A 111,411-nucleotide genomic window follows, 5' to 3' on the forward strand; every position below is an offset into this window, starting at 1 on the left:
GAAGCGCAGGCTCGACGCGACTTCGATCGAGGAGGCGTTGAGTGCCCCCCGCTCGCGGTGGAACGCCTGCCCGACGGGGGTGAAGTCGCACGAGTCGAAGGACAGCCACGGCACCACCAGGTGGTTCGCGCTCACCCAGTGGTGGAAGTCGCAGCCCTCGAAGCCGAGCGGGAAGTCGAGTCGCAACCAGTTCAGGTTGAGCTCTCCGCCGATCACGACCTCACGCAGCCTCAGACCCTGGGGGTTGGCCACCTGGCCGCTGGCTCCCGTCGCGAAGTCGGCGAGCACGCTGCGCAGGACCTCCGCGTCGATGTACGCCGTGGCGGTGGGGGTCTCCAGGAAGGCACCGCTGACGTCCTCGTCGCTGCGCACCGGCAACGGGTCCCCGTGCTCGTCGACGGCGTTCACGATGGTGCCCGTGACCAGCGCGCGGCTGATCTCCTCGGGCGAGACGACCCGCAGCTCGTCGAGGTACTCCTGCAAGGACGAGGCCTTGGTCCGGGCCAGGCGTTGCCCGTACTCCTTGGTCTCGAGCAGCTGCTGGACGACCGGCACGTGCTGCGGGGCCAGGTGCGAGACGTCCGCGAGGAAGTCGCGGTACCCGGGGGAGCCGAGCAGCGTGGTGAGGTCGGGCAGGCCCGAGCCGTCTGCCTGCGACCGCTCGGCGACCAGAGTGGTGGCGGGCTTGAAGGACGCCGGCTCGTGGCAGCGTCGCATCAGGTCGACATAGGTGGGCAGCGAGATGGCGCGCAGCGCCACCAACATGTCCAGGTGCTGCTCAGCAAAGCTCACGAAAGGGTCCTCGGGGCGGTCAGGGGCGCCCTGCTGGCGTCCGCGTGGGACCACCCAAAGCGCCACGGAACCCTGGAGGAGCGACGTCCGGACATCCCGGACAAGTCCGTACAAGTGGAACCAGGCAGCCTGGGCTTCCGGAGGCCGATCCCCCCAGCCCGACGGGCGCTTGATCACACCTGTCTAGTCAGGTCACAACCCACCGGCACTTCTGTGTGAGCCGGGCACATACCTCTCCGGCCAGAGCGTGCGTAGCGTCACCCTGATGCACGAGACCGCCGTCACACCCCGCGACGGCGGTCGCCCTGAACGGAAGGAACCCCGCCCATGATCGGGCTCTTCGGAATCATCCTGTCGCTGGCCCTGTTGATCTTCTTCGCCTACCGCGGCGTCAACGTGATCATCCTGGCCCCGCTGATGGCGCTCCTCGCCACCGCGTTCGCGGGCGGGCTGCCCATGCTGGCCACCTACACCCAGGTGTTCATGCCGGCACTGGGCAACTACCTCATCACCTACTTCCCGCTGTTCCTGCTCGGCGCCCTCTTCGGCAAGCTGATGGACGACAGCGGCTCGGCGCGCGCGATCGCCTACTTCATCGTCGAGAAGCTCGGCGACACGAAGGCGATCCTCGCGATCGTGCTGGCCTGCGGCATCCTCACGTACGGCGGGGTCTCGCTGTTCGTGGTGGCCTTCGCGGTCTTCCCGATCGCGGCCGCGCTCTTCCGCGAGGCCGGGGTGCCCAAGCGGCTGATCCCCGCGACCATCGCGCTCGGCTCGTTCACGTTCACGATGACCGCCCTGCCCGGCACCCCGCAGATCCAGAACGCCATCCCGGCCCCGTTCTTCGGCACCAACGCCTTCGCCGCCCCCGGGCTGGGCATCATCGCCGCCATCATGATGTTCGGCGGCGGCACGGCCTGGCTGATGTACCGCGCCAAGAAGCTCACCGCCGCCGGCGAGACCTACCTGCCCGCCGAGGCACCCAAGGGTCCCGGTCTGCTGGCCCGCGTCACCGGCAAGGGCACCGACCGCGACGAGCGGGGCAGCACCTCGACCGGCACCTCGGGCGGCACCGCGACCGGCACCGCCCCCGAGGGTGCCGGCACCGCGACGGCCACCGCCGCGACCGGGGAGCCGGTCGCCACCGACCAGTCGACCCTGCCGCGACCCAGCGTGCTCGTCGCGTTCCTGCCGATCTTCGTGGTCATCGCGCTCAACTACGTGCTGGTCACCTGGGTCTTCCCGGCCATGGACACCGACTACCTGGCCGGCGACGCCTACGGCAACACCGACATCGACACCGTCGGCGGCATCTGGGCCATCGTGGTGGCCCTGGTCGTCTCGACGCTGGTCGTCGTCGCCTTCAACCTCAACCGCTTCGGCGACGTCAAGGAGTCGGTCAACACCGGCACCATGGGCTCCTTCCTGCCGATCTTCAACACCGCCAGCGAGGTCGGGTACGGCGCCGTCATCGCCTCGCTGCCCGCCTTCCGCACCGTGCGCGACTCGGTGCTGGGCATCTCCGGCAACCCGGTCATCTCGCTGGCCGTCGCGGTCAACGTCCTGGCCGGCATCACCGGCTCGGCCTCGGGCGGCATGAGCATCGCCCTGCAGACGCTGGGCGAGCAGTTCCGCGGGCTGGCCGACGCCCAGGGCATCAGCCTCGAGCTGATGCACCGCGTCACGGTGCTGGCCGCTGGCGGCTTCGACGCCCTGCCCCACAACGGCGCGGTCGTCACGGTCCTGGCCATCTGCGGCCTGACCCACCGCCAGTCCTACAAGGACATCTTCGTGGTGGCCGTGGCGATCCCGGTCGTCGCGCTCGTCACCGTGATCACCCTCGGCACGCTCTTCGGCGGCTTCTGAGCCACCGAGCGGACGCCGGCACCCTCACCGGCACCGGGCTCAGAGCAGCCCGGTGCCGGTGAGCGCCGTCCAGATCTGCTCGCGCTGCTCGACGAGGTAGGTCGCGGTCACGTGGGTGGGGTTGAACCACACGACGGTGCCGTCGACGACCGGCAGGCAGACCGGCGCGTCGGGGCAGATGACCGGGTTGAGGTCGACCACCCCGGCGGACTCGGTGTCGATCGCGGCCGTGTCGTACATCCCGTCGGCCAGCGGACGCCCCAGCGGCACCGTGACGACGCAGTCGCCCAGCACCCGGGCCCGGGCCAGGCAGTCGAGGGGGTCGAACCCGCCGAGGTCGAACCCGCCGGTGCCGATGATGCTGCGCACCATCACGGCGCTGGCGCCGGCGGCCTCCACGAGGTCGACCGTGCGGCGTACGCCGTCGAGCTGCATGCGGGCCAGCGGCAGCTGCTCGCCCTCGCGGGAGCGGATCTTGCCCTCCCAGGTCCGGTCGCTGCGGGGCAGGTGCACCAGGACAACGGCGTCGGCGTCCATGCGGGGCAGGGTCTCGGTGTAGAAGTCCTCCCGTGCTGTCGTGCAGGCCTCCTGCACTGCGGTGGGGTTGCGGGTGTTGAGGAGGCCGTCCTGCCACGGGCACCCCGTCACGATGCTGACCGAGAGCCGCAGGCCCTTCTCCTCGGCCAGCGCCTCGAAGGCGGGCGTGAGCATCTGGGCGTGGCTGTCGCCGACGAGGACGACGTGCTGACCGGGACCGTCGACCACGAGGCAGTCCTCGGGGGCGTCGGGGGTGCAGTAGACACCCTCGGGCCCCTTGTCCTCCGCCACCTCGGCGTAGTCGATGGGCGGCACCGGCCGGCCCAGGCGGCGGTTGGTCAGGGACTCGTCGACCCGGGTGGTGGCGGCCGAGGCGGTCGCGATCGGGGTCCTGTCGCTCCGCAGCAGCGCGGGCGCCACCAGGAGCGCGGCCGCAAGACTGACGGCCAGGCCACCGGCGACGGTGGGCCACCACCAGCCGTCGAGCGAGCGCGCGCGCCGTACGGGGTGCTCCAGCAGGTGGTAGGACATCGAGGCCAGGCCCACCGACAGCACCGTCCCGACCGCGGCCGTGAGGGCGGGGCCCACCTCGACCACCCGGCCGACCGCCAGCAGCATCGGCCAGTGCCACAGGTAGATGCCGTAGGAGATCCGGCCCAGGTAGGTCAGCGTGGGCAGCGACAGCAGCCGGGAGAGCCAGGCGCCCGGGGCGAGGTAGACGCCCACCACCAGGGCCGCCAGCAGCGGGGTGGCCACCAGGTTGCGGGTGGTGGCGGCCATCGCGAGCAGCTCGGAGGCCACGACCGCGACACCGATGGCCCCGGCGGTGGCCAGCAGCGCCGCGCCCCGGGCGGTGGTGGCCCTCGTCCGCACCGCGCGCCGCGCGCAGCCGCAGCAGCACGGCGAGCGCCGCACCGGTCATCAGCTGGTAGAGCCGGGCGTCGGTGGCGTAGTACGCCCACGAGGGGTTGACCTGGGCCCAGACGAGCTGGTTGACGGCCGAGGCGACCACCAGGCCGACCAGCACGCCGAGCAGCACGACCTCGTTGCGACGGCCCCAGCGCCACCACACCAGCAGCACCAGGGGGAGCAGCACGTAGAACTGCTCCTCCACCGAGAGCGACCAGAAGTGCAGGAACGGCGACTCCTGCACGTCGCGGGCGAAGTAGTCGGCGCCGTCGAGGATGAACTGCCAGTTGGCGACGTACAGCAGCGCCGAGCGGGCCTGCGAGACGAGCTCGAGGCGCTCGGGCTTCGAGGCGAGCAGCACGAAGAGGGCGCACGTGCCGAGGACGGTGACGACGGCGGCCGGCAGCAGCCGACGGGCGCGACGCGCGAAGAACGCCCCCAGCCGCAGCTCGCCGCTGGCGCTCGCGCCGTGCAGCACCACGGTGGTGACCAGGAAGCCGGACAGCACGAAGAAGAGGTCCAGGCCCAGGAAGCCGTTGGCGAAGCCGGGCAGCTCGGCGTGGAAGAGCAGCACCAGCATCACCGCGACGGTGCGGATGCCGTCGAGCTGCGGGCGGTAGGCGAGCGGGGCGGCCGTCGGCCGGGGCGCCGGCGCGGACGTCGGCGCCGGGCGGGTCGTGGTCGTCACGGACCGCACCTTAACTTTGCGATCGCACGGACCCGGCCCCGCACCGCCGCGCCCGACACCACCCGGTCGGTCGCGGTAGTTTCGAGCGCGTGACAGCCGACCTCGTCTACCTCGTGGCCGGCGCCAGCCTGCTGCTGGCCATCGTGCTGCCCAGCGCGCTGGGCCGGCTGCCGCTCACCTCACCGATGGTCCTCGTGGGCCTGGGCATGCTGCTGGGCGCCACCCCGCTGCCCGACGACCTGCCGCTGAGCCCGCAGGACAACCGGGCCGCGATCGAGCACATCACCGAGCTCACCGTGCTGATCGCCCTGATGGGCGTCGGCCTGGCGCTCGACCGGCCCCTCGACCCGCGCCAGAAGGCGTCGCGCCGGGCCTGGTCGCCGACCTGGCGGCTGCTCGGCATCGCCATGCCGCTCTCGATCGCCGGGGTGGCGCTGCTGGGCTGGTGGGCCGGGCTGGCCCCCGCGGTGGCGATCCTGCTCGGTGCGGTGCTGGCGCCCACCGACCCCGTGCTCGCCTCCGACGTGCAGGTCGGCGGGCCCGCGACCAGGAAGGTGGTCGGCGAGGAGGCCGACGACTGCGCACCGATCGACGAGGACGACGAGGTCCGCTTCGCGCTGACGGCCGAGGCCGGTCTCAACGACGGGCTGGCCTTCCCCTTCGTCTACCTCGCGGTCCTCGTCGCCGGCGGCGGCGCGCTCGGCGCCACGGCGCTGGAGTGGGTCGGGTGGTACCTGCTCGGCAAGACCGCCATCGGGGTGCTCGCCGGCGTCGCGGTGGGCCACGTGCTGGCCCGCTTCGCCTTCCGTGCGGTCAGCCCCACGCTGCGCATCGCCGACCGCGGCGAGCCGCTGCTCGCGGTGGCCGCGCTGACGGCGTCGTACGGCGCGGCGGAGGTGCTCGGCGGCTACGGCTTCCTGGCCGTCTTCGCCTGCGCGATGACCTTCCGGGCCTCCGAGCGCCGCCACGACTACCACCGCGCGATGCACGAGGTGGTCGAGCGGCTCGAGCGGCTGCTGACCCTCTTCGTGCTGCTGGTGCTCGGCATCGCCCTGACCCGCGGGCTGCTCGAGGCCCTCGACTGGCGCGGGGTCGCGATCGGTCTGGGCCTGATCCTGGTGGTGCGGCCGCTGGCCGGCTACCTGGCCCTGAGCGTGCGGCCGGTGCCGCCGGGGGAGCGGGGCGGACTGACCCGGGCCGAGCGGCTCACCGCGGCGTTCTTCGGGGTCCGCGGCGTCGGCTCGCTGTTCTACCTGGCCTACGCCGCCGGTGAGGTCGACGACTTCGGGCAGAGCTGGCTGTGGTCGACCGTCGGCTTCACGGTCGTGGCCTCGGTGCTGGTGCACGGCGTGCTGGTCGGCCCGGCGATGGACCTGCTCGAGCGTCGCGAACGGGTGCCGGCGGCCTAGCAGCCCGTACCCTCCCGGGTATGCGATCCCCCCTCGCCGCCCTGCTCGTCGTGCTCCTGACCGTCGTCGGAGGCGTCGCCGCCCCCACCACCGCCCACGCCGCCGGCGCGGCTGCGTACGAGAAGTCGGTGCACAAGAAGACCAACGTGCAGCGCACCAAGCGCGACCTGGTGGGGCTGCGCAAGCAGAGGTGCGTGCAGCGCTTCGCCGACCGGCAGGCCCGCCGGATGGCGGACCAGGAGCGGATGTTCCACCAGGACCTCGGTCCGGTGCTGGAGAAGTGCGACCTGAGCCGGGTCGCCGAGAACGTCGCCTACGGCTACTCCAGCGGCAAGGCCGTGGTGAAGGGCTGGATGGGGTCCCCGGGCCACCGCGCCAACATCCTCGACGGCCGCTTCCGGCTGCTGGGTGTCGGTGCCAGCAAGAGCGACGACGGCACCTGGTACGCCGCCCAGGTCTTCGGCCGCAAGTAGGAACCGCCCGACGGGGCCTCTTCTTCACCCGAGATGCTCGAATCGCGAGACACAGCCGCTCGCCTGGTCCACTCTCCTCACGTGAACCGTGGACCCCGCAGGCCCCTGGCCGCCCTGGCCGTCGTCGCCGTACTCATCGGTGCCGGGCCGGTCGCGACGACGACTGCGCAGGCCGGCCCCGGGCCGGCGGCACCGGCCGACGGGGTCGTGCAGTCCGCGAGCCCGCAGCGATCCGCGGTCGCGTCGACGCGCGCGGAGGTGCTGGGCGACTACGAGGACGTCTGGTTGCCGCTGCAGGACGTCCCGACCGAGTGGCAGGGCGGCGACGTCGCATCGTGCCGCGAGGGTCGGACCGGGGAGCAGACGCAGGAGGGCATCATCGGGGCCGTCAACTACGTCAGGGACCTCGCCGGCCTGCCGTCGGTGGTCCTCGACGCGGCATGGTCCGCCAAGGCGCAGAAGGCTGCGCTGATGATGCATGCCGCCAGCCGGCTGAGCCACAGCCCGGACAAGTCGTGGCCGTGCTGGAGCGAGGAGGGCGCGGAGGCGGCGTCCAGGTCGAACCTCTACCTCGGTGTCACCGGGGTGCCGTCGATCGGTGGCTACATCAACGACCCTGGGTCCAACAACGGATGGGTCGGGCACCGGTGGTGGATCCTCCACCCGACACTGACCCGCGTGGGTGCCGGGAGCACCTCGCGGGCCAACGCCCTGTGGGTGGTCGACGACCCGTGGCGCGAGGTCGACCGGGTCGAACCGGTGACGTGGCCGGTGGCGGGGTGGTTCCCGCGGCCGCTCCTGCCGGACTCCGGGCGGTGGTCGCTGTTCCTGGCGTCCGACGACCAACGCAACCTCGAGAGTGCGAGGGTCACGGTGAGCATCGACGGACAGCCACCCGTCGCCGCGGACGTCGAGACCGCAGCATGGGACCGGGTGGTCTTCTCCGTGCCCGACCTCGGCTCCGAACCCGGCGACCGGACGGTCTCGGTCACGGTGTCGGGCGCCCGGCTGGGGGACACCTCGACCGACGACCTCTCCTACGAGGTCCGGCTCCTCGACCCGGACTCGGAACCCACCGATCCCACTCCGACGCCGACCCCGACGCCGACCCCGACGCCGACGCCGACGCCCACCCCTGGCCCGAGCGCGGCGGCGTACGAGAAGTCGGTGCACAAGAAGACCAACGTGCAGCGCACCAAGCGCGACCTGGTGGGGCTGCGCAAGCAGAAGTGCGTGCAGCGCTTCGCCGACCGGCAGGCCCGCCGGATGGCGAACCAGGAGCGGATGTTCCACCAGGACCTCGGTCCGGTGCTGGAGAAGTGCGACCTGAGCCGGGTCGCCGAGAACGTCGCCTACGGCTACTCCAGCGGCAAGGCCGTGGTGAAGGGCTGGATGGGGTCCCCGGGCCACCGCGCCAACATCCTCGACGGCCGCTTCCGGCTGCTGGGTGTCGGTGCCAGCAAGAGCGACGACGGCACCTGGTACGCCGCCCAGGTCTTCGGCCGCAAGTAGGAACCGCCCTGGGAGGTGCGTAGTCTTGCTCCTTGTGGCAGGCATCGACTACGACCTCGAGATCAAGCAGCTCCAGGCGACCATGCGCACCGTCGAGCAGGTGCTCGACATCGACGCGATGCGTCGTGAGATCGCCGAGCTCGGCGAGCAGGTCGGCGCGGCCGACCTGTGGGACGACCAGGCCAACGCCACCCGCGTGACCGGGCGCCTCTCGCTGCTGCAGGGCCAGGTCGACCGCTTCGCCGAGCTCTCGGGCCGCATCGAGGACCTCGAGGTCCTCGTCGAGCTCGGGGTCGAGGAGGGTGACGCCGACTCGATGGCCGAGGCCGAGCGCGAGCTGGCCCGGGTCAAGAAGGCCGTCGAGCAGCTCGAGGTCCGCACCCTGCTCTCCGGCGAGTACGACGCCCGCGAGGCGCTGGTGACCATCCGCGCCGGCGCCGGTGGCGTCGACGCCGCCGACTTCGCCGAGACCCTGATGCGGATGTACACGCGCTGGGCCGAGCAGCACAAGTACCCCGTGGAGGTCTTCGACACCTCCTACGCCGAGGAGGCGGGCCTGAAGTCGGCCACCTTCGCCATCCACGCGCCCTACGCCTACGGCACCCTCTCCGTCGAGGCCGGCACGCACCGCCTGGTGCGGATCAGCCCCTTCGACAACCAGGGCCGCCGCCAGACCTCCTTCGCCGCCGTCGAGGTGGTGCCGGTGCTCGAGCAGACCGACGAGATCGAGATCCCCGACGAGGAGATCCGCACCGACGTCTACCGCTCCGGCGGTCCCGGCGGCCAGTCGGTCAACACCACCGACTCCGCGGTGCGCCTGACCCACATCCCCACCGGCGTGGTCGTCTCGTGCCAGAACGAGAAGTCGCAGCTGCAGAACAAGGCGTCCGCGATGGTCGTGCTGAAGGCCAAGCTGCTGGCGCGCAAGAAGGCCGAGGAGAAGGCGCACCTCGACGAGATGCGCGGCGACGTGCAGGCCTCGTGGGGCGACCAGATGCGCAACTACGTGCTCAACCCCTACCAGGTGGTCAAGGACCTGCGGACCTCCTACGAGGTCGGCAACCCCCAGGCCGTCTTCGACGGCGACCTCGACGGCTTCCTCGAGGCCGGCATCCGCTGGCGGATGGGCGCCGAGAAGACCGACGCCTGATGGTCGGCTGGGACGACGTGCGACGTCGTCTCGAGTGCCGTCTCCGGGAGCTGCCCGAGGGTGGTTTCGTCGTGCTCGGCGAGGCTCCACGCGTCCTGGGGCGCCGGGCGTGGTGGCGTCGACAGGCGCCGACGGCGCCCACCAGGTACGTGCAGGCGCGCCGCGACGGGGCGCACGTGTACGTCGAGTGCGTCGGGGCTCGTTCCTTCGGCGGCGGCTGGGAGATCGACGACACCGCCCACACGCGGCTGCGGCGGCTGGGCTGGTTGGTGCCCGGCGAGATGGACGCGACGGGGGTGCAGCCCTCGTGGCCGAGCTACTGGCGGGTCCTGCCGGTCTCCGAGTCCGCGGCGGCGGCACGGCTGTGTGTCGCTGCACTGGACGTCCTCGGGGCCTCGCCCGACGCGGTGGACCTCCAAGCCGGACCCTGAGCCCGCGGCTCGGAGCCCCCGGGCGAGCGCGGGAGCGGGTCGGCAGACGGCAGCAGCGTCGAGAACACCCGGTAGAGCGAGGTCGCATCGACCGGGCGGAGCAGGTCGGCGCCAGGATCTGCCAGGAAGGGGCCGTGCGCTCCGTCGACCGCCACGACCTCGACCCGTCGGCCGGGTGAGGACACCTCCAGCCGCCAGGCGCGCGAGGCGCCGGCCAGCTCGAGGGCGTCGGCGCGGACCGCCGGGTCGGTGGACAGGAGCCGATCGAGCTCCCTCGCCGGGTAGACGCGTTCTACGCGCGGGCCACGACGTGCGACACCCGGGCGCGTCAGGCGGACCAGCGAGACGGCCAGGTGCGAGGGCGGGAGCATCATCACCTGGTGCAGTCCCGGCTGCACGGCGAGCACGACCGCCATCCGGTCGGGGGCCGCCCAGGCGCGGTGCCGCAGGAGGGTCGGCCCGGCCACCACCAGGTCCACCGCGACCGCGTGCTCACGCGCCACCTCGGCGACCGGGTGGCCGGAGAGCAGGAGCGCGGCGAGACCCTGGTCGTCGACGCGCTGCCCCTGGGCGGCAGTGGACGGATCAGACATCGGCGCTGTTCCTCCGGCGGCCGCTGACCGGTCGCCACGCCGCAGCGACGTCTGCGCAGCAGTCGGCGAGGGCGTCGTAGGACCAGGTCTCGAACGTCGCGGTCAGCGACCAGGCGTGCCGATCGTCCTCGCGCACGAACCACTGCTCCATGGTCAGGGCCCGCCCCTCGAGGTCGACGTGGTGCGCCAGCCGTCGCCCGCCCGGCAGGTCGTCGATGCGCAGCCGTTCGATCTCGATGAGGTGGTAGTCACGCAGGGTCCGGGGCAGGAGCTGGGCGGTGCCCACCTGCCAGTCGCGGAAGCTGAGCCCGTGCAGGTCGTCGCAGGTCAGCACGAGGTTGGCGCGAAAAGACCCCCGCTCGGCCGGCCCGCCCGCTCCGGCCGGGTCACCGGCCTGCACCGCGGCCCAGAGCGCGCCCACCGGCGCCAGCGCCAGCTTGTCCCACCCCGGTGGCACCTCCGGGGCGGCGTACGACGGGGGAGCGGGGTCAGTCACGCGACCGGCCGTCCGGCGACGTGGGCCGGTCGCGGTACCACCGCGGCTGGACCGCGGAGGGCACGGGCAGCGGAAGCGCGGCGAAGCCCACCCAGGCCACGAGGACGAGTCCCAGCAGCAGCGCCACCGGTGTGGTCGGGCCGCCCGCGCGCTGCAGCCCCCCGAGGGCGGCGCCCAGCAGGAGGGCGGCGGCGAGCAGCGGCCACAGGATCAGCACGTTGCGCTGGGCGAAGTCTCGGTGGGTGCCGTGGGCCCATCGTCGAGCGGCGCTCGAACGACCGCGTCGCTGCCAGGTGTTGAACCCGGCCGCAGCCGTGCCGCTGAGCAGCATGAAGAGGTAGATCACGATCAGTCCCAGAAGGTCAGGGCGTCACCGACGTCGTCCAGGCCCTCGCCGACGTCGGGGAGACGGTCACCGGTCCGCGATGTCGCGGACCTCGTCCGCCACCGCAGCCACCGCCTGGGCCAGCGCGCCCAGCGCCGTGGCCAGCTCGTCCGACGAGGCCCCGGCGTCGGGTCGTCCGTCGAGGTCCGGAGCCACCGACGCCAGCGACCCCGCCGTCGAGTCGAGGAGGCGTGCGGCGGTGCGCAGGTCCGCCGGCTCCACGTGGAGACGCCCCGGCGTGCGGCTCGCGGAGGTGGTCACGAGGCGATCGTCCCACCTGGGCGGGTGGGTCAAACCTCCCCCGACAGCACCGCGGCACACCATCGGTCGGCGCGTTCCTCGAGGTCGGCGCGCTCCACCGACCGGGGCGCGCTGAGGCTGCAGGTCACCCACGCGTCACCGACCAGCCCGGCGTACCTGGTCTCGCGCAGCGGGCCGCTGCGACAGGTCTGCGCCACCGACGGGTCGCCGTACGCCGCCGCGTCGGGGACGTCGCGGCACCTGCGGCCGGCGCCGTCGAGGGCACTCTCGGCCAGCTCCTCGGCGCGGGCGGGGGAGACCGGTGGGGTGAAGACCCAGGCGGCGGCGCTGGTGCGGGCGGGGCCGTCGAAGCGGCAGCCGTCCTCGTGGGCCACGTCGCGCACCTCGGCGGACAGGCGGGCCTCCTCGCCGTCGGCCCAGGTCTCGCTGCGGCGGGCCTCGCCGCCGAGAGCGGCCTCGACCGCCGCGACCGGCAGGCCGTCGCACAGACCGACGCGCGGCACCACCAGGTCGGAGGTGTCGATGTCGGCGAGCGCCACCGTGCTCACCGCGGGCTCGGTCGGCTCGGCCGGCTCCGCAGCATCGTCGGCTCCGGGCGCGGTCGGCTCGTCGCTGCACGCGGCCAGCAGCAGCACCAGGGCAGGGAGCAGTGCGAGGAGGGAGCGGGACGGCACCCGCCCACCCTACGGACGGGGCGCGGCCCGAGGAGTCCGGGTTGTCAGGCGTCCTGGCGTAATCTCGACCGGGTGATTCGCTTCGAGAAGGTCACCAAGACCTACCCCGGCACCGGAGGGCCCGCCCTCGACCAGGTGTCGGTCGACGTCGAGAAGGGCGAGTTCGTCTTCCTGGTCGGCAGCTCGGGCTCGGGCAAGTCCACCGCCCTGCGCCTGATCCTGCGCGAGACCCGGCCCACCTCGGGCCGCGTCTACGTCGCCGGCAAGGAGATCAACCGCCTGGCGGGCTGGAAGGTGCCGCGGCTGCGCCGCCAAATCGGCACCGTCTTCCAGGACTTCCGGCTGCTGCAGTCCAAGACCGTCGCCGAGAACGTCGCGTTCGCCATGCAGGTGACCGGCCACTCGCCCAAGGAGGTCCGGGCCCTGGTGCCCGAGACCCTCGAGCTGGTGGGCCTCGACTCCAAGGCCGACCGGCTGCCCGACGAGCTGTCGGGCGGCGAGCAGCAGCGCGTCGCGGTGGCGCGGGCCTTCGTCAACCGGCCGATGATCCTGATCGCCGACGAGCCGACCGGCAACCTGGACCCCACCACCTCGGTGGGCATCATGAAGCTGCTCGACCGGATCAACCGCACCGGCACCACCGTGGTGATGGCCACCCACGACCACGGCATCGTCGACCAGATGCGCAAGCGCGTCATCGAGCTCGACCACGGCAAGGTGATCCGCGACCAGGCGCAGGGCGCCTACGGCTTCCAGCACTGAGTCCCCAGCACTGACTCGCTCGCGCCGTACCCAGCGCACCTCCTCCACCGGCCCCCTACAGGCAGAGAGTCCCTCCCTCCATGCGCTACGTCTTCTCCAACCTCGGCCAGGGGCTGCGTCGCAACCTCTCGATGCACCTGGCGGTGATCCTGACCCTCTTCGTCTCGCTCACGCTCGTGGGCGCCGGCGCGCTGCTCAACCGGCAGGCGGAGAAGACCAGCGACCAGCTCGGCAGCGAGCTCGAGATCACGGCGTACCTGTGCCGTGACGACGACCCCAACCAGAGCTGCCAGGGCGAGGTGACCAGCGCCGAGAAGAAGCGCATCCTCCAGGCGGTCGAGGACAACCCCGAGGTGGCGTCCTACCGGGTGGAGTCGAAGGAGACGGCCTTCGAGAAGGTCAAGGAGCTCTACGGCCCCGAGGAGGCCGACCGCTTCGAGGGCCCCAACGCGATCCTGGGCGCCGAGGACCTGCCCGAGTCGGTGTGGATCACGCTGGAGGACCCCGCCGAGTTCGAGGGCATCACCTCGGCGATCGTCGGGCTCGACGGCGTCGCCAAGCTCGTCGACCAGCGCGAGACCGCCGGCAAGATCATCAACACGATGGAGGCCATGCAGCGCGCCGCGCTCGGCATCGCCCTGCTGCTGGTGGTCTCGGCGCTGCTGCTGGTGGCCAACACGATCCGGTTGGCGGCCTTCGCGCGCCGCAAGGAGATCGGCATCATGCGGCTGGTGGGCGCCTCGACGCTCTACATCGCGCTGCCCTTCCTGCTCGAGGCGCTGGTCACCGCGGTCGTCAGCGTGGTGCTCGCGGGTGGAGCGCTGGCGGGCTTCCAGTACTTCGGGGTGCAGCAGCGCTTCAGCGACTACCTGGAGTTCATCCCGTGGGTCGGCTGGGACGACTACCTGGTCGCGCTGGGCGTCGTGGCGGTGCTCGGGCCGGTCCTCACGCTGCTGCCGACACTCGCGCTGACCCGCAAATACGTCAAAGTCTGAGTCGCGCGCCGTACCGTTCGATCGACTCTTCCCCGACGTCGAAGGCAATACGGTGCGCTCCTTCCCCAGCGCCTCGCGCCACCGCCTCGCATCGGCCGCCACGGCCGGTGCGCTGGTCCTGGGTGCCCTGGCCATCCCACTCGCTCACGCAGACGACGACCTGAAGGATCAGCAGAAGAAGGTCCAGAAGGAGATCCACAGCGCCACCGAGGACCTCGAGCACTCGAGCAAGGCCACCCGCAAGGCGTTCGAGGCGGCCGCGCAGGCGCGCGCCGAGCTCGACTCGGCGAAGGCCGAGCTGGGCACCGTGCGCAGCAAGCTCGACGAGGCCAGGCTCGAGGACGCCCGCATGGAGCAGCGCCTGGCCGCGGCCCAGCTGCGCCTCGAGACCGCCCGCGACGACCTGGTCGTGGGCCAGGAGGCGCTCGAGACCCAGCGCGACGTGGTCAAGGACCGCATCGCCGACACCTACATGCAGGGCAGCCCCGATCTGCTGGTCCTGGGCAGCCTGCTCAACTCCAGCTCCACCAGCGACCTGACCCGCCAGCAGGCGGCCAGCAGCGCCATCGTGGGCCGCGAGACGTCGATGTACGACGACCTGGACGCCGCCGAGGTGCTGCTGCAGGTCCGCGAGGACGAGGTAGAGGCCGCCAAGGACCGGGTCGCCGACGAGCGGGCCGCCGCCGCGGCGCACCTGTCGAAGGTGAAGTCGCTGACCGCTCAGGCGGTGCAGGTGCGCGACGAGGTGCGCGGACTGGTCGACAAGCGGCTCGCGGCGCGCAAGAAGGCCACGGCCGCCAAGCAGGCCGACCAGGCGGCGCTGGCCGCGCTGCGCAAGCAGGAGGACCGCATCAAGGCCCGCATCGCTGCGGCCGCCCGGCGGGCGCGCGGCACCTCGGTGGCGGCCAAGCCGTCGGGCTACCTGCTGCGGCCGGTCGGCGGCGCGGTCACCTCGCCGTTCGGCATGCGCACCCACCCGATCTACGGCTACCGCGGCATGCACGACGGCACCGACTTCGGCGTGACGTGCGGGCAGCCGATGGCCGCCTCCGGCACCGGCACGGTGATCGCGAAGTACTACTCCTCGGTCTACGGCAACCGGCTCTTCCTCAACCTCGGCCAGGTCAACGGACGCTCGCTGACCGTGGTCTACAACCACGCGCGCAGCTACCGCTTCAACGTCGGCGACCGGGTCTCGCGCGGCGCCACGATCGGGTACGCCGGCAACACCGGCTGGTCGACCGGCTGCCACCTGCACTACACGGTGCTGGTCGGCGGCAACCCGGTCGACCCGATGAACTGGCTCTGAGCAGCGGCTCGTCGGTGGTCCCGCCGCAACCGCGTTGACCTGACCTGGGAGAATGGACGGATGGCCAGGGAGCAGGGACAGAAGATGGTGGCGCAGAACAAGAAGGCGCGCCACGACTACGCCATCGAGGACACCTTCGAGGCGGGCCTGGTGCTGCAGGGCACCGAGGTGAAGTCGCTGCGGATGGGCCGCGCCAGCCTCGTCGACGGCTTCGTCGACATCGACCGCAACGAGGCGTGGCTGCACGGGGTGCACATCCCGGAGTACTCCCAGGGCACCTGGACCAACCACGCCGCGCGCCGCAAGCGCAAGCTGCTGCTGAACCGGGTCGAGATCGACAAGATCGAGCGCCGGGTCAGCGAGAAGGGCCTGACGGTCATCCCGCTGGCGCTGTACTTCGTCAACGGCCGCGCCAAGGTCGAGATCGGCCTGGCGAAGGGCAAGAAGCACTGGGACAAGCGCCAGTCCATCGCCGAGCGCACCGCCAAGCGCGAGGTCGAGCAGGCCGTGGGGCGCCGCCTCAAGGGCATGCGTGACTGAGGCCGACCAGCAGGAGGTGACCTGGGCCCAGGAGGTCCGCGACGCCACCGCCTTCTGGGAGCGGCTCGGCCTGCCCGGGCTGCTCGACGTGCACACCCACTTCCTGCCCGAGCGCATCCAGCGCCGGGTCTGGGCGCAGTTCGACGAGGCCGGGCCGAAGATCGGTCGGCCCTGGCCGATCCGCTACCGCGGCACCACCCAGGAGCGGGTCGAGCAGCTGCGTGCGCTCGGCGTACGCCGCTTCTCGTCGCTGCCCTACGCCCACCGGCCCGGCATCGCCGGCTACCTCAACGAGTGGGGGGCCGAGTTCAAGCTGCTGGCGCCGGAGTCGCTGTGGTCGGCGACGTTCTACCCCGAGCCGGAGGCCGGCGCCTACGTCTCGGCGGCCCTCGAGGCCGGGGTGGAGATCTTCAAGGTGCACGTGCAGGTGGGCGAGTTCGACCTCGACGACCCGCTGCTCGACCCGGTCTGGGGGCTGCTGGCCGAGGCCGGCACCCCGGTCGTGGTGCACGCCGGGCACGCGCCGGTCGGCAACGACTTCACCGGCCCCGCGCCGATGGCGCGGGTGCTGGCCGCGCACCCGCGGTTGTGCCTGGTGGTCGCGCACCTCGGGGCGCCGGACTACCTGGACTTCATGTCGTTCGCCGACACCTACGACCGGGTGCACCTCGACACGACGATGACCTTCACCGACTTCTGGACGACCACCTACCCCGACGGGATGCTGGAGCGGCTCGCCGACCTCGGCGACCGGATCCTGCTCGGCACCGACTTCCCGACGATCCCGTACCCCTACGCCCACCAGCTCGAGGGCCTCGAGCGGCTCGGGCTGGGCGACGACTGGCTGCGCGCGGTCTGCTGGCACAACGCGGCCGCGCTGGTGGGCACGCCGGGCCCCCCGATGTGATCGAGGTTCGATAGCTAAGCGCGCGGATCGCGGCATGTCCGGACGCTTCATGGGCGTCAGTTGGAGAACAGCGACCTGTTCCTCTCGATCCACTCGATCTCTGCCAACTCCTCCTGCTCGACGCTGCCGTCGGCGATCCACGTCTTCTGCGGTTCCTGCCCTTGGTCCGCGAGGAACCGGACGTGCTCGATGGTGTACCGACGCCGTCGCACGACCGCGTCGGCGACGTCAAAGCCAGTCGCAGTGCCGTACTCGTCGAGGAAGGCCTCGATGCGGGCGCGTCGATCGGGGACTTGAGGGAAGTGGTGCCAATTTAAGGCTGCATCGTCGGCTCGTAGCGGAGCGAACCACAGCAGGGCGTAGGCCACGTCGCTGAGTCTGGGTGCGCGGTGGAGGAAGTCCCAGTCGATCAGAGCGACGGCCTCACCGTCCCGCCACACGAAGTTCCAGGGTCCGGGGTCGGCATTGACGAAGACGTCGCCGCCGTCGACCGCCGGTGCGGCGAAGACTGCATCGTCGGGTGGGACCCAGTCAGCGGAAGCGTCATGGAGACGTCGCAGGAGGCGTGCCGCAGACCGCAACCCCTGCTCGTCGTGCTGGTGCTTCCACCCGTCACCGCCGCTCTCGCCCTCGATGAAGCGGAGCGTCTCAGTCTCGCCGTCCAGCGACACGGGCTCGGGAACGCAGTCCAACCCCTTCGCGCGAACGTGCCGCAAGAACGAGTGCACAGTCGCGGTGTGCGTCCCGGCCGGACGAGTGACCGTCTCGGACGTCAACACGATCGGCCGGAACTGCTCGTTCACTTCGGCTGCTCGGTTAAGTGCCTCGTCGTTCGCCATGCTGGGACCGTTGCGCGACCACCGGACTGGACACCAGCGAGTTTCGTGGAACGCCAATCCATCGGCACGACCGCGCGGATCGCGGCTACTTGTTCCATTGACCCCAGGAGCGGACGTTGAGCGCCTGCAACGATGGACGCATGCGCGCCGAAGTCCGCTCTATCCGGCTTGACCCTCATCCGTTGACGCTAAGCGCCAACCCTGCTGACTTCGCGTTCGAGGCACGGTTGCTTGTTGGGCCTGTGAACGCTCCTGGCGAGGAGTCCCTGGACGTGACCGTCTGCTCGCCGGAGTGGTTGGCGCGCAAGGCTGGTGGGGAGCCGTACTCGGGACGACACCACGTCGTCGTCGACGTCGAATCGTTCGACGCAGCCCAGTTGGAGTCGTGGCTGCGCCAGCAAGTGCACGCCGTGGCAGCGGAAACCTGGGCTGAGGTCGGGCAACAGCTGAACCGTCTTGGCTACTGGGAGTTCGAGGACTACACCGGCTAGGTGGTGCTTCCGCTCATCGGCAGCTTGTTCCATTGACGTAGGACCGGTGGCCCCTGTGCCGATCTGTCACACCTCAATCGCATAGGGGGCGCCCGGCTGACACCGACCGACGGCGCGTCAGCCCCGCGTGCGGCGACGCGCCTTCAGCTCCCAGCCGCGCAGGGGGTGCTGGCGCAGGTGCCACCTGGGGTCGTGGGCTCGGTGGTGGTGCCAAGAGCAGAGGGGGATGCCGTTGTCGAGGTCGGTGTCGCCGTGGTGGGACCAGGGGAGGAGATGGTGGATCTCGGTCCAGGCGAAGGGTCTTTCGCAGGTGCCGATGGCGCAGGTGTCGTGGACGAGTGCCAGGGCTTTTCGTTGGTGGTGGGTGTGGAGCCGTTTGGTCCTGCCGAGGTCGAGTGGAACTGACTGGGAGTTGAGGACGGCGGGGACGAGGCCTGCTTCGCAGGCCAGGCGGCGCAGGTCGCCGGCGGCGACCCGGGTGCCGGTGTCGAGCTTTGCGGTGCCGGTCTCGTGGGGTCCGTGCCAGTCGGGCCAGGTGGTGGGGTCGAGGTCGCCGGTGGCGGCGAGGTCGCGGGTGAGGTCTTCGGCGGTCATAGTGACGAGGAGGGTGAGGGCGTTGGCGCCGTTCCAGCCGTCGGTGGGCAGGTGCTCGATGAGCTCGCACAGCGCATTGCCTGCGACCTCCCAGCCCGACAGGCCGTGGTCCGGCCCGGTGGGGGCGGACTCGTCGTAGCCGGAGAAGTTCTCGCCCTCTGGGCCGGTACGCGCCTTGTTGAGGCGGCGGGGTGCCGACAGGGTCTCGAGGGCGGTGCGCAGCAGGGAGCCGTGGAGCTCGGGGATGGTGAACTTCCCGGAGTAGGTGCCGTCGCCGTTGTCGTGCAGCGCCAGGTAGGTCTCGTGCTTGGCTCGCCGTGACTCGCGGCCGAGCATGATCGCTTCGTGCTTGTCGGCGAGGTCGCGGTCGACGACGTCGAGCATCCGCCGAGCGGCCTGTCGGAGCCGCTTGGCGTTCATTGGGCGCCCCGAGCGGGTGCCGACCCCGGTGGCCTTGTTGACCAGCATCTCCTCAGCGGCGGCGAGCTGCTCGGGGGTGGTCTCGAGGGGTGCCTGCTCAGCGGCGCGAACGACCACCCGGACTTGGTCGGCGCGCAGCTGGCCGGCGGCGTACGCCTCGCGCGTGTGGTGGTACTTCGTCTTAAGCAGCTCGGCCAGGTGCAGGCCGCCCGCGTTGACCTCGCGGGTGGTGCCGGTGAGGGCGGCCGCCCAGGCATCGGTGCCCGTGGCCGCGTCATCGGCGGCGACCTGGCGTCGTTCGGCCTCGGCGAGGACCTTGAGGCGCAGCGACTCGGCCTGCGACTCGACGACGGCCAGCGTCTCGAGCAGCCGGCCCAGCTCCTCGCGGGCCACATGCTCGAGGGCGATGGCGTGCGCCTCGCCCAGGGCGGCGCTCGCGCCGGCCACCGCGGGGGCCGCGGTGGGGATCGGGAGCGTCGTCAACGTCATGCCTCCATGACCCCAGAGCAAAGGCCGCATGGGAACACCAGTTCGAAGATCTGTGGAGAACTTCTCGAGGTCCTGTGGCGGCGCGATCGGGACCTTCGTCGCTGCCCTAGCGCGCGTGCGCGCGCTGGACTGTTGTCATGAGGGCGCAGACCGCTGACCTCCGGCCGAGACCCACGTCGCGCTCGGCGGACCGGCCCGGTCTGGGCGTCTGGGTGGCCGCGCTGTCGCTGGCCGAGGCGGTCGGCCTGGCCGCCGCGGCCGGGGCCTCGCGCCTGGTGGGGTCGTGGTCGGCGGAGCCGGGGGTGCGGGGCAGTCTCGGGTTCGGCCTGCTGCTCGTGGTCGGTGCCGGCCTCGTCGAGGGGCTGGCTCTCGGGTCGGCGCAGGCGTGGAACCTCGGGTGCTGGCTCCCGCGGTTGCGGCGGGCGCGTTTCGTCGCGGCCACCGTCCTGGTGGCCGGCCTGGGCTGGGCGGCGGGGGCTGCCCCAGGGGTGCTGGGCCAGGAGGCGGGGGAGGCCGTCGGCAGCCCGTCGCCGGTGGTGCTGCTGCTCGCGGCGGTCGGCGTCGGGGTGGTGCTCGGACCTCTGCTCGGGCTGGCCCAGGCGTCGGCGCTGCGGCCAGCGGTGGGTCACCCCGGCGCCTGGGTGCTGGCCAGCGCGCTGGCCTGGCCGCCGGTGATGGTGGCGATCTTCGCTGGGGCCTCGCTGCCTGGGCAGGACTGGTCGCCGGCGGAGGTCGTCGGCGCTGGGGCTGCGACCGGAGCCGTCGCGGGCGGCCTGCTCGGCCTGGCGACGTACTGGGCGCTGGGGTCGATGACCGGCGTCCCGCTGTGGGACCGGGTGCTGCTGCGCCTGCTCGGCTCCTCGTGGGGGTGGCTCGACGGTGACCTGGTGGGGGTCGAGGTGCGGGGTCGGCGGACCGGGCGGACCCACCAGGTGCCGGTGCGCTACGCCGTCGACCTCGAGGGCGCGCTCGTCGTCGTGCCCCGCGACGGCACGAGCTGGTGGTGCAACGTGCACCGGCCCACCGCGGCGGTCGAGGTGCTGTGGCAGGGCGAGTGGCTCCCGGCGTACGCCGAGCCGCTGGTGCCCGGCCACCCCGACCACGAGGAGGCCTGGGCGACGTACTCGCTGCGCTGGCCGCGCGCGCACCTGCCTGCGAACGGGGTCGTGGTACGGGTGTGGGGGTCGGGCGGGAATGCCGCGTGACCTCGGGTGGTTGGGCCAGGTAGCCTGTGCATGCAGGTGAAAACTCAAGAGGGGCTGATCGGTTTCGACTTGGGACGTTAGTTCCTGGAGAAGCGGGTCGAGAAGCCAGCGCCATCTCGTAAACGATCGCTGGAAACCAATAACTGCCAACACCAATCGCAGTTCCTTCGCTCTCGCTGCCTGAGCAGTGATCGAAGCGTCAGACCGGGCACCTGTCTCCGTCCCGGAACCTGGCGTCGACTAGGAGACTTGCTGATCAACTGCAGTCAGAGTGGTTGATCGGGACTCAAATCTGACTGAGCCCGTCGGTGACGTGTCTGTTGCGAGCACCGGGGCTGAGAAAACGACATCACAGACTGCACCCGGAGAAGACCAGGTTCGACGCTCGAGGACGCGGGTTCGATTCCCGCCAGCTCCACTGACTGACTGATGCAACGGGCCCGCGGCGACGCCGCGGGCCCGTTGCCGTCCGCGCCACCGACCAGGAGTCGAACGGAAGCGCGGTGGCTGGCGCAGTGGGTGGGGACTAGGAGTCGGCCATCCGCTGGAACATGTCGGCGACGGCGTCGAGGTCCAGCTCGCCGACGTGGTCGAAGATGTGGGTGCGTGCGCTCGCCAGGTGCACCACCCACGCCTCCCGGAGCTCCTGGAGCCCGACATCGGTGAGGACGGCGTCCCAACCCCGCCCGTCGTCGGGGGAGCGGTCTCGCCGCACCAGCCCCGCCTTCTGCAGCCGGTCGATGACGCGTGAGATCCCGCTCATCGACATGGCGGCGCCTGCGGCGAGGTCGCTCATCCGCATCCGCTGCTCGGGCGCCTCGGACACGTGGACGAGCACGAAGTAGTCGGTCGCCGAGATCCCGGTGCTGCGGACCAGGTCCGCATCGAGCTTGCGGGGCAGGACTGCCAGCAGTCGGGTCAGCGACCGCATGAACCGCTCCTCGACGGGGGTCAGCGGGTCGCGTGCAGGTGGTGGTGTGGGCACGCTCACAAGATAGTTGCTTGCTCAAGCACTTGTCTAGGCATAGTGTTTGTTTCACGAAGCAAGTAACTGACGAGTGGAGGAGCGTGACGTCGAGATGGACGCCGGACGAGTAGCAGTGGTGACCGGGGCCGGGAGCGGGCTGGGTCGGGAGATCTCCTTGGGGCTGGCCGCACGCGGCTACCAGGTCTTCGGGACCGCCCTCGCGGCAGCGGAGATCACCGACCTCGATGCCGCCTCGGGGGGTGCCGTGCGGCTGGCGGTCGTCGACATCGTCGACGACGCGGCGGTCGCCACCTGGGCCGAGGGCGTGCAGGACCACGTGGCCGGTGTCGACCTCCTGGTCAGCAACGCCGGCATCCTCACCCCCGGCCCCGTCGAGCTGCTGGCGATCGACGACGTACGCCGCGAGTTCGAGGTGAACACCTTCGGGCCGCTCCGGGTGATCAACGAGTTCCTGCCGGCGCTGCGCGCCGCGCGCGGGCGCATCGTGCAGATCAGCACCATCACCGCGACGGTGCCGCTCCCCTTCAACGCCGCCTCGGGGGCTTCCAAGGCCGCGGCGGAGGTGTTCGCCGACGTCTACCGGGCCGAGCTGAAGCAGTTCGGCATCGACGTCACCATCGTCTCGCCCGGGAGCATGCTCACCGGCGGCCCGGCGAAGTCGGCCGCGGCGTTCGAGCGGCTCCTCTCCGCCATGACCCCCGAGGGACGTGAGCTCTACGGGGCGCCCTTCGAGCGGTTCGCGGAGCAGTTCAACGCCAAGCAGGGCGAGGGGATCACCGCGACCGACGCGGCCACCCAGGTCATCGAGGCGGCTGAGGAGCAGCCGGCCCCGAGCCGACGGACCGTCGGACCCGACGCCGCCGCGCTGCTGCACGCCTCCAAGACCATGACCGACGACGAGCTCGACGCGCTGCGACTGCAGCTCGGCGGTCTCGTCTGAGCCCGACCCTTCCAACCACCGCATCACCAACGACAGGAGACAACATCATGATCGAGATCGTGGACACCACCGACGCCCAGGCCGTGCGCAACAAGGACAACCTGATCGCGTTCTACCGCCGCGCCATCAACGACAAGCAGCCCCGCGAGGCCGCCGCCGCGCTCGTCGCGGACGACTACGTCCAGCACAACCCGCTGCTCCCCGACGGTGGGGCGATGCTGGGCGAGACGTTCGCCGCCGTCGTCGAGGCCCACCCGCTCGCCCGGGTCGAGATCCACCGCATCATCGCGGTGGGCGACTGGGTGTGGGCGCACGTGAACTTCCTCAACCTCTACAGCGACGACCCCGACGACCTCGGGATCGCCGGTGTCGACATCTGGAAGATGGACGCCGACGGGGTGGCGCTCGAGCACTGGGACGTCCTGCAGCCCGTGGTCGCCGCCGCCGAGACCGTCAGCGGCCACAGCGTCTTCTGAGCCTGAGGACCCCCACATGACCGACTACCTGCACGACCTCCAGTTCGGCTCGTTCCTGACCCCGTCCGCCGGCAACCCCGACGACGCCGTGGCGCTCGCCGTGCTGAGCGAGCAGGTCGGCCTGGACCTGGTGACCTTCCAGGACCACCCCTACCAGCCGGGCTTCCTCGACACCTGGACGCTGCTGTCCTACGTCGCCGCGCGCACGTCGACGGTGCGGCTCTCGCCCAACGTCGCCAACGTGCCGCTGCGACCACCGGCGGTCCTGGCGCGCAGCGCGGCCTCGCTCGACCTGCTCTCGGGTGGTCGGGTCGAGCTGGCCCTCGGGGCCGGTGCGTTCTGGGACGCGATCGTCGCGATGGGCGTGCCGCGCCTGAGCCCGGGAGAGAGCGTGGTCGCGCTGGAGGAGGCGATCGAGGTGGTGCGCCAGACCTGGGACGCCGACGCGCGCGGGGGTGTGCGGGTGGACGGCGTCCACCACCAGGTGCTGGGGGCCAAGCGTGGTCCGGCGCCGAGCCACGACATCGGTCTGTGGGTCGGCGCCCTCAAGCCCCGGATGCTGCGACTGATCGGTCGCAGCGCGGACGGCTGGCTGCCGTCGCTGTTCTACCTGCAGCCGGGCGACCTCGCCCGCGGCAACGCCGTCATCGACGAGGCCGCGACCGAGGCGGGCCGCGACCCCGGTCAGGTGCGGCGCCTGCTCAACGTGGCCGGCACGTTTTCCACCACGGCACGCGCGCAGCTGGACGGGCCTCCCGCGCACTGGGCCGCCGAGCTGGCGCAGCTGACCCTCACCGAGGGCGTCAGCACGTTCATCCTCGCCAGCGACGACCCGCGACAGCTGCGGGTCTTCGCCGAGGAGGTGGCGCCGGAGGTACGCGAGCTCGTCGGAGCGTCCCGGGCCGGGGCCGTCAGCACCCCGCGCCCCGCGGCCGCGGTGCCGTTGACGAGGACAGCCCTCGCTGTGCGTGCGACGCCGGCGCCGGCCCCGCGGGGTGAGGCGTCGGTCCTGGACGAGGCGGCGCGTCCCGTCGGTCCCACGCCCGACCCCGACCGGCGCTACACCCCGCACGAGCAGGCCACCGGCCAGCACCTCGTCGACATCCACGACCACCTGCGCGCCGAGCTCGACCAGCTCCACGACCTCATCGAGCAGGTGGCCACCGGGATGCTCGGTGCCGCGGCGGCCCGGTCGCACATCCACGCGATGACGCTGCGCCAGAACAAGTGGGTCCTCGGCGGCTACTGCGAGAGCTACTGCCGCGTGGTGACGACCCACCACACGCTGGAGGACGAGGGGATCTTCCCGCACCTGCGGCGTCGGGACCCTCGGCTGGGGCCCGTGGTGGACCAGCTGCGGGTCGAGCACGAGCAGATCCACGAGGTCCTCGAGGAGGTGGACCGCGCGCTGGTGGCCTTCGTCTCCGTCGAGGACGGGATGGAGGACCTGCGCCGCGCGGTCGACCTGCTCTCCGACACCCTCCTGTCACACCTGTCCTACGAGGAGCAGGTGCTCGTCGAGCCGATCGCGCGGCTCGGGCTGGGCTGACCTCGTCAGCCGCCCCGTGCTCAGCCGGCGGGACGCTGCATCACACCGAGGACGTTGCCGAACGGGTCGACGACGCTGGCGCCGACGTACCCCGACCCGAAGTCCCGCGGGGCCCACTGGGTCGTGGCGCCCATCGCGAGGAGCCGTTCGTACGCCGCCGTGGCGTCCTCGACCTGCCAGTAGGCGATGACGGACCCGGTGCCGTCTGCGCGGTGCTCGGGTGCGAACGCGGCGTCCAGCAGGCCGAGCTCGCGCTCGTGCGGGCCGACCCGCCACTCGACGTACGGCCCCTGGTCGAAGTAGGGCTCGGCGCCGAGGAGCTCGGTGTACCAGGCCCGGGCCGCGGCGGGGTCGGCGGCGAAGTAGACGACCGTGCTGACCCCGGTCGTGAAGCCGGGATCCGAGGGCGTCCACGGCTGCAGGAAGCCCAGGTCGCCCATTCCCTCCGCGGCGGCGACCAGCGGGTACATCGTGGCGCCGTCGAGGGTCTCGCGGATGATGTCACCGTGGCCGGCGTGCCGGGCCAGCTCCTGGACCAGGTGGCCCCAGACCCACCGCACCGACCAGTGCTCGACGTCCTTCGGGAACCACGGCGCGTCCGGCACCGGGACGGGGGTCTCGAGGTCGACCCGCCGGGCCGCGTCGAGGGCCCGGTCGGCGACGTCGTCGTACTGCGCCAACGCGGTAGCCAGGGAGTCGCCGGCGACGAAGCCGCGCTCGAACTCGGCCACGCGTCGTTCGATCTCCGCCACCGGGGCGAGCGCTGGCGCGTGCTGCACCGAGTCGACCCAGTTGGCCGTCACGACGGTGACGTGGCGGACCAGGCCGCCGATCGAGAAGGCGCTCGCGCTCGGGGTGGCGGCGGCCTGCGCGTCGGACAGGCCGTGGGCCAGGGCCCGGAAGGCGTCGAGCTGCATGGACAGGTAACCGGCCAGGTTGTCCTGCTCGGTGGGGGCGGGTGGGGCCAGGAACGGCATCGGGGTCCTCCTCGGTCGTGAACTGCTGTCACTGCCCACGCTGCACCCGAACTAGGACAGATCCTGTCCGCAACCTGTGGCAGATTGTCGGCATGGCTGCCCCCTCGTCCGGTCCCACCGAGCGCGTCCTGCGGCTGCTGGCCCTGCTGCAGCAACGGCAGACCTGGAGCGGCAGCGAGCTGGCCGAGCGCCTGGGTACGACGACGCGCACGGTCCGGCGCGACGTCGACCGCCTGCGCGAGCTGGGCTACCCGGTCAACGCCACGCAGGGGGTCACCGGTGGGTACCGCCTCGGCGCGGGGCGCGCCCTGCCGCCCCTGTTGCTCGACGACGCCGAGGCGGTCGCGGTCGCGGTGTCGCTCCGGCTCGCGGCCGGCGGGACGGTCGCGGGCGCCAGCGAGGCGGCATTGCGAGCCCTGACCAAGCTCGACCAGGTCCTCCCGTCGAGGCTGCGCCACCGGGTCCACGGCATCCACGGCTCGATCTCGATCCTGGCCGGCGCGGCGCCCGCGGAGACCGTCGACGCCGACGCCCTGGTCGAGATCGCCGGTGCCTGCCGGGACCTGGTCCGCCTGGAGTTCGCGTACGCCGACCGCTCCGGCACGAGCACCCGCCGGCGGGTCGAGCCCTACGGGCTCGTGGCGACCGGGCGGCGGTGGTACCTGATGGCCTACGACCTCGACCGTGAGGACTGGCGCACCTTCCGTCTCGACCGGCTCCGGGAGGTGCGGGTCAGCACGTGGCGCTTCACGGCCCGCGAGCACGAGGACCCGGTGACCTACGTGCACCGGGCCGTCACCTCGGCGCCGTACCCCCACCGGGTGCTGGTGCGCTTCCACGCCGCGGCCGAGGTGGTGCGGGCGGTCTACCCGGTCGCCGCGGTCAGCGTCGAGACCGAGACGGAGACCACCTGCCTGCTGCGCACCGGCGGCGAGGACCTCGCCATGGTCGCGGTCTACCTCGGCGTGGCCGGGCACGACTTCGAGGTGCTCGAGCCGCCGGAGCTCGCCGAGCACTGCACGGCCATCGGTCGTCGTTTCGAGCGCGCCGGACGGTGAGCCGCCGACGCCGGCGGACGCCTCAGGTGCCGGGCCCGGGTGGGGCGACCTTCGCGTCGTTCCTGCCGGAGCGGGCGGGACGCGACGCTCGCCTCCTTTCCCGGGTCGACGACCAGGAAGCAGACGTCGCCCGTCCCTGGACCAGCGCCTCGAAGGACTCGCAAGCTGCGTGATCGGGAGGTCCGGGCCGGGACGGCGCGAGATATGGGCCGGGTCGGCACGAGATGTGCGACGGGTCGGCGCGAGATATGGGACGGGTCGGCGCGAGATTTGCGCCGGGTCAGCGGCGCTGCAGGAGCACCACGCCGTCCTTCATGGTCGCCGTCTGCCGGCCGTCGGGGCCGGTCGCCTCGCGCTCCCGGATCTCGCACAGCACCACCGACCAGGCGTCCGGGTCGAGGGCGAGCTCGGCGACCTCCTCGACCGGCGTCAGCAGCTCGGGCATCGGCGAGGAGTGCTTCCCGTGGTCGTGCCCGTCCTCCTTCCGTGGCGCCCACGGCGGGAGGTCGGCCTCGGACTCGAAGACGTGGGAGACCAGCAGCAGGTGGCCGCCGGGCCGCAGCCGCGAGGCCGCGCGGCGCAGGACCTCGGTGCGGGGCAGGGCGACCTCGGAGTGCAGGAACGACGCCGTCACGAGGTCGAAGGTCTCCTCGGTGCGCCAGGTGGCGAGGTCGTGGGCGTGCCACTCGACCCGGTCGGCCACCCCGCGGGCCGCCGCGCCCTCGGCGCCCCGGGCGGTGGCGGTGTCGGAGATGTCGACTGCGGTCACCCGCCAGCCCTGCTCGGCCAGCCAGACCGCGTCGCCGCCCTCGCCGCAGCCGAGGTCGAGCACGTCGCCGACCGGCAGGGTGGCCACGACGTCGGCGGTCGTGGCGTTGACGCGCCCCGACCACTTGCGCGGCGTGTCGGCGTAGAAGCCCTCCCAGTGCTCGGCGACCTGGTGCGCGGCCACCTGGGCCGCGTCGAAGTCCTCCTCCACCAGCACGGCGTTGACGACCGCGCCGGCCTTGGCGCCCGCCGACATCACCATCGGCACGGCGGCCATCGGCTCGACCACGTTGCCGACCGCCCAGACCCGCTCGTGGCTGGTGCGCCCGGTCGGGTCGACGGTCAGGAAGCTGCCGAACTGGCCCTCCTCGCGCCCGAGCGCCAGGCCGTCCAGGAAGCCGTCGTGGGGGGCCGGGTGCCCGATCGTGAAGAGGGCATCGACCTCGACCACCTCGTCGGCGGCGGTGCGCACGCCCGTCAGGGCGGCGCCGTCGCCCAGGACCTCGACGACCTCGTCGGGGACCACGCGCACGCCGCGGCTGGCCAGCCGCTGCACGACCGCCTCCTCGAGCGGCTCCATCGCGGCGCTGAGGAGCACGACGTCGTCGCTCCACTGCCGCAGCAGCTGCGCCTGGTGCAGACCCCACGGGCCCGTCGCGAGGATCCCGATCCGGCGCCCGCGCACCTCCCATCCGTGGCAGTAGGGGCAGTGCAGCACGCTGGAGCCCCACCGCTCGGCCAGCCCCGGCACCTCCGGCAGCACGTCGGTGATGCCGGTCGCCACCACCAGCGCCCGGGTGCGCAGCGAGGCGCCCGAGTCCAGCCGCACCAGCAGGGCGGCGCTGTCCTCGGCGAGGTCCTCGACCGCCTCGACCCGGCCCGCGCGCACCTCCACGTCGTACGCCGCCAGCTCCTCGCGTCCGCGGGCCACCAGGGCCGCGGGCTCGAGGCCGTCGTGGCCCAGCACCCCGTGCACGTGCGCGGCGTACCGGTTGCGCGGCTCGCCCGCGTCGACCACCAGCACCCGGCGTCGGGCCCGGCCCAGCATCAGTGCGGCGGACAGGCCCGCGGCCCCACCGCCGACCACGACCACGTCCCAGCTCTCGTCGTACTCGTTCCCCGTCATGCGACCAGTTGACCCGGCCGCTGCTGATGTCGCAATACTCCTTGCGGATATGGCAAGATGTGTCGACAAGGACGACACGGAGGAGGAGCGCTGGTGGTCGACGAGCTCGCCCAGGTGGGAGCGCGGTTGCGCGCGGCCCGCAACGACCGCGGCTGGACCCTCGACGAGCTGGCCGAGCGGGCCGGCATGTCACCCAGCACGCTCTCGCGCCTCGAGTCGGGCAAGCGCCAGGCGAGCCTGGAGCTGCTGGTGCCGCTGACCCGCCTGCTCGGCATCCGGCTCGACGACCTGGTCGCGGCGGAGACGCCCGACCCGCGCGTGCGGCGCCCGCCCATCCGCCGCGAGGGCATGCTGATCCTCCCGCTCGCGCCGGAGGGCTCGCCCATCTCGACGTACAAGGTCAGCTTCCCGCCCACCAACGACCCGCCCGCGCTGCGCGTGCACGACGGGTACGAGTGGCTCTACGTGCTGTCGGGTCGGCTGCGGCTGCTGCTGGGGGAGCAGGACCTGGTGCTGACCCGGGGCGAGGCGGCGGAGTTCGACACCCGCACGCCGCACAGCCTGTCGGCCGTCGGTTCCCGCCCGGCCCAGGTGCTGAGCATCTTCAACGACGCCGGCATGCGCATGCACACCCACACCGCCGAGCCGGGGTAGCGCGCCGGGGCGGCGACGGGTCGGCGCCCGCCCCGGAGGTCCGGGACGGGCGCCGAGGGTGGAGCGAGGCGTCAGCGGACCCTGCGGGTCCTGCTGGTCAGCGTGCGCTTGGCGTAGCCGCGCTCGTTGACGACCACCCGCACCGAGAGCCGTGCCCCGCGCATCGAGCGGGTCAGGCGCAGCTCGTCGCCCTTCTCGCCCCGCACCACCCGGCCGTCCAGCAGCCAGCGGTGGCGCAGCGACACCGACGAGGGGGCCCAGCGTCCGGTGACGGCCGAGACCGTGCGGCCGACCTTCACGGCCCCGCGCACCTTGGGCCGTTCGCCCTCGATGCGACCGGTGCGCACCTGGACCGGCCCCGCGGTCCGGCTGCTGGGCTCGTGGCCCGGCAGGGTGCCGGTCACCTCGACCGACACGTCGCTGCGGACGTCCCGACCGGTCAACCGGTACGACGCCCCGGTCGCGCCGGGGACCGGCTCGCCGTCGCGCAGCCACTGGTAGGCCAGGGCGGCGCCGGGCGCCCAGGTGCCGGGGTCGACGTCGAGCCGCTCACCACCACCGCGCCGTGCCGACGAGCCGCGGCGTGCCGGCCTCGACGTCGGGCCGCGAGACCGGTGCCGTGGACGCTGAGGTGCGCGTCCGGCTCGCATAGCCCTCGAGCGTGCCCGTCACGGCGACGCTGAGGCGGCGACCCACGAGCCCGTCGGCGACCTCGAGGGTCGCCCCGTCGGCACCTGCCACGGGCTCACCGTCGGCCGCCCACTGGTAGGTCAGGCGCGTGCCCGGCGTCCACGCGCCCGGCACGGCCGTCAGCGTCGCGCCCACGACCGGCTCGCCACTCACCGACGGCACGGGGGCGACCAGCTCGCCCTCGGCCACCGGTGCGCTCGGTGCGGAGGTCCTCGACGTGGTGGCGTACCCGGCCTGGGCGCCGGTCGCCGTGACCGTCACGACCGCACCGACCAGGTCGGGCCCCAGGGCCAGGCTCGCGGCGTCGGCGCCCGCGACGGGCTCGCCGTCGGCCGACCAGCGGTAGGTCAGCCGCACCTCGGGGTCGGCCGGCGCCCAGGTGCCGGCGTCGGCGGTGAGGGTCTCGCCGACCCGGGCGGTGCCCGAGAGGACCGGCGTGGGGGCCTCGGTGAACTCGGCCGGGCCCTGCGCCGCGAGCGCGGTGAAGGTGCGCACCTCGGAGAGGTCGCGACCCTCGAACGGGCCGGTCGTCTCGACGTACCAGCCGTGCTCGCCCTCGGGGACGCCGCGCCAGGTGGCGCGCGCGGTGCTGCCCGAGGCGACGTCGCGCTGCACCTCGATGTCGCGGCTGGTCAGCACGTCGGCCCGGAAGGAGTCCGTGGCCAGCGTCTTGACCGCCGGGCTGATGCCGACCGCGGCGTAGGGGATCTCGAACTCCTGGTGCACCTGGTCGAGCGAGGGGTCGTCGGAGTCGTGGTCGCGCAGGGAGGGGGAGTAGGTGCGCACGAGCACGCGACCACCCTGGTTGTCGAAGTGCATCAGGCGCAGGTAGCCCAGGCCGCCCTCGGCCAGGCCCTGGTAGTCGAAGAGCATCGAGTAGACGGTGCGGTCGGCCTCGCCGTCGCCGTCGTCGTCGAAGTCGTCGGTGCGGGTGTAGGCGTCGTGGTAGTGCCCGGAGGACACCGCGAAGACGTTCGGGTTGGGGGCCACGACCTCGTCCATGATCCGTTGCGGCATCGGCCCGAGACCGCCGGTGGTGAGCATGAACTCGTGGACGTTGATCCACACCTTGCGCTCGGGGTGGTCGGCGATCACCTGGTTCATCCACTCCAGCTGCGCGTCACCGGGCGCCCAGCCCATGTAGAGCATCAGGAAGTCGATGCCGCCGGCGCTGATGAGGTCGTAGTGGCCGCGGTTGTCCTGGTGCGACCCGCCGTACCAGGGGTTGCCGGCGAAGCGCGCCTCCCCGAACCACCGGCTGAAGGCGCTGTAGTCGTTGTCGTGCTGGCCCACGTCGTGGTTGCCGGCCAGCACGCCGTAGGGGAGCCCCGCCTCGTCGAACAGCCGGTACGCCGGGTCGGCGTTCTGCCACTGCCGCGGCTCGCTGGCGACGTTGACGATGTCGCCGGTGTGGATCACGTACTGCAGGTCCAGCTCCTCGCGCTGGTCGACGAGGAACTCGTTGATCGCCAGCTGGTGCTTGTTCCAGTCCTGGGTCTCGTTGTAGTACTGCGTGTCGGACTCCCACCCGATGGTGAAGTCGTACTCCGAGCGCGGCGTCGCGCCCGGGTGGTACGGCGTCGGGGTGTCCTCGCGCGTGGACTGCACCCGCCCGGCGAAGCCCTCCGAGTGCTGGACCAGGACGGTGATCTCCCCGTCGACCGCGTGCTCGGCGGCCGGCACCAGCGCCTCGAGCGTGAAGGTCCCGGCGTCGTCGGTGACCCGGCGGGCCACCTCCTGCCACCGGCCCGAACCGGCGCGCTGCACGTGCATGAGCACCTTGGCCCCGGCGTTGGCCGAGCCGGTCCAGCTCAGGCGTGCGCGGGCGTCGGAGCCGGCGTCGGCGGGCACCGCGACCGTGAACAGCTGGTAGGGCAGCGCGTCCGCGGAGGAGACCTCGTGGGTGACCCCGTCGGTGCCGGCGATCTCCGCCCGCTCCTGCTCGTCGAGGGCCACCCGCTCGGGGCGGTCGGTGGCCAGGGCGGTGCCGGTGGCACCCCCGAAGGCCTCGACCTGCGCGTCGGCGGCGGTGAAGGTGTGCCCCTCGCGGAAGCGGACCGTGAGGTCGTCACCGGCCGCCGAGTCGACCAGGGCGGCCAGCGGCACGTCGCCGGCGGGCACCGTGGACTGGTGGTCGGGGGAGACCAGCGCGGTGCTGGGCTGCTCGTCGACGGTGGTGAACGTGATGGTGCGTGCGGTCTGGTTGCCGACCCGGTCGCGCGCGGACAGCACCAGCGTGTGCTCACCTGCAGCCAGCTCCAGCGAGCTGGTCTCGTGGGGCAGCGTGACGGCGACGCCGTCGAGCGTGGCGCTCAGACCGCCCTGCGGGAGGCCGGCGCCGGCGTCGGTGGCCGAGGCGTCGAGGGTGAACGGTCCGCGGGGGGACGAGCCGTCCGCGATGCTCGACTCGACCTCGGGTGCGGTGTTGTCGACGAGCACCTCGCGCTCGACGCTGTCGCGCACGGGGTCGCTGCCGAGGATGGCGGAGACGCGGTGCGCGCCGTCGGTGACGGTGGTGGTGTCCCAGTCGTGGGCCACCGAGTCGAACGCGTCGTCGGGCACCTCGAAGGTGGCGGTGAAGTAGACCTGGGAGGCGTCGGTGAAGCCGACCCGGTCGGTGGGCTGCGGGCAGGCCCGGGCGGTCTCCTCCTGCCCCTCGCCGGCACCGGCGCAGCGCACCGGGCGCAGCACCCGGCCGTCGGGCAGCGCCAGGCGCAGGTTCATCGCCGAGAAGTCGTCGTTGTTCTCGTCGAGGTCGGGGCGGGGCCAGGCCTTGGTGCCGGCGTAGATGCCGACGGTGACGTCCTCGCCCCGGGTCAGGTGGCGCAGCGGCACGGGCGTGCTGACGGTCTCGACACGGTCGTAGAAGCCCTCGTCGAAGATGGTCAGCACCTCCTCGCCGATGCGCACGCCGTTGCGGAAGAAGGCGTCGGTGCTGGTGGCCTCGAAGGCGAACAGCGGCTCGGCCTCGAGGGTGGGCACCGTCGGCGAGACCCGTGTCCCGTCGACGGCGATGCCCAGGTCCTCGGTGCCCCCGGTGTCCTGGGTGTCGCCGGAGGCGGTCGCCGACAGCCTGGTGGTGGCGCCGACGTACTGGCCGTCCTGGACGTTGAGGCGCAGCGGGGCCTGGTCGTCGGGGCTCAGCTGCACCCGCACCGGGCCCAGCGAGCTGGTGTTGGTGCCGTCGGAGGTGCGCACCGAGTACTCGACCCAGCGCTTGCCGTAGAGGTCGACCGCCGGCACCTCGTAGGAGTAGCGGTCGGGGGCGCCGAACTCCAGGTAGCGGCTGCTGGCGGTGTCCTGGTCGGTCTCGAGGGTCAGCTCGACGGTGCGGACCAGGCGGTCGTCGCCCACCTCGAGCTCGAGGGCGAGACCGTCGGTGGCGGGGGCGTCGTCGCTGCCGGTCAGATCGGTGATCCGGGGCGCGGTCGTGTCGTCGGGGGTGGCCACCAGCCCGGCCGGGACCTGCTCGGGCGCGGCGTAGCCGGGGGTGGCGGTGCCGGTGCCGCGCTTGGTCTGCACGGTGCCGGACCCCCACGCGTACTGCAGGGGCTGGTCGGAGACGGTGTCGGCGTCGTCGTGGTAGTAGGCGCGGCTGACGTCGTGGCCGGTGTTGGTGCGCACCTGGATGCCGCGCAGCCCGCCGTTGGCCAGACCGGGGGAGTGGATCTCGACCAGGTCGACCCCGGCGGTCAGCCGGGCGCCGAAGTGGGCGTTGAAGTCGGCGGCGCCCAGGGCGTCGTTCTGGCTGTTCTTGATCCACAGCACCAGGGTGCGGCCGGGCGCGATCACCGGGTCGGCCGGACGGGCCGGCCACAGGGTGGCGTTGAGGGTGACCTCGTTGGCGTCGGTGTAGAGGTAGTTGACCACGTAGTCGGCGAAGGAGACGGGCCGGTCGGAGGCGTTGTAGACCTCGATGAACTCGTAGCCGTCGGCGCTGCCGACGTTGGTGGTGTCGGGGGCGACCTCGGTGACCTGCAGGAGGGGTGCGTCCAGGGCCGGGTCGGTGGCCGGGGGCGGGCCCTGCTCGGGCACGCCCGGGCCGCCCGGGGTCTCGGTCGGGGTCTCGGTCGGGCCCTCGGTAGGACCGGTGGTGGGGTCGGTGGTGGGGTCGGCGTCGAGCTGGGCGGCGGTCGTCGTGCCGGGGGTGGGGGCGCCGTCGGCGAGCGGCACGGCGGCGTGCCGGTCGCCCGCGGTGCTGCCGGGCGACGGGACGGGCGGGACCCGGAAGTGGGTGGAGATCGCCGGGGTCGTCGGCGAGCGGCCGGGCAGGTAGGACCAGCTCACGACGGACAGGGCGTCGGGGCTGCTCGCGTCGACGAGGCCCAGGCCGCGCAGGCCGCCGTTGGCGATCCCGGCCTGGCCCTCGACGCGGACCACGTCGGTGTCGGCGGGGACGTCGCCGTAGAAGCCCCGGAAGTCGGCCTCGGAACGGGCGTAGGTGTCGACCTTGCCGCTGGCGTAGTCGAGCCAGAAGACGGTGCTGGACCCGGCGGGCACCACCACGTCGAGGGGGCCGGGGACGGCGGGGGTGGTCGGGTCGCCGTCGGAGAGGGCGAGGTCGAGGGCGTCGGCCATCGCGGTGTCGCTGGGGCTCGAGGTGGTCGCGTACGACACCCCGATGCCGGCCCGACCCAGGTCGATGTCGGCGTCGGTGGTGTTGGTGACCTCGAAGAACTCGTAGTCGTCGTCGATGTTGGCCGGGTCGCCGTTGTCGGGGTGGATCTCGGAGATGAAGAGGTCCTGGGCGCTGGGACGGGTGGCGCCGGGTGCGCCCGTGGGGTCGCCGCCCTGCGTGGGCTCCGGCTCCACCGTGGTGGTCGGCGTGCTGCTCGGGCCCGTCGTCGGCGACGGCGTGCTCGACCCGGTGGGCTCCTGCGTGGGCTCTGCTGTCGGCTCTGCCGTGGGCTCCGGCGTGGTGGGAGCGGGTGCGAGCTGCTCGGGGTCCACCGTGCCGGGGCTGAGCATCGTGGTGGGCTCGGTGGCCCCGTCGTACCAGACGGGCGCGGAGGTCCCGGTCGTGGCGGGCAGCCGGAAGTGCACGGCACCGTCGGCGACGCTGGCCGAGCGGGGTGGGACGTAGGAGCGGGTGAGCTCGGTGCCGCCGCCGTCGAGGACCCGGATGCTGCGGCCGCCACCGTTCGCGAAGCCGTCCTGGCCGGTCAGGTGCACGAGGGGGACGTCGTCGTCGAGACCGTAGTGGGTGCGGAAGTCGTCGTCGGTCTTGGCCAGGTAGGCGGGTCCGCTGTTCTGGAACCACAGCACGAGGGTGCCGTGGGCCGGCAGCACCGTCTCCACCTCGGGCAGCGGGATCGTGCTGCCCTCGCCGCCCCGGGTCAGCGCCTTGTCGCTGGACGGCGGCGCGCTGCCGCCCCGGTCGTCGTCGGACAGCGAGTAGCTCAGCTCGATGCCCTCGGCGTCGAGGTCGACGGCCTCGTCACCGGGGTTGTGCAGCTCGACGTACTCGAAGTAGCCGGTGCCGGCGTTGTCGCCGTTGATCTCGCTCACGAACAGGCGCGGCGCCTCGACGGCGCTGGGCTCAGAGGCGGTGGGGGCGCTCGGCTGTGGGGAGCCGGAGGCGGCCACCGCTCCGCCCGTACCGGTGGCGAGCAGGGTGATGAGCGTGCCGATGACGGCGCGCGACAGGGTCGACCGACGCATGAAGAGTCCTCTTGTCTGTGGGGTCCGGCGGGACCCTGTCAGAGGCGAGGTGAACGGCGGAGAACGTCGGGTGGCCGGGTGGTGGCCGCCGGTGGACGACTTGCCGAGCGCGCTGGGGCGGTCGGCGGTCTTGCAAAAGATAGTACCTTTGGTGCACCCTCGTCGTGACCGACCCCACACTGCTCACGCCGCCTGGAGACCCGATGGAAGCGATCGCTCCCGCCCACGGCACCGCCACCCTGCTGCTCATCGCAGCCGCCGCGGTCGCCGTCCTGCTGTTCCTCATCATGAAGGTGCGCCTGCACGCCTTCATCTCGCTGGTGCTGGTCAGCCTGCTGACCGCGGTCGCCGCGGGCATCCCGCTGGCGCTGGTGCCCACCGCCCTGACCAGTGGCTTCGGCAGCACCCTCGCCTCGGTCGCGCTGCTGGTCGGCTTCGGCGTGATGCTCGGGCGCCTGCTCGAGGTCACCGGCGGCGCCCAGGTGCTCGCCGACACCCTCATCGGCCGCTTCGGCGAGGCGCGGGCACCCTTCGCGCTCGGCGTCGCGGCGCTGCTCTTCGGCTTCCCGATCTTCTTCGATGCCGGCCTCGTGGTCTTCCTGCCGATCATCCTCACCGTCGCCCGCCGCTTCGGCGGCTCGGTGCTCTACTACGCGCTGCCCGCGGCCGGTGCCTTCGCCGCGATGCACGCGATCGTGCCGCCGCACCCGGGCCCGGTCGCGGCCGGCACCGTGCTCGGTGGCGACATCGGGGTCGTGCTGCTGGTCGGCCTGCCCGTCGCCCTGGTGAGCTGGTACGTCGGCGTCTACCTGGTCTCGCGCCAGCTCGGCGCCCGGATCTACGTCGCGCTGCCCGACCTGCTGCTCGGCCCGGTCAACGGCGGCGGCAGCACCGACGCGCCGACGTCCGACGTCGACGGCTCCACCGGCACCGGTGCCGGCACCGCCACGACGACCGAGACCCGTCCTGCCCCGCCGGCGTTCTCCACCGTCCTGGGGCTGCTGCTGGTGCCGCTGGTGCTGATCGCGCTCAACACCGTGCTCACCACCCTGGTCACCTCGGAGGTCATCGGGGAGGGCAACGGTCTCGTCGAGGCGCTCCAGCTGGTCGGCCAGACGCCGGTCGCGCTGCTGATCACCCTGCTGCTGGCCATCGCCACCCTCGGCCGCCACGGCCGCACCCTCTCCGAGACCACCCAGCTGCTCGACGACGCGCTGGGCCCGATCTGCTCGATCATCCTGATCACCGGCGCCGGCGGCATGTTCGGTGGCGTGCTGCGCGCCAGCGGCATCGGCGAGGCGCTGACCGGCTCGCTGTCCGGCCTGGGCATGCCGCTGCTGCTCCAGGCGTTCCTGATCGCCACCGCGCTGCGCGTCGCGCAGGGCTCGGCGACGGTCGCGCTCACGACCGCGTCGGGGCTGATCGCCTCGCAGGCCGAGGGCCTGCACGACGTGCGCATCGCCCTGCTGGTCGTCGCCGTGGCTGCCGGGGCCACCGTGCTCTCGCACGTCAACGACTCCGGGTTCTGGCTGGTCAGCCGCTTCTTCGGGATGGACGAGAAGACCACCCTGAAGACCTGGACCGTCATGGAGACCACGCTGGGCCTCACCGCCTTCGCCGCCGCGGTCGTGCTGTGGCCGCTCAGCGGCCTGCTGATCTGACCCACGCCGGGCCCGGCCCGCTCAGACGTCGCGCGCCCGGCGCAACCACAACGGTGCGTCGATGCGGGCACAGGTCCGGACGGCCGCGGCCCGGTGCCGCTCGGCGAGGGTGTCCTCGCCGAGAAGCCGGGCCATCTGGGCCAGGTGGAGGTCGACCGGGCCGGCACCGATCGTGGCGTTGTCGGCGAGCAGGCCCGCGTAGGGCGTGAGCGCGTCGTACAGGACCCTGGCCATGTCGGTGCGTCCGACGGCCCGGCACGCCGAGCACAGGTAGGCGACGCCCTGCAGCCACAGCATGTCGTAGGGCAGCGAGTGGAGGTCGGTGCTCACGAACTCGTCGAGGATCTTCTCGGCATCTGTTGGGCGCCCCACCTCGGCGAGTGCCAACGCATGAGCGGCCCGCCAGGCCGGGATGCCGTCGGCCTGGGTGGCGACCTGCGTCTCGATCTCGTCGATCAGCTCGTGCAACCGCCCCTGCATCCAGCGGATCGTGAACAGCTGACCGGCGAACCAGGTCATCGCGTCGGGCTGGTCGGTGGCCACTCCGAGATCGAGCGCGGCGGCGGCGGTGTCCTCCGCCTCCACGAGGTGGCCGCGCAGCACCAGTCGCCCCGCCTGCCAGGTGCGCACCATCCACAGCCGGGAGTGGTGGCTCAGTGCGGTCGCGCTCCGGTCGGCACGCTCGAGGAAGTCGTCGGAGGTCTCCAGGTCACCGAGCATCAACGTGGCCTGGGTGTGGCCGACGGCCGCCATCATCTGCAGGCCGTCATCGCCGCTCCGGGTCGCGACCTCGAGCAGCTCGGCACTGATCCGCGCGCAGCCGCGAGGATCGCTGAACGAGGCGTAGGTGACGGCGTAGTGGTCGGCGAGCGTCCTGCCCAGCATGAGGTCGTCGCCGCACCGGCGCGCCAGCTGCAGCGCCTCGGTGCTGCGCCGGACGGACTCGAGGCGGCGCTCCGGGTCGCGCACGGTCTCCAACGACCACCCGGCGAGCAGTCGCGAACGGGTGGCGGGGTCCGCTTCGGTGTCGGCTGCGAGGGCGGCTTCGAGCACGGCGACCCGTTCGTCGTCGATCTCTGCGGTGCTCGACCACCAGCCACGACTGTTCGCCACGGCGGCGGCGGCCAGCCTCGCGGTGTCGCCCTCGGCCCGGGCGAGCTCGGCCGAGCGCAGCAGCGTGGTGCGGTACTCGGGGCGGCCGGCCTGGAGCTGGGCGATCCCCAGCTCGGTGAGCAGGTCGGACTCGCGGGCCGGGGGGAGCGATCCGGGGCTGAGGCCCAGTGCCCGGGTGTAGTGGTCGACCGCCACCGCCGGGGCCCGTTGCTCGAGCGCGGAGCGCCCGGCCAGGACCAGGTAGTGGATCGCCTCGGTCGTCGGTCCGACCACGGCGGCGGCCGCGAAGTGGTGGGCCAGCTGGTGGTAGTGCGACGCCAGGTCGACCAGGTGACGACGCTCGAGCGAGGTGGCGACCAGGCGGTGCAGCTCGGCCCGGCGCAGCGGGGGCACGGCGTCGTACAGGGCGGCCCGCACGACGTCGTGGGAGAACACGTACTCCAGCCGGGGACCCGTCGACGCCTCGATCAGCAACGTGTACGCGGCCGCGTCGAGGCGGGCGTCGAGGTCGGACGCCTCGAGGCCGAGCGCCTCCTGGGCCAGGGTCGGGTCGAAGCTCCGCCCGATCACGGCCGCGCAGGTCAGGAGCTCCTGCACCGGTGGGGGCAACCGGCCCACCCGCTGCTCGACGAGCTCGCGCAGGCCCTGCGGCAGGCCCGTGGCGGGGGCGCCCGCCGGACCGCGGGTGTCGACCGTCTGCCGTGCCAGCTCCAGGGCGAACAGGGGGTTGCCGCCGCTGGCCGCCTCGATCGACACGGCGAGGTCGCCCGGCGTGGGACCGGTGTCCGAGCCGGTCTCGATGCGGTCCGCGAGCAGCTCTTCGAGGTCGGCGCGCGACAGCCCGGCGAGGGGGACCCGGGAGACCTGCTCGGAATGGCGCACGAGGTCGGCGATGGCGGCGGTGGTGGCATGGGCGGGCTGGTGCTCGCGGTCGCGGTGCGTCGTGACGATCACCATCGGCAGCGGGGTCGGGCTCCGCAGCAGACGGCGCAGGAGGAGCAGGGTGGCCTCGTCAGCCCACTGCAGGTCGTCGATGACGACGAGGAGCGGCTCCGTCACGCACGCGTGGGCCAGCCACTCGGCGACGGCCTCGAAGAGGCGGTAACGCTCCGTCTCGGGGTCCGACGCCGGACCAGGGACGACCTCGGCGGCCAGGAGGGTCGTCAGGCGGGGGAGCAGCCGCACGAGAGGCCCGGGCGAGCGTCCCAGGCACGAGGGGAGGTCGGCCGGCGCGCACGAGTCGACGTAGTCCTGCAGCATCTCCATCAGCGGCTGGTAGGGCACGGCGATCGTCTCGTCGCAGCGTCCGAACAGCACCCGGGCCCCACGTGCGCCGCAGCGGGCCGCGAACTCGGCGGCGAGCCGGGTCTTGCCGATGCCGGGTTCGCCGCTCAACGCCACCAGCCCGGGCCCCCGGTCCCGGCGCCGCCAGGCGGCCTCGAGCTCCGCCAGCTCCGGCAACCGTCCGCTGAACGGCGCCTGCACGCGTCGCGAGACCTCCTCGGGCAGGGTGCGACGCCCGTCACGCGGTGGCGCTCGGCGCACCGGGACGCCCGTCGGGGCCCGCGTGGCGCCGCCGTCGTCCTGCAGCACGGCTCGGTGCGCCTGCACGAGCTGCTGACCGGGCTCGAGTCCCAGCTCCTCGACGATCACCGTGCGCGCCTCCTGGTACGCCGCGAGCGAGTCGCCGCGGCGGCCGTCCTGGTGCAGGGCACGCACCAGCAGGGCCCACCACTGCTCCTGGAGCGGGTGCCGGGTCACCAGGGACCGCAGCTCGCCGAGGACTGCGGCCTGGTCGCCGCACGCGATCTCGGCCTCGATGCGGTCGGCCAGCACCCGGGTGCGCCGGCTCTCCAGCCCCGCCGCCACCGGACGCAGTCCGCTGACGTCGGACAGGTCCCCGAAAGCGGGCCCGCGCCAGCACCCCTCGGCGGCCCGCAGCGTGGCTGCGGCGCGCTCCGGCGGGCCCGCTGCGAGCTCGGCACGGCCCCTCTCGGCCAGCGCGGCGAACTCTGTCGCATCCAGGGTGGAGGCACCCGGCGCGAGACGGTAGCCGCCGCTCGACGCCTCGACGTCGACCGGCAGGGTGGCGCGCAGGCGCGAGACGTGGGCCTGCAGGGCATGGACCGGGTCGCGTGGCGGGTGCTGGCCCCAGAGGTCGTCGACGAGGTGGTCGGGCGACACCGGGTGGCCCTCGCTGGTCGCGAGCCGGGCGAGCAACGTCTGCTGCTTGCGTCCGCCGATGCGCAGGTGCTCGACGCCGACGCGGGCTTCGACAGGACCGAGGACAAGGACTTGGAGCATGGCACCTGGGATGACGACGTCGGGTCCTCGACCGTAGCGCCCCCGGCGCACCCCTGTGAGCGTTTTGTGAGGGCTCGGTGAGCGCCGCCTGCTCGGATGAGGGCCGGACCTCGGGGTGAGGACGCGAGGACGTGGACGAGAGGAGCCCGACAGCATGACGACACGAGCGAGCAGGAGGCGTGCGGCGCCCCCCGACGGGGGACCGGTGGCCGGCCCCACACCCAGGACCGCCCTCGGCCTGGTTCTCACCGCCGTCCTGCTCGGCGCCGGCCTCCTCGGCGGCTGCTCGACCGACACGCTCGCCGAGAAGGGCATGGAGAAGGCGATGGAGGCCGGGTCCGGGGGCGACGCGGTCGTGGACGTCGACTCCGACGCCGGGACGGTGACGATCGAGGGCGAGGACGGGTCGCTCTCCGTCGGGGGCGGCGAGCTGCCCGAGTCCTTCCCCGAGGACGTGCCCCTGCCCGACCAGGCCTACCAGGTCGTCTCGGCCATGGAGCTCGGCGGCGACGAGGAGATGATCATGGCCGCGCTGCTCGTGCCGGGGGGCGACGTCGCCAGCACGGTGGAGCACCTCGAGGCCGGGTTCGAGGAGGCCGGCTACGAGCAGACCGGCAACCTGCGGCAGGACCTGGACGGCAACCACTACGTCCAGCTGCAGTTCACCGACGGCAGCACGACCGTGTCGTTGAACGTGGCCGGGTCCGACGACGAGGAGCTGTCGGTGAGCTACACGATCGGTTCGGCCGACGAGCTCTGAGGCCCAGGCCCCGTGGCGCCGGTGGCCCGCAGCACCTCGGTGCAGATCGCGGTCATCGCCTCCCGGGCCGACTCGGGCTCCCCGGCGGCGACCGCCTGCGCCACCAGCAGGTGCAGCCGCCGGGCCTCGGGCTTGGGGTGCGCCGGCATCAGGTCGTGGTCGGTGCGCCCGCGCAGCACCTCCTCGACCACGTCGCAGAGCCCCGCGAACATCTGGTTGCCCGACAGGTGCAGCAGCCGCCGGTGGAACTCGACGTCGTGCTCGAGGAAGGCCAGCAGGTCGCCGGCGGCCCCGGTCGTCTCCATCTCTCGGGCCAGGCGCAGCAGCTCCTCGCCGTCCTCGGTGCCGGCGCGCTCGGCCGCCAGCGCGGCCGAGGCCGGCTCGACCGCGGCCCGCAGCTGCGAGAGCTCCTGCAGGTGGGCGCTGCGCTGCGTCCCCTCGAGGCGCCAGCGCACCACCGCGGGGTCGTAGGAGTGCCACTCCGTGCGGGGCCGGATGCGGATGCCGGTGCGGCGCCGGCTCTCGACGAGGTTCATCGACGCCAGCACCTGCACGACCTCGCGCGCCACGGTGCGCGAGACGGCGTACTCGCAGCCCAGCCACTCCAGCGTGATCGTCGAGCCCTCGGCCAGGGAGCCGTCGACGATGCGTGGGCCCAGGCTCGAGAGGACCTCCTCGTGCATCGTCGCCATGGCGCGAGCCTAGTCCCGCGACGTGGTCGCAGGGCGCGGCAGCCGCCGGGATGGTCCCGGGCGGGGCGCGAGCGGGTAGGACTGGGGCGTGCCCCACGACCCGAGCGACCACTTCGTCCACGTCCGCGGCGCCAGCGAGCACAACCTGCGGCACGTCGACGTCGACGTGCCGCGCGACGCGATGGTCGCCTTCACCGGGGTCTCCGGCTCGGGCAAGTCGTCGCTGGCCTTCGGCACGATCTACGCCGAGGCGCAGCGCCGCTACTTCGAGTCGGTCGCGCCGTACGCCCGCCGCCTGCTGCAGCAGGTCGGGGCGCCGCACGTGCAGGAGATCACCGGCCTGCCGCCGGCGGTGGCGCTGCAGCAGCGCCGCGGGGCGCCCAGCTCGCGCTCCAGCGTCGGCACCCTGACGACGCTGTCCAACCTGCTGCGGATGCTCTACTCGCGCGCCGGCACCTACCCCGAGGGCGCGGCGCGGCTGGGGGCCGAGGCGTTCTCGCCCAACACCGCCGCCGGCGCCTGCCCCGAGTGCCACGGGCTGGGGGAGGTCCACGACGTCGCCGAGGACCTGCTCGTGCCCGACCCGTCGCTGAGCATCCGCGACGGCGCGATCGGCGCCTGGCCCGGTGCGTGGCAGGGCAAGAACCTGCTGCGGGTCGTCAAGGCGGTCGGCATCGACGTCGACGCGCCCTGGCACACGCTGGCCGAGAAGGACCGCGACTGGCTGCTCTACACCGACGAGCAGCCCCGGGTCCTGGTCGACCGGCGCGGCGAGCCCGACGACTCCACCGGCCGCGACTACCACGGCACCTTCTGGAGCGCCCGCAAGCACGTGCGCCACGTGCTGGCCGACACCAAGAGCCAGATGATGCGCGACAAGGCGATGCGCTTCGTGCGCGCCGTCAGCTGCGCGACCTGCGCGGGCACCGGTCTGCAGCCGGCCTCGCTGGCCGTCACCTTCCGCGGGCACTCGATCGCCGAGGTCAACGCGCTCTCCTTCCTCGAGCTCGTCGCGCTGCTGCGGCCGGTCGCCGAGCTCGACGAGGCCGGTGCCGCGACCTCGTCGGCCGAGTCGGGGGAGGCCACCGAGGTGGCCGTGCGGCTGTGCGCCGACCTCGTCTCGCGGGTCGAGGTGCTGCTCGACCTCGGCCTGGGCTACCTCTCGCTGGGGCGCAGCTCGACCACCCTGTCGCCGGGCGAGGCGCAGCGGCTGCGGATCGCCACCCAGCTGCGCTCGGGCCTCTTCGGGGTCGTCTACGTGCTCGACGAGCCGTCGGCGGGCCTGCACCCGGCCGACGCGGAGCCGCTGCTCGACGTGCTCGACCGGCTCAAGGAGGCCGGCAACTCGCTCTTCGTCGTCGAGCACGACCTCGACGTCGTGCGCCGCGCCGACTGGGTCGTCGACATCGGGCCCGGCGCCGGCGAGGGCGGCGGGCAGGTGCTCTACTCCGGGCCGGTCGCCGGTCTCGAGCACGTCGAGGAGTCGGTCACCGGCGCCCACCTCTTCGGCCGGGTCGAGCCCGAGCAGCGCCAGCGCCGCACGCCGCACGGCTGGCTGCACCTGCGCGGCATCAGCCGCCACAACCTCGACGACCTCTCGGTCGACCTGCCGCTGTGCGCCCTCACCGCCGTCACCGGGGTCTCGGGGTCGGGCAAGTCGACGCTGGTCACCCAGGTCCTCGCCGAGCTGGTGCGCCGCCACCTGGGCCAGGCCCCCGACGACGCCGAGGACGACGCCCTCGAGATCGACGTCGACGACGCCACCGGGCTGGAGTCCTTCGACCGGCTGGTGCGCGTCGACCAGCGACCCATCGGCCGGACCCCGCGCTCGAACCTGGCCACCTACACCGGGCTCTTCGACGCGGTCCGCAAGCTGTACGCCGCCACGCCCGAGGCGCGCGAGCGCGGCTACGGCGCCGGCCGGTTCTCCTTCAACGTCGCCGAGGGCCGCTGCGAGACCTGCCAGGGCGAGGGGTTCGTCTCCGTCGAGCTGCTCTTCATGCCCGGCACCTACGCCCCGTGCCCCGCCTGCGGGGGTGCCCGCTACAACGACGAGACGCTCGAGGTCCGCCACCGCGGCCTGAGCATCGCCGACGTGCTGGCCCTCTCCGTCGACGAGGCCGCCGAGGTGCTGGACGACGTGCCGGCGGCGGCCCGCAGCCTGGCCACCCTGCGCGAGGTCGGGCTGGGCTACCTGCGCCTGGGCCAGCCGGCCACCGAGCTCAGCGGCGGCGAGGCGCAGCGGATCAAGCTCGCCACCGAGCTGCAGCGCGCGCGCCGCGGGCACGCCCTCTACCTCCTCGACGAGCCGACCGCGGGGCTGCACCCGGCCGACATCGCGCTGCTCGTGGCCCAGCTGCACCGTCTCGTCGACGCCGGCAACACCGTGGTCGTGGTCGAGCACGACCTGGCCACCGTCGCCGGCGCCGACTGGGTCGTGGACCTCGGACCCGCCGGCGGCGACGGCGGCGGGCGGGTGGTGGCCACCGGCACCCCCGACGACGTCGCGGCGGCCGAGGGCAGCGCCACCGCGCCGTACCTGGCCCGGCACCTGCAGGAGCGGGCCGGCACGACGTAGCCGCTGGAGGGACCGGGTCGGGACCCGGATCCGGGGCGACCTGCGGCGTTGCTATGGTCCAGCCATCCGCGGGTCGCCAGCGACCCGGACAGTTCCTCGTAGGAGTCGTCGACCGATGCGCAACGGTGCGCGTCGACGCCCTGTGCCCCCCTTGTACGCAGCCGCCCCCAGGCCGGCGCGACGGGCAGCGCGATGCGCAGGGTGTGCCGACGCGCGCCCTGCGACCAGCGTGGAGGAGGTGGCGCATGATCGGGCTCGACTCGGCTCCGTTCGGCGCAGCGACGGCGGTCGGACTGATCGTCTTCTTCTACGGGGGCACCTTCTGGGTGTCCTCGCGGATCGGCAAGAAGCAGGAGAACGCCGACGACTACATGACGGCCGGCAACAGGGTCGGCTTCGGGATCTCGGCGGCCAGCATGACCGCGACCTGGATCTGGGCCTCGTCGATGTACGCCTCGGCGACCTCGGGCTACACCTACGGCATCTCGGGCCCCATCCACTACGGGCTGTGGGGGGCGCTGATGATCCTGTTCATCTACCCCTTCGGCAAGCGGATCCGCGCCGTCGCGCCGCGGGCGCACACCCTCGCCGAGGTGATGTACGCCCGCCACGGCCGCTCCAGCCAGCTGATGCTGGCCGGCTCCAACGTGGTCGGCAGCCTGATCAGCCTGATGTCGAACTTCATCGCCGGCGGCGTGCTGATCTCCCTGCTGACGCCGTTCGGCTTCATCCAGGGCGTGGTCACCGTGGCGGCCGGCGTCCTGCTCTACACGCTGTGGTCGGGCTTCCGGGCCTCGGTGCTCACCGACTTCGTGCAGGTGATCGGCATGCTGGGCGCGGTCGCGGTCATCGTCCCGGTCATCTTCCTCGCCGCCGGCTTCCCGGCCGCCTTCGAGACCGGGGCGGCCAACCTGACGCCCCAGCAGGGCAGCTTCTTCTCCAGCGAGGCGTTCCTCAACCAGGGCGCCCCCTACATCGCGGCGGTCCTGGCCTACGCGATCGGCAACCAGACGATCGCCCAGCGGCTCTTCGCAGTGCGCTCCGACCTGATCAAGCCGACCTTCATCACCGCGACCGTCGGCTACGGGGCCATGGTCATCGGCGTCGGCATGCTGGGCGTGCTGGCGCTCTACCTGGGCTTCGAGCCCGAGGGCGGCGACTCGAACAACCTGATCCCGGGCATGGCGGCGCAGTACCTGCCGCCGGTGCTGCTGGCGGTGTTCTTCGTGATGATCATCGGCGCGCTGTCCTCGACCGCCGACTCCGACCTCTCGGCGCTGTCCTCGATCGTGATGACCGACGTCTACGGGCAGAACGTGGCCGGCAAGGCCGACGCGGACCCGCGCACGATGCTGCTGATCGGGCGGGCCACCATGGTGGTGGCCACCGCGGCCGCGGTCGCCTTCGCCAGCCTCGAGCTGAACATCCTCGACCTGCTCGTCTTCGTCGGCGCGCTGTGGGGCGCCCTGGTGTTCCCGGTACTGGCGAGCTTCTACTGGGACAAGGTCACCAACAAGGCGTTCACCGTGTCGGTCGTGGCCGCGCTCGCGGCCTTCCTGCCGGTGCGCTTCGGGTGGGTCCCGATGACCGGGCCGACCGGGCTGCTGGTCGACGTCCTGAGCGTCGTGGGCATCGGGGTGGTGCTGGGGCTGATGGTCTTCGGCTTCCTCGGGACCCGCCCGGCCCAGGTCGTGGGGGTGCTCGCGATGGTGGTCTCGGCGCCCTTCGTGATCGGCTTCCTGCACGACTACGCCACGCTCAGCGGCTCGCTGGTGGCCTACGCGGTCAGCACCGTCGTGTGCTGGGCGATGTCGGTGGGCCAGGAGGAGCGCTTCGACTTCGCCCACATCGCCGAGGCCACCGGTGACTTCGACCGGGCCGCCCCCAGCGACGACGACCCGCACGCCTTCAGCGAGGAGATCCGATGAACCCCACCGCCCTGACCCTCTACGTCCTGATCTGGCCCGCGGTGGTGGCCGCGGTCCTGTTCATCATCGGGCGGGCCTTCGCCCGGGAGTGGGCCGAGGCGCGTCGCGAGGGGCGCGACCTGGTCTGACACCACGCCGGCCGGCCCGGGCGACCTCAGTCGCCCGGGCCCCCGAGGTCGGGGGAGACCAGCACGAGCGGGGTCCGTCGACGCAGCACCAGCGGCAGCATCGAGCAGGCGACCAGCGCGAGGAAGCCGCTGATGATCTTGTCGCCCAGCGAGACGACCAGGTTGGCGAGCGCGATGGCGGCCTCGCGCACCCCGGTCAGCTCGAAGAAGGTGACGGTGAGGAAGTTCTGGGTGTGGTTCACGCTGCCGAGGTACCAGAGGATCAAGGGGACGGCCAGCGCCGAGCAGACGAGGGCCACCACCACGTTGAGCCCGAGGAAGCGCGGCAACGAGCGGCCCATGGCGAAGCGGCGCACGCCGTAGCCCCACGCCAGCGCACCCGCCATGTTGACCAGCGCGAACGGGATCGAGTCGGGGCCGCTGACCGCGGCGCCCGCCAGGTTGCTGGTCAGGCCGACGCCAGCGCCGAACCAGGGGCCCAGCGCGATGGCGGCGGTGGCGGTGCCGACCATGTCGAGGTGGATGGGCAGCTTGAGCTGGACGACCAGGAAGCGCCCGACGAGGTTGGCGACGACGCACAGCGCCATCAGGACCAGGACCAGGCGCAGCGAGGGCGGTGACCACACCGCGGCCGGGGACTCGGGCGGGGACTCGGAAGCGGTCGTCTCGTGCGGGGTCGGGGTGACAGGTGGCTCGGGCCGGCGGCGGCACTCGGCCACCCACGTGTCGACGTCGTGGTCGTCGCCGCCGAGCACGGCCGCGATCTCGCGGACCAGCTCGAGGTTCACCCGCGCCCGGCCGGTGCGGAAGGCGTCGTAGACGGTGGTGCGGGCCACCGCGCCTCGTGCTCGCTGCGCCCGGCCTCGCTGCGCAGGCGCGCGACGCGCCGCGCGATCTCGCCGTACGACGGCTCGCCGGCCTGGACGCGCAGCTGCTGGAGCCGCGTGGTGAGGGGGTCCCACTCACCGGTGTCACGCGACTCGGTCGGCGTGTCGGTCATGACCACGTCCTCCTCGAGCCGGGCGCCGGGCGGTCCGGGGGTGCCGTCCGTGCCCACCCACTGTACGGAGCCGCGTCCGGGTTGTTCGGATTCGTTCGGGACTTTGCTGACGCTGGTGGAAATCGCAGGTCAGGGCCTAGAACTGGTGGTGTCGGCGTCGCGGGGCCGGGGGGCCCGTGACGACGACAGGCGCCCGCATGCCCCGCCGAACGCCCCGCGCGCCCCGCACGCCACATCTCCGAGGAGCTGCATGAGCATCACCGCCACCGACCCGTCCGGGGTCACGTGGTCGTCCCACGAGTTCACCGCAGACCTGAGCCACCTCGTCTTCGACGAGGAGGTCGAGGCCGACCGCGAGAACCTGGTGCTGAGCCACGAGCTGCGCGTCGACGAGACCCACCTGCACTTCGCGGGCTCCGGCGGGTCGCTCTTCTACTGGGTCTTCTCGTTCCGCTGGCAGGGCGAGCAGTGGCACGGCCAGCTGCACGAGTCGCGGCACCGCGACCTGCTCGTCACCCAGGCCCGCGCGGTGATGGCCGGCTTCCTGCCCTTCAGCCGCTTCAAGGCCACCGCCGCCGAGGTGCGGTCCGAGCAGCAGGACTACACCACTGACGACCTGCGCGGCTTCGGTCGCCGCTACCGCCTGGCCAAGCTCGGCTGGTAGCCGACCCGGCGCAGATCTCGCGCCGACCCGGCCCGAACTTCGCACCGACCCGGCGCAGATCTCCCACCGACCCGGCGTCGGGGTGGCCCGGCCCGCCGCGCGCGGCGGGCACACTGTGCGCGTGCATCTCGGAGCCGCACGACCCTGCCGCCAGCCCACCCCCGCCCCCCGCCTGCTGCTGGTCCTCGCGACCGCCGCGACGCTGCTGGCGGTGCCCGTCCCGGCCCTCGCCGGGGTCGAGGACCCGGTGCCACCAGGGCCACCCGGGCCGCCCGCACCGTCCGCGACGGTGCTCGAGGCCTCCGCGCCCGCCCGGTACGCCGGTGACGCCGTGCCGGTGCGACTGGTGCTGACCGGCGCGGCGGGAGCACCGGTCACGGCGCCCCGCTGCGTCTCGAACGGCGCGTCGGGGCGCGTGGAGCGAGGTGCCGGTCACGGCGACCGACGAGAGCGGCGCGGCCACCGCCCAGGTCGAGGCGGCGCGGGCGCCGAAGGACAACCGGGTGCGGGCGACGTACGACGGCGACGAGACGCACGAGGGCTCGAGCACCGGGCTGGTGCGCCTGGCGCTGCGCCGGCGCAACGCCGACGTGCGGCTGCGCGGGCCCGGCAGCGTCGTCGACGAGCAGTCGGTGGTGCTGCGGGTGCGGGTGACCACGGGAGCCGGCGACCCGGTCGAGGGGCCGGTGCAGCTGCTGCGGCGCGCCGGGAGGCGCTGGGTCGAGGAGCGGGCCCTGCGCCTCGACGAGCGCGGCCGGGCTGACGCCGAGGTCGCCCCGCGCGTCGACACCCGCTACCGGGCCAGGCTCGCGCAGCGGCCGTGGCTGGCTCGGGGCACCAGCACGGTCCACCGCCTCGACAACCGCCCGCCGGGCACCCCGGTGCGCCTGCCCGCGGGCGCACCAAGCCCGCGCCGCTCGCTGCCGGCCCAGGCCCGAGCGGTGGGGGAGGGCCCCAACGCCGAGGTCTCGCGGATCCCCGGCGGGGTGTGGAAGCAGATGACCGGCCGCAGCTGGCACGCCGGGTGCCCCGTGGGGCGCGACTCGCTGCGGCTGCTGCGCATCAACTACTGGGGCTACGACGGCTACCGCCACCGCGGCGAGCTCGTCGCCCACGCCGACGCCGTGGGGCGGATGAGCCGTGCGCTGAGCGGCATGTACGCCCGCGAGCTGCCGATCCGCTCGATGTACCGCGTCGACCGCTTCGGCTGGTCGAAGCGGCTGCAGGGCGCCGACGACCACGCCTCGATGGCCGCCGGCAACACCTCGGCCTTCAACTGCCGCCAGGTCGTGGGTCGGCCCGGGGTGCGCTCGCCGCACTCGTGGGGCCGCTCGCTCGACCTCAACCCGTGGGAGAACCCCTACCGGACCTCCGGCGGCTGGCTGCCCACCGGCTGGTGGGTCGGGCGCGACCACCCCGAGGTCGCCTGGCGCTCGGGCTCGCACGCCGTCGTGGCGCTGCTGCGCACCCACACGCTGCGCTGGACCTACGGCACCGCCGACGCCCACCACTTCGACGCGCGCGCCGCCGGCCGGACCGCCGGTCGCGGGGACCGGCCCGACCTGCCGCCCGAGTGCGACCACGTGGTCTGCCACTGATCGCCCGGCGCGACCACCGCTCCGACCGCTCACGTTCACCCGCCGCCCGCCCCACGGTCACCCGACGGGCGGCCGGAGGCCCGAAGGTCTGCCCATGACCTCTCGGACATCTCGGTTCCCCCTGCCCTCCACCGCGCCGACCACCCGCCTGGCCACCGGCCTGCTCGGCGGTCTGAGCGCCGTCCTGGCCGGCTCCCTGCTGCTGGCCCCCGGTGCCGCGGCCGCCCCCGACCAGCGCACCCGTGCCGTCGAGCAGCTGGCCACGCCCGTCGTCGTGGCCCACCGCGGCGCCTCGGGCTACCGGCCCGAGCACACCCTCGCCGCCTACCGCCTCGCGATCCGGCTCGGCGCCGACTACATCGAGCCCGACCTCGTCTCGACCCGCGACGGCGTGCTGGTGGCCCGCCACGAGAACGAGATCTCGGGCACCACCGACGTCGCCGACCACCCGGAGTTCGCCGACCGGCGCACGACCCGCACCATCGACGGCCGCGAGACCACCGGCTGGTTCACCGAGGACTTCACCCTCGCCGAGCTGCGCACCCTGCGTGCGGTCGAGCGGCTGCCCGGCGTCCGCCCCGACAACACCCGCTACGACGGCCGCTTCACGGTGCCCACCTTCACCGAGGTGCTGCGGTTGGTACGCCGGGAGTCCAAGCGCACCGGACGCACGATCGGCGTCGCGCCCGAGACCAAGCACCCCACCTACTTCGACTCCGCCGGGCTCAGCCTGGAGGAGCCGCTGCTGGCGGCCCTGGAGCGCTTCGACCTGGACCAGAAGCGCAGCAAGGTCCTCATCCAGTCCTTCGAGACCACCAACCTGCGCGAGATCGCCGCGCTGACCAAGGCCCCCGTCGAGCAGCTGATGAGCGGCTCGGGCGCCCCCTACGACCTCGTGGCCGCCGGCGACGACACGACGTACGCCGACCTCGCGACGCCGGCGGGCCTCGCCGAGGTCGCGACGTACGCCGACTGGATCGGCCCCGAGAAGTCGATGGTCGTGCCCCGCACCGCCGACGGGGCGGCCGGCGAGCCCACCGCCCTGGTCGACGACGCCCACGCCGCGGGCCTGCGGGTGGTCGTCTACACCGTGCGGGACGAGAACCAGTTCATGCCCACGACCTACCGCCGCGGGGTCGACCCCGACGCCAAGGGCGACGTCTTCGCCGAGATCACGGACCTGCTCGACGCCGGCATCGACGGCCTCTTCGCCGACCACCCCGACTCCGGCGTCTTCGCCCGCGACGAGTGGGTGCGCGACCGCGGCTAGCCTGCGGGGCATGACCGACTGCGTCTTCTGCAGCATCGTCGCCGGCGACACGGAGGCCGACCTCGTCCTCGAGACCGAGGACCTGGTCGGCTTCCTCGACCAGCGGCCCGTCTTCAAGGGCCACGTGCTGCTGGTGCCGCGCCGGCACGTGGTGACCCTGCCCGACCTGCCGGCGGCCCTGCGGGACCCGTTCCTGGCCGCGGCGCAGCGCATCGCCGGCGCCGTCGTCGACGAGCTCGGGGCGCAGGGCAGCTTCGTGGCGATCAACAACACCGTCAGCCAGTCGGTGCCCCACCTGCACCTGCACGTGGTGCCCCGCACCAAGGGCGACGGCCTGCGCGGCTTCTTCTGGCCGCGCCAGAAGTACGCCGACGGTGAGCGGGCGGCGTACGCCGCGAGACTGCGCGCAGCCCTCGACTGAGTCGCGGCTATCGTGCAGACGGCGCGGTGAGCCCACCGCGCGAGCGCGCCGCGGGCGCGCCGCCGCAGACTTGAAGGAGTTGGACAGCAGATGGGTCGTTTCGACGGACGCGTCGTCGTGGTCACCGGAGGCGCAAGAGGCATCGGCTTCGGCACCGCCACCCGTTTCGCCGAGGAGGGCGCCTCGGTCGCCATCGTCGACCTCGACGAGGCCGCCGCCTCCGAGGCCGCGGGCCGCCTGCCCCTCGTCGACGGTGCCAAGGCTGCCGGCATCGGCGCCGACGTGAGCAACGGCGACTCCGTCGAGGCCGCGGTCACCCGCGTCGTCGAGGAGCTCGGCGGCATCCACGTGGTGGTCAACAACGCCGGGATCACCCGCGACAACCTGCTCTTCAAGATGACCGAGGACGACTGGGACCTCGTCATGAACGTGCACCTCAAGGGCGCGTTCCTGATGACCAAGGCCGCCCAGAAGCACTTCGTGGAGCAGAAGTACGGCAAGATCGTGAACATCTCCAGCGTCTCGGCGCTGGGCAACCGCGGCCAGGCCAACTACTCCGCGGCCAAGATGGGCATCCAGGGCTTCACCCGCACCCTGGGCATCGAGCTGGGCCCCTTCGGCATCAACGCCAACGCCGTCGCGCCCGGCTTCATCGCCACCGAGATGACCGACGCCACCGCCGCCCGGCTCAAGATGGACGTCGACGAGTTCCGCGCCCTCTCGGCCGAGGCCAACCCGGTCAAGCGGGTCGGCTTCCCCGAGGACATCGCCGCGGCCGTGGCGTTCCTGGCCAGCGACGAGGCGTCGTACATCACCGGTCAGACGCTGTACGTCGACGGCGGCGCCAAGCTCGGCTGAGCCCGCACCACCGCACCACCCGTCGCCCCCACCCCCTGTCGCCACCCCTGATCGGAGCCACCGTGCGCACTGCCCGCACCCGACCGGCCCTGCGCCGCCGACCGCACCGCCCCCTGCGGGCGGCGGCGGTGGTCGCCGTCGCCTGCCTGGGACTGGCCGCCTGCTCCTCCGACGAGGGTGGGGGCGACGAGCCCGCCGCCGAGGGCCCCGAGAGCCAGAAGGTCAGCAAGGGCGCCACCATCGACGCGACCTGGCCGCTGACCGGGCTGTCGGTGACCGGCTCGGAGTCGGCCGCCCAGGACCACCCGGTGATGGTGGTCAAGATGGACAACACGCCCTCCAGCGCCCCGCAGCGCGGGCTGGGCTCGGCCGACCTCGTGGTCGAAGAGCTCGTCGAGGGCGGGGTCACCCGGCTCGCGGCGTTCTACTACTCCGACATCCCCGGCACCGTCGGCCCGGTGCGGTCGATGCGGGCCAGCGACATCGGCATCGTGGCGCCGGCCGACGCGGCCGTCGTGACCAGCGGCGCCGCCCCGGTCACCCTGCAGCGGGTGCGCGGGGCCGGCATCACGTTCTTCTCCGAGGGCGCCAAGGGCTTCTTCCGCGACAACAGCCGCGCGGCGCCGTACAACCTCTTCACCGACCTCGCCGCCACCACCACCCTGGTCGAGGGCGAGGAGGCGCGCCCCGACGACTACCTGCCGTGGGGCGAGGCCGAGGACCTGCCGAAGGGCAAGCCGGCGACCTCGCTGGCCGCCGACTTCGGCAGCCAGACCACCACCTGGAGCCACGGGCCGAAGGGCTGGACCAACACCAACTCCTTCGCCGCCGCCGACGACCGGTTCCCGGCCGACACGGTGCTGGTGCTGCGCGTGCAGGTCGGCGACGCCGGCTACCGCGACCCGGCCGGCAACCCGGTGCCCGAGACGAAGCTCGAGGGCAAGGGCCAGGCGCTGCTCTTCCACGACGGCCGCGTGGTGAGCGGGCAGTGGTCGAAGGCGACGCTCGAGGCGCCGCTCGCGCTCAGCGTGCGCGGCAAGAAGCTGACGGTGCCCGCGGGTCGTACGTGGGTCGAGCTCGTGCCCGCCGCGTCCGGCGCCGTGAGCTACTCGCCGTAGGTCACCGGGGCTGCTCGGGCGACTCGGGCAGCTCGACGCCCGCGTCGGCCAGCGCCTGGAAGCCGCTGATGATGAAGCCGATCGCGGTCTCGACCCGAGCGGCGGCGGCGACCGCGTCGTCGGAGCCGGCCACGGCCTCGCCGGCCGACGACATCGCCCCGAAGAAGATCCGGGCGAAGGTCTGCTGCATGTCCTCGTCGAGGTCCCACGGGCCGGCCTCGAGCACGGCGCGCACGATGTCGAGCACGTTGGCGAAGGTGGAGCGCTCCTCCTGCTCGCGGAAGCGCTCGTAGCCGAGCACCGAGGGCCCCTCCTGGATCACGATGCGCCGGTACGTCGGGTCCTGGACGACCACGAGGAAGGCCTCGAGGCCCGCCCGGGCCTTCGTCCACGGGTCGGGGTTCTCCTTGAGCGACTTCTGGATGGCGCGCGAGGCCTCGGCCTCGACGCGCTCGAAGACGGCCTCGAAGAGCGCCTGCTTGCCCGAGAAGTGGTGGTAGAGCGCGCCCTTGGTCACCTCGGCGCCGCCCACGATGGCGTCGAGGGAGGTGCCGGCGTAGCCGTGCTGGGTGAAGAGCTGCTCGGCGACGTCCACCAGACCGCGCTTGGTCGAGGCGGAGTACTGCTGTCGGCGGGTGCCCCCGACCCCGGGCACGCCCGGCACCTTGGGCACCAGCTTGTGGACGGAGGGCTTCGGCATGGGTCCACCCTAAGGAGTGCGGTGTGCCGGGCGTCACGACGCCCTGACGGCGGGGCCGGACCCGCCCCGGGTCCCGGTGGTCAGCATCACGCCCGGACCACCCCTCCGGCCGTTGCATACCGTCGGTATGACTCCGTACTCTCGGTACGTACTCAAGGTATGTGAACCTTGACCGACACAGGAGACACCTCATGACCTGGAACTCGTATCGCCACCGCGGGGAGACCCTCCGTCGTGTGATCGCCAGCGCCGATCTCCGACGCGACGGCCGCCTGCCGATGGACGTCGACGGCGTCGAGGACGCCTTCGGCTCCGAGCTCGACCTCCTCGGCGCCCTGCAGCTGCGCTGGCACACCCGCCTCGCCGGCCGCATCGAGCGCGAGCTGATGAACGACCCGATGGACCTCGAGCGCGCCGTCGTCGCCGCCTGGCGCGCCACCGCCGACGAGCTGCCCGGCGTGCGCGCGATCGTCGACGCCCACCGCGCCCACCCGCTCGACGACGAGATGGCCGCCGCGATGGCGCGCGCCGAGACCAAGGAGCGGGCCTTCCTCGCGGTGATGGCCGGCCGGGCCAGCGCCTACGACGCCGGCGCAGCCGGTGTCGGCGCCCGCCTCGAGGCCACCGCCCGCGAGGGCTGGACCCCCGCTCCCGTGGGTGCGGAGCTCGAGCGCCCGACCCTGCTGCACCGGCTCCGGGCGGCGCTCGCCGCCTGACCCGCCCCCCTGACCGACCCGGCCCCTCCCTCCGGGTCGCAGACGGCCCCCGCCGCCGCGGCTCCCTCCCTCCTTGCCGCGGCGGACGGGGGCCGTCGTCGTCCGCCCTGCCGACGCCGGTTCCCGCCGTACGACGGTCCGTTGGTCGAGCAGCAAGGAGCGCCAGCGACGCGCGTCGTCGAGACCCCGCAAGAACCGCGCCGACCTCGCCGTACGCCATGGGGGGCACCGGGACCTCGACGGTGCTCACCCCCCGGCGCGCGCCGAGCCGGCTCGTTCGAACCGGCCGGCTCGCGGCGCGTCCACGCAGCCGAACAAGGGTGCGCAAGTGACCGGTCGATGGTTCAAAGGTGACTGCTCGGCCATGATGGGGCCATGGCGAGGGAGGCGCGTGCGGGGATGCTGCTGGTGGCGAGCCCGGCCCTGCTCGACCCCAACTTCGCGGACACGGTGATCCTGCTGCTCGACGCCGACGAGGACGGTGCGCTGGGGGTGGTGCTCAACCGGCCCACGCCGGTGCCGGTCGCGGAGGTGCTGGCCGACTGGAGCCCGGTGGTGGCCGAGCCCGAGGTGCTCTTCCAGGGCGGGCCGGTCAGCACCGAGGGTGCCCTGGCCGTCGCGCACCTGGCGGCGGGGGCGGGGGAGGAGCCGCTGGGCTACCGGGCCGTCACCGCGAGCCTGGGCCTGGTCGACCTCGACACCCCCGTGGAGCTGCTGGCCGAGCACCTCGACGCGCTGCGGATCTTCGCCGGGTACGCCGGCTGGGGTGCCGGCCAGCTCGACGACGAGATCGCCGAGGGCAGCTGGTACGTCGTGCCCGCCCACGACGCCGACGTGTTCCGCGAGGAGACCACCGAGCTGCGTCGCGAGGTGATGCGCCGCCAGCCGGGCGAGCTGGCCTGGCACTCCACCCGCCCGGCCGATCCCGACCTGAACTGAACGCGCTTCTCGCGTAGGGTGGTCTCTCGTGAGCAGCTTCGGATTCGGGACCGGTACCGCCGTCGAGGAGGACCTCCGGCAGGACCGCCAGACGGTCCCGACCGACGAGGGCGACCACGAGCGCTTCTCGCACTACGTCGACAAGGACAAGCTGACCGAGGCGATGGTGATGGGCACGCCCGTCATCGCCCTGTGCGGCAAGGTGTGGGTGCCGAGCCGCTCCCCGGAGAAGTTCCCGGTCTGCCCCGACTGCAAGGAGGTCTGGGAGTCGTTCAACGACGGCGGCTCCTCGGGCGGCTCCGGTGGTCCCGGCGGCCAGGGCGGTTCCGACGCGTGACGGGCTCCGACCAGCCGGACCTCTTCCTCGAGGATGGGTCCGGCCCCTCGCTGACGCCCGCACTGCCCCCCGCCTGGCCCGAGCGCGCCGCCTGGGGCACCGCGCCCTCGCTGCGCGCCTGGCAGCAGGCGGCGATGGAGAAGTACTTCACCGAGCAGCCGCGCGACTTCCTGGCGGTGGCGACGCCCGGCGCCGGCAAGACCACCTTCGCGCTGTCGGTGGCCGCCGAGCTGCTGGGTCGCCGGATCATCGACCGGGTCACGGTCGTGGCCCCCACCGAGCACCTCAAGACCCAGTGGGCGCAGGCCGCCGAGCGTGCCGGCATCCCGATCGACCCGACGTACGCCGCCGGCAAGGGCCGCACCTCGCAGGACTACGTCGGCATCGCGGTGACGTACGCCGGCGTGGCGGTCAACCCGCTGGCGATGCGCATCCGCACCGAGCGGTTCAAGACCCTGGTGATCCTCGACGAGGTGCACCACGCCGGTGACGCGCTGTCGTGGGGCGAGGGCGTGCGCGAGGCTTTCGAGCCCGCGACCCGGCGCCTGGCGCTGACCGGCACGCCGTTCCGCTCCGACGTCAACCCGATCCCGTTCGTCTCCTACGCCCCGGGGCCCGACGGCATCCCGCGCTCGGCCGCCGACTACACCTACGGCTACTCCCACGCGCTGGCCGACCACGTGGTCCGTCCGGTGCTCTTCCTGGCCTACTCCGGCGAGATGAGCTGGCGCACCCGCGCCGGCGACGAGGTGGCCGCCCGCCTGGGCGAGCCGCTGACCAAGGACCTGACCAACCAGGCGCTGCGCACCGCCCTCGACCCGGAGGGCTCGTGGATCCCCTCGGTGCTGGCCGCCGCCGACAAGCGGCTCTCCGAGGTACGCCGCCACGTCCCCGACGCGGGCGGGCTCGTCATCGCCACCGACCAGGACAGCGCCCGCTCCTACGCCAAGACGCTGCGCAAGATCACCGGCGAGTCCGCCACCGTGGTGCTCTCCGACGAGAAGGCCGCGTCGAAGAAGATCAGCGCGTTCGCCGCCGACGAGTCGCGCTGGATGGTCGCGGTGCGGATGGTCTCCGAGGGCGTCGACGTGCCCCGGCTGGCCGTCGGCGTGTGGGCCACGACCACCTCGACCCCGCTGTTCTTCGCCCAGGCGGTCGGGCGCTTCGTGCGTGCCCGGACCCGCGGCGAGATCGCCTCGATCTTCCTGCCCTCGGTGCCGCGGCTGCTCTCCTTCGCCTCCGAGATGGAGGTCGAGCGCGACCACGTGCTGGGCCGCAAGGTCACCGACGAGGACGACATCTTCGCCGCCGAGGACGACCTGCTGGCCCAGGCCAACGCCAGCGAGTCGGCCTCCTCCGAGGAGCAGTCGCTCTCCTTCGAGGCGATCGGCTCCGAGGCCCGCTTCGACCACGTGCTCTACGACGGCGCGACCTTCGGCCACGAGGGCGAGGTGCAGGTGGGCTCCGAGGAGGAGATGGACTTCCTGGGCATCCCGGGCCTCCTCGAGCCCGGGCAGATGCGCGACCTGCTGCGCCAGCGCCAGTCCGACCGGGCCCGCAAGCAGAAGCCCGCGGTCGCGGCGGCCGCCCCGGCGGTGCCCAGCGTCGAGCAGGTCTCCACCCACGAGCAGCTCGCCGTGCTGCGCCGCGAGCTCAACGGCCTGGTGGCCGCCTGGTTCCACCGCACCGGCCAGGCCCACGGCATCACCCACGCCGCGCTGCGCAAGGAGTGCGGCGGGCCGGCCGCGGCCATCGCCAACGCCGAGCAGCTGCGCGCCCGCATCGACCGGGTGCGCGAGTGGGCGGCGCGCAAGTCGGGCTGAGCGCCCTAGACTCCACCCCGTGCCGGCCGAGACCTCCCAGACCCTCGACCGTGGGCTGCTGGTCCTCGAGACGCTCGCCGGCTCGGCCGGCGGCCTGACCGTCACCGAGCTCGCCGCGCGGCTCGAGGTCAACCGCACCGTGGTCTACCGGCTGGTCGCCACCCTCGAGCAGCACACGCTCGTACGCCGCGACGCCCGCGGCCGCCTGCACGTCGGGCTCGGCGTGCTGCACCTGGCCTCGGCGGTGCAGCCGGTGCTGCGCGACCTCGCCGGCCCAGTGCTGCGCCGCCTCGCCGAGACCGTCGGCTGCACCGCCCACCTGACCGTCGCCGAGGGCGCCGAGGCGCTCGCGGTCGCGGTGGTCGAGCCGTCGTGGACCGACTTCCACGTCGGCTACCGGGTCGGGACCCGCCACCCGCTGGCCCAGGGCGCCGCGGGCCGGGCCGTGCTGCTGGCGCGCCGCGGGCGCGCGGGGGCGGCGTACTCGGTGACCGAGGGCGAGCTGCAGACCGGTGCCCGCGGCCTCGCCGCGCCGGTGCGCGACGTCGACGGCCTCGAGGCCAGCGTCGGCATCGTCACCCTCGGCACCCTCGACGAGCGGCTGGTCAGCCAGGCCGTCATCGCCGCCGCCGACGAGGTCGCGGCGCTGCTCTCGGGGCGCGAGGGCTGACCCCGCCACCGGCTCGGCTCAGCGCCCGGCGGCGGCCCGGGCCAGCGGCAGGGTCCGGTAGCCCACCTGGGTCGCGAGCGCGATGACGGTGGAGGACCGGGTGATCGCCGGGTGGGCCAGCACCCGGTCGATGACGCGCTGCAGGTCGGCGTTGGAGCCGGCCACCACCCGTGCGAAGAGGTCGCCGGCGCCGGTGATGGTGTGCACCTCCAGCACCTCGGGGATGCGCGCCAGGTGCTCGCCGACCAGGTCGTGGCCGCTGGCGCCGGGGTCCTCGCCGGCGTCGGGCGTGCCCACGTCCTGGCGGATCTCGAGGGTCAGGAACGCGGTGACCGGGTAGCCCAGCGCCGCGGGGGAGAGGTCGGGGCCCCAGCCGGTGACGACGCCCCGCTCGACCAGCTTGTCGAGGCGCGCCTGCACGGTGCCGCGGGCCACGCCGAGCCGACGCGACGCCTCGAGCACGCCGATGCGCGGCTCGTTGCTGAAGAGGTCGATCAACCTGACGTCCAGGTCGTCCACGTGGCGCCTCCTGACTGTGCAACCTGACCAGCGTGTCGGCGTACTGTTGCACACTCTGCCCTGCCCGGCCACGCTGCACCCATGACCACCACGCACGAGACCCCCACCACCGGCGGCGCCCTCACCGAGGACGAGCTGAAGGCCGACCTGACCCTCGAGCAGCTGCGCCAGCTCGTCGGCCTCGTCGAGTACGACGCCAGCAGCGACCCGTTCCCGGTCACCGCGATGGACGCCGTCTGCTTCGTGGTCGGCAACGCCACCCAGACCGCGACCTTCTACCAGCTGGCCTTCGGGATGGACCTCGAGGCCTACCGCGGCCCCGAGAACGGGCTGCGCGACGCCAAGGTCTACGTGCTGCGCTCGGGCAGCGCCCGCTTCGTCTTCGCCGGTGGCGTCACCCCCGACAGCCCGCTGCTCGAGCACCACCGCAAGCACGGCGACGGCGTCGTCGACCTGGCGCTCGAGGTGCCCGACGTCGACCGCTGCATCGAGCACGCCCGCTCGGTGGGCGCCACCATCCTCGACGAGCCCTACGACGTCACCGACGAGCACGGGACGGTGCGGATGGCCGCGATCGCGACGTACGGCGAGACCCGCCACACCCTGGTCGACCGCTCGCGCTACGACGGGCCCTACCTGCCCGGCTTCGAGGCGCGCAGCACCGCCGTGACCCGCCCCGAGGGCCACCCGCGCCGGCTCTTCCAGGCCGTCGACCACTGCGTCGGCAACGTCGAGATCGGCCGGATGGACGAGTGGGTCACCTTCTACAACAAGGTCATGGGCTTCACGAACATGGCCGAGTTCATCGGCGACGACATCGCCACCGACTACTCGGCGCTGATGTCGAAGGTCGTCGCGAGCGGCAACCACCGGGTGAAGTTCCCGCTCAACGAGCCGGCGATCGCGAAGAAGAAGTCGCAGATCGACGAGTACCTGGAGTTCTACGACGGCGCCGGCTGCCAGCACATCGCCCTGGCGACCAACGACATCCTGCGCTCGGTCGACATCCTGCGCGCCAACGGCATCGCCTTCCTCGACACCCCCGACTCCTACTACGACGACCCGGCGCTGCGCGAGCGCATCGGCGAGGTCCGGGTGCCGATCGAGGAGCTGAAGAAGCGCGGCATCCTCGTCGACCGCGACGAGGACGGCTACCTCCTGCAGATCTTCACCAAGCCGATCGGCGACCGGCCCACGGTCTTCTACGAGCTCATCGAGCGGCACGGCTCGCTGGGCTTCGGCAAGGGCAACTTCAAGGCGCTCTTCGAGGCCATCGAGCGCGAGCAGGAGCTGCGCGGCAACCTGTGAGCCCCGGGCCTGCGTCCGTGACCCGCATCACGGACGCAGGCCCCATCCGGTCGTGGGGTGCCACGCGAACCACCTGTGTACGACGCCACAGCCTCGACACAGACAGGGAGTGCACCCATGCGCTCGACCACCAGCACCTTCCGCACCACCCACCGCGCCCGTCGCATCCTCGGGGGCGTCGCAGCCACCGCGCTGGTCGCCCTGCCCCTCAGTGCCTGCGGCACCGAGAACGACACCGCTGAGGCCGCGTCCACCTCGGAGTCCAGCCAGAGCGCCCCGGAGCCCGTCGCGGCCATCGACGCGCTGACCGGCGAGGACACCCAGATCACCCTCGACCAGGGCTTCCTCGACGCGCTGGGCCAGCTCAAGCTGACCCCCGGCACCATCGGCGAGGCCACCCTCGAGGGCGCCGAGCTCTCGTTCCCGATCACCGGCGGCAACGTGACGGTCTTCGAGCCCGGCACCGTCTCGCCGTACGTCATCGGCCAGCTGCAGCACGTCAGCTCCGGGCTCTCGCTCAGCGCCGGCGACACCACCGTGCAGCTCGAGAACCTCAACGTCGACCCGGGCGTCTCGCGCGTCTACGGCGACGTGTCGGTCAACGGCAAGACCGCCGTCGAGAGCGCGTTCCTCTTCCAGCTCGACGGGCGCACGCTGAACCCGCTCCAGGTCGAGGACGGCCAGGCGGTCCTGGAGGGCACCGAGGTCAAGATCTCGGAGCCCGCCGCCGGTCTGCTCAACGACACCTTCGGCACCGACGCGGTCAAGCCCGGCCTGCTCGTCGGCGTCGCGGAGATCACGGTCGACCTGCCCGCCTGAGGCACGACCCATCCGCGAGGGGGGACGGTGACGAACAGTCACCGTCCCCCTTCTGCTCCCTCCGAACGGATCTCCCCATGGCTCTGCGCCCGTCCTCCCGTCACCTGCGCCGGCTCGCCGCCGGCGCCGCCGTGCTCGCCCTCGCCCTGCCCCTGTCGGCCTGCGGCGACGACGCCGACGCCTCCGGCGGCGGCGCGCCGCAGCCGGTCGCCGAGATCGAGGCCGTCAAGGGAAAGACCACCGCGATCAAGCTCGACGAGGGCTTCGTCGAGGCGCTCGGCAGCCTCGGGCTGACCCCGGGCGTCACCGGCGGCGCGCGCCTGGTCAAGGGCTCGCTGGTCTTTCCGATCAGCGGCGGCAACGTCTCGGTCTTCACCCCCGGCGAGGTGTCGCCGTACGTCATCGGCCAGCTGCAGCACGAGGGCTCGGGCCTGACCCTCACCGCCGGCGGCACGACCGTGCGGCTGAGCAACTTCAACGTCGACCCGGGCGTCTCGCGCGTCTACGGCGACGTGGCGGTCAACGGCGAGACTGCCGTGACCAGCGCCTACCTCTTCCGTCTCGACGGGCGCACCCTGCAGGACCTCACGACCATCAAGGACGGCCGCTTCGCGGTGCTCGAGGGCACCAAGGTCTTCATCTCCGACGTCGCCGCCGGCCTGCTCAACGACACCTACGGCACCAAGGCGGTCACCGACCAGCTGCTCGTGGGCATCGCCAAGATCACCGTCAACACGACCTCCGCCTGAGGTCCGCCTGAGGTCCGCCTAAGCCCTGCCGCTGGCGCGCCACCCGCGCCGGCGGCAGGATCTCGCCCATGAGCACCCGGATCGCCCTCCTGCGCGCCATCAACCTCGGCGCCAAGCGGAAGTTCCCCCGCGACGACGTCGTGGCCGCGGTGACCGCTGCCGGGTTCTCCGACGTCGAGACCTACCTCAACACCGGCAACGTCCGCCTGACGACGTCGATGCGCTCCACCCCGCGCATCGAGGCGGCGCTCGAGGCGGCCTTCCTGGCCGACCGGGGCTTCGAGGTGCCGACCCTCGTGCTGACCCCCGAGGAGCTGCGCGAGGTCGACGCGGCGGCCGCCGCGCTGGACCACGACGGGCACCACTACGTCACCCTGCTGCGCGACCTCCCCGACCCCCAGGCGCTCGCCGCCCTGCAGGAGCGGGCCGGGCCGGGGGAGCGCGTGGTCCTCGGCGGTCGCGCCGTGCACCTGCTGGTCGGCGCCGACGGCGTGCACGGCACCCGGCTGGGCAACGCCCTCGTCGAGAAGGTGCTCGGCACCGTCGCGACCACCCGCAACCCGACCGTCGTACGCACGATGGTCGAGCGGTGGTGCTGAGTCAGGGCACGGCGGGGGCCACGACCTCCGGCTCGCGCGCCAGGTCGCGGACGCTGCGCGAGAGCAGGGTCAGCAGCGCCACCGCGGACAGCAGCAGACCGGCGACCAGCATGACCCGCTGCAGCCCGAAGGCCACGGCCAGCGGGCCGGCCAGCAGCTGACCCAGCGGGATCGCCGCGAACGAGCCCAGGGCGTCGTACGAGAACGCGCGCGAGAGCATGTCGGGCGGCACGTTCTCCTGCATGGCCAGGTTCCAGGCGAGCTCGAAGACACCGATCCCGGCGCCGGCCGCGAGCGCGGCCAGCAGGGCGATGCCGAGGTCGTCGGTCAGGCCGAGCGCGACCAGCGGGGCGCCGTAGACGGCCGTGCCGAGCATGCCCCAGAAGAGCGGACGCTCCAGGCGCACCCGCAGCAGCACCAGGCCGGCCACCAGCAGGCCGAGCGCCTCGGCCGACAGGATCAGCCCCCAGCCGCGCTCGCCCAGGGCGGAGCCCTTGGCCAGGGCCGGGCCCAGGGTGAAGAACCCGCCCTGGTGCACCGCGCAGATCATGGAGAAGGCCAGCACGACGATCCACAGCCAGGGCGTGGTGCGGAAGTAGGTCCAGCCCTCACGCAGGTCGGCGAGGGCCGAGGAGCCGGCCGCGCGCACCGGGCGGGGCAGGCGGATGCGCGAGAGCAGGGCGGCTGCGCCGAGGTAGGTCACCGCGTCGACCGCCAGCGCCCAGCCGGGCCCGACCCCGACCACCAGCAGGCTCGACACGGTCGGCCCGGCGACCGCCAGCCCGCCCCCGGCCATCGAGACGAGCACGTTGGCCTGCTGCAGCTGGGCGCGCGGCACCAGCTGGGGCAGCACCCCGGCCAGGGCGGGCAGGGCCGCCGCGGCCGCGACGCCGTTGACGGCGGTGAGGACGACGACGTGCCAGATCTCGGCCCGGTCGGTGATGACCAGGACCGCGATCGCGCCCTGGCTGAGGCCCGCGACCACGTTGGAGGTCTGGATCACCAGCGTGCGCCCGAAGCGGTCGGCCAGCACGCCGCCGGCCAGCAGGAAGACCACCATCGGGATGCTGTGCGCGGCCAGCACCACCCCGAGCGCGGTGGGGGAGTCGCTGATCTGCAGCACCGCGAAGGCGAGCGCCACCGGCGCCATCAGGGCGCCGAGCAGGTTGACGATGCGCGAGGAGAAGTAGAGGCGGAAGTTGCGCTCGCGCAGTGGGGCGAGGGCGCCGGTGGTGCTCATCGCCCGGTCCCGTCGGCCCCGTCGCCCCCGTCGTGCATGCGGAAGGCGAGCGTGGTCGCGCTGACGTGCACCGTGCCCTCGGTGCGCGGCGGCCGGTTGCGCTCGTGCAGCAGCCGGGCGGCGCGGGTGACGAGCTCGAGCGCCTCCTCCCAGGTCGCCTCGTCGACCCAGCCCTCGAGGTCGCTGCTCAGGCCCTGGCTGGCCGGCACCCGCGACCGGCTGCGCCGCTCCAGGTCCTTGCCGAGCGCCCGCAGGTAGCCCGTGGGGGCGCCGGTACGCGCGGGGGCGCCGGCCTCGGGGGGCGTCAGGTCGCGCTCGTGGGGGTAGCGGTAGCGCTTGGCCACGCCCCCGCGGATCTTCTCCCCGCCGTCGACGACCAGCTCGTCGGCGTCGGCCAGCAGCCGCAGGTGGTAGCTGGCGTTGGCGTGGGTCAGCCCCAGCTCGCGCGCCACCTCCGCCGCGCTCATCGCCGTACCCGTCAGCAGCGAGAGGATGCGCAGCCGCATCGGGTGCGCCAGCGCCCGCATCGCCGTGATCTCGTCACCCGTCATACCGACCCTCCAAGAAGTGTTGGACAGTAGTAGACGCCCGCCAGCCCGCGACTGTCAAGCAGTTCTTGGGGGGTGGCCGGCCGAGCGGTCACTTGTGAACCCTCGAGCAGTCACTTCCGACCCGCGACGGGGTGCAGAAGTGACCGGTGGATGGTTCAGAAGTGACTGCTCGGCCGGCCGGGCCCTACTCGCCGCGGAAGACGGGGCGGCGGCGCTGGGAGAAGGCGGCCATGCCCTCGGCGACGTCGCTGGTGCGCATCAGCACGCTCTGGCCGGTGCGCTCGCGCTCGAGGGCGTCCTCGAGGGGGAGCAGGGTGGCGGCGTTGACCGCCTTCTTGGTGGCGGCCAGGGCCAGCGGGGGGCCGGCGGCCAGGCGACGGGCCAGGGTGGCGACCAGGTCGGCGAAGTCGTCGTCGGCGGCCAGATGGCTGACCAGGCCGGCGTCGTAGGCCTCCTGGGCCGAGAGCGGCTCGGCCAGCAGCGCCATCCGCATCGCGCGCGCCCGCCCGACCGCGGCGGCGACGGTGGCCGAGGCGCCGCCGTCGGGCATGAAGCCGATGCGGGTGAAGGCCAGCAGGTACGACGACGAGGCGGCCGCGACCGTGAGGTCGGCGGCCAGGGCGATCGAGCAGCCCACCCCCGCGGCGATGCCGTTGACCGCCGCGAGCACCGGGCGGTCGCAGGCCACGACCGCGCGCACGACCCGGTTGGTGACGTCCATGGCGCGCACGTCGAAGCGCTCGTGGGCGGCCTCGCCGCTGATGTCGGCGCCGGTGCAGAAGGCGGCGCCGGTGCCGGTCAGCACCACCACCCGCACGTCGTCGCGCGCCGGCACGGCCTCGAGCAGGTCGGCCAGCGCCAGCATCATCTCGCCGGAGACGGCGTTGAAGACCTCGGGCCGGTCGAAGCGGGCGGTGAGCACGCCGTCGGCCAGGTCGACGGCCAGCCCCGGCACGCCCTGCTCGGGGGCGGTCCGGTCAGGCGACGTCGACACCGTGGGCCTCCAGCTCGGCGAGGGCCGCCGTGGTCGTCTCGGGGGCCACCCCGGCGCACAGGCCGGTCAGCAGCCGGGTGCCGAACCCGGCGCGCACGGCGTCCAGTGCGGTGGCGCGCACGCAGTGGTCGGTGGCCAGGCCGCAGACCTCGACCTCGGTCACCCCGCGCCCGCGCAGCCAGTCGGTGAGGGAGGCGCCGTCGGCGTCGTGGCCCTCGAAGCCCGAGTACGCCGCCTCGTGGCGTCCCTTGAGGAAGACGGCCTCGAACGGCGTCGGGTCGAGGTCGGGGTGGAACGCCTCGCCGTCGGTGCCGACCTCGCAGTGCACCGGCCAGGACGTGGCGTAGTCGGGGTCGCTCGACCAGTGCGCGCCGGGGTCGACGTGGTGGTCCTTGGTGGCCACCACGTGGTCCCAGTCGGGGGCGTCGGGGCCACCGGCGGCCCACCGCTGGACGAGGGCGTCGACGTCGCGGGCCACCTGCGCGCCCCCGGTGACGGGCAGCGACCCGCCCTCGCAGAAGTCGTTCTGGACGTCGACGACGATGAGTGCTCGCACCATGGGCCCGACCCTAGCCACGCACCGTCGAGGCCGCGTCCACCCGCTCGGTGGGCAGGACCGGGCCGCCGCGGCCCAGCGACTGCGCGGCCAGCGGCAGCTCCTCGCGCGAGGCGTGGTGGCGGGCCCGCGCGTCGGCCAGCGGCTCGCGCCCCACGCCTCGCCGCGCGCACCAGCTCGCGCAGCAGGTCGCGCGCACCCTCGCCCGGCGCCGGGGCCTCGCCGGTGCCCACGACCTCGGCCTCGGCCAGGCCGTCGGCCCCGATCCGGCGGTGCGCCCACTTGCGCCCGCCGTACGACGCCTTCTTGCTGCTGCGCTTGGCCACCGGCTCGAGCCGCCCGTCGCCGCCCTCACGCGCCACGAGCTTGTAGACCATCCCGCAGGTCGGGTGCCCGCTGCCGGTCACCAGCTGGGTGCCGACGCCGTAGCCGTCGACGGGCGCGGCGGCCAGCGAGGCGATCGCGTACTCGTCGAGGTCGCTGGTCACCACGATCCGGGTCTCGTGCGCATCGAGCGAGTCCAGCTGGGCGCGCACCTGGTGGGCCAGCACGGCGAGGTCGCCGGAGTCCAGGCGCACCGCGCCCAGGCCGGGGCCCGCCACCTCGACGCCCAGGCGCACCGCCTCGGCGACGTCGTAGGTGTCGACCAGCAGCGTGGTGCCGACCCCGAGGGAGTCGACCTGCGCGCGGAACGCGTCGCTCTCGCTGTCGTGCAGCAGCGTGAAGCTGTGCGCCGAGGTGCCGGTCGAGGGCACGCCCCAGCGGTGGCGCGCCGCGAGGTTCGAGGTCGCCTCGAAGCCGGCGACGTACGCTGCCCGGGCCGCGGCCACCGCCGCCTCCTCGTGGGTGCGTCGCGAGCCCATCTCGATGCACGGGCGCGCACCGGCGGCGCGGGTCATCCGCGAGGCCGCGGCGGCGATCGCTGAGTCGTGGTTGTAGATCGAGAGCAGCACGGTCTCGAGGAGCACCGCCTCGGCGAAGCTCGACTCGACCACCAGCAGCGGCGAGCCGGGGAAGTAGGTCTCGCCCTCGCCGTAGCCGTGCACGTCGCCGGAGAAGCGGTAGGAGGCCAGCCACGTCAGCGTGCGGTCGTCGACCACGCCGTCGAGCGCGGCCAGCGACTCCTCGTCGAAGCGGAACGACTCGAGCGCGTCGAGCGCCCGCCCGACGCCGGCGAGCACGCCGTAGCGGCGCCCGTCGGGCAGCGAGCGCGAGAACAGCTCGAAGACGCACCGCCTCTCGGCGGTGCCGGCGGCCAGTGCAGCCTGCAGCATCGTCAGCTCGTAGTGGTCGGTGAGCAGCGCGGTCGACCCGGTCACGTGCCCACCCTAGGGATCGGCTGCCGATGCTGTGCAAGCATGGTGGTGTGTCCGCGCCCAGCCCGGTCGAGGTCGAGCCGACCACGACGCCCGACGAGCTCCTCAGCCCCGCCACGCCGTGGGTGACGATCGTGTGGAACGACCCGGTCAACCTGATGAGCTACGTCGCCTACGTCTTCCGCACCTACTTCGGCTACTCCAAGAAGAAGGCGGAGAAGCTGATGATGCAGGTGCACGAGGAGGGCCGCTCCGTGGTCTCCTCGGGCAGCCGCGAGGAGATGGAGCGCGACGTGCAGGCCATGCACGAGCACGGCCTGTGGGCCACGATGCAGAAGGACGACTGAGACGCCGTGAGCGCCTTCGCACGCCACCGCCGCAGCAAGCGGGTCATCGCCACCTTCACCGGCTTCGAGGCCGACCTGCTGCGCTCGCTGGCCTCCCAGCTGGTCGAGCTGCTGCGCAACGAGGCGGCCGTCCCCGACGACGACCGCGACCCGCTCGAGGCGATGATGGACTTCTCGGGCCCCACCACGGCCCCCGAGGACCCGGTCCTGGCACGGCTCTTCCCGACCGCCTACACCGACGACGAGGAGGCGGCCGGCGACTTCCGCCGCTTCACCGAGGGCTCGCTGCGCGACAGCAAGGCGGCCGCGGCCTGCACCATCATCGACACCCTCGAGGAGGCCGGGCTGCCGCCCGAGCTCGACGAGGACGGGCTGATGATCGACGTCGAGCTCGAGCACGACACCGCCACCGCCTGGCTGCGCTCCTTCGCCGACGTGCGCCTGGCGCTGGCGACCCGGCTCGAGGTCGAGGACGGCGACGAGGACTACTGGCTCTCGCTGCCCGAGGACGACCCGCGCTCGCAGGCCCACGACATCTACGAGTGGGTCGGCTACCTGCAGGAGACCCTCGTCGACGCGCTCAGCCACTGAGCGGGGACGTGCCCGTGATGAGCAGGTGGACGGGCGTGCTCGCCGCGGCGGTGGCCACGCTCGTGGGTGCGGTCGCCGCCACCGCGCTGCTCGTCGCCTGGACGGTCGTCGACGACCCCTGCCCGGACTTCGCGAGCGAGGGGCCGATGGTGGCGCCGGCCTCGCCGTACGCGCAGGTGATGTGCGAGCCCGCGGTCACCCTGGCGCCCGACTCGATGAGCCAGGTCGAGGTGCCGCCCGCGCTCGTCGTCGTGCTGCTGGTGGCCCTGGCGGCCGGGCTCGTCGCGGCGCTGCGGTCCGTACGCCGCCCCGCCCGCTCCCGCCGCTCGGTCGCGCTGGGGCTGGCCGTCGTGCTGCTGCTGCCCTCGCTGCTGGTGGTGCTCGCCCAGCACACGCTGCCGCGCGACTGCCTCGGCGAGCGCGCCGGCGGCGACGACCGCGACTGCGCGCGCGACCGCGAGGTCCGCTGAGGCGGGCCCGTGCGCGGCTCGGTCAGCGGGTCGCTGCGAACTCCCTGATGAGCGCTGCGACGTCCGCGTCGAGCCCCGCGCACAGGTCGTCGAGGTCGTCGACCAGGAAGGACCGGGCCCCGCACCAGTCGGACTTCACCACGACACCGTCGACGCACCAGTGGGTGTTGGTCGGGTGCCCGGCGACGACCAGCCGGACGCGCTCGGCCTCCACGACGGAGCCGTCCAGCAGCTCGGTCGCCTCCCGCCCCTGCCTTGTCAGCCGCGCCGGGAGCGCCCCCGCCGCGGGCTCGCCCTCGTCGAACTGCCGGTAGGACACGACGTCCTCCCGGTCCTCGAGCATCCGGGCCAGGACCAGGTGCTCGCCGTAGGCGCCGACCGCGTGGTCCAGCCCCGGTGCGGGCGCCCCGTCCACGTGGACGCTGCCGTCGGGGGCGCGCGTGCCGGCGTGCCGGGTCCCCGAGCCGGGGGCGTCGTACTCGAACCGCCGCCACCGGCGCAGGTCACCGTCGTGCTCGACGCAGTGGTCCACGAGGTAGACCGGCGAGCCCGCGCCCATCCGGAACACGGTGCGGGTGCGCAGGCTCCGCGGCGCCACGTGGCGGAGGATGGCGCCGCAGCGGCCCTCGTCGCCGTCGACGAAGGCGTGGTGCTCGGCCCGCACGACGTCCGCCTCAGACCACGCCGAGGGCCAGCATCGCGTCGGCGACCCGGCGGAAGCCGGCGATGTTGGCACCGGCCACGTAGTCGCCCGGCGTGCCGTACTCCTCGGCGGCCCCGGCGCAGCTCTCGTGGATGCCGGCCATGATCTGGTGCAGGCGCTCCTCGGTGTGGGCGGCGGTCCAGGAGTCGCGCGAGGCGTTCTGCTGCATCTCCAGCGCGCTGGTCGCCACGCCGCCGGCGTTGGCGGCCTTGCCCGGGGCGAAGAGCACGCCGCCCTTCTGGAAGACGTCGACGGCGTCGGGGGTGCAGGGCATGTTGGCGCCCTCGGCGACGGCCAGCACGCCGTTCTCGACCAGGGTGGTCGCGGCGTCGGCGTCGAGCTCGTTCTGGGTCGCGCAGGGCAGCGCCACCTCGCAGGCCACCTCCCACACGTCGCCGCCCTCCACGAACCGGGCGCCCTCGCGCTCGTCGGCGTACGCCGAGATGCGGGCCCGGTCGACCTCCTTGACCCGACGCAGCAGGTCGATGTCGAGGCCGGCCTCGTCGACGACGTAGCCCGAGGAGTCGGAGCAGGCCACCACCTGCGCGCCGAGCTCGGCGGCCTTCGCAGCGGCGTAGATCGCCACGTTGCCCGAGCCGGAGACCACGACCCGGCGCCCCGAGATGCCCTTGCCGGCGGCGGCGAGCATCTGCTCGGTGAAGAACACGGTGCCGTAGCCGGTGGCCTCCTTGCGCACCTGCGAGCCGCCGTACGCCAGGCCCTTGCCGGTCAGCACGCCCGACTCGTAGCGGTTGGTGATGCGCTTGTACTGCCCGAAGAGGTAGCCGATCTCGCGCTCGCCGACGCCGATGTCGCCGGCCGGGACGTCGGTGTACTCGCCCAGGTGGCGGTAGAGCTCGGTCATCAGCGACTGGCAGAAGCGCATCACCTCGCCGTCGCTGCGACCCTTGGGGTCGAAGTCGGAGCCGCCCTTGCCGCCGCCGATCGGCATGCCGGTCAGGGCGTTCTTGAAGACCTGCTCGAAGCCGAGGAACTTCACGATCCCGAGGTAGACCGAGGGGTGGAAGCGCAGCCCGCCCTTGTAGGGGCCGAGCGCGGAGTTGAACTCGACACGGAAGGCCCGGTTGACCTGCACGACGCCCTTGTCGTCGACCCACGGCACCCGGAAGATCAGCTGGCGCTCCGGCTCGCAGATCCGCTCGATGACCGACTGGTCGGCGTACTCGGGGTGGCGGCGCACCACGGGGGAGAGGGTCTCGAGGACCTCGAGGACCGCCTGGTGGAACTCGCGCTCACCGGGGTTGCGAGCCAGGACCGTCTGGTAGTGGTCGTCGAGGACGGGATCGAGGGAGGCCATGCCCGCACCCTAGGAGATGAGTGGCCGGCGCGTGCGCCACCATGGGGTGGTGCCCATCCCGGACTTCGTCGTCGAGCTGCGCCGCATGGTCGGCACCCACCAGCTGTGGCTGCCCGCCGTCACCGCCGTGATCGTCCGCGACCGGCCCGGCGAGCAGGCCGGCACGCGGGAGGTCCTGCTCACCCTGCGCGCCGACAACGGCCGCTGGGCACCGGTCACCGGCATCCTCGACCCCGGCGAGGAGCCGGCCGTGGCCGCGGTGCGCGAGGCGCGCGAGGAGACCTGCGTCGACATCGAGGTCCAGCGCCTCGCCTCGGTGAGCGTGAGCCCGCCGATCACGCACGCCAACGGCGACCTCGGCATCTACCTCGACCTCACCTTCGCCTGCGCCTGGACCGGGGGAGAGGCCGCGGTGGGCGACGACGAGAACACCGAGGTGCGCTGGTGGCCGGTCGACGCGCTGCCCGAGATGAGCCCGTGGCTGCTGGAGCGGGTGCACGCGGGGCTCTCGGGCGAGACCGCGACGGCCTTCCGGACCTGACCCCCTAGGCTGGTCCGGTGCTGAGCATCGACCAGAGGACCTACGACGCGATCGTCGCGCACGCCAGGCGCGACCATCCCGACGAGGCGTGCGGCATCGTCGCCGGCCCCGAGGGCAGCGACCGGCCCGAGCGCCTGGTCGAGATGGTCAACGCCGCGGGCAGCCCCACGTTCTACGAGTTCGACTCCACCGAGCTGCTCGAGCTCTACAAGGAGATGTGGGACAAGGACGAGGAGCCGGTGGTGATCTACCACTCCCACACCGCCACCGAGGCCTACCCCAGCCGCACCGACATCGGTCTGGCCAGCGAGCCCGGCGCCCACTACGTGCTCGTCAGCACCCGCGAGTGCGGGAATAACGAGGGCCCTGTGGAGTTCAGGTCCTACAGGATCGTGGACGGCGAGGTGACCGAGGAAGAGGTCGCGGTCGTCGACGCGCTGCCCTGAGGCGGCCGATCCCAGCACGACCCTGCACGAGTCTCACCACCAGCAGCACGATCCCCCGAAGCAGATCCCCGAACGAGCTAGGAGCACCTGTGTCCATCGAGGTCCGTATCCCGACCATCCTGCGCACCTACACCGGAGGCGAGAAGGCCGTGAACGGTGACGGTGCCAGCCTGAGCGCCCTCATCGACGACCTCGAGGCCCACCACCCCGGCATCAAGGACCGCCTCGTCGAGGACAAGAACGGCAAGGACGACCTGCGCCGCTTCGTCAACATCTACGTCAACGACGAGGACGTGCGCTTCATCGGCGGCCTCGAGGCCCCGCTGAGCGACGGCGACCAGGTCGTCGTGCTGCCCGCCGTCGCCGGCGGCTGCTGAGCGGCTCGCTGTGACCGGGCGTCGCACCTTCGTCATCGTCGACGGCGAGAACATCGACGCGACGCTCGGCAACTCGCTCCTCGGGCGTCGACCGACCCCCGAGGAGCGGCCCCGCTGGGAGCGGGTGACGACGTACGCCGAGCACCTGTGGGGCCAGCCCACCCAGGGCCTGTTCTTCCTCAACGCCTCCAGCGGCCAGCTGCACACGCCGTTCGTGCAGGCGCTGCTGGCGATGGGCTACCGCCCGGTCCCGCTGTCGGGCGGGAACGACGTGAAGGTCGTCGACGTCGGCATCCAGCGCACGCTGGAGGCGATCGCCCAGCGCGGCGACGACGACCCGGTCGACGTGCTGCTGTGCAGCCACGACGGCGACTTCGCGCCCCAGGCCGGAGCGCTGCTCGACGCCGGCCACCGCGTGGGCCTCGTGGGCCTGCGCGAGTTCATGAGCACCGCCCTGACCGGCCTGGGTCTCGAGGTGCACGACCTCGAGGACGACGTCGCCGCCTTCCTCTCCCCGCTGCCGCGGGTGCGGATCATCCCGCTCGAGGAGTTCGACCCGGCCTACTTCCTTCGCTGAGGAGCCTCCGCCACACCATGCGCTACGACAACCTGCTCGCCTCCGTCGGCGGCACCCCGCTCATCGGGCTGCCGCGCCTCTCGCCGAGCCCCGACGTGCGCCTGTGGGCCAAGCTGGAGGACCGCAACCCCACCGGCTCGATCAAGGACCGCCCGGCGCTGCGGATGATCGAGGAGGCCGAGCGCGACGGCACGCTGCGCCCGGGCTGCACGATCCTCGAGCCGACCAGCGGCAACACCGGCATCTCGCTGGCCATGGCGGCCAAGCTCAAGGGCTACCGGATCGTGTGCGTGATGCCCGAGAACACCTCCGAGGAGCGGCGCCAGCTGCTGCGGATGTGGGGCGCCGAGATCATCTCCTCGCCCGCCGCCGGCGGCTCCAACGAGGCCGTGCGCGTGGCCAAGCTGACCGCCCAGGAGCACCCGGACTGGGTGATGCTCTACCAGTACGGCAACGCCGCCAACGCGCTCTCGCACGAGGACACCACCGGTCCAGAGCTGCTCGCCGACCTGCCCGAGATCACCCACTTCGTGGCCGGCCTCGGCACCACCGGCACCCTGATGGGCACCAGCCGGTTCTTCCGCCGTGCCAAGCCCGAGGTGCGGATCGTGGCCGCCGAGCCGCGCTACGGCGAGCTCGTCTACGGGCTGCGCAACCTCGACGAGGGCTTCGTGCCCGAGCTCTACGATGCCGACCTCATCGACTCGCGCTTCTCGGTCGGCCCGCGCGACGCCGTGCGCCGGGTGCGCGAGCTCCTCGAGCTCGAGGGCATCTTCGCCGGCGTCTCGACCGGCGCGATCCTGCACGCCGCCCTGGGTCAGGCCGCCAAGGCCGTCAAGGCCGGCGAGTCGGCCGACATCGCCTTCATCGTCTGCGACGGCGGCTGGAAGTACCTGTCCACCGGCGCCTACGAAGGCACCGTCGACGACGCCGAGGACGCCCTCGAGGGCCAGCTCTGGGCCTAGGGGTCCAGCCCCGGCCCGCCACCCAGGTCGGCGGCCTGCGAGCGCACCAGCGTGGGGTCGCCGGCGCCCGGGACGTCCATCAGCTCGGTCATCATCCGGCAGGCCGCGGCCAGGGTCTGCTGCACGTAGTCGGCGGCGCGCACGTGGTCGCCCAGCTGGCCGGCGTACAGCGCCGCGGTCAGGCCCTGCACCACGTTGTCGTTGATCTCGGAGGCCTGCCGGCGGCGCTGCTGGACCTCGCCGAGCCGTCGGGCGGCCTCCTCGCGCTCCTGCTCGGCCAGGACCCGCTCGGTGACGTCGATGCAGGTGCCCCGGAAGCGCAGCGGGGTGCCGCTGGCGTCGCAGACGACCTGGCCGTTGCTGGAGAGGTGGCGCACCTCGCCGTCGGGGCGCACGATCCGCTCGAGCATCTCGTAGGGCTCGCCGGTGGCGTAGGCGTGGCGGTGCACCTCCGTGACCCGCTCGCGGTCGTCGGGGTGCACGTGCTCGAGGAAGACGGCGTACGACGGCTCGATGCTGCCCGGCTCGTAGCCGTAGATGCGGTAGAGCTCGTCGGACCAGGTGTTGGTGTCGGTGGCCACGTGCCAGTCGTAGTCGCCCATCGTGGCCAGCCGCTGCGCGTTGTCGACCCGGGCCACCAGGTCGGCGAGCTGCTGCTCGGCGAGCCGACGGGCGGCGCGCTCCTGCGCCAGCTGCTCCTGCAGCGGCTCGGTGGGGTGCTCGTGGGCGGTCATCGCCCCCACTGTGCGCCGTCGCGGGCCGTCGCGCGGCCCCTTCGGGCCAGATTTGTCCGACGGCACCCGCGACCGCGCGGGGGCTCGTACGCTGCCGGGATGAGCCCCGCGCCCGACCTGCCCCGCGGCGTCGCGGTGCTGGTGGCGCTCCTGCTCGTCGTGCTGCCGGCCGCCCACAGCGCCGCCGATGACCCGGAGCCCGAGCCCGGCCCGACGCTGAGCAACCAGGCCCCGCCGCGGGTGGTGGGGGAGACGACGTACGGCAAGCGGCTGCGGGCCGAGCGCGGCACCTGGCTGCACAGCGACCCCGAGGCCGAGCTCCGCTTCACCTACCGCTGGCTGCGCGACGGGGAGCGGGTGCGCGGCGCGCGCGAGCAGACCTACCGGCCCGGCCTCGACGACCTGCGCCACCGCCTCGCCGTCGAGGTGACCGCCCACGACGAGCAGGGCGCGCGGGCCCGCGCGGTCTCGGAGGAGACCGGCCCGGTGCGTCGCGCCGACCTCGAGCCGCGCTCGGCGCCGCGGGTGCTGGGCACCCAGCGCTTCGGGCGGGTCCTGCGCGGCGACGCCGGGCGCTGGAGCAGCCGGCCGACCCGGGTGCGCTGGACCTGGCTGCGCGACGGCGAGCCCGTCGCTGGGGCCCGGGCCCGCAGCCGCGCGGTCGCCCCCGGCGACGTCGGTCACCGGCTGCGCGTGCAGGTGCGCGTCGACGCGTCCGGCCACCGCCCCGCGACGGCCACCTCGCCGGTCACCGCGCCGGTGCGCCACCGCGTCGACCTGCGCCGCACCGTGGCCTACAGCATCGCGACCCGCGGGCGCACCACCACGCCGGTGCGCGACTTCGCGCGCCTGGCCCAGCAGACCTTCGACGACCCGCGCGGCTGGCGCGGCGCCGGGGTCGGGTTCCGGCGGGTGGCCGAGGGCGGGGCCTTCACGCTGGTGCTGGCCGAGGCCGCCACGCTGCCGTCCTTCCACCCGGTCTGCTCCACGCAGTACAGCTGCCGGGTGGGGCGCTACGTCGTCATCAACCAGGACCGCTGGCGCACCGCCACCGCGCCGTGGAACGCCGCCGGCGGCAGCCTGCGCGACTACCGCCACATGGTCGTCAACCACGAGACCGGCCACTGGCTCGGCCTCGGGCACGGCTCCTGCCCCGGCGCCGGGCAGCCGGCGCCGGTGATGCAGCAGCAGTCGAAGGGCCTGGGCGGCTGCCGCTTCAACCCCTGGCCGCTGGCGGGCGAGCGCGATCGGGTCTGAGCCCCGGGTGGTGCCTCAGGAGGCGGCGACGTCGAGGTCCTGCTCGTCGTTCATCTGCGAGCCCGGCACCGGGCCCAGCCCCAGCAGGTCGAGCGAGAGGTTGGCCAGGTCGCCGTTGCGCACCGGCTGGCGGGCCCGGCCGTAGCCGGGGCGCCCGTCGCCCGGGTCGCGGTAGTCGGGGTTGAGGTCGTAGAGGTCGCCCGCCGCCACGCCCGGCCCCCAGACCACGAACGGCACCGTGTAGTTCACCGCCCGCCGGGCGTCGTCGTGCCGCAGGCCGGTGCCGCCGTGGTCGGAGGTCAGCACCACCCGCACGCTGCTCGCCAGCCGCGGCTCCGACTCCACCCGGGCCAGCAGCCGGCCCACCAGCCGGTCGGCCTCGCGCACCGCGTCGTCGTACGCCGTCGACCCGAAGCCGTGGGTGTGCCCGGCGGCGTCGGGGTCGGGCAGGTGCACGAACGTGAACGCCCGGTCCTGGCGCGCGAGGTCGCGCCCGGCCCGGCGCACCAGCCTGGGCGGGTCGGCCTCGAGCACGAACCGGTCGACGGCGCGCGGCCAGGAGCGCTGGAAGAGGGTGAGCTTCTGCTTGGCGACGAAGAGCGCCACCTCGCCGCCGCCGCGGTGCACCTCGCTGAGGACCGAGCGCACCGGGCCCCCGGCGGCGCGCCGCACGGTGCTGCCGGGGCGGTGCTCGTTCCAGGTCACGCCGTGGCCGCCGCGCGCGGCGTCGACCCGGCGCCCGGTCAGCTGCGTGGTGTGGTCGGGCAGCGTCTCGGTGCGCTGGCGGGCGGTGCGGGCGTTGAGGGTGCCCGCGCCCTCGGCGAGCAGCCGGTGCAGGGTCGGGGTGCCCTCGGGGCCCAGCCGCTCGACCACGTCGGGGCGCAGCCCGTCGACCGAGATCGCCAGCACCCGCGGCTCGGGGATCTCGGCGCTCGACGGGGCCGGGACGACGCGCGGCGCGGGGTCCGAGCGGGAGCAGGCGGCGGCCGGGGCGACGGCGAGCAGGACGGCCAGGGCGGGCGCGACGAGGCGGCGTACGAGCACGCGGCGACCGTACCCGCCGCGCACCCGCTCGGCTCCGTGCGCGGTCTCCCGCGACCGCCGGGCGACGTGACCTGCCTCGCGCCTGCGTGCGGACGCGAGGATCTGCGCCTACCCTTCACCCGTGCCGCCAGAGTCCGCCCCGCCGTCGAAGGACGCCCCGATCGGGATCTTCGACTCCGGGTTCGGCGGGCTGACCGTGGCCCGCTCGGTGATCGACCAGCTGCCCCACGAGTCGGTGGTCTACCTCGGCGACACCGCTCGCCAGCCCTACGGCCCCCGGCCGATCGGGCAGGTGCGGGAGTACGCGCTGGAGTGCCTGGACCACCTCGTCGAGACCGGGGTCAAGGCCCTGGTCATCGCCTGCAACTCCGCCAGCGCCGCGATGCTGCGCGACGCCCGCGAGCGCTACGACGTGCCGGTGGTCGAGGTGATCTACCCCGCGACCCGCCGGGCGGTGGCGGCCAGCCGCAACGGGCGCATCGGCGTGATCTGCACCCGCGCGACCGCCGAGTCGATGGCCTACGACGACGCGTTCGCCGCCGCCCCGCACCTCGAGCTCAGCACCCGGGCCTGCCCCCGCTTCGTCGACTTCGTGGAGGCCGGCGTCACCGCGGGCGACGAGCTGCTGGAGGCCGCGCACGAGTACCTCGACCCGCTCAGCGAGGCCGGCGTCGACACCCTGATCCTGGGGTGCACCCACTACCCGCTGCTGACCGGCATCATCTCCTACGTGATGGGCGACGGCGTGACCCTCGTGAGCTCGGCGGAGGAGTGCGCCAAGGACGTCTTCAAGATGCTCGTGGTCAACGACCTGCTGCGCGAGGGCGGCGAGCCGCGCCACACCTTCCTGACCACCGGGGAGCCGGAGGAGTTCGCGGCCGTCGGGCGGCGCTTCCTGGGCCCCGAGATGGCCGCGGCCACCAGCCTCGCCGGGAGCCTGGCGTGAGCACCCGGCCCAGCAGCCCGCCCAGCCCTCGCCCCAGCGTGCGCCTGACCGTCGTGGGCTGCTCGGGCTCCTACCCCGGCCCCGACTCGCCCGCCTCGTGCTACCTGCTCGAGGCCGAGCACGACGACGGCAGCGGCCCGCGCACCTGGCGGGTCGTCCTCGACCTCGGCAACGGCGCCCTGGGGGCGCTGCAGCGCTACGCCGACCCGCTGGCCATCGACGCGGTGCTGCTGAGCCACCTGCACGCCGACCACTGCCTGGACATGTGCGGCTACCACGTGCTGCGCCGCTACCACCCGAGCGGCCCGCAGCCCCTGCTCCCGGTCCACGGGCCCGCCGACACCGCCGACCGCCTGGCGCGCGGCTACGACCTCGAGGTCGACCCCGGCATGCGCGAGGAGTTCGACTTCCGGGTCTGGGGCGAGCCGGTGCGGATCGGGCCCTTCCACGTGCGCGCGGTCCCGGTCGACCACCCCGTCGACGCCTTCGGGCTGCGGATCACCGTCGGCGACGTCACCATCGGCTACTCCGGCGACACCGCCCCCTGCGCTGGCCTCGACGAGGTGGCCGACGGTGTCGACCTGCTGCTCGCCGAGGCGTCGTTCCGCGCCGGCGACGACAACCCGCCCCACATCCACCTGACCGGCACCGACTGCGGCGACGTCGCCCGGCGTGCCGGCGTCGGACGCCTGGTGCTCACCCACGTGCCGCCCTGGTTCGACCCCGCCGACGCCCTCGCCGAGGCCACCGCCGTCTTCGACGGCCCCACCGTCCTGGCCACCCCCGGGGCGGTCTACGAGCTCTGAGGCCGGCTGCATGAGTCCCCGGTCAGCCGGGGACTCCTGTACTTGTCAGGTGTTGCAACCCCTGACAAGTGCATGAGTCACCGGTCGACCGGGGATTCATGCACGGCGCCACGCCGGGTCGAGGTGCGCGACCGGCCCCGGTTCGGGCAGGGTGAGAGCCATGATCATCGTGGATCACCTCACCAGGAAGTACGGCGGCTTCACCGCCGTCGACGACGTCAGCTTCACCGCGCAGCCGGGCCGGGTCACCGGCTTCCTCGGCCCCAACGGCGCCGGCAAGACCACCACCATGCGGGTCATGGTCGGGCTGACCCCGGCCACCAGCGGGTCGGTGACCATCGGTGGGCACGCCTACCGCGACATCCCCAACCCCGGGCGTCACGTCGGGGTGCTGCTCGACGCCTCCGCCCAGCACGCCGGCCGCACCGGCCGCGAGGTGCTGACCATCGGTGCGCGCACCATGGGCCTGCCCGACAGCCGGGTCGAGGAGATGCTCGAGCTGGTCTCGCTGACCGGCCCGGAGTCCAAGCGCCGGGTCCGCAACTACTCCCTGGGCATGCGCCAGCGCCTCGGCATCGCCCACGCGCTGCTCGGCGACCCGTCGGTGCTGATCCTCGACGAGCCCGCCAACGGCCTCGACCCCGCCGGCATCCGCTGGATGCGCGGCCTGCTCAAGGGGTACGCCGACCGCGGCGGCACGGTGCTGCTCTCCAGCCACCTGCTGCACGAGGTCGAGCAGATCGCCGACGAGATGATCCTGATCGGGCGGGGCCGCGTCGTGGCCCAGGGCGACAAGAAGAGCCTGCTCGAGGGCCAGGCGGCCAGCTCGATGGTCACCGCCACCGACAACGCCCGGCTGGCCGAGGTGCTGCGCGCCCAGGGGGTCGCGGTGTCGACGGCCGGGGAGGGGCTGCGGGCCGACTGCGCCACCGTCGACGTCGGCCGCGCCGCGGCCGAGCACGGCATCGTCCTGACCGACCTGCGCAGCGGCTCGGCCGGGCTCGAGGACCTGTTCCTCGAGCTGACCGCCGGCACCCAGCGCGAGGGCCACCCCGCCGCCGCCACCCAGCAGAGCCAGCCGACCCAGCAGGGAGCCCCCGCATGAGCGCCACCACCGCACCCGTCCCCGGCACCCCCGGCATGATCGACATCAGCTCCACCCCGCGGGTCCCGCTCGGCCGCCTGGTCTCGGTCGAGCTGCGCAAGAGCCTCGACACCCGTGCGGGGCGCTGGTTCACCGGCTCGATCGTGGCGCTGTGCCTGGCGATCGTGCTGATCTTCGCGCTGATCGCCGACGGGGTCGGCCTGACGTACGGCGACTTCCTGCTCGTCTCGGGCAGCGTGCTGGGCTACTTCCTGCCGATCCTCGTCATCTTGATGGTCACCAGCGAGTGGAGCCAGCGCACCGGCCTGGTGACCTTCACCCTCGAGCCGCACCGTCCGCGCGTGGTGGCCGCGAAGTTCCTGGCCGCGCTGGTGCTGGGCGCGGGCCTGATCGTGCTCGCCGCCGTGGTCGCGGCCCTCGGCGTGCTGGTCGCGGGCGCCGACTGGAGCGTCGAGACCGGTCTGCTGGTCAACGGCTTCGTGGTCGCCAACCTGATCGGCATCCTGCTCGGCTTCGCGATCGCGATGCTGCTGATGAACACCCCGGCCGCGATCGTCGCCTACTTCATCTACACGCTGGTGCTGCCCATCGCCGTGGGCATCCTCGGCGCGTTCCAGGAGTGGTTCGCCGACCTCGCGCCGTGGATCGAGTTCAACACCGCGCAGGCCACCCTCTTCGAGGGCGACTACGTGCCCACCGGCGAGGAGACCGCCCAGCTCGTCACCTCCGGGCTGATCTGGCTGGTGCTGCCGCTGGTGCTGGGCCTGCTGCGCCTGCTGCGCGCCGAGCCGAAGTAAGTCTTCACCCGGTCGTCGCCCCGACGTCGACCAGCCGCGGCCCCCACGTTCCTCGCGCAGCGAGGGTGGGGGCCGTGGCGCTCCCCACCCCGTCCTCCGACCGGCACGGCACCCGCTACCTGCGCTTCGCCGCCCTCGGCGACAGCACCACCGTCGGGCTCGGCGACCCCGTCGCGACCTCGGTCTCGCCGACCGGCTGGCGCGGCTGGGCCCGGCTGCTCGCCGACGCCCTCGCGACGTCGTACGACGTCAGCTTCTGCAACCTGGCCGTCACCGGCGCCACCGCCGGCTGCGTGGTGGCCGGGCAGCTCGACGAGGCGGTGGCGCACCGCCCCGACGTGGCCTCGCTCATCGTCGGGGTCAACGACACGATGCGCTCGACCTGGGACCCGGTGCGGCTGCGCGAGGACCTGATGGGCACCGCGGAAGCGCTGCACGGCACGGGCGCGCTGCTGCTGAGCGCCCGCTTCCACGACCACGGGCGGGTCCTCGGGCTCCCGGCGGTGCTGCGGCGGCCCCTGGGGGCGCGCATCGAGGCGGTCAACGAGGTCTACGACGAGGTGCACGCCACGTTCGGCGGCCTGCGCATCGACCTGGGGCTGCAGCAGGAGGTGCTCGACCGGTCCTTCTGGTCGGTGGACCGGCTGCACCCCTCCGAGCTGGGGCACCGGGTGCTCGCCCACGGCTTCGCCCGGCTGCTGGTCGCCGAGGGGCTCACCCTCGCCCCGGTCGCGACCACGGCCGAGGGCGGGCTGGCGACCTCGTGGCGCAGCGACCTGCGCTGGTGCGTGGCCGAGGGGGCGCCGTGGATCGGACGCCGCGCGCGCGACCTGGGGCCCTGGGCGGTGCGCACGGCCTGGCACGAGGCCCGCGCCCCCCGCGGGCCAGCCGGGCGCGCCGAGCCCCGGGCGCTGCCCGCGCGTGCCGGGAAGTAGCCTCGCGGCCATGACTGCACGCGAGGACGGCCGCGCCGACGACGAGCTCCGCCCGATCACGATCACCCGCCACTGGCTCGACCACGCCGCCGGGTCGGTGCTGGTCGAGTTCGGCCGCACCAAGGTGCTGTGCGCCGCCTCGGCCTCCGAGGGCGTGCCGCGCTGGCGCAAGGGCTCGGGCCTGGGGTGGGTGACCGCGGAGTACGCCATGCTCCCGGCCTCGACCAACACCCGCTCCGACCGCGAGTCGGTCAAGGGCCGCATCGGCGGACGCACCCACGAGATCAGCCGGCTCATCGGGCGCTCGCTGCGCGCGGTCGTCGACTACGAGGCGCTCGGCGAGAACACCATCCAGCTCGACTGCGACGTGCTGCAGGCCGACGGCGGCACCCGCACCGCCGCGATCACCGGCGCCTACGTCGCCCTGGCCGACGCCGTGTCCCACCTGCGCTCGACCGGCGCGCTCAAGGGCGAGCCGCTGACCGGGTCGGTCGCCGCCGTCTCGGTCGGCATCATCGACGGCACCCCGCGCCTGGACCTGCCCTACGTCGAGGACGTGCGCGCCGAGACCGACATGAACGTCGTGATGACCGGCGCCGGCTCGTTCGTCGAGGTGCAGGGCACCGCCGAGGGGGCGGCCTTCGACCGCGCCGAGCTCGACGCCCTGCTCGACCTGGCGGCCCAGGGCTGCGTCGACCTGACCCGCCTGCAGCAGGAGGCGCTGGCTCGATGAGCGCCGGCCGGCAGCGGGTCCACCTCGCCTCGCGCAACGCCAAGAAGATCGCCGAGATGCAGCGCATCCTGCGCGAGCACGCGCCCGACCTCGAGGTCGTCGGCCTCGACGACGTGGCGGCGTACGACGAGCCGGTCGAGGACCAGCCCACCTTCGTCGGCAACGCGCTGCTCAAGGCCCGGGCCGGCCACGAGGCCACCGGTCTGCCGACGCTGGCCGACGACTCGGGGCTGTGCGTCGACGCCCTCAACGGCATGCCGGGCGTGCTCTCGGCGCGCTGGGCCGGGCCGGGCAAGGACGACGCGGCCAACAACGCGCTGCTGCTCGCCCAGCTCGCCGACGTGCCGGAGGTGCGCCGCGGCGCCCACTTCGCCTGCGCCGTGGCGTACGTCGACGGGCCGGGGGAGGCCGGCCAGCTCGTGGTGGAGGGCCGGATGGACGGCACCGTCATCGACGAGCTGCGCGGCGAGGGCGGCTTCGGCTACGACGCGCTGTTCGTGGCCGACGAGCACAGCGAGCCCGAGCGCACCAGCGCCGAGCTCGACCCGGCCGAGAAGGACCGGGTCTCCCACCGGGGTCGCGCGCTGCGCGAGATCGCCCCGCTCGTCGCGCGTCGTCTCGCCTGAGCCGCGTCCCGGTCTGAGAGGCTGCCCCCGTGACCCGTCCCTTCCTCCTGCGTCGTCCGCTCCCGTCTGCTGCTGCGCCTGGTGGGCTGGCGCACCGTGGGGGAGGTGCCGCGCAAGGGCGTCCTCGTCGGCGCCCCGCACACCTCGAACTGGGACTGGGTGCTGACGCTGCTGCTGGCCTGGGACAGCCGGGTGACGATCCGGCTGCTGGTGAAGAAGGAGTTCTTCAAGGGCCCGATCGGCTGGGTGCTGCGCGCGACCGGCGCGGTGCCGCTCGACCGGTCGAACCCGGGTGCGACGATCCGTGAGCTGATCGCCGACGCCGAGACCGACGAGACCTTCCTGCTCGGCATCGCCGCCGAGGGCACCCGCAGCAAGGGCGAGTACTGGAAGTCGGGCTTCTACCGGATCTCCCAGCAGACCGGCCTGCCGATCACGCTGGCCTTCGTCGACAAGCCCACCCGCCGCGTGGGCTGGGGCCCGACGTTCCCGCTCAGCGGCGACGTGTCCGCCGACATGGATCGGATCCGCGCGTTCTTCGCCGACAAGACCGGCCTCAAGCCCGACCAGGCCACCGAGCCCCGCCTCAAGGAGGAGGGCCCCGCCTGACGGCCGAGCGGTCACTTCTGAACCACCGAGCAGTCACTTCCGCCCCGGCCGCATGGTCGGCCCGACCCCTCGCTGGCCGGGATCGACCGGCCGAGGGTGCGGAACTGACCGGTCGATGGTTCAGAAGTGACCGCTCGGCCGTCGGTGCCGGAGGCGGGACTTGAACCCGCACGCCCTGGGGCACAGGTACCTAAAACCTGCGTGTCTGCCTGTTCCACCACTCCGGCTGCAGGTGGGAGTCTAGGAGCGATGAGGTGCACGCGTCTGGCGGGCCTGCTGCTGCTCGCGCCGGTGCTGCTCGGGGGCGGCTGCAGCGACCCCGGGCCCGACGCCGCGCCCAGCCCGTCGTCCAGCCCCTCGAGCAGCCCCTCGACCGGCCCGTCGACCGGCCTGGCGGCCGAGCTGCGCCAGTCGTCGCTCGACGTGGCGCGCGGGCAGATGCAGGTGTGGGTGGAGAACGGCACCGGGGCGCCGCTGCTGCCGACCTCGGTGCGCTACGTCGACGACCGGCTGGGCCGCCCGATCGCGGGGGAGCGCCTGCGCGAGGTGCCTGAGGGGGCCCGGTTCGGGTTCGTGCTGCCACTGCCGCCGCGGCCAGCCTGCGGCCCGCGGGCGCAGGACCGCGGGGTCCAGCAGGTGCAGGTGCGCGCCGCCCAGGGGGAGTGGCGGGCGCCGGTGGCCGACGAGACCGACGTGCTCGGACGCCACCTCGCGGCCCGCTGCCTCGAGCGTGCCGTGGCCGAGGCCGTCGACCTGCGCTGGCTGCCGGTGCGCCACGACGGCCGGCGCGGCAGCACCGCCACGATGGTCCTCGAGGCCCGGCCCACGGGCGAGCCCGGCCACCGGCTCGTCATCGACACCGTCAGCGGTACGCCGCTCCTGGGCGCCGCGCGCGCCCCGCACTGGTCCCCGGGGGTGCTGGTGCGCAGCGACGGGGCCGTGGTGCGCCTGCCGCTGGAGGCGCAGGCGGCTCGGTGCGACGACCACGTCTTCATGGAGGGCGGCGGGTCGACCGCGTTCCGCGTCGGGCTGCGCCTCGACGGTCAGCCGGGCCAGCTGCTGGTGCGCATGAGCGAGCGCGTCTCGGCGACCGCGGTCGCGTTCGTGCGCGAGAGCTGCGGGCTGTGAGCGCGACCGGGGCGGCCCGCGCCCCCGAGCCGTGGTCGGGGCCGGGCGTGGTGCTGCGGGCCTTCGAGTGGAGCGACGAGGCGGACCTGGCCGAGGCGTTCACCGACCCCGCGGTCGCGACCTGGAACCCCGGCCCCGCCGAGGGGGCGCTGGCGTTCATGCGCGAGCGCAACGACTGGAGCGCCGGCACGCACGCCTCGTGGGCGGTCACCGAGACCGCCGCCGGGCCGGCCGGGTCGGGGCGGCTGCTGGGCTCGGTCTCGCTGCACAAGATCGACCGCGACCAGGGCGACGCCGAGGTCGGCTACTGGGTCGCACCCTGGGCGCGCGGACGCCGGCTCGGGGCGGCGGCCGCCGCGGCAGCGGCGGCGTACGGCTTCGAGCGGCTGGGCCTGCACCGCGTCTACCTGTTCCACGCGGTGGAGAACCCGGCCTCGTGCGCGGTGGCCCGGCGGGCGGGCTTCCTGCTCGAGGGCACGCTGCGCCAGTCGTTCCGCTACCCCGACGGGCGCCACCACGACGAGCACCTGCACGCCCGGCTGGTCACCGACCGCTAGATGTTCTGACCACGGACGTTAGGTACGGCGGGTCGGCTGGACCATGACGAAGACCTCCGGGTGAGGTGTGGAGCTACCACAGCAACCACATCCACCACGGAGGTCTTCATGACCCACGCTAACGCCACCCTCACCCCAGCCGGGCGACTGCGTCTGGCCCAGCTCGTCGTCGACCACGACTGGACCTACGCCCGTGCCGCCGAACGGTTCTCCGTCAGCATCACCACCGCCCGCCGCTGGGCCCTGCGTTACCGCGAATCCGGCAGGGCCGGCATGGTCGACCGGTCCTCACGACCGCACCGCTGCCCAAACCAGCTGCCCCGACGAACCGAGCGTCGGATCGTGAGCCTGCGAGTCACCCGGCGCTGGGGACCGGCCCGGATCGCCTACCACCTCGGGCAGAACCCCTCGACCGTCCACCAGGTCCTGCGCCGCTACGGCTGCCCACGGCTGAAGTGGACCGACCCCGCCACCGGCACCCGGATCAAGACCTCCTCGCGGGACAAGCGACGCTACGAGCACGCCGCACCGGGCGATCTGGTCCACGTCGACATCAAGAAGCTCGGCAAGATCCCCGACGGCGGCGGCTGGCGCGTCCACGGCCGCGGATCAGCCCAAGACCGCAGCGCCGGCGCCACACGCGACCGGGCCGCCCGCTCCGGTGCCACACCCTCGCGCGGCTACGTCTACCTCCACCACGCCGTAGACGACCACTCCCGGCTGGCCTACTCCGAGATCCTCACCGACGAACGCAAGGAGACCGCCGCAGGGTTCTGGCAACGCGCCCGCGCCTACTTCGCCGAGCACGGCATCGCGGTCAGCGCCGTCTTGACCGACAACGGCTCCTGCTACCGATCACGGCTCTGGGCCGCGACCCTGGGCCAGGACGTCAAACACCGCCGCACCCGCCCCTACCGGCCCCAGACCAACGGCAAGGTCGAACGCTTCAACCGCACCCTGCTCGAGGAATGGGCCTACGCCTGCGCCTACACCTCAGAAGCCGACCGCGCGTCCGCCTACCCGGAGTGGCTCCATCACTACAATCACCACCGCGGCCACACCAGCCTCAAAGGCAAGTCACCCATCGACCGCGTGCCCAACCTCCCCGGGCAGAACAGCTAGAGGGAGAGGTCGCGGCGCAGCTTGGCGACGTGGCCGGTGGCCTTGACGTTGTACTGGGCGACCTCGACGGCGCCCTGCTCGTCGACGACGAAGGTGGAGCGGATGACGCCCTGGACGACCTTGCCGTACAGCTTCTTCTCGCCGAAGGCGCCCCACGCGGTCATCACGGACTTGTCGGGGTCGGAGAGCAGCCGGATGCCCAGCGCCTCCTTGTCGCGGAAGCGGGCGAGCTTCTCGGGCTTGTCGGGGGAGATGCCGAGCACCTCGTAGCCCTCCTCGCGGAAGGCGTCCTGGGTGGCGGTGAAGTCGCAGGCCTGCTTGGTGCAGCCCGCGGTCATCGCCGCGGGGTAGAAGTAGACGATCACCTTGCGGCCGCGCAGCGAGGAGAGCGTGACCTCGGTGCCCGTGTCGTCGAGCAGGGTGAAGTCGGGGGCGGGGTCGCCGGGGGCCAGGCGCGGGGCGGGCGTCGTGGTCAAGGGGTCCTCCTGGTGCGTTCGAGCCGGGCACAAATCCGGTACGGGGCTTGTTGCGAACTCTTTGCAACAACGTAGGGTGGGCGACGATGCCCGACCGGCGTCCAACCTAGTCCCACCCACCGACCTGAGCAGGAGCGGCCATGCACGTGCCCGACGGGTTCTTCGACGCCCCCACCTCGATCGCGACGGGCGTCGTGGCCGTCGCCGCCATCGGGGTGTCCCTGCGCGGGGCCCGCCGTGAGCTCGACGACCGCACCGCCCCGATGGCCGGCCTGGTGGCCGCCTTCGTCTTCGCCGCGCAGATGCTCAACTTCCCGGTCGGTGCCGGCACCAGCGGCCACCTGATGGGCGGGGCCGTGGCCGCGGTCCTGGTCGGGCCGTGGACCGCCGTCCTGGCCACCAGCGTCGTCTTCGTCGTGCAGACCCTGATGTTCGCCGACGGCGGCATCACCGCCATGGGCACCAACATCACGGTCATGGGGGTGACCACCGTCGCGGTCGGCTACGGCGTCTTCCGGCTCCTGCAGGCCCTGCTGCCCAAGCGGGTCGCGCTGGTGCCGGTGCTCGCCGGCATCGGTGCCTTCGTCTCGGTGCCGGTCGCCTCGCTGCTCTTCGTGGCCCTCTACGCGGTCGGCGGCGCCGCCCCGGTGCCGCTGGACACGCTGACCACCGCGATGGTGGGGGTGCACTCGCTGATCGGCGTCGGGGAGGGCCTGATCACCTTCCTGGCCGTCGCCGGCATCATCGCGGTGCGTCCCGACCTGGTGCGCGGCGCGCGGCCGGTCCTGGTGGCGCGCACGCTCGAGATCCGCACCGAGACCGCGGGAGCGTCCGCGTGAGCGCCCGCACCGCCCAGGGCGTGAGCACCCGCGCGGTCGTGGTCGGGGCGCTGCTGGTCTCGCTGCTGCTGGCCGGCGTCGTGAGCTTCTACGCCGCCTCCACCCCCGACGGGCTGACCAAGGTCTCGCAGGAGCAGGGCTTCGCCGAGACCGAGACCGAGCACGGCGCGGCCGAGGGCCCGTTCGCCGGCTACGACGCCGGCTTCCTCGACGGCGACCGGCTCAGCGGGGGAGTGGCCGGCATCGCGGGCGTGCTCGTGGTGCTGGTGCTCGGCACCGCCCTGGCCTACGGCGTACGCCGCCACAGCGACGCCAGCAACGACGCCGGCACCGACGCCGGGGCGCCGCGCGACCAGACGCAGGTCTGAGGTGGGCGCCGGGCACGGGCACCGCCTGCACTACCACGCCCACTCGCCGCTGCACCGGGCCCCGGCGCACCTCAAGCTGCTGGCCCTGCTGGGCTTCATGCTGGTCGTCGTGGCCACCCCCGACGACTGGTTCGCCGCCTTCGGCGCCTACCTGCTGGTGCTGGTCGGGGTGGTCGCGGTCTCCCAGGTGCCCCCGACGTACCTGCTCAAGCGGATGGTCGTCGAGGTGCCGTTCGTGGTCTTCGCGCTGGTGCTGCCCTTCGTCGCGTACGGCGAGCAGGTCGAGGTGCTGGGCGTCTCGCTGAGCAGGCCGGGGCTGCTGGCCGCCTTCGGCATCCTGGCCACCGCCACCCTGGGCGTGCTGGCGTCGCTGACCCTGGCGGCGACCACCGAGCCGCAGGCGCTGCTGGTGGGCCTGCAGCGGCTGCGGGTGCCGAGCCTGCTGGTGCAGATCATGGCGTTCATGGTGCGCTACCTCGACGTGGTCACCGGCGAGATGCGGCGGATGCGGGTGGCGCGCGAGTCGCGCGGCTTCACCGCCCGCGACCCGCGGCAGTGGCCGGTCATCGCGCGTTCCACCGGCGCCCTGTTCATCCGCTCCTACGAGCGCGGCGAGCGCGTGCACCTGGCGATGCTCTCGCGGGGCTACACCGGCACCATGCCCGAGCAGGGGGTCCACCGATGAGCGCCGGGGAGCCGCCGGTCCTCGACGTGCGCGGGCTGGCCTACGCCTACCCCGACGGCCACCAGGCGCTCTACGGCGTCGACCTCCAGGTCCGGCGCGGCGAGCGGGTCGCGCTGCTGGGCCCCAACGGGGCCGGCAAGACCACGCTGGTGCTGCACCTCAACGGCATCCACACCGCCGGCGCCGGCTCGGTGGCGGTCAGCGGGCTGGCCGTGGGCAAGGAGCACCTGCAGGAGGTCCGCCGGCGCGTGGGCATCGTCTTCCAGGACCCCGACGACCAGCTCTTCATGGGCAGCGTGCGCGCCGACGTGGCGTTCGGCCCCCACAACCTGGGTCTGCGCGGCGCGGCGCTGGAGGCGCGGGTGATGGCCGCGCTCGAGCAGGTCGGGATGGCGGCGTACGCCGACCGGCCCCCGCACCACCTCTCCTTCGGCCAGCGCCGCCGGGTGGCGGTCGCGACCGTGCTGGCGATGGAGCCCGAGGTGCTGGTGCTCGACGAGCCGTCCTCCAACCTCGACCCGGCCTCGCGGCGCGAGCTGGCCGACGTGCTGCGCTCGCTCGACGTCACCGTGCTGATGGTGACCCACGACCTGCCCTACGCCCTCGAGCTGTGCCCGCGCTCGGTGGTGCTGCACGACGGCCAGGTCGTCGCCGACGGCCCCACCTACGACGTGCTCACCGACGACGCGCTGATGCGCGCCAACCGGCTCGAGCTGCCCTTCGGCTTCGACCCCCGCACCGTCGGCCCCCCGCCGGGTGCCGGCGGGCCCGGCCCCCGGGGTGGTCACGGGGTGGGGCCCGGGGTTGATAGCGTGACGACGTGACCACGGACCCCAGCGCCCTCGAGCGTGAGATCGAGGAGACCCGCGAGCGACTGGCGGGCACCATCGACCAGCTGCTGCACCGGGCGAGCCCCAAGACGATCGTCGGCCGCGAGATCTGGACCATCAAGGCCCACTACGTCGACCCGCAGACCGGCGAGCCGCGCACCGACAACATCCTCAAGACCGTCGGCGCCGTCGTCGGCGTGGTCGTCGCGTTCGTCGCGGTCCGCAAGATCACGTCCTGACCGCCCCGACCGACCCGACCTCCCCACAGCAGCGGCAGCCCATGAGCGAGAAGATCCCGATCAAGATGCTGCACGACCGGGTGCTGGTCGAGCTCGACGCCGAGGCGGGCGAGCGCCGCTCCTCGGGCGGCATCGTGATCCCCGCGACCGCCGCGATGGGCGCCCAGCGCCTGGCCTGGGCCCGCGTGGTCGCGGTCGGCCCCCAGGCCCGCGCGGTCGAGACCGGTGACCGGGTGCTCTTCGGCCCCGAGGACAAGGCCGAGGTCGAGGTGCACGGCGAGACCTACGTGGTGATGCGCGAGCGTGACGTGCACGCCGTGGCGGCCGAGCGCGTCGGCGACCAGTCGACCGGGCTCTACCTCTGACCCGACCCCGCCGGGGTGCGCCGCGTAGGCTGGCACGAGGACCACAGGGGCGACAGGGGGACACGTGCGCGAGACGGGCAACGACCTGCCGCTGACCATGCTGCGCGAGCGGGTGCGGCTGGCCCGCGACGAGGTGGCGCTGCGTCGCCAGGACCCCGGTCGTCGTGACGACCTGAGCCGTGCCCACCTCGAGCTGCGCCGCTCCCTCGAGGCGCTGGTGCACGAGCTCGAGCAGCGTCGCCTGCCGGTGCCCTACGCGCTGCACGCCGAGCTGCGGCTGCACCAGGACATCGACCCTCGCTAGGGAGGTGTGCGTAACGCACGTCACTGCGCGGCGTTAGGGCAGTCATGCCCCCCGTCCGCCGGCGCTCCCGGCTGCTCGCCCCGCTCACCGTCGCCGTGCTGGCGCCCCTGGCCACGCTCCTCGCGACCGTCCCGCTCACCCACGCCGCCGAGGAGCCGTCGACCCCGACCGGCGCGTCGGCGCGCGGCCCGGCCGGCCTGCGCGCCGAGATCACCTGGACCGAGCACGGCATCCCGCACATCGAGGCCCGCAACGTCACCTCGCTCGGCTACGGCAGCGGCTACGCCGCCACCGAGATGACCGCCTGCACCCTCTTCGACACCCTGGTCACCGGCCGCGGCCAGCGCTCGCGCTGGTTCGGTGCCGAGGGCCGCTACAACGACCAGGTGACCCTCGACGCGACCAACCTGCAGGTCGACACGCTGGTCACCGACCTGCGCGACCGCAAGGTCGTCGAGACCCTGCTCGCCGACGAGGCGCGCGGCCCGGGCCGCGAGTCGCGCCAGCTGGTCAAGGGCTACGTCGCCGGTGTCAACGACTGGGTGCGTGAGAACGACGTGCGCGACGAGGCCTGCCGCGGTGCCGGCTACCTGCGCCCCGACGTGACCGCCACCGACCTCTGGTACGGCGTCTACCTGGCCAACCTGCTCGCCTCCACCGGCGTCTTCGTGCCGCAGATCGCCGACGCCGCGCCGCCGAGCCCGGGCGACCCAGGCCTGCCCACGCTGCCGGTCAAGGCCTCCCAGGTCGACCGTGACGCGCTGCTGACCGCGCTGGGTCGCGACCCCGAGGCGCCGTTCGGCTCCAACGCCACCGCCGCCGGCTCGGCGGCCACCTCGACCGGTCGGGGCATGCTGCTCGGCAACCCCCACTTCCCCTGGCGCGGGCGCTACCACTTCACCCAGCAGCACCTGACGATCCCGGGGCGCTACGACGTCGCCGGCGCCTCGCTGGTGGGCTCGCCTGCGGTCAACATCGGCTTCAACGACCACGTCGCCTGGAGCCACACCGTCTCGACCGCCTACCGCTTCACGCCCTACGAGTACGTCACGCTCGGCCCCACGACGTACCTCACCGACGCCGGGCCCGCCGAGATCGAGCACCGCGAGGTGGAGATCGAGGTGCTCGGCGACGACGGGCGCGTCAGCACCGTGACCGAGGACCTCTACCGCACCGCGGAGGGCTACGTCGTCGACTCGCCCGACACCCTGATGCCCTGGGGGCCGGCCTCGGTGTGGGCGCTGCGCGACGCGAACGCCGAGCACCTGCGCACCATCGACACCTTCTTCGACATGGGCAAGGCCACCGGCGTGCGCGACCTGCTGCGCCGCCAGGACGCCGGCGGCGGGATGCCGTGGGTCAACACCACGGCCGCCGACCGCGACGGTCGGGTGCTCTACGCCGACCACTCGGTGGTGCCCAACGTGCCCGACGCGCTCGCCCAGCAGTGCATGACGCCGGTGGGCCGGCTGCTCGAGCAGGTCGCCGGGCTGCCCGGCCTCGACGGCACCCGTGCCTCCTCCTCGTGCGCCTGGGGCAGCGACGACGACGCCCAGCGCCCCGGCATCTTCGGCCCCGAGAACCTGCCGTCGGTGGTGCGCCGCGACTGGGTGATGAACGCCAACGACTCCTACTGGCTGCCCAACGACGTGGTGCGCCTCGAGGGGTACGCCGCCATCATCGGCTGCGAGCGCTGCGAGCGGACGATGCGCACCCGGGTCGTCGCGGCGTACGTCGCCGACCGGCTCGCGAAGGGCCGCAAGGAGACCCCGCGCAGCTTCCGCGGCCACCAGTACGAGAACCGGGTCATGATCGGTGAGGTGATGCGCGCCGATGGCGCCCTCGACGCGGTCTGCGAGCAGACCGGCGAGACCGAGGCGTGCGCCGCGCTGGCCGCCTGGGACGGACGTTCCGACAAGGGCTCGCGCGGGGTCCACCTCGTGGAGGAGTTCGTGACCCGGCTGCCGACGGTGCCGCTCGATCTCGTCGAGACGGTGTGGCGCACGCCGTTCGACCCCGAGGAGCCGCTGACCACGCCGCGCGACCTCAACACCGACAACCCGCAGGTGGTCGAGGCCATGCAAGCCGCGATCGACGCCGTGCGCGACCAGGGCCTGGCCTTCGACGCCCGGTGGGGCTCGCTGCAGGTCGCCGGCGACCGTGGGGCCCGGCCCTACGGCCTGGGCGGCGGCACGGGCGACGCACTCGGCAACGCCAACGCCCTGGCCTCGCGCGACGTGCGCGACCACGCCGACCGCTACCGGCCGATCACCTACGGCTCCTCGCACATCCAGGCGATCAGCTACCGCGGGCGCCGCGGCGTCGATGCGCGCACGATCCTGACCTACGGGCAGTCCGAGGACCCGCGCTCGCCGTTCTCGCGCGACCAGACGCGTCTGTTCTCGCAGGAGAAGTGGGTGCGCTTCGCGTGGACCGACGCCCAGATCCGCAAGGACCGGATCCGTCGGCAGGTGGTCGCCCGCTGACGGACCCGGTCCGGGTCGAGGTGGGGGTCCGCCGTCAGCGGCGGACCTTCACCTTGAGCACGCTGCTGACCGCGCCGGTCACCGACTCGGAGCCCGGCACCACCAGGCGGTAGCGCGAGGTGCCCTTCCTGCGCTCCTTGGGGTAGGAGACGAGGACCCGGCCGGAGTCGGCGGGGAGGCTGTCCTTGGTCGTCCAGTCGCCCTTCTGCAGGCGCTGCAGCTCGACGGACTCCAGGCCCGGCTGGTCGATGCTGACCAGGTCGGTGGGGGCCCGCTGGCCGCGGCGCAGCTTGACCTTCGCGTCCTCGAAGTCCGCGATGGCGGTCACGGCGCGCGGCACGTCGAGCGTGGTGTCGTCACCGTCGGCCTCGAGCAGGCAGCGCAGGCCCTCCTCCCAGTGGTAGTTGGTGCCGGCGACCTGGATCCACTCGACCGTGTAGTCGGTGGTCCCGGCGGGCCAGCCGCGGTGCTGGGAGTAGGGGAAGGCGCGCGTGCCCGACCAGGTGCCCTCGTTGTTGTGGTAGTTCAGCGTGATCTGCCCGCTGGGCGTCCGCAGCCGGATGTTGACGTCGTTGGACTGGCCCTGCGGCAGGTCGCTCGGGTAGGCCACCACGAGCCCGGCGCAGGTCGGGTCGGCGTACTTCCAGTTCCAGTCGAACGGGCCGCCCGGGTTGGTCGGCGGGTTCGGCGGGATCGTCGGGGGCTCCGGCTGGGGCTCCGGCTGGGGCTCCGGGTCGGGCTCCGGCTCCGGCTCAGGCTGCGGGTCGGGGACTGGCTGCGGATCGGGGGCGGGCTCCGGGTCGGGAGCGGGCTCCGGGTCCGGCTCGGGCGCGGTGACCGGGGTCGTGGAGAAGGAGTAGTGCGACACCGCGCGGTACTTCGCGGCGGCGGTGGAGTAGTAGGTGATGGCGATGGAGGGCAGCGGGGTGTCGAGGGTGACGTACTGGGGTCCGTCCCCCTGGTTGATGCTGCCGCCCTTCACGCAGTAGTCGGTGATGAGCATGCCCGCGGGGGCGGTGAGGACCACCGTCATCGGGTCGCCGGTGGTGTCGATCTTCGTCGAGCTGAGGGGGGCGCAGACCTGGTCGCGGTCCGGCTGGCCCTGCGCGATCGCCGTGCCGGCGGTGAGCGCCGTGACGGTGCCGAGCGTCAGCAGCGCGCTCAGGCCCGCGGCGAGCGCGGTGGTGCCTCGCGGGCGGGTGGTGGTGGGGTTCTGGTGCACGGCGGTCTCCTCGATCAGCAGGTGATGAGGCGAGCCTGGCAGCCCCGACGGCCCCGGGCGGCCTGCTTGCGCAGACCTTGTGGACCCGGCCGCGGACCTTGAGGATTCCTTGCAGAAGGGTGCGGGGTTCAGCGCGAGGGCGCGGCCGCGACGTTGCCGAGCTCGGCGTTGTCGGCGTCGGCGAGGGCCCCCGCGGTGCGCTGCTCGTGGGAGTCGGGGATGCGGGCCCCGGCCACGGCGGCGAGCACCATCGCGGCGGCGAGCACCAGGAAGCCCACGACGTAGGCGTGCTCGGTCGGGTAGCCCGAGGCCAGCACGTCGGCGGTGAGGATGCCGGCCATCACCGCCGAGCCCACGGCGCCGCCGATGGTGCGGATGTTGGCGTTCATGCCGCTGGCCACGCCGGTCTGGTGGGCGGGGACCGCGCCGATCACGACGCCGGCGAGGGAGGAGAAGACGAAGCCCGAGCTCAGGCCCTGGAGGGTGGTGGCCAGGTAGAGCTGCCAGGTGTGGTCGTGGAAGAGCCCGAAGGAGGCGAAGGCGACCGCGTTGCCGAGGGTGCCGGCGACGATGACGCCGCGCGCGCCGAAGCGGCGCACGAGCCGGGCGGTGACGAAGCCCACCAGGAAGCTGGCGACCGCCGAGGGCAGCAGCAGCGTGGCCGACTCGCTGATCGAGGCGCCGAAGCCGTAGCCGGTCTCGACGGGGCTCTGGAGGAACTGGGGCAGGAAGCCGAAGGAGGCGAACATCCCGAAGCCGACGAAGGCCGCCACCGCGTTGGCCGTCCACACGCCGCGCTGGCGCATCATCGTCATGTCGATCAGCGGCACCGGCACCCGCGTCTCCACCCGCACCCAGGCGAGCACCAGGACGACCGCGGCCACCAGCAGGCCCAGCACCCGGGCGGAGCCCCAGCCCCACACGTTGCCCTGGCTGACGCCCAGCAGCAGGCAGACCAGCCAGCCCGCGAGCAGCACCGCCGGCAGCACCGGCAGCCGGCCGGGGGTGCGCACGGGCGACTCGGGCACCAGCGCCACCGCCCCGACCGCGGCCAGCGCGGTCGCGATCATCGGCAGCCAGAAGAGCCAGGTGAAGCCGAGCGCGTCGACGACGGGTCCGGCGGTGACGATGCCGACACCGAAGCCCACCGCGGTCAGCGAGGCCATCACGCTCAGCGCGCCGTTGACGCGGGTGGGGGAGAACTCGTCGCGGATGATCCCGAAGGCCAGCGGCATCACCCCGCCACCGACGCCCTGCACCGCCCGGGCCGCGATCAGCCAGCCGATGGTGGGGGCGAGCGCGGCGAGGGCGGAGCCGACCGTCAGGAGCACCAGGGCGACCACCAGGACCCGTCGCTTGCCGACGGCGTCGCCGAGGCGCCCGACCAGCGGCGTGGCGATGGAGGCCGAGAGCAGGTAGGCGGTCAGCACCCACGTGACGGTGGCCTGGTCGGTCTCGTACTCGACCTGGAGCTGGGCCAGCACCGGCACGACGAGCGACTGCAGCATCACGAACGAGGCGACCGCGACCGCCAGGACCGCGAAGGTCGTGCGCTCGTCGCCGCGCCGGCGCAGGGTCGAGAGCGACGGCACCCGGGTCCTCCTCGAAGATGGTTGTGCCTGACAACCAAGCACGCAGGGAGTGTAGCCGGGTCCGGCGCCTGCTCAGCCCTTGCGGTCGACCAGCAGCGCGACCGCGTTCAGCGCGCCCCAGCCGAGCGTGACCGCCATCACCTTGCGGCGCACGTCGCCCTCGGTGCGCGCCGACAGCAGGGCGCAGTCGCCGAGGTCCATGGCGATCCGCACGGCCATGGCGGCCTTGACGACCGACGGCGAGCCGAAGACACCGGCCGCGCTGATGGCGAGGTCACGCACGCCGTAGGACTGCGCCAGCAGCTCGAGGCCGTCGCGGTCGGCGGCCTGCGAGCCGAGGGCGTCGGGGAGGTGGGAGGGCCGGGCGAGCGCGAAGGCGCCGTACGACGCGGTGGCGGCGGACAGGGTGCGGGACAGCTTCATGGTGGGCATGGCCTCGACGGTAGGTCGCCCGGCCGGTCGGGCGCTCACCCGTCGGGTGCGGCCCGCCCCAGCAGTGCTCGTACGCCGGCCCCGGCGCGCACGGGGGCGTGCAGCCGGTGGTGCAGCAGCGCGGCCCGGGCGGCGTTGGCGCCGGGCGCGCCGTGGACCCCGCCGCTGGGGTGCGCCGAGCTCGAGCCCAGGTAGAGGCCACCGATGCCGGTCTCGGGGCGCCCCAGGCCGGGCACCGGGCGCAGCACCAGCATCTGGTGCAGCTGGGAGGTGCCGCCGTTGACGGCACCACCGATGAGGCTGGCGTTGCGCTCCTGCAGGTCGCGCGGGCCCAGGACCCGCCGGGCCAGCACCCGCGACCCGAAGCCGGGGGCGAGCTCCTCGAGGCGCGACTCGACGCGGTCGCCGAAGCGCTCCACCTCGTCGCGCCCCCACGCGGCGCCGACCGACTGCGGCACGTGCGTGTAGGCCCACAGCGACTCGGTGCCGGCGGGGCTGCGGGTGGGGTCGGTGGTGGTCATCTGCCCCGCGAGCAGGAAGGGCCGCTGCGGCACCCCGCCGGCGGCGACCTCGGCGAGCGAGCCCTGCAGCTCGGCCAGCGAGTCGCCGACGTGGAAGGAGCCCGGCGCCACGGCGGGTGCCTGGGCCCAGGGGATCGGCCCCGACAGCGCCCAGTCGACCTTGACGGTGGCGGGGTCGAGCTCGAAGGACGACATCCCCCGCACAACCCGGGCGGGCAGGTCGTCGGGGTCCAGCAGCCGGCCGAAGAGCAGCGGCGCCGAGACGTCGGCGACGACGGCACGCCCGGCGGCGTACCGCTCGCCCTCGCGGGTGCGCACCGCGACGGCCCGCCCGCCCTCGACGTCGATGGAGGTGACCTCGGTGCCGAGCAGCACCTGGCCGCCACGGGTCTCGAGCCGGCGCGCCATCGCCTCGGTGAGCCGGCCGGCCCCGCCCTCGGGCACCGGGAAGCCGACGTGCTGGGCCAGCATCGTCATGATCAGCCCGAAGGCCCCCGAGCCGGTCGCGTCGAGCGGGATGTCGGCGTGGCCCGCGCTGCCGGCGATGAGGGTGCGTGCGCCGCGCCCGCCGAAGCGCTGCGCGCCGAACGAGCCGGCCGGGGTGAGCAGCTCGCGCACCAGGTGCAGGCCGCCGGCCCCCGGCAGCCGCGACAGCAGCCGGGCGCCCCGCGCACGGGCGGGAAGGGGTCGAGCAGCGCGCCCAGCAGCGGACCTCCGACCCGGTCCCAGGTGCGGCACAGGTCGAGCCACGCCTCGCCGTCGCCGGGGTGCTCGGCCTCGAGGCCGGCCGCGGTGTCCTCGCGGTCGGGGTGCACCAAGGCCCAGCCCCCGTCGGGGAAGGGGTGGCCCAGCGGGGCCGGCGGGTGCTGCCAGCGCAGCCCGTGCTCCTCCAGCCCGAGGCGGGCGATGACGGGGGAGGCGGCCGCGAACGGGTAGAACGCGCTGAAGGTGTCGTGCACGAAGCCCGGGTGCACCTCGGTGTCGCTGCGCACCGCGCCGCCCACCTGGTCCTGCTGCTCGAGCACCAGCACCGACCAACCCGCGTCGGCGAGCAGGTTGGCGGCGACCAGGCCGTTGTGGCCGGCGCCCACGACGACGGCGTCGTGACCGCGGCTGCCGGGGCTGCCGGGACTGCCGGGACTGCCAGGAGTGGGGGCGCTCACGGGCTCCACGGTGCCAGCCGGCCGGTGACCGCGCACCACCCGGCGAGCCGCCTCAGGCGGCGGGCAGCTCGAACCACAACGCCGCGCCGGCGCCCTCGGGGAGGTCCTCGACGCCGCACCGGCCCCCGTGGGCGTGCACGATCCGCGCGACCGTGGCCAGACCGATGCCGTGGCCCTGCGCCTCGCCGGAGCGCGCGAAGAGGTCGAAGACCCGGGAGCGGTGCTCCACCGGGATGCCCACGCCGGTGTCGCGCACGGTCACCCGCACCCGGTCGCCCTCGCGGGCGGCGCGCACCGCGACCTCGGGCGGGTGCCCGGGCCGGGCGAACTTACGGGCGTTCTGGAGCAGGTTCTGCAGCACCAGGGTCACCTGGGCGGGGTCGCCGACCACCCGGGGCAGCGGGCCCACGTCGACGCTGCCGCCGGTGCGGTCCCACTGGTCGTGCTCGTCGGCGACCAGCTGCTCGACGAGGTCGCGCAGGTCGACGACCTCGTGCCGCGGCGGCTCGTGGGCCAGGTCGTGCAGGCGCAGGGTGCCCTCGACCATGCCGCTCATCCGCTCGACCGACCGGACCGCCATCGCCAGCACCGAGGCGTAGGTGGCCGCGTCGAGGCCACCACCCTGCAGCATCCCCAGGCTCATCGTCAGGGTCGCCAGGGGCGACTGGAGGTCGTGACTGACCTGGGCCGCGACCGCCAGGGCGTCGGCGGTGGGCACCTGGGTCGGCGCCAGTCGGCGCAGGCGCAGCTCGAGGATGCGGTTGGCGGCGACCGCCAGGGTGCTCACCACCCGCCGCTGCTCGCCGTCGAGGTGGTGCGGGCGGCTGCCGAAGAGGGAGAAGCGCCCGACCTCGTCACCCGCCGCGGTGCTCAGCGGCACCGAGGCGTAGTAGCGCACCGACGCCACCTCCCCGGTGACGAGGGGAGAGTCGCGCAGGTCCGGGTCGAGCGTGGTGTCGGTGACCTCGACGAGACCGGGGACACCGCGGGCGAGGCGGCACATCGCCTCGGCGGAGGCCATGGCGGAGGGGTCGGTGCCGACCGTGACGGGGTAGTGGAACCGGTCGTCGTCGGCGACGGCCAGGGCGGCCACCTCGACGCCGGTCAGGTCGGCGGCCAGGGCGAGCAGGTCGGCGAGGTCGGCGTCGGAGACCGTGCGCAGCGCCGTCAGCGCCCGCTTCGCGGTGCCGGCGTCGGCCAGGCTGCTCCGCCCGGCCCGCGGGCCGGTGTCCGCCGTGGCGGTGCCGCGCTCGTGCGCCATGGGTCCTCCCAGCCCCGGGTGCCGCCCCGTCCCTCCACGTGGTGGCTCGGCCCCGAGGCTACGGCGTCGAGGGCCGCGCCACCGGCAGGACGGTAAAGCCGCCCCGACCGGACGTGGACCGGTCCAGACCGCCGGGGGCCGAGGTCGGGAAAGCACTCGAGGCCCACCCGCATCTCTGCGTGGTGGGCCTCGAGCGTGGAGATCTGTACGGCATCAGGGACTCGAACCCCGAACCCGCTGATTAAGAGTCAGCTGCTCTGCCAATTGAGCTAATGCCGCGTGGTGAAGCGATGAGAACGTTACCAGCGGGCGGCGCGGAGTCGAAATCGAGGGTGGGTGCCGGCGTCGGGCCGGCTCAACGCGCGGCCAGCACCGCCTGGGCGGCGTTGTGCCCGCCCAGCCCCGACACGGCGCCGCCACGACGGCTGCCGGACCCGCAGAGCAGGACCTGGTCGACACCGGTGGCCACGCCCCACTGCTGGGCGGGGGTGTCGAGCCGGGCCCGGTTGGGCGCCCAGGGCCAGTCGAGGTCGCCGTGGAAGATGTGTCCGCCGGGCATGGCCAGGTCGGCCTCGATGTCCTGGGGGATCTTGGCCTCGATGCACGGGTTGCCCTCGGCGTCGCGGGCCACGACCGACGAGATCGGCTCGACCAGGTGCTCGTCGAGCGCCGCGAGCGCGCGCTCGACGGCCAGCTGCTTGGTGGCCGCGGCGTCGCGCTCGAAGAGGGTCGCGGGGGTGTGCAGGCCGAAGTAGGTCATCGTGTGCGTGCCCGGGGCCGCCGACCCCAGGATCGAGGGGTCGCTCAGCGAGTGGCAGTAGACCTCGCCCGGCATCTGGGTCGGCACGCGGCCGGCGGCGGCGTCGGCGTAGGCCCGCTCGATCTGCGAGTAGTCCTCGGCGAGGTGCAGGGTGCCGGCGAACGCCTCCTCGGGGTCGACGCCCGAGCGCAGTCGCGGCAGGCGCTCGAGGAGCAGGTTGATCTTGAGCTGGGCGCCCACCGGCTTGGAGGCGGGGTCCTCGCCCTCGCCGAGCAGGATGCGCAGCACCCAGGGCGCCACGTTGGCCAGCACCGTGTCGGCCGTCAGGGTCAGCGGCCCCGCGCCGTTGTGGACGTCGACCTCGGCGGGCCCGCCCTCGCCGGGCCGGATCGCCGACACGCCGGCCGAGGTGAGGACCTCGGCGCCGGCGCCGACCGCCGAACGGGCCAGGGCGTCGGTGACCGCGCCCATCCCGCCGACCGGCACCCGCCACTCGCCGGTGCCGTTGCCGATCAGGTGGTAGAGGAAGCACCGGTTCTGCACGAGCGACGGGTCGTGCAGCGAGGCGAAGGTGCCGATCAGGGCGTCGGTGCCGACGACGCCGCGCACGGTGTCGTCGTGGAAGCGGCGCTCGATGGCCTCGGCCAGCGGCCGCTCGACGACGTCGCGCCAGATCGTGGGGTCGACCTGCTCGCGCAGGTCGCGCTCGTGGGGCAGCGGGGAGAGCAGCGTCGGGGCGACGGCCTCGGCGAGGCGGCCCACACCGGCGTAGAAGTCGCACCAGGCGGCGTACTCGTCGTCGCCGCCGGTCAGGTCGCGGAAGGAGCGGGCGGTCTCCTCGCCCTCGGGGCGCTGGACCATCAGCCCGCCGGGCGTGCCCCCGCGCAGGGTGGGGGTGTACGACGCCGTGCGGCGCGAGGCGAGCCGCACGTCGAGGTCGAGGTCGCGCATCAGCTCGTCGGGCATGACCGAGACCAGGTAGGAGTAGCGCGAGAGCCGCACGTCGTGCCCGCTGAACGCGGGGGCGGAGACGGCGGCGCCCCCGGTGTGGTCGAGGCGCTCGAGCACCACCACCGAGAGCCCGGCCCGGGCGAGGTAGGCGGCGGCCGTGAGGCCGTTGTGTCCGCCGCCGACCACGGCGACGTCGTAGTGGCTGCGAGAGGGGGTGGCGGGGCTCATCGGGACAACCTAGACGAGCCGGGGACCGCCGGGCCCCGCCCGGGTGGGTCCGCGCCCGGGGCCGGTCCGGGAGCCCGGCCCGTCCCGCCTCGTCCGTTCGGGTGGGACAAATGACCGGTGTCGGTCATGGGCGCGCCACGCCGCAGGTGCCACGATGTCCGGGCGCGACGGGGGAGTCGCCACCGACCTGGGAGGGGACGGCGTGCCGACGAGCCCGAGCGTCACCGGCTGGACCAGCCGCTGGCAGGTCCGCGTCGCCGCGCTGCTGGCCCTGATCGTCGTGCTCGGCCTCGGCGCGGTGCGCGCCTCGTCGGCCGACGGGCACGTGATCGGCATCTGGCCGGTCGGCGCCGCGACCGGGGTGCTGGTGCTCGCCCCGCGCCGCCGTGCACCGGTGCTGCTCGCCGTGGTGCTGGTGCTGGCGCTGCTGACGCTCTCGGTGGCGCACCGTCCGCCGGCGGTGGTCGTCGGCTACGCCGTGACGATCGCGGTGGAGACGTGGGTGGTCGCCCGGCTCCTGCTGGCCGGCGGTGAGGGCGCGTGGCGGCTGCGCACCGACGCCGACCTGCGCCGCTACCTGGGCGCCTGCCTGCTCGGAGGGCTGCTGGCCCTCGTCGGCGGTGCGCTGACCTCGGCGGTCGCCGGCTTCGGCGACCCGGGCTTCGTGGGGCTGGCCCTCGGTGCCTCGCACGTCGCCTCGCAGCTGGCACTGACCCCGTTGTGGGCGCGGCTGCCCACGCACGGCTCGATCGCGCGGCGTCCCGAGCAGGTGCTGCAGTGGAGCGTGCTGCTGGTCGTCGCACCCGCCGTCCTCGTGCCCCAGATGGTGCCCTCGGTGGTCTTCGTGCTGGTCCCGCTGCTGGCGTGGAGCGCGCTGCGGGTCAGCCCGCGGGCGGCCCTGGCGCAGATGGTCGCGGTGCTCGCCTTCGCGGTGCTGATGACCACGGCCGACCGCGGCCCCTTCGCCGACGTCCCGGTCCTGCTCGACCTGCCGCGCGACGTGCGCGCCGTCCTGCTCGCCGCGTTCGCCGCCACCTGTGCCCTGATCGTGGTGCCGCTGCTGCTGCGCGTGGGGGAGAGCGTCGAGGCCGCCCGCGCCGCAGCCGCCGAGCGCGACACCCTGGACCGCATCGTGCGCAGCGCCACTGGGATGGCCATCGTCGGTGCCGACCGGGACGGTCGCATCACGCTCTTCAACCCGGGGGCCGAGCGGCTGCTGGGCTGGTCGGCCGCCGAGGTCATGGGCTGCTCGACACAGGTCCTGCACACGCCCGCGCAGATCACCGCCAAGGCACGCGAGCTCGGGGTCGCCGACGACTTCGCAGCCGTGTCGGCGCGGATGATGGAGCCCGACATGGCCGGCGGCGACATCGGCTTCGTGCGCAAGGACGGGGTCGAGCGCACCCACTCGATGACCCTGGGGCGCATCACCGATGAGGCGGGCCGCGTGCTGGGCTACGTGAGCACCTCCGAGGACGTCACCGACCGCGTCGCCGCCGAGGAGGCGCTGCGCGACGCCCTCGCCCGGATGCAGGAGGTCGATGCCGTCAAGGACGCCTTCGTCTCGAGCGTCAGCCACGAGCTGCGCACCCCCATCACCAGCATCCAGGGCTACCTCGAGCTGCTCGACGACGGCTCGTTCGGCGAGCTGACGCCCCCGCAGCGCACGGCGGTCACGAAGGTCGCGGCCAACAGCGGGCGGCTGCTGACCCTCATCGACGACCTGCTGACCCTCTCGCGGGTCCAGGAGGACGGGCTCGGCCTCGACGACAAGGTGCTCGACCTCGGCGAGGTCGTGCGCACCGGCTGCGCGGTGGTGGCGCCGGGCGGCGACCGCGCCGGGGTGGCGCTGAGCGTCGAGGCGCCGGGGGAGCCGGTGCCGTTCCTGGGCAACCGCGACATGCTCGAGCGGGTCGTGATCAACCTGGTGGGCAACGCGGTCAAGTTCACCCCGCGGGGCGGCCGGGCCGACGTGGCGCTGCGACACGACGCCCGGGGCAGCGTCCTCACCGTCTCCGACACAGGGATCGGCATCCCGCTGGCCGAGCAGGAGCGGCTCTTCACCCGGTTCTTCCGCTCCTCGCTGGCGCAGGCGCAGGCCATCCCGGGCAGCGGCCTGGGGCTCTCCATCGCCCACTCGGTGGTCACCCAGCACGGCGGCACGCTGCGGGCGGAGTCGGAGCCCGGGGCCGGTGCCACCTTCGTCGTCGAGCTGCCGGCGATGGTCTGACGAGGAATATCAAGTATTCAACTACCGTTGGAACCGGTGTCCCCGTCCCTGTACCCGAAGCGAGGTGGGCCCCGTGCCTGCGATCACCGTCGACGACCTCACCACCCTGGCCCGCCTGCGCCCGCCGGGGCTCGGCGACCAGCCGCGCCCGGTGCTCCAGGTCAACACCGCGCCGCAGGGCCACGAGGGCGAGGGGTTCCCGGTGCGCCGGGCCTTCGCCGGCATCGACCTGGCGCTCCTCGACCCGTTCATCATGATGGACCAGATGGGCGAGGTGGAGTACGCGCCCGGAGAGCCCCGGGGCACCGCCTGGCACCCGCACCGCGGCTTCGAGACCGTCACCTACATGATCGACGGCGTCTTCGACCACCGCGACTCCCACGGGGGCGGCGGCTCCATCACCAACGGCGACACCCAGTGGATGACCGCGGGCTCCGGCCTGCTGCACATCGAGACCCCGCCCGAGTGGCTGGTGCAGTCGGGCGGCCTCTTCCACGGCATCCAGCTGTGGGTGAACCTGCCGCGCGAGGCCAAGATGAGCGACCCGCGCTACCAGGACATCCGCTCCGGGGAGGTGCGGCTGCTCTCGACCCCCGACGCCGGGGCCCTGGTGCGGGTCATCGCCGGCACCGTCGACGGGCACGCCGGCCCGGGGGCGACGTACACGCCCATGAGCCTGGTGCACGCCACCGTCGAGCCCGGGGCACGTCTGGACCTGCCCTGGGACGTCGAGCACAACGCACTGGTCTACGTGCTCAGCGGCCAGGGCACGGTCGGGGTCGAGGGGCGCCCGGTGCGCACCGGCCAGACCGCCGTGCTCGGCGCCGGCGACTACCTCAGCGTCAGCGCCGACGCCCGCCAGGACAGCCGCACGCCGGCCCTCGACGTGGTCGTGCTCGGTGGGCGGCCGATCCGCGAGGCGCTCGCCTGGGCGGGGCCGTTCGTGATGAACACCCGCGCCGAGGTGATGGAGGCCTACCAGGACTTCCAGAGCGGGCGCTTCGGGCACATCCCTGCCTGAGCCCCGTCAGTCGAGGCGCTTGGCGAAGAACGCCTGGGCGTAGGGGTTGTCGTTGTAGCGCTCGACGCGGTCGTAGCCGGCCCGGTCGTAGAGCGCCAGCGCCTCACCGAGCGTGAGGTGGGTGTCGAGCAGCACCCGACGGTGCCCCAGCTCGCGCGCCAGGTCCTCCAGCGCGCCCAGCAGCAGCCGACCCAGTCCGCTGCCCCGGGCCGACGGATCGACCCACATCCGCTTCACCTCGGCGGTCGGGACGTCGTCGGTGCTGGGCAGCGCGCGCACCCCGCCGACGCCCACCGCGTCGACGGCGCCGTCAGCGCCGTGGTCGGTGCCGGGGTCGGTACCGGGGCGCAGCGCCAGCAGGTAGTGCCCGCCGGGGTCGACGAGGTCGGCCTCGGTGACGGCGAAACCACCGGGGAAGCGGGCGTCGAGCTCGCCGACGTACCGGCGTACCGCTGCCACGACCCGGGGGTCGTCGTGGTCGGCGCGCTGGAGGGTGACGGGAGGCGGGGGCACCCACGCAGCCTAGGTGGCGGGTGCGGACGTGCGTCGGGCCCCTGCTCCGCACGAGTGCGGGGCAGGGGCCCGACGGCAGTGGGGTGAACGACGGGGCTTGAACCCGCGACCCCCGCGACCACAACGCGGTGCTCTACCAGCTGAGCTACGCCCACCATGATCCGGCCGTGGCCGGAACGACGCAGAGTCTAGGGCACACGACCCGGCGGTGCAGAATCGGGCTCGTACGCCGGGCGGGTGCGGCTCAGGAGGGCTCGCCGAGACCCGTGATCGAGCCCCCGTGGCGCTGCGCCACCTCCTTGGCGCTCGCGCTGTCGGGGCCGGGGGCGGGCACGAAGACCGCCTCGCGGTAGTAGCGCAGCTCCTCGATGCTCTCCTGGATGTCGGCCAGCGCGCGGTGGTTGCCGCGCTTCTCAGGGGCGGCGAAGTAGGCGCGCGGGTACCAGCGGCGCGAGAGCTCCTTGATGGAGGAGACGTCGACGATGCGGTAGTGCAGGAACGACTCGAGAGCGGGCATGTCGCGGGCCAGGAAGGCCCGGTCGGTCGCCACGGTGTTGCCGGCCAGCGGCGGGCGGCTGCCGTCGGCGCAGTGCTCCTTGATGTAGGCCAGCACCTTCTCCTCGGCCTCGGCGAGGCTCACGCCCTGCTCGAGCTCGACGAGCAGGCCGGACTTCTCGTGCATCTCGCGCACGAAGGGGATCATCTGCTCCAGCGCCTCGGCGGGCGGCTTGACGATGATGTCGACGCCCTCGCCCAGCACGTTGAGGTCGAAGTCGGTGACCAGGGCGGCGACCTCGATCAGGGCGTCGGCGCCCAGGTCCAGGCCGGTCATCTCGCAGTCGATCCACACCAGTCGGTCACTCATGGGGCCACACCCTACGCGCGCCGCCGCCCGCCACCGGGTCCCTCTCCCGGTGCCTCGGGTCGGGCCCTCTCTCAGTGCGCGCTCAGCCGGCTCTCCTAGGCTCGGGGCGTGAGCACCGCGGCCAAGGAGTGGATCGGGCTGGTGGCACGCCTGCTGACCGGCGGGGTCTGGATCGTCGCCGGCGCGGTGAAGCTGCCCGACCCCTACGAGTCGGTCGCCGCCGTGCGCGCCTACGACCTGCTGCCCGAGGCGGTCGTGCCCACCGTGGGCCAGCTGCTGCCGGTCGTCGAGGTGGTCATCGGCCTGGCCCTGGTGCTGGGCCTGCTGACCCGGGGCGCCTCGGTGGTCTCGGCGGTCCTCTTCGTCGCGTTCATCATCGGCATCGCCTCGGTGTGGGCGCGTGGCATGACCATCGACTGCGGCTGCTTCGGTGGTGGCGGCACCGACCCCGACGCGGCCTCGAAGTACCCCTGGGAGATCGCCCGCGACACCGCCCTGCTGGCGGCCTCGGTCTACCTCGTCGCCTGGCCGCGCACCCGGTGGGCCGTCGACAACCTCTTCTGGGCGCCCCGACCCGGCCCGGACACCAGCCCCGACCACGCTGAGCCCGACCACGCTGAGCCCAGCGACCTGACCCACGAGGGAGAACGATGAGCAAGAGCAAGGCCAAGGCAGCCGACCGCGCAGCCGAGCGCGCCGCCCGCGCCCAGCAGGCACGCGCTGAGCAGGAGCGCGCCGAGCGGCGCCGCAAGATGCTCTCGGTGGGCGGCGTGGTCCTGGCGATGGTGCTGATCATCGGGGTCGGCTTCCTCATCCAGCGCGACCGCGACACCAGCACCGACGTGGCCGCCCCCGCAGCCGGCCAGGGGGAGTACGGCGTCGTCGTCGGCCCGACCGACGCACCCCACGACATCGTGATCTACGAGGACTTCCTCTGCCCGTTCTGCGGCGCGCTCGAGGCGGAGTCGAGCGCCGACCTGGCGCGGCTCGCCGAGGAGGGCAAGGTGACCGTCGAGTACCGGCCCTTCAACCTGCTCTCCCGCATCGGCGACTACTCGCAGCGCGCAACCAACGCCTTCGCGGTCGTGCTCGAGGAGTCCGGTCCCGAGGTCGCCAAGCAGTTCCACGACCTGCTCTTCGAGAACCAGCCCTCCGAGAGCGGCCCGTTCCCCTCCGACGCCGACCTGGTGGAGCTTGCCGTCGAGGCCGGCGCCGAGGAGGACGCGGTCGCCGAGGGGATCGAGTCGGGTGCTCGCAACGACTGGGTCGAGGAGGCCACGCAGGCCGCCCAGGACGCCGGGGTGCGGGGCACCCCGACCGTGCTGCTCGACGGCGAGCCCGTCAACGGCGGGTCCGTCGAGGAGATCGCGGCCGCCCTGGTCGCGGGTGTGGAGTGAGCGCGCTCGAGGCGTTCGTCGCCGGTCTGCCCAAGGCCGAGCTGCACGTGCACCACGTCGGCTCGGCCTCCCCGCAGATCGTCTCCGAGCTCGCGACCCGCCACCCGGGCGTGGTGCCCGCCGACCTCGACGAGCTCCGGCGCTTCTTCGAGTTCCGCGACTTCGCGCACTTCATCGACGTCTACCTCGCCGTGGTCGACCTGGTGCGCACCCCCGAGGACGTGCGCTACCTGACCTACGAGGTGGCGCGGGAGATGGCCACCACCCAGCAGGTCCGCTACGCCGAGCTCACCTGCACGCCGTACACCTCGGTGCGCCCGCACGAGAGCGGCGTGGGGATGGCGGTCGAGGCCTACACCGAGGCGCTCGAGGACGCCCGGGTCGCCGCCGAGCGCGACTTCGGCCTGGTGCTGCGCTGGATCTACGACATCCCCGGCGAGGCCGGGCTGCCGGCCGCGGAGAAGACCCTCGAGTACGCGCTCGAGCACCGCACCGACGCCCTGGTCGGCTTCGGGCTCGGCGGCCCCGAGATCGGCGTGCCGCGCCCGCAGTTCCAGCCCTACTTCGACGCCGCCCGGGCCGCCGGCCTGCGCAGCGTCCCGCACGCGGGGGAGACGACCGGCCCGCAGACGGTGTGGGACGCGCTGCACCTGCTGGGTGCCGAGCGCATCGGGCACGGCACCTCGGCGGCCCAGGACCCCGAGCTGCTGGCCCACCTGGCGCGGACCGGGGTGCCGCTGGAGGTCTGCCCCTCCTCCAACATCGCGACCCGGGCGGTGGCCACGCTCGACGAGCACCCGATCCGCGCCTTCCGCGACGCCGGGGTCACGGTGACCGTGCACTCCGACGACCCGCCGATGTTCGGCACCACCCTCAACAACGAGTACGTGATCGCCGCCGACCTGCTCGACCTTGACGAGGAGGGGCTGCGCGACCTGGCCCGCGCCTCGGTGCACGCCTCCTTCGCGCCCGCCGACGTCGCCCGGCGGCTGCTCGACGAGATCGACGGCTACACCGGCTGACGCAGGGCCTCGTCGGCGCCGTCGCTCGGTCCTTCCGGGGCGGCGGCGCTGACCACGAGGTGCTCCACCGCGACGGTGAAGTGCGCCAGCATCGGCCCCGAGAGCGCGGGCGGGTCACCGGGGGAGAGGGCGCGCAGCTGGCTGGCGTGGGCCCGGATGGCGGCCAGCTTGGTCTCGAGCACCTCGGGGTCGAGGTCGAGGCGCACCATCTGCTCCCAGGGGGCCTCCTCGGGCCCGCTGAGGCGCCACATCAGCAGGGGGTACTCCACCAGGCGCGCGCCGCTGAGCAGGGCCACCTCCGCCGCGGCGCGGCCGGCCGCCTCGTGGTCGGGGTGCCCGTCGTGGCGCCAGGGGGCGACCAGCAGCGTGCGCTCGCCGTCACCGACGATGTCGCGCAGCGCGACGACCATCTGGTCCTCGACGTCGGCCGCGCCGCCGTCGGGGGCGCCCAGGAACACCACGGGGGTGCCGGGGGCGAGCAGGGCGACCGCCGCCTCCATCTCGGCCAGCCGCTCGGTGGCCAGCGCGTGGCGCGTCATCTCCCGGCCGGGCGGGTGCGAGGCCTCGCCGGCGGTGAGCAGCACGACGTACACGTCGAGGCCGGCGCGGTGCGCGGTGGCGATCAGGCCGCCGACACCCAGGCTCTCGTCGTCGGGGTGCGCCGAGACGACGACCAGCCGGTTCACGCCGTCGGGGCCGCCGTCGAGCTCCAGGGGCGGGACCTGCCCCCACGCCGGATGCTGCTGCCACGTCTTCGACAAGGCCTACCCCCACGGTCGTTGGGGCCGAGAGTAGGTAAAGGCCTTGCTCCGCGCATCCTCCTCGGGGGTGAACTTCCCTATCCTGGGCCCATGCCAGCCCAGGGCGCGCCCGTGCGGGTCGCGATCGTCAACGACCACCCGATCGTGGTGGCCGGGGTCGCGGCGGTGCTCGAGCCGTACGCCGACCGGGTGCGCGTCGTCGAGATCGTCGCGGGGGCCGAGGTGCTCTCCGAGGTCGAGGTGATCCTCTACGACACCTTCGGGCAGGACCAGGGTGACGGCGTCGACCTGCCCACCCTGGTCGACCACGGCCGGGCCCGGGTCGCGGTCTTCAGCTGGAACACCGAGCCCGAGGTGGTCGAGCGGGCGCTGGCCCTCGGCGCCAGCGGCTACCTGTCCAAGCAGGTGACCGGGCAGGAGATGGCCTGGGCGCTGCAGCAGATCGCCGCCGGCGTGGTGCTGCGGCCCGAGGACGTCGGCGACTGCACCCTGCCGGAGGTCGGCTCCTGGCCCGGGCGCGAGCGCGGGCTGACCGCGCGCGAGGCCGAGGTGCTCGCCCTGATCTGCGCCGGGCTGTCCAACCAGGAGATCGCCGAGCGCACCTACCTGTCGATCAACTCGGTGAAGACCTACATCCGCACCGCCTACCGCAAGATCGGCGCCGGCTCGCGCTCGCAGGCCGTGGCCTGGGCGATGCAGAACGGGTTCCGCCCCGAGCGCGTGCGCGTCCTGCGACCCTCGGCGCAGGATCCGCGCAGCGGCTGACCCGGCACCCGGAGGTGCCGGCGCCGCGACGAGCGCCCCCGGCAGGACTCGAACCTGCGACCGGCGGATTAGAAGGCCGCTGCTCTATCCAGCTGAGCTACGGAGGCGGGGGATCGGGGGCGGTCCGGCACGACGTCCGGGAGGACGACGAGGCTCCGGGCGTGAGCCCCGACCCGGGGCACAGTATGCCTCAGGCCGTCCGTCGGCTCCCCGGCCTCCGCGTCGCGCGGGCACGGACCCGCACCGGCCGTCGGCGTGGCGGCCACGCAAGGGTGGGATCGGGGCCGGCCGAGCAGGGGTAGCGTGTGCACCCCTGTCGGGAGGAGAGCCACCGTGGTCGAGTCGTACGAGTTCCTGTCGCTGGTCCCGCCGCTGCTCGCCATCGGTCTCGTGGTGGCCACCCGCAAGGTCCTGCTCAGCCTGGGTCTGGGGGTGCTCAGCGCCGCGTTCCTCGTGGCCGACGGGTCGCCCTGGGAGACCGTCAGGCTGGTCGCGACCGCCTTCGCCGAGATCTTCTGGGTCGACGGGGGCCTCAACACCACCTACGTCTACATCCTGGTCTTCACCCTGACCCTGGGCGTGATCACCGCGTTCATCCTGATGTCGGGCGGCACCAAGGCGTTCGCCGACTGGGCCCACGAGCGCATCAAGACCCGGCGCGGCGCGGTGCTGCTGCCTGCCCTGCTCGGCATGGCGATCTTCATCGACGACTACTTCAACGCCCTGACCGTCGGCCAGGTCACCCGCCCGGTGACCGACCGGCACCGGGTCTCGCGGGCCAAGCTGACCTACCTGGTCGACTCCACGTCGGCGCCGGTGGCGGTCCTGGTCCCGTTCTCCAGCTGGGGCGCCTACATCCTCGGCGTCATCGCGCCGATCATGGACGAGTCCTCGCTGAGCATGAGCGACGTGAGCGCGTTCCTGCGGGCCGCCGGCGCCAACTACTACGCCTACGCGGCGCTGCTCATGGTCGCGCTGGTGGTCCTGCTGGGCGTCGACATCGGCCCGATGCGCCGCGAGGAGCGCCGGGCCCTGGTCGAGGGGGAGACCTACGACCGCAGCGACGACATCCCCGGGCAGCTGTCCGAGGACCTGCCCACCCACCGTCCCGGCGCCAAGCGCGCCCTGGTGGTGCCCTTCGGGCTGCTCGTGCTCGGGGTGCTCGGCGGCATCGCGGTCACCGGACGGATGGGGGCCGGCTCCTGGTCGCCCATCGACATCCTCGCCGAGACCGACGTGACGCTCTCACTGCTCGTCGGAGGCTTCCTGGGGCTGGCGGGCTCGCTCTACTACTACGCGCGCGACACCTCGTCGAACCCCAAGTTCGGCGCCAGCACCTTCGGCCGCGGCTGGGCCGAGGGCATCCGGTCGATGTGGCCGGCGGTGAGCATCCTGCTGCTGGCCTGGATGCTCGGCTCGCTGATCGCCGCCCTCGGCACCGGCGAGTTCCTCGGCGGCCTGGTCGAGGACTCCTCGATCTCCCCGTCGTGGCTGGTCCCGACGGTCTTCCTCATCGCCGGCGCGATGGCGTTCGCGACCGGCACCTCGTGGGGCTCCTTCGGCCTCCTGCTGCCGATCGCCGGCGGCATCGTCAACGCCGTGGACGCCCCCGAGCTGCTGCTGCCGGCGCTGGGTGCGGTGCTGGCCGGTGCCGTGGCCGGCGACCACGCCTCGCCGATCTCCGACACCACGATCCTCAGCTCCACCGGAGCGGGCTGCAACGTGATCACCCACGTGACCACCCAGCTGCCGTACGTCGTCATCTCGGTCGTCGCCGCGACGCTCGGCTACGTGACGGTCGCCCTCGCCGGCTCGGTGCTGCTCGGGCTCGGCGTCAC

General features: G+C 73.4%; 111 protein-coding genes, 4 tRNA genes, 1 other RNA gene and 2 pseudogenes (2 of these 118 only partly in view). 74 read left to right on the top strand and 44 right to left on the bottom strand.

The genetic code is table 11. From position 1 onward, the window contains the following. On the bottom strand, positions 1–792 hold the 5' end (the start) of the coding sequence (locus tag H0S66_RS12695) for a hypothetical protein (protein WP_179615707.1). Its footprint begins 819 nt before the window's first position; only the first 792 of its 1,611 coding nucleotides appear in the window; it begins with the start codon at positions 790–792; the stop codon falls past the left edge of the window. A 327-nt stretch (positions 793–1,119) separates the two neighbouring features. On the opposite strand from H0S66_RS12695, the gene H0S66_RS12700 reads away from it, so the two are divergent. Beyond that, positions 1,120–2,658, top strand: a complete 1,539-nt coding sequence (locus H0S66_RS12700) for a GntP family permease (protein WP_179615708.1) — start codon at positions 1,120–1,122, stop codon at positions 2,656–2,658. Between the two features lie 39 nt (positions 2,659–2,697). On the opposite strand, the gene H0S66_RS12705 is transcribed toward H0S66_RS12700, so the two are convergent. Together H0S66_RS12705 and H0S66_RS21055 are read right to left on the bottom strand one after the other, a co-directional pair. After that, positions 2,698–4,068, bottom strand: coding sequence for an acyltransferase family protein (locus tag H0S66_RS12705; RefSeq protein ID WP_180923613.1), 1,371 nt, complete (start codon positions 4,066–4,068; stop codon positions 2,698–2,700). A gap of 76 nt (positions 4,069–4,144) precedes the next feature. Further along, positions 4,145–4,684: pseudogene (locus H0S66_RS21055) on the bottom strand (acyltransferase family protein); the annotation flags it as partial. 197 nt (positions 4,685–4,881) lie between these two features. On the opposite strand from H0S66_RS21055, the gene H0S66_RS12715 reads away from it, so the two are divergent. The 5 genes from H0S66_RS12715 to H0S66_RS21060 all read left to right on the top strand — a co-directional run bounded on the left by H0S66_RS12715 (position 4,882) and on the right by H0S66_RS21060 (position 9,767). Further along, positions 4,882–6,201 carry a cation:proton antiporter gene (locus H0S66_RS12715; RefSeq protein WP_179615710.1) on the top strand — a complete coding sequence of 440 codons (1,320 nt, stop codon included), beginning with the start codon at positions 4,882–4,884 and terminating at the stop codon, positions 6,199–6,201. A 20-nt stretch (positions 6,202–6,221) separates the two neighbouring features. Further along, the gene (locus tag H0S66_RS12720) at positions 6,222–6,674 is read left to right on the top strand and encodes a CAP domain-containing protein (protein ID WP_179615711.1); all 453 of its coding nucleotides are present in this window, start codon (positions 6,222–6,224) and stop codon (positions 6,672–6,674) included. 81 nt (positions 6,675–6,755) lie between these two features. Then, positions 6,756–8,186: a CAP domain-containing protein gene (locus H0S66_RS12725; RefSeq protein WP_179615712.1), complete on the top strand. Its 1,431-nt coding sequence runs from the start codon at positions 6,756–6,758 to the stop codon at positions 8,184–8,186. Positions 8,187–8,220: 34 nt separating this feature from the next. After that, positions 8,221–9,336 carry a peptide chain release factor 2 gene (gene prfB, locus H0S66_RS12730; RefSeq protein ID WP_179615713.1) on the top strand — a complete coding sequence of 372 codons (1,116 nt, stop codon included), beginning with the start codon at positions 8,221–8,223 and terminating at the stop codon, positions 9,334–9,336. Beyond that, positions 9,336–9,767, top strand: coding sequence for a TY-Chap domain-containing protein (locus H0S66_RS21060; protein ID WP_420846874.1), 432 nt, complete (start codon positions 9,336–9,338; stop codon positions 9,765–9,767). Before prfB ends, H0S66_RS21060 begins: the two co-directional genes overlap by 1 nt. Here H0S66_RS21060 and H0S66_RS12735 read toward each other — a convergent pair. The 5 genes from H0S66_RS12735 to H0S66_RS12755 all read right to left on the bottom strand — a co-directional run bounded on the left by H0S66_RS12735 (position 9,653) and on the right by H0S66_RS12755 (position 12,176). Beyond that, positions 9,653–10,360 carry a hypothetical protein gene (locus tag H0S66_RS12735; RefSeq protein ID WP_179615714.1) on the bottom strand — a complete coding sequence of 236 codons (708 nt, stop codon included), beginning with the start codon at positions 10,358–10,360 and terminating at the stop codon, positions 9,653–9,655. The genes H0S66_RS21060 and H0S66_RS12735 overlap by 115 nt on opposite strands. After that, positions 10,353–10,856 carry a hypothetical protein gene (locus H0S66_RS12740; protein ID WP_179615715.1) on the bottom strand — a complete coding sequence of 168 codons (504 nt, stop codon included), beginning with the start codon at positions 10,854–10,856 and terminating at the stop codon, positions 10,353–10,355. Before H0S66_RS12740 ends, H0S66_RS12735 begins: the two co-directional genes overlap by 8 nt. Then, positions 10,849–11,202, bottom strand: coding sequence for a hypothetical protein (locus tag H0S66_RS12745; RefSeq protein WP_179615716.1), 354 nt, complete (start codon positions 11,200–11,202; stop codon positions 10,849–10,851). The genes H0S66_RS12740 and H0S66_RS12745 overlap by 8 nt, the downstream gene beginning before the upstream one ends. A gap of 66 nt (positions 11,203–11,268) precedes the next feature. Further along, positions 11,269–11,502, bottom strand: coding sequence for a hypothetical protein (locus tag H0S66_RS12750; RefSeq protein ID WP_179615717.1), 234 nt, complete (start codon positions 11,500–11,502; stop codon positions 11,269–11,271). A 29-nt stretch (positions 11,503–11,531) separates the two neighbouring features. After that, positions 11,532–12,176, bottom strand: a complete 645-nt coding sequence (locus H0S66_RS12755) for a hypothetical protein (protein ID WP_179615718.1) — start codon at positions 12,174–12,176, stop codon at positions 11,532–11,534. A gap of 72 nt (positions 12,177–12,248) precedes the next feature. Here H0S66_RS12755 and ftsE point away from each other — a divergent pair, with 72 nt between their 5' ends. The 5 genes from ftsE to H0S66_RS12780 all read left to right on the top strand — a co-directional run bounded on the left by ftsE (position 12,249) and on the right by H0S66_RS12780 (position 16,689). Further along, on the top strand, positions 12,249–12,938 hold the full coding sequence (gene ftsE / locus H0S66_RS12760) for a cell division ATP-binding protein FtsE (RefSeq protein WP_179615719.1): 690 nt from the start codon (positions 12,249–12,251) through the stop codon (positions 12,936–12,938). 80 nt (positions 12,939–13,018) lie between these two features. Then, entirely contained in the window at positions 13,019–13,933 is a 915-nt protein-coding gene (gene ftsX, locus H0S66_RS12765; protein ID WP_179615720.1) for a permease-like cell division protein FtsX, read from the top strand. A 52-nt stretch (positions 13,934–13,985) separates the two neighbouring features. Further along, positions 13,986–15,242 (top strand): M23 family metallopeptidase, encoded by a 1,257-nt coding sequence (locus H0S66_RS12770; protein ID WP_179615721.1) that lies wholly within the window; start codon positions 13,986–13,988, stop codon positions 15,240–15,242. Between the two features lie 60 nt (positions 15,243–15,302). Further along, complete coding sequence (smpB, locus tag H0S66_RS12775) at positions 15,303–15,782, top strand: SsrA-binding protein SmpB (RefSeq protein WP_179615722.1); 480 nt, start codon at positions 15,303–15,305, stop codon at positions 15,780–15,782. Next, positions 15,775–16,689 (top strand): amidohydrolase family protein, encoded by a 915-nt coding sequence (locus tag H0S66_RS12780; protein ID WP_258016898.1) that lies wholly within the window; start codon positions 15,775–15,777, stop codon positions 16,687–16,689. Before smpB ends, H0S66_RS12780 begins: the two co-directional genes overlap by 8 nt. A 56-nt stretch (positions 16,690–16,745) precedes the next feature. Here the strand turns inward: H0S66_RS12780 and H0S66_RS12785 are convergent, their stop codons facing one another. Then, positions 16,746–17,528: a phosphotransferase gene (locus H0S66_RS12785; RefSeq protein ID WP_179615723.1), complete on the bottom strand. Its 783-nt coding sequence runs from the start codon at positions 17,526–17,528 to the stop codon at positions 16,746–16,748. 140 nt (positions 17,529–17,668) lie between these two features. Between H0S66_RS12785 and H0S66_RS12790 the strand changes: the two genes are divergently transcribed. Beyond that, a complete protein-coding gene (locus tag H0S66_RS12790; RefSeq protein ID WP_179615724.1) occupies positions 17,669–18,019 on the top strand; it encodes an Imm8 family immunity protein in 351 nt (116 codons plus the stop codon). A 117-nt stretch (positions 18,020–18,136) separates the two neighbouring features. Here the strand turns inward: H0S66_RS12790 and H0S66_RS12795 are convergent, their stop codons facing one another. Further along, entirely contained in the window at positions 18,137–19,522 is a 1,386-nt protein-coding gene (locus tag H0S66_RS12795) for an HNH endonuclease signature motif containing protein (protein WP_179615725.1), read from the bottom strand. A 137-nt stretch (positions 19,523–19,659) separates the two neighbouring features. Here H0S66_RS12795 and H0S66_RS12800 point away from each other — a divergent pair, with 137 nt between their 5' ends. Continuing rightward, entirely contained in the window at positions 19,660–20,727 is a 1,068-nt protein-coding gene (locus tag H0S66_RS12800; protein WP_179615726.1) for a PNPOx family protein, read from the top strand. A 50-nt stretch (positions 20,728–20,777) separates the two neighbouring features. Further along, positions 20,778–21,148: a transfer-messenger RNA gene (gene ssrA, locus H0S66_RS12805) on the top strand. A gap of 105 nt (positions 21,149–21,253) precedes the next feature. On the opposite strand, the gene H0S66_RS12810 is transcribed toward ssrA, so the two are convergent. Beyond that, positions 21,254–21,712: a MarR family winged helix-turn-helix transcriptional regulator gene (locus H0S66_RS12810; protein WP_218876316.1), complete on the bottom strand. Its 459-nt coding sequence runs from the start codon at positions 21,710–21,712 to the stop codon at positions 21,254–21,256. A gap of 73 nt (positions 21,713–21,785) precedes the next feature. Here H0S66_RS12810 and H0S66_RS12815 point away from each other — a divergent pair, with 73 nt between their 5' ends. From H0S66_RS12815 to H0S66_RS12825, 3 genes are read left to right on the top strand one after another with little or no spacing between them, the layout of a single operon-like run. Then, positions 21,786–22,655: an SDR family NAD(P)-dependent oxidoreductase gene (locus H0S66_RS12815; protein ID WP_218876317.1), complete on the top strand. Its 870-nt coding sequence runs from the start codon at positions 21,786–21,788 to the stop codon at positions 22,653–22,655. 47 nt (positions 22,656–22,702) lie between these two features. Further along, entirely contained in the window at positions 22,703–23,131 is a 429-nt protein-coding gene (locus H0S66_RS12820) for a nuclear transport factor 2 family protein (RefSeq protein ID WP_179615727.1), read from the top strand. Positions 23,132–23,147: 16 nt separating this feature from the next. After that, positions 23,148–24,680: an LLM class flavin-dependent oxidoreductase gene (locus tag H0S66_RS12825; protein WP_179615728.1), complete on the top strand. Its 1,533-nt coding sequence runs from the start codon at positions 23,148–23,150 to the stop codon at positions 24,678–24,680. Positions 24,681–24,700: 20 nt separating this feature from the next. On the opposite strand, the gene H0S66_RS12830 is transcribed toward H0S66_RS12825, so the two are convergent. After that, positions 24,701–25,657: a mycothiol transferase gene (locus H0S66_RS12830; protein ID WP_179615729.1), complete on the bottom strand. Its 957-nt coding sequence runs from the start codon at positions 25,655–25,657 to the stop codon at positions 24,701–24,703. A 92-nt stretch (positions 25,658–25,749) separates the two neighbouring features. Here H0S66_RS12830 and H0S66_RS12835 point away from each other — a divergent pair, with 92 nt between their 5' ends. Beyond that, positions 25,750–26,715: a helix-turn-helix transcriptional regulator gene (locus H0S66_RS12835; protein ID WP_179615730.1), complete on the top strand. Its 966-nt coding sequence runs from the start codon at positions 25,750–25,752 to the stop codon at positions 26,713–26,715. 280 nt (positions 26,716–26,995) lie between these two features. Here the strand turns inward: H0S66_RS12835 and H0S66_RS12840 are convergent, their stop codons facing one another. Continuing rightward, entirely contained in the window at positions 26,996–28,609 is a 1,614-nt protein-coding gene (locus tag H0S66_RS12840) for a bifunctional NAD(P)/FAD-dependent oxidoreductase/class I SAM-dependent methyltransferase (RefSeq protein WP_179615731.1), read from the bottom strand. Positions 28,610–28,702: 93 nt separating this feature from the next. On the opposite strand from H0S66_RS12840, the gene H0S66_RS12845 reads away from it, so the two are divergent. Continuing rightward, positions 28,703–29,263 (top strand): helix-turn-helix domain-containing protein, encoded by a 561-nt coding sequence (locus H0S66_RS12845; RefSeq protein WP_219633571.1) that lies wholly within the window; start codon positions 28,703–28,705, stop codon positions 29,261–29,263. Positions 29,264–29,334: 71 nt separating this feature from the next. On the opposite strand, the gene H0S66_RS12850 is transcribed toward H0S66_RS12845, so the two are convergent. Together H0S66_RS12850 and H0S66_RS12855 are read right to left on the bottom strand one after the other, a co-directional pair. Continuing rightward, positions 29,335–29,913 carry a hypothetical protein gene (locus tag H0S66_RS12850; protein ID WP_180923615.1) on the bottom strand — a complete coding sequence of 193 codons (579 nt, stop codon included), beginning with the start codon at positions 29,911–29,913 and terminating at the stop codon, positions 29,335–29,337. Then, positions 29,813–35,614 (bottom strand): metallophosphoesterase, encoded by a 5,802-nt coding sequence (locus H0S66_RS12855; protein ID WP_219633572.1) that lies wholly within the window; start codon positions 35,612–35,614, stop codon positions 29,813–29,815. Before H0S66_RS12855 ends, H0S66_RS12850 begins: the two co-directional genes overlap by 101 nt. A 203-nt stretch (positions 35,615–35,817) precedes the next feature. On the opposite strand from H0S66_RS12855, the gene H0S66_RS12860 reads away from it, so the two are divergent. Continuing rightward, positions 35,818–37,275 carry a GntP family permease gene (locus H0S66_RS12860; protein WP_179615733.1) on the top strand — a complete coding sequence of 486 codons (1,458 nt, stop codon included), beginning with the start codon at positions 35,818–35,820 and terminating at the stop codon, positions 37,273–37,275. A gap of 21 nt (positions 37,276–37,296) precedes the next feature. Here the strand turns inward: H0S66_RS12860 and H0S66_RS12865 are convergent, their stop codons facing one another. Further along, positions 37,297–40,692 carry an ATP-binding protein gene (locus tag H0S66_RS12865; RefSeq protein ID WP_179615734.1) on the bottom strand — a complete coding sequence of 1,132 codons (3,396 nt, stop codon included), beginning with the start codon at positions 40,690–40,692 and terminating at the stop codon, positions 37,297–37,299. Between the two features lie 154 nt (positions 40,693–40,846). Between H0S66_RS12865 and H0S66_RS12870 the strand changes: the two genes are divergently transcribed. Next, complete coding sequence (locus tag H0S66_RS12870; protein ID WP_179615735.1) at positions 40,847–41,452, top strand: hypothetical protein; 606 nt, start codon at positions 40,847–40,849, stop codon at positions 41,450–41,452. Here the strand turns inward: H0S66_RS12870 and H0S66_RS12875 are convergent. After that, positions 41,422–42,144, bottom strand: a complete 723-nt coding sequence (locus tag H0S66_RS12875) for a FadR/GntR family transcriptional regulator (protein ID WP_179615736.1) — start codon at positions 42,142–42,144, stop codon at positions 41,422–41,424. The genes H0S66_RS12870 and H0S66_RS12875 overlap by 31 nt on opposite strands. A gap of 88 nt (positions 42,145–42,232) precedes the next feature. On the opposite strand from H0S66_RS12875, the gene uvrA reads away from it, so the two are divergent. The 3 genes from uvrA to H0S66_RS20140 all read left to right on the top strand — a co-directional run bounded on the left by uvrA (position 42,233) and on the right by H0S66_RS20140 (position 46,778). Next, positions 42,233–44,722, top strand: coding sequence for an excinuclease ABC subunit UvrA (gene uvrA / locus H0S66_RS12880; RefSeq protein WP_179615737.1), 2,490 nt, complete (start codon positions 42,233–42,235; stop codon positions 44,720–44,722). A 245-nt stretch (positions 44,723–44,967) separates the two neighbouring features. Further along, entirely contained in the window at positions 44,968–46,650 is a 1,683-nt protein-coding gene (locus H0S66_RS12885) for a sodium:solute symporter family protein (RefSeq protein ID WP_179615738.1), read from the top strand. Beyond that, positions 46,647–46,778: a putative transporter small subunit gene (locus H0S66_RS20140; protein ID WP_218876319.1), complete on the top strand. Its 132-nt coding sequence runs from the start codon at positions 46,647–46,649 to the stop codon at positions 46,776–46,778. Before H0S66_RS12885 ends, H0S66_RS20140 begins: the two co-directional genes overlap by 4 nt. 26 nt (positions 46,779–46,804) lie before the next feature. Here the strand turns inward: H0S66_RS20140 and H0S66_RS12890 are convergent, their stop codons facing one another. After that, positions 46,805–47,614, bottom strand: coding sequence for a hypothetical protein (locus H0S66_RS12890; protein WP_180923617.1), 810 nt, complete (start codon positions 47,612–47,614; stop codon positions 46,805–46,807). Continuing rightward, positions 47,563–47,778 (bottom strand): hypothetical protein, encoded by a 216-nt coding sequence (locus tag H0S66_RS12895; RefSeq protein WP_180923619.1) that lies wholly within the window; start codon positions 47,776–47,778, stop codon positions 47,563–47,565. Before H0S66_RS12895 ends, H0S66_RS12890 begins: the two co-directional genes overlap by 52 nt. A gap of 250 nt (positions 47,779–48,028) precedes the next feature. On the opposite strand from H0S66_RS12895, the gene H0S66_RS12900 reads away from it, so the two are divergent. The 6 genes from H0S66_RS12900 (at position 48,029) to H0S66_RS12925 (ending at position 53,707) form a co-directional block, all read left to right on the top strand. Then, a complete protein-coding gene (locus H0S66_RS12900) occupies positions 48,029–48,442 on the top strand; it encodes a hypothetical protein (protein ID WP_179615740.1) in 414 nt (137 codons plus the stop codon). A 425-nt stretch (positions 48,443–48,867) separates the two neighbouring features. Continuing rightward, positions 48,868–50,040, top strand: a complete 1,173-nt coding sequence (locus H0S66_RS12905; RefSeq protein ID WP_180923621.1) for a M15 family metallopeptidase — start codon at positions 48,868–48,870, stop codon at positions 50,038–50,040. Positions 50,041–50,134: 94 nt separating this feature from the next. After that, on the top strand, positions 50,135–51,310 hold the full coding sequence (locus H0S66_RS12910; RefSeq protein WP_179615742.1) for a glycerophosphodiester phosphodiesterase: 1,176 nt from the start codon (positions 50,135–50,137) through the stop codon (positions 51,308–51,310). 10 nt (positions 51,311–51,320) lie between these two features. Beyond that, on the top strand, positions 51,321–51,731 hold the full coding sequence (locus H0S66_RS12915; protein WP_179615743.1) for an HIT family protein: 411 nt from the start codon (positions 51,321–51,323) through the stop codon (positions 51,729–51,731). 90 nt (positions 51,732–51,821) lie between these two features. After that, the gene (locus tag H0S66_RS12920; RefSeq protein WP_179615744.1) at positions 51,822–52,589 is read left to right on the top strand and encodes an SDR family NAD(P)-dependent oxidoreductase; all 768 of its coding nucleotides are present in this window, start codon (positions 51,822–51,824) and stop codon (positions 52,587–52,589) included. 62 nt (positions 52,590–52,651) lie between these two features. Next, positions 52,652–53,707, top strand: coding sequence for a DUF3048 domain-containing protein (locus H0S66_RS12925; RefSeq protein ID WP_179615745.1), 1,056 nt, complete (start codon positions 52,652–52,654; stop codon positions 53,705–53,707). A 1-nt stretch (position 53,708) separates the two neighbouring features. Here H0S66_RS12925 and H0S66_RS12930 read toward each other — a convergent pair whose 3' ends face one another. After that, entirely contained in the window at positions 53,709–54,407 is a 699-nt protein-coding gene (locus H0S66_RS12930) for a TetR/AcrR family transcriptional regulator (protein WP_179615746.1), read from the bottom strand. Between the two features lie 236 nt (positions 54,408–54,643). On the opposite strand from H0S66_RS12930, the gene H0S66_RS12935 reads away from it, so the two are divergent. From H0S66_RS12935 to H0S66_RS12955, 5 genes are all read left to right on the top strand, one after another. Further along, entirely contained in the window at positions 54,644–55,123 is a 480-nt protein-coding gene (locus tag H0S66_RS12935; RefSeq protein WP_258016899.1) for a hypothetical protein, read from the top strand. A gap of 375 nt (positions 55,124–55,498) precedes the next feature. Continuing rightward, a complete protein-coding gene (locus H0S66_RS12940) occupies positions 55,499–56,062 on the top strand; it encodes a YqgE/AlgH family protein (RefSeq protein ID WP_179615748.1) in 564 nt (187 codons plus the stop codon). Between the two features lie 28 nt (positions 56,063–56,090). After that, complete coding sequence (locus H0S66_RS12945; protein WP_179615749.1) at positions 56,091–56,399, top strand: DUF3039 domain-containing protein; 309 nt, start codon at positions 56,091–56,093, stop codon at positions 56,397–56,399. Between the two features lie 134 nt (positions 56,400–56,533). Further along, entirely contained in the window at positions 56,534–58,222 is a 1,689-nt protein-coding gene (locus H0S66_RS12950; RefSeq protein ID WP_246305600.1) for a DEAD/DEAH box helicase, read from the top strand. Positions 58,223–58,241: 19 nt separating this feature from the next. Then, complete coding sequence (locus tag H0S66_RS12955) at positions 58,242–58,892, top strand: IclR family transcriptional regulator (protein WP_179615750.1); 651 nt, start codon at positions 58,242–58,244, stop codon at positions 58,890–58,892. A gap of 18 nt (positions 58,893–58,910) precedes the next feature. Here the strand turns inward: H0S66_RS12955 and H0S66_RS12960 are convergent, their stop codons facing one another. After that, positions 58,911–59,411 carry an Lrp/AsnC family transcriptional regulator gene (locus tag H0S66_RS12960; RefSeq protein WP_179615751.1) on the bottom strand — a complete coding sequence of 167 codons (501 nt, stop codon included), beginning with the start codon at positions 59,409–59,411 and terminating at the stop codon, positions 58,911–58,913. A gap of 81 nt (positions 59,412–59,492) precedes the next feature. Here H0S66_RS12960 and hppD point away from each other — a divergent pair, with 81 nt between their 5' ends. From hppD to H0S66_RS12980, 4 genes are all read left to right on the top strand, one after another. Further along, positions 59,493–60,719, top strand: coding sequence for a 4-hydroxyphenylpyruvate dioxygenase (hppD, locus tag H0S66_RS12965; RefSeq protein ID WP_179615752.1), 1,227 nt, complete (start codon positions 59,493–59,495; stop codon positions 60,717–60,719). Between the two features lie 117 nt (positions 60,720–60,836). Beyond that, positions 60,837–61,538 carry a hypothetical protein gene (locus H0S66_RS12970; protein ID WP_218876320.1) on the top strand — a complete coding sequence of 234 codons (702 nt, stop codon included), beginning with the start codon at positions 60,837–60,839 and terminating at the stop codon, positions 61,536–61,538. Positions 61,539–61,615: 77 nt separating this feature from the next. Further along, positions 61,616–62,287: a hypothetical protein gene (locus H0S66_RS12975; protein ID WP_179615753.1), complete on the top strand. Its 672-nt coding sequence runs from the start codon at positions 61,616–61,618 to the stop codon at positions 62,285–62,287. A 68-nt stretch (positions 62,288–62,355) separates the two neighbouring features. After that, entirely contained in the window at positions 62,356–62,886 is a 531-nt protein-coding gene (locus H0S66_RS12980) for a DUF1697 domain-containing protein (RefSeq protein WP_179615754.1), read from the top strand. 1 nt (position 62,887) lies between these two features. Here the strand turns inward: H0S66_RS12980 and H0S66_RS12985 are convergent, their stop codons facing one another. The 5 genes and pseudogenes from H0S66_RS12985 to H0S66_RS13005 form a co-directional block, all read right to left on the bottom strand. Further along, positions 62,888–64,126, bottom strand: coding sequence for an MFS transporter (locus H0S66_RS12985; protein WP_179615755.1), 1,239 nt, complete (start codon positions 64,124–64,126; stop codon positions 62,888–62,890). Beyond that, entirely contained in the window at positions 64,123–64,677 is a 555-nt protein-coding gene (locus tag H0S66_RS12990; RefSeq protein ID WP_179615756.1) for a helix-turn-helix domain-containing protein, read from the bottom strand. Before H0S66_RS12990 ends, H0S66_RS12985 begins: the two co-directional genes overlap by 4 nt. A gap of 184 nt (positions 64,678–64,861) precedes the next feature. Then, complete coding sequence (locus tag H0S66_RS12995) at positions 64,862–65,671, bottom strand: enoyl-CoA hydratase-related protein (RefSeq protein ID WP_258016900.1); 810 nt, start codon at positions 65,669–65,671, stop codon at positions 64,862–64,864. Next, positions 65,655–66,230 carry an isochorismatase family protein gene (locus tag H0S66_RS13000; protein WP_218876321.1) on the bottom strand — a complete coding sequence of 192 codons (576 nt, stop codon included), beginning with the start codon at positions 66,228–66,230 and terminating at the stop codon, positions 65,655–65,657. The genes H0S66_RS12995 and H0S66_RS13000 overlap by 17 nt, the downstream gene beginning before the upstream one ends. A gap of 10 nt (positions 66,231–66,240) precedes the next feature. Continuing rightward, positions 66,241–67,501: pseudogene (locus H0S66_RS13005) on the bottom strand (nicotinate phosphoribosyltransferase). Positions 67,502–67,593: 92 nt separating this feature from the next. On the opposite strand from H0S66_RS13005, the gene clpS reads away from it, so the two are divergent. From clpS to H0S66_RS13020, 3 genes are read left to right on the top strand one after another with little or no spacing between them, the layout of a single operon-like run. Further along, positions 67,594–67,890: an ATP-dependent Clp protease adapter ClpS gene (gene clpS / locus H0S66_RS13010; RefSeq protein WP_258016901.1), complete on the top strand. Its 297-nt coding sequence runs from the start codon at positions 67,594–67,596 to the stop codon at positions 67,888–67,890. A 6-nt stretch (positions 67,891–67,896) separates the two neighbouring features. After that, entirely contained in the window at positions 67,897–68,481 is a 585-nt protein-coding gene (locus H0S66_RS13015) for a DUF2017 domain-containing protein (protein WP_179615758.1), read from the top strand. A 17-nt stretch (positions 68,482–68,498) separates the two neighbouring features. Next, complete coding sequence (locus tag H0S66_RS13020; RefSeq protein ID WP_179615759.1) at positions 68,499–68,951, top strand: hypothetical protein; 453 nt, start codon at positions 68,499–68,501, stop codon at positions 68,949–68,951. Between the two features lie 22 nt (positions 68,952–68,973). Here the strand turns inward: H0S66_RS13020 and H0S66_RS13025 are convergent, their stop codons facing one another. Beyond that, positions 68,974–69,615, bottom strand: coding sequence for a hypothetical protein (locus H0S66_RS13025; RefSeq protein WP_179615760.1), 642 nt, complete (start codon positions 69,613–69,615; stop codon positions 68,974–68,976). A 10-nt stretch (positions 69,616–69,625) separates the two neighbouring features. Beyond that, positions 69,626–70,972: an NADP-specific glutamate dehydrogenase gene (gene gdhA / locus H0S66_RS13030; RefSeq protein ID WP_179615761.1), complete on the bottom strand. Its 1,347-nt coding sequence runs from the start codon at positions 70,970–70,972 to the stop codon at positions 69,626–69,628. A 49-nt stretch (positions 70,973–71,021) separates the two neighbouring features. Here gdhA and H0S66_RS13035 point away from each other — a divergent pair, with 49 nt between their 5' ends. The 5 genes from H0S66_RS13035 to H0S66_RS13055 all read left to right on the top strand — a co-directional run bounded on the left by H0S66_RS13035 (position 71,022) and on the right by H0S66_RS13055 (position 73,878). After that, positions 71,022–71,513: an NUDIX hydrolase gene (locus H0S66_RS13035; RefSeq protein WP_179615762.1), complete on the top strand. Its 492-nt coding sequence runs from the start codon at positions 71,022–71,024 to the stop codon at positions 71,511–71,513. Between the two features lie 17 nt (positions 71,514–71,530). Further along, positions 71,531–71,959 (top strand): M67 family metallopeptidase, encoded by a 429-nt coding sequence (locus H0S66_RS13040; protein WP_179615763.1) that lies wholly within the window; start codon positions 71,531–71,533, stop codon positions 71,957–71,959. An 89-nt stretch (positions 71,960–72,048) separates the two neighbouring features. Then, positions 72,049–72,336 carry a MoaD/ThiS family protein gene (locus H0S66_RS13045; protein WP_179615764.1) on the top strand — a complete coding sequence of 96 codons (288 nt, stop codon included), beginning with the start codon at positions 72,049–72,051 and terminating at the stop codon, positions 72,334–72,336. Between the two features lie 10 nt (positions 72,337–72,346). Continuing rightward, a complete protein-coding gene (locus H0S66_RS13050; protein ID WP_179615765.1) occupies positions 72,347–72,913 on the top strand; it encodes an NYN domain-containing protein in 567 nt (188 codons plus the stop codon). 17 nt (positions 72,914–72,930) lie between these two features. Next, positions 72,931–73,878, top strand: a complete 948-nt coding sequence (locus H0S66_RS13055; RefSeq protein ID WP_179615766.1) for a PLP-dependent cysteine synthase family protein — start codon at positions 72,931–72,933, stop codon at positions 73,876–73,878. Here the strand turns inward: H0S66_RS13055 and H0S66_RS13060 are convergent. Continuing rightward, positions 73,875–74,612 carry a PAS domain-containing protein gene (locus H0S66_RS13060; RefSeq protein ID WP_179615767.1) on the bottom strand — a complete coding sequence of 246 codons (738 nt, stop codon included), beginning with the start codon at positions 74,610–74,612 and terminating at the stop codon, positions 73,875–73,877. The two genes, H0S66_RS13055 and H0S66_RS13060, sit on opposite strands and share 4 nt — an antisense overlap. A 99-nt stretch (positions 74,613–74,711) precedes the next feature. Here H0S66_RS13060 and H0S66_RS13065 point away from each other — a divergent pair, with 99 nt between their 5' ends. Beyond that, complete coding sequence (locus tag H0S66_RS13065) at positions 74,712–75,869, top strand: DUF3152 domain-containing protein (RefSeq protein WP_179615768.1); 1,158 nt, start codon at positions 74,712–74,714, stop codon at positions 75,867–75,869. A 15-nt stretch (positions 75,870–75,884) separates the two neighbouring features. Here the strand turns inward: H0S66_RS13065 and H0S66_RS13070 are convergent, their stop codons facing one another. Next, positions 75,885–76,913, bottom strand: a complete 1,029-nt coding sequence (locus H0S66_RS13070) for an alkaline phosphatase family protein (RefSeq protein WP_179615769.1) — start codon at positions 76,911–76,913, stop codon at positions 75,885–75,887. Between the two features lie 121 nt (positions 76,914–77,034). On the opposite strand from H0S66_RS13070, the gene murI reads away from it, so the two are divergent. The 8 genes from murI (at position 77,035) to H0S66_RS13110 (ending at position 83,470) form a co-directional block, all read left to right on the top strand. Next, entirely contained in the window at positions 77,035–77,859 is an 825-nt protein-coding gene (gene murI / locus H0S66_RS13075) for a glutamate racemase (RefSeq protein WP_179615770.1), read from the top strand. Then, on the top strand, positions 77,856–78,665 hold the full coding sequence (locus H0S66_RS13080) for an MBL fold metallo-hydrolase (RefSeq protein ID WP_258016902.1): 810 nt from the start codon (positions 77,856–77,858) through the stop codon (positions 78,663–78,665). The genes murI and H0S66_RS13080 overlap by 4 nt, the downstream gene beginning before the upstream one ends. 160 nt (positions 78,666–78,825) lie before the next feature. Continuing rightward, a complete protein-coding gene (locus H0S66_RS13085; protein ID WP_179615771.1) occupies positions 78,826–79,770 on the top strand; it encodes an ABC transporter ATP-binding protein in 945 nt (314 codons plus the stop codon). Continuing rightward, entirely contained in the window at positions 79,767–80,567 is an 801-nt protein-coding gene (locus H0S66_RS13090; protein ID WP_179615772.1) for an ABC transporter permease, read from the top strand. Before H0S66_RS13085 ends, H0S66_RS13090 begins: the two co-directional genes overlap by 4 nt. 74 nt (positions 80,568–80,641) lie before the next feature. Then, positions 80,642–81,502, top strand: coding sequence for an SGNH/GDSL hydrolase family protein (locus H0S66_RS13095; RefSeq protein WP_179615773.1), 861 nt, complete (start codon positions 80,642–80,644; stop codon positions 81,500–81,502). Positions 81,503–81,512: 10 nt separating this feature from the next. After that, the gene (rph, locus tag H0S66_RS13100; protein WP_179615774.1) at positions 81,513–82,235 is read left to right on the top strand and encodes a ribonuclease PH; all 723 of its coding nucleotides are present in this window, start codon (positions 81,513–81,515) and stop codon (positions 82,233–82,235) included. After that, the gene (gene rdgB, locus H0S66_RS13105) at positions 82,232–82,861 is read left to right on the top strand and encodes an RdgB/HAM1 family non-canonical purine NTP pyrophosphatase (protein WP_179615775.1); all 630 of its coding nucleotides are present in this window, start codon (positions 82,232–82,234) and stop codon (positions 82,859–82,861) included. Before rph ends, rdgB begins: the two co-directional genes overlap by 4 nt. 81 nt (positions 82,862–82,942) lie before the next feature. Continuing rightward, a complete protein-coding gene (locus tag H0S66_RS13110; RefSeq protein ID WP_258016903.1) occupies positions 82,943–83,470 on the top strand; it encodes a 1-acyl-sn-glycerol-3-phosphate acyltransferase in 528 nt (175 codons plus the stop codon). Positions 83,471–83,615: 145 nt separating this feature from the next. Here H0S66_RS13110 and H0S66_RS13115 read toward each other — a convergent pair. Continuing rightward, a tRNA-Leu gene (locus tag H0S66_RS13115) sits at positions 83,616–83,697 on the bottom strand. A 22-nt stretch (positions 83,698–83,719) separates the two neighbouring features. On the opposite strand from H0S66_RS13115, the gene H0S66_RS13120 reads away from it, so the two are divergent. The 3 genes from H0S66_RS13120 (at position 83,720) to H0S66_RS13130 (ending at position 86,277) form a co-directional block, all read left to right on the top strand. Further along, positions 83,720–84,598, top strand: coding sequence for a hypothetical protein (locus tag H0S66_RS13120; RefSeq protein ID WP_179615777.1), 879 nt, complete (start codon positions 83,720–83,722; stop codon positions 84,596–84,598). Then, positions 84,595–85,155, top strand: coding sequence for a GNAT family N-acetyltransferase (locus H0S66_RS13125; RefSeq protein WP_179615778.1), 561 nt, complete (start codon positions 84,595–84,597; stop codon positions 85,153–85,155). Before H0S66_RS13120 ends, H0S66_RS13125 begins: the two co-directional genes overlap by 4 nt. A 108-nt stretch (positions 85,156–85,263) precedes the next feature. Beyond that, entirely contained in the window at positions 85,264–86,277 is a 1,014-nt protein-coding gene (locus tag H0S66_RS13130; protein WP_179532176.1) for an IS481 family transposase, read from the top strand. On the opposite strand, the gene bcp is transcribed toward H0S66_RS13130, so the two are convergent. After that, complete coding sequence (bcp, locus tag H0S66_RS13135) at positions 86,274–86,753, bottom strand: thioredoxin-dependent thiol peroxidase (protein WP_179615779.1); 480 nt, start codon at positions 86,751–86,753, stop codon at positions 86,274–86,276. The two genes, H0S66_RS13130 and bcp, sit on opposite strands and share 4 nt — an antisense overlap. Positions 86,754–86,893: 140 nt before the next feature. Here bcp and H0S66_RS13140 point away from each other — a divergent pair, with 140 nt between their 5' ends. From H0S66_RS13140 to H0S66_RS13175, 8 genes are all read left to right on the top strand, one after another. Further along, positions 86,894–87,592, top strand: coding sequence for an energy-coupling factor ABC transporter permease (locus tag H0S66_RS13140; protein ID WP_179615780.1), 699 nt, complete (start codon positions 86,894–86,896; stop codon positions 87,590–87,592). Then, a complete protein-coding gene (locus H0S66_RS13145) occupies positions 87,589–87,960 on the top strand; it encodes a PDGLE domain-containing protein (RefSeq protein ID WP_258016904.1) in 372 nt (123 codons plus the stop codon). The genes H0S66_RS13140 and H0S66_RS13145 overlap by 4 nt, the downstream gene beginning before the upstream one ends. A gap of 1 nt (position 87,961) precedes the next feature. Continuing rightward, a complete protein-coding gene (cbiQ, locus tag H0S66_RS13150) occupies positions 87,962–88,645 on the top strand; it encodes a cobalt ECF transporter T component CbiQ (RefSeq protein WP_179615781.1) in 684 nt (227 codons plus the stop codon). Next, complete coding sequence (locus H0S66_RS13155; RefSeq protein ID WP_179615782.1) at positions 88,642–89,469, top strand: energy-coupling factor ABC transporter ATP-binding protein; 828 nt, start codon at positions 88,642–88,644, stop codon at positions 89,467–89,469. Before cbiQ ends, H0S66_RS13155 begins: the two co-directional genes overlap by 4 nt. Next, entirely contained in the window at positions 89,466–89,714 is a 249-nt protein-coding gene (locus H0S66_RS13160) for a DUF3618 domain-containing protein (protein ID WP_179615783.1), read from the top strand. The genes H0S66_RS13155 and H0S66_RS13160 overlap by 4 nt, the downstream gene beginning before the upstream one ends. A gap of 41 nt (positions 89,715–89,755) precedes the next feature. Further along, positions 89,756–90,079, top strand: coding sequence for a GroES family chaperonin (locus tag H0S66_RS13165; protein WP_179615784.1), 324 nt, complete (start codon positions 89,756–89,758; stop codon positions 90,077–90,079). Positions 90,080–90,143: 64 nt separating this feature from the next. Further along, on the top strand, positions 90,144–90,383 hold the full coding sequence (locus tag H0S66_RS13170; RefSeq protein WP_179615785.1) for a hypothetical protein: 240 nt from the start codon (positions 90,144–90,146) through the stop codon (positions 90,381–90,383). A 44-nt stretch (positions 90,384–90,427) separates the two neighbouring features. Next, positions 90,428–92,869: a penicillin acylase family protein gene (locus H0S66_RS13175; RefSeq protein ID WP_179615786.1), complete on the top strand. Its 2,442-nt coding sequence runs from the start codon at positions 90,428–90,430 to the stop codon at positions 92,867–92,869. A gap of 34 nt (positions 92,870–92,903) precedes the next feature. On the opposite strand, the gene H0S66_RS13180 is transcribed toward H0S66_RS13175, so the two are convergent. From H0S66_RS13180 to H0S66_RS13210, 7 genes are all read right to left on the bottom strand, one after another. Next, the gene (locus tag H0S66_RS13180) at positions 92,904–94,091 is read right to left on the bottom strand and encodes a hypothetical protein (protein WP_179615787.1); all 1,188 of its coding nucleotides are present in this window, start codon (positions 94,089–94,091) and stop codon (positions 92,904–92,906) included. Positions 94,092–94,219: 128 nt separating this feature from the next. Then, the gene (locus H0S66_RS13185; protein WP_179615788.1) at positions 94,220–95,683 is read right to left on the bottom strand and encodes an MFS transporter; all 1,464 of its coding nucleotides are present in this window, start codon (positions 95,681–95,683) and stop codon (positions 94,220–94,222) included. Between the two features lie 72 nt (positions 95,684–95,755). After that, positions 95,756–96,115 (bottom strand): hypothetical protein, encoded by a 360-nt coding sequence (locus H0S66_RS13190; RefSeq protein WP_218876322.1) that lies wholly within the window; start codon positions 96,113–96,115, stop codon positions 95,756–95,758. Positions 96,116–97,115: 1,000 nt separating this feature from the next. Next, complete coding sequence (locus H0S66_RS20780; RefSeq protein WP_276529352.1) at positions 97,116–97,799, bottom strand: phytoene desaturase family protein; 684 nt, start codon at positions 97,797–97,799, stop codon at positions 97,116–97,118. A 52-nt stretch (positions 97,800–97,851) separates the two neighbouring features. Beyond that, complete coding sequence (locus H0S66_RS13200; protein WP_179615790.1) at positions 97,852–99,060, bottom strand: sensor histidine kinase; 1,209 nt, start codon at positions 99,058–99,060, stop codon at positions 97,852–97,854. A gap of 206 nt (positions 99,061–99,266) precedes the next feature. Further along, positions 99,267–99,339: transfer RNA gene (locus H0S66_RS13205), tRNA-Lys, on the bottom strand. Positions 99,340–99,415: 76 nt separating this feature from the next. Further along, positions 99,416–100,999: a phytoene desaturase family protein gene (locus tag H0S66_RS13210; protein WP_179615791.1), complete on the bottom strand. Its 1,584-nt coding sequence runs from the start codon at positions 100,997–100,999 to the stop codon at positions 99,416–99,418. Between the two features lie 202 nt (positions 101,000–101,201). Here H0S66_RS13210 and H0S66_RS13215 point away from each other — a divergent pair, with 202 nt between their 5' ends. Both H0S66_RS13215 and H0S66_RS13220 read left to right on the top strand, forming a co-directional pair. Beyond that, the gene (locus tag H0S66_RS13215) at positions 101,202–103,229 is read left to right on the top strand and encodes an ATP-binding protein (protein ID WP_179615792.1); all 2,028 of its coding nucleotides are present in this window, start codon (positions 101,202–101,204) and stop codon (positions 103,227–103,229) included. Between the two features lie 73 nt (positions 103,230–103,302). Next, on the top strand, positions 103,303–104,250 hold the full coding sequence (locus H0S66_RS13220; protein ID WP_179615793.1) for a pirin family protein: 948 nt from the start codon (positions 103,303–103,305) through the stop codon (positions 104,248–104,250). A gap of 6 nt (positions 104,251–104,256) precedes the next feature. On the opposite strand, the gene H0S66_RS13225 is transcribed toward H0S66_RS13220, so the two are convergent. The 3 genes from H0S66_RS13225 to orn all read right to left on the bottom strand — a co-directional run bounded on the left by H0S66_RS13225 (position 104,257) and on the right by orn (position 105,628). Then, a complete protein-coding gene (locus tag H0S66_RS13225; protein ID WP_179615794.1) occupies positions 104,257–104,763 on the bottom strand; it encodes a GNAT family N-acetyltransferase in 507 nt (168 codons plus the stop codon). A gap of 79 nt (positions 104,764–104,842) precedes the next feature. Further along, positions 104,843–104,918 (bottom strand) — tRNA-His (locus tag H0S66_RS13230). Between the two features lie 89 nt (positions 104,919–105,007). Then, positions 105,008–105,628 carry an oligoribonuclease gene (orn, locus tag H0S66_RS13235; RefSeq protein WP_179615795.1) on the bottom strand — a complete coding sequence of 207 codons (621 nt, stop codon included), beginning with the start codon at positions 105,626–105,628 and terminating at the stop codon, positions 105,008–105,010. A 108-nt stretch (positions 105,629–105,736) separates the two neighbouring features. Between orn and H0S66_RS13240 the strand changes: the two genes are divergently transcribed. The 3 genes from H0S66_RS13240 to H0S66_RS13250 are packed head-to-tail and all read left to right on the top strand — an operon-like array spanning position 105,737 to position 108,047. Beyond that, positions 105,737–106,282: a MauE/DoxX family redox-associated membrane protein gene (locus H0S66_RS13240; protein ID WP_179615796.1), complete on the top strand. Its 546-nt coding sequence runs from the start codon at positions 105,737–105,739 to the stop codon at positions 106,280–106,282. Beyond that, positions 106,279–107,025, top strand: a complete 747-nt coding sequence (locus tag H0S66_RS13245) for a DsbA family protein (RefSeq protein WP_179615797.1) — start codon at positions 106,279–106,281, stop codon at positions 107,023–107,025. The genes H0S66_RS13240 and H0S66_RS13245 overlap by 4 nt, the downstream gene beginning before the upstream one ends. After that, positions 107,022–108,047, top strand: coding sequence for an adenosine deaminase (locus tag H0S66_RS13250; RefSeq protein ID WP_179615798.1), 1,026 nt, complete (start codon positions 107,022–107,024; stop codon positions 108,045–108,047). Before H0S66_RS13245 ends, H0S66_RS13250 begins: the two co-directional genes overlap by 4 nt. Here the strand turns inward: H0S66_RS13250 and H0S66_RS13255 are convergent. Then, entirely contained in the window at positions 108,035–108,808 is a 774-nt protein-coding gene (locus tag H0S66_RS13255; protein ID WP_180923623.1) for a PIG-L deacetylase family protein, read from the bottom strand. The two genes, H0S66_RS13250 and H0S66_RS13255, sit on opposite strands and share 13 nt — an antisense overlap. A gap of 90 nt (positions 108,809–108,898) precedes the next feature. Here H0S66_RS13255 and H0S66_RS13260 point away from each other — a divergent pair, with 90 nt between their 5' ends. Then, complete coding sequence (locus H0S66_RS13260; protein ID WP_179615800.1) at positions 108,899–109,573, top strand: response regulator transcription factor; 675 nt, start codon at positions 108,899–108,901, stop codon at positions 109,571–109,573. Between the two features lie 33 nt (positions 109,574–109,606). Here the strand turns inward: H0S66_RS13260 and H0S66_RS13265 are convergent. Next, positions 109,607–109,680: transfer RNA gene (locus H0S66_RS13265), tRNA-Arg, on the bottom strand. Between the two features lie 226 nt (positions 109,681–109,906). Here H0S66_RS13265 and H0S66_RS13270 point away from each other — a divergent pair. Then, positions 109,907–111,411: the 5' portion of a Na+/H+ antiporter NhaC family protein gene (locus tag H0S66_RS13270; RefSeq protein WP_179615801.1), read on the top strand. Its footprint extends 103 nt past the window's final position; the window shows 1,505 of its 1,608 coding nt (coding positions 1–1,505); the start codon lies at positions 109,907–109,909; the stop codon falls past the right edge of the window.

The organism is Nocardioides marinisabuli (genome assembly GCF_013466785.1).
GTDB classification, from domain to species: Bacteria; Actinomycetota; Actinomycetes; order Propionibacteriales; family Nocardioidaceae; genus Nocardioides; species Nocardioides marinisabuli.

Bases quoted from the DNA above. Each gene is read 5' to 3' on its own strand.
- H0S66_RS12870 (WP_179615735.1), top strand. From the start codon at position 40,847: ATGACGACACGAGCGAGCAGGAGGCGTGCGGCGCCCCCCGACGGGGGA.
- orn (WP_179615795.1), bottom strand. From the start codon at position 105,628: ATGAGTGACCGACTGGTGTGGATCGACTGCGAGATGACCGGCCTGGAC.
- H0S66_RS12980 (WP_179615754.1), top strand. From the start codon at position 62,356: ATGAGCACCCGGATCGCCCTCCTGCGCGCCATCAACCTCGGCGCCAAG.
- H0S66_RS12875 (WP_179615736.1), bottom strand. From the start codon at position 42,144: ATGGCGACGATGCACGAGGAGGTCCTCTCGAGCCTGGGCCCACGCATC.
- H0S66_RS12830 (WP_179615729.1), bottom strand. From the start codon at position 25,657: ATGCCGTTCCTGGCCCCACCCGCCCCCACCGAGCAGGACAACCTGGCC.
- H0S66_RS12940 (WP_179615748.1), top strand. From the start codon at position 55,499: ATGGCGAGGGAGGCGCGTGCGGGGATGCTGCTGGTGGCGAGCCCGGCC.
- H0S66_RS12795 (WP_179615725.1), bottom strand. From the start codon at position 19,522: ATGACGTTGACGACGCTCCCGATCCCCACCGCGGCCCCCGCGGTGGCC.
- H0S66_RS12895 (WP_180923619.1), bottom strand. From the start codon at position 47,778: ATGACCGACACGCCGACCGAGTCGCGTGACACCGGTGAGTGGGACCCC.
- H0S66_RS12975 (WP_179615753.1), top strand. From the start codon at position 61,616: ATGGCTCTGCGCCCGTCCTCCCGTCACCTGCGCCGGCTCGCCGCCGGC.
- H0S66_RS13090 (WP_179615772.1), top strand. From the start codon at position 79,767: ATGAGCGCCACCACCGCACCCGTCCCCGGCACCCCCGGCATGATCGAC.
- H0S66_RS12720 (WP_179615711.1), top strand. From the start codon at position 6,222: ATGCGATCCCCCCTCGCCGCCCTGCTCGTCGTGCTCCTGACCGTCGTC.
- H0S66_RS12865 (WP_179615734.1), bottom strand. From the start codon at position 40,692: ATGCTCCAAGTCCTTGTCCTCGGTCCTGTCGAAGCCCGCGTCGGCGTC.
- ftsX (WP_179615720.1), top strand. From the start codon at position 13,019: ATGCGCTACGTCTTCTCCAACCTCGGCCAGGGGCTGCGTCGCAACCTC.
- H0S66_RS13060 (WP_179615767.1), bottom strand. From the start codon at position 74,612: ATGACCGCCCACGAGCACCCCACCGAGCCGCTGCAGGAGCAGCTGGCG.
- H0S66_RS12785 (WP_179615723.1), bottom strand. From the start codon at position 17,528: ATGGCGAACGACGAGGCACTTAACCGAGCAGCCGAAGTGAACGAGCAG.
- hppD (WP_179615752.1), top strand. From the start codon at position 59,493: ATGACCACCACGCACGAGACCCCCACCACCGGCGGCGCCCTCACCGAG.
- H0S66_RS13200 (WP_179615790.1), bottom strand. From the start codon at position 99,060: ATGGCGCACGAGCGCGGCACCGCCACGGCGGACACCGGCCCGCGGGCC.
- H0S66_RS12825 (WP_179615728.1), top strand. From the start codon at position 23,148: ATGACCGACTACCTGCACGACCTCCAGTTCGGCTCGTTCCTGACCCCG.
- H0S66_RS21060 (WP_420846874.1), top strand. From the start codon at position 9,336: ATGGTCGGCTGGGACGACGTGCGACGTCGTCTCGAGTGCCGTCTCCGG.
- H0S66_RS12910 (WP_179615742.1), top strand. From the start codon at position 50,135: ATGACCTCTCGGACATCTCGGTTCCCCCTGCCCTCCACCGCGCCGACC.
- H0S66_RS12835 (WP_179615730.1), top strand. From the start codon at position 25,750: ATGGCTGCCCCCTCGTCCGGTCCCACCGAGCGCGTCCTGCGGCTGCTG.
- smpB (WP_179615722.1), top strand. From the start codon at position 15,303: ATGGCCAGGGAGCAGGGACAGAAGATGGTGGCGCAGAACAAGAAGGCG.
- H0S66_RS13085 (WP_179615771.1), top strand. From the start codon at position 78,826: ATGATCATCGTGGATCACCTCACCAGGAAGTACGGCGGCTTCACCGCC.
- H0S66_RS13055 (WP_179615766.1), top strand. From the start codon at position 72,931: ATGCGCTACGACAACCTGCTCGCCTCCGTCGGCGGCACCCCGCTCATC.
- H0S66_RS13020 (WP_179615759.1), top strand. From the start codon at position 68,499: ATGAGCAGGTGGACGGGCGTGCTCGCCGCGGCGGTGGCCACGCTCGTG.
- H0S66_RS13175 (WP_179615786.1), top strand. From the start codon at position 90,428: ATGCCCCCCGTCCGCCGGCGCTCCCGGCTGCTCGCCCCGCTCACCGTC.
- H0S66_RS12930 (WP_179615746.1), bottom strand. From the start codon at position 54,407: ATGCCGAAGCCCTCCGTCCACAAGCTGGTGCCCAAGGTGCCGGGCGTG.
- H0S66_RS12950 (WP_246305600.1), top strand. From the start codon at position 56,534: ATGGAGAAGTACTTCACCGAGCAGCCGCGCGACTTCCTGGCGGTGGCG.
- rph (WP_179615774.1), top strand. From the start codon at position 81,513: ATGACTGCACGCGAGGACGGCCGCGCCGACGACGAGCTCCGCCCGATC.
- H0S66_RS13165 (WP_179615784.1), top strand. From the start codon at position 89,756: ATGAGCGAGAAGATCCCGATCAAGATGCTGCACGACCGGGTGCTGGTC.
- H0S66_RS13210 (WP_179615791.1), bottom strand. From the start codon at position 100,999: ATGAGCCCCGCCACCCCCTCTCGCAGCCACTACGACGTCGCCGTGGTC.
- H0S66_RS12885 (WP_179615738.1), top strand. From the start codon at position 44,968: ATGATCGGGCTCGACTCGGCTCCGTTCGGCGCAGCGACGGCGGTCGGA.
- H0S66_RS13000 (WP_218876321.1), bottom strand. From the start codon at position 66,230: ATGGTGCGAGCACTCATCGTCGTCGACGTCCAGAACGACTTCTGCGAG.
- gdhA (WP_179615761.1), bottom strand. From the start codon at position 70,972: ATGGCCTCCCTCGATCCCGTCCTCGACGACCACTACCAGACGGTCCTG.
- H0S66_RS12915 (WP_179615743.1), top strand. From the start codon at position 51,321: ATGACCGACTGCGTCTTCTGCAGCATCGTCGCCGGCGACACGGAGGCC.
- H0S66_RS12820 (WP_179615727.1), top strand. From the start codon at position 22,703: ATGATCGAGATCGTGGACACCACCGACGCCCAGGCCGTGCGCAACAAG.
- H0S66_RS13190 (WP_218876322.1), bottom strand. From the start codon at position 96,115: ATGCCCACCATGAAGCTGTCCCGCACCCTGTCCGCCGCCACCGCGTCG.
- H0S66_RS12920 (WP_179615744.1), top strand. From the start codon at position 51,822: ATGGGTCGTTTCGACGGACGCGTCGTCGTGGTCACCGGAGGCGCAAGA.
- H0S66_RS13065 (WP_179615768.1), top strand. From the start codon at position 74,712: ATGAGCCCCGCGCCCGACCTGCCCCGCGGCGTCGCGGTGCTGGTGGCG.
- H0S66_RS12800 (WP_179615726.1), top strand. From the start codon at position 19,660: ATGAGGGCGCAGACCGCTGACCTCCGGCCGAGACCCACGTCGCGCTCG.
- H0S66_RS12990 (WP_179615756.1), bottom strand. From the start codon at position 64,677: ATGACGGGTGACGAGATCACGGCGATGCGGGCGCTGGCGCACCCGATG.
- H0S66_RS12840 (WP_179615731.1), bottom strand. From the start codon at position 28,609: ATGACGGGGAACGAGTACGACGAGAGCTGGGACGTGGTCGTGGTCGGC.
- H0S66_RS12855 (WP_219633572.1), bottom strand. From the start codon at position 35,614: ATGCGTCGGTCGACCCTGTCGCGCGCCGTCATCGGCACGCTCATCACC.
- H0S66_RS12790 (WP_179615724.1), top strand. From the start codon at position 17,669: ATGCGCGCCGAAGTCCGCTCTATCCGGCTTGACCCTCATCCGTTGACG.
- H0S66_RS12985 (WP_179615755.1), bottom strand. From the start codon at position 64,126: ATGAGCACCACCGGCGCCCTCGCCCCACTGCGCGAGCGCAACTTCCGC.
- H0S66_RS12860 (WP_179615733.1), top strand. From the start codon at position 35,818: ATGGAAGCGATCGCTCCCGCCCACGGCACCGCCACCCTGCTGCTCATC.
- H0S66_RS13140 (WP_179615780.1), top strand. From the start codon at position 86,894: ATGCACGTGCCCGACGGGTTCTTCGACGCCCCCACCTCGATCGCGACG.
- H0S66_RS13155 (WP_179615782.1), top strand. From the start codon at position 88,642: ATGAGCGCCGGGGAGCCGCCGGTCCTCGACGTGCGCGGGCTGGCCTAC.
- H0S66_RS12900 (WP_179615740.1), top strand. From the start codon at position 48,029: ATGAGCATCACCGCCACCGACCCGTCCGGGGTCACGTGGTCGTCCCAC.
- H0S66_RS20140 (WP_218876319.1), top strand. From the start codon at position 46,647: ATGAACCCCACCGCCCTGACCCTCTACGTCCTGATCTGGCCCGCGGTG.
- H0S66_RS12970 (WP_218876320.1), top strand. From the start codon at position 60,837: ATGCGCTCGACCACCAGCACCTTCCGCACCACCCACCGCGCCCGTCGC.
- H0S66_RS13120 (WP_179615777.1), top strand. From the start codon at position 83,720: ATGAGGTGCACGCGTCTGGCGGGCCTGCTGCTGCTCGCGCCGGTGCTG.
- H0S66_RS12735 (WP_179615714.1), bottom strand. From the start codon at position 10,360: ATGTCTGATCCGTCCACTGCCGCCCAGGGGCAGCGCGTCGACGACCAG.
- H0S66_RS12700 (WP_179615708.1), top strand. From the start codon at position 1,120: ATGATCGGGCTCTTCGGAATCATCCTGTCGCTGGCCCTGTTGATCTTC.
- H0S66_RS13260 (WP_179615800.1), top strand. From the start codon at position 108,899: ATGCCAGCCCAGGGCGCGCCCGTGCGGGTCGCGATCGTCAACGACCAC.
- H0S66_RS13130 (WP_179532176.1), top strand. From the start codon at position 85,264: ATGACCCACGCTAACGCCACCCTCACCCCAGCCGGGCGACTGCGTCTG.
- H0S66_RS13245 (WP_179615797.1), top strand. From the start codon at position 106,279: ATGAGCAAGAGCAAGGCCAAGGCAGCCGACCGCGCAGCCGAGCGCGCC.
- H0S66_RS12850 (WP_180923615.1), bottom strand. From the start codon at position 29,913: ATGCGAGCCGGACGCGCACCTCAGCGTCCACGGCACCGGTCTCGCGGC.
- rdgB (WP_179615775.1), top strand. From the start codon at position 82,232: ATGAGCGCCGGCCGGCAGCGGGTCCACCTCGCCTCGCGCAACGCCAAG.